Origin of the sequence: Mycolicibacterium septicum DSM 44393, from assembly GCF_000455325.1 — a bacterium.
Lineage (GTDB): Bacteria > Actinomycetota > Actinomycetes > Mycobacteriales > Mycobacteriaceae > Mycobacterium > Mycobacterium septicum.
Genome location: NZ_HG322951.1, coordinates 3,397,904 through 3,513,246, shown reverse-complemented (window position 1 = coordinate 3,513,246; position 115,343 = coordinate 3,397,904). Strand labels below are relative to the sequence as shown.

The following is a 115,343-nucleotide window of genomic DNA, read 5'->3' as shown; positions in this document are numbered from 1 at the left end:
CACGCGGCTTCTACTACACACGATGGTAGACCGCCGCCCGAACACCTCGGCACCGCAGGGTCTGTTCGGGGCGACAACCGGGTAAACGGCCGGGTATCGGTGGGAGAACCAGTCTGCATCTGTTCAGTCCGCCCCACTAGGGTGTTTGTCGTAGCAGCATGGCAACTGCGCGCGCACGTGCCGGCAGATAGAAGACGAGGAAGTGAGCTTAGTGACCACCGCCGAAGAGATCACCGCTCTCACCCAGCCCAACCACCCAGATGACTGGACCGAAGTCGACAGCGTTGCGGTCGACACCGTCCGGGTGCTCGCGGCTGACGCGGTGCAGAAGGTCGGCAACGGCCACCCGGGAACAGCGATGAGCCTGGCTCCCCTCGCCTACACGCTGTTCCAGCGACAGCTGCGCCACGACCCCAGCGACACGGAGTGGATCGGCCGGGACCGTTTCGTACTGTCCTGCGGGCATTCCAGCCTGACCCTGTACCTGCAGCTGTACCTCGGCGGGTTCGGCCTGGAGCTGGCCGACATCGAGGCGCTGCGCACCTGGGGTTCGCTGACCCCGGGCCATCCCGAGTACCACCACACCAAGGGTGTGGAGATCACCACCGGTCCGCTCGGCCAGGGGCTGGCGTCGGCGGTCGGAATGGCGATGGCCGCTCGCTACGAGCGTGGCCTGTTCGATCCCGACACCGCACCGGGCGAGAGCCCGTTCGACCACTACATCTACGTGGTGGCCTCGGACGGCGACATGGAGGAGGGCGTCACCAGCGAGGCGTCGTCGCTCGCAGGCACCCAGCAGCTCGGCAATCTCATCGTGTTCTGGGATGACAACAAGATCTCCATCGAGCACAACACCGACATCGCGCTGAGCGAGGATGTGCCCGCGCGCTACCGCGCCTACGGCTGGCACGTCCAGGAGGTCGAGGGCGGCGAGAACGTCGTGGGGATCGAACAGGCGATCGCCGAGGCCAAGAAGGTCACCGACAAGCCCTCGTTCATCGCGCTGCGGACCATCATCGGCTACCCCGCCCCCACCAAGATGAACACCGGTGGCGTGCACGGGTCTGCCCTGGGTGCCGACGAGGTGGCAGCGACCAAGAAGATCCTCGGCTTCGACCCCGACAAGAGCTTCGAGGTGCGCGACGACGTCATCGCCCACACCCGTGAGCTGGTGGACCGCGGCAAGAAAGCGCACGCCGACTGGCAGGTGACCTTCGATGCCTGGGCCGAGCGCGAGCCCGAGCGCAAGGAGCTGCTGGACCGGCTGCAGGCGCAGAAGCTCCCCGAGGGCTGGGACGCCGACCTGCCGCACTGGGAGCTCGATTCCAAGCCGGTGGCCACCCGTGCCGCCTCGGGAGCCGTGCTGGCCGCCGTCGGCCAGACCCTGCCCGAGCTGTGGGGTGGTTCGGCCGACCTGGCCGGCAGCAACAACACCACCATCAAGGGCGCGAATTCGTTTGGGCCTCCGTCGATCTCGACCGAGGACTGGAATGCGACCTGGTACGGCCGCACCCTGCACTTCGGTATCCGCGAGCATGCGATGGGCGCCATCCTGTCCGGCATCGTGCTGCACGGCCCGACCCGCCCATACGGCGGAACGTTCCTCCAGTTCTCGGATTACATGCGGCCCGCCGTGCGTTTGGCCTCATTGATGAACATCGATCCGGTCTACGTCTGGACGCATGATTCGATCGGCCTCGGCGAGGACGGCCCGACGCACCAGCCGATCGAGCACCTGGCGGCGCTGCGCGCGATCCCGAACCTGTCGGTGGTCCGTCCGGGTGACCCGAACGAGACCGCCTACGCATGGAAGACCGTGCTGGAGCGCACCGCCAGCACCGGACCGGTCGGGTTGATCCTGACCCGTCAGGGCGTCCCGGTGATCGAGGGCACCAGCGCCGAAGGCGTGGCCCGCGGTGGCTACGTGCTCGGGGGCGCCCCCGACGAGAACCCCGACGTGGTGATCATCGCCACGGGTTCCGAGCTCCAGCTCGCCGTCGCAGCGCAGAAGCTGTTGGCGGACAAGGAGATCACCGCCAGCGTGGTGTCGATGCCGTGTGTCGAGTGGTTCGAATCGCAGCCCAAGGAGTACCGCGATTCGGTGCTGCCGCCTGCGGTTTCGGCCCGGGTGGCGGTCGAGGCCGGAGTGGCGCAGAGTTGGTACAAGCTGGTCGGAGACACCGGCGAGATCGTCTCGATCGAGCACTACGGCGCCTCGGCCGACGACAAGACGCTGTTCCGTGAGTTCGGTTTCACCCCCGAGGCCGTGGCGGCCGCGGCGGAACGATCACTGGACAACTGACCGCACCGCGGTCGTGACAACTGACAGACGACTGGCAGGAGAAGGCGAATATGACTCAGAACCCGAATCTCGCGGCCCTGAGTGCCGCGGGTGTGTCCGTCTGGCTCGACGATCTGTCGCGCGAGCGGTTGCAATCAGGAAATCTGACGGAGCTCATCAATACCCGCAGCGTCGTGGGGGTGACCACCAACCCGTCGATCTTCCAGGCTGCGCTGTCGAAGGGCACCGCCTACGACGCTCAGGTCAAGGAACTCGCCGAGCGGGGCGCCGACGTCGACGCCACCATCCGCACCGTCACCACCGACGACGTCCGTAACGCCTGCGACGTCCTGGCCAAGCAGTACGAGGCCTCCGAGGGTGTCGACGGCCGGGTGTCGATCGAGGTCGACCCGCGACTGGCCCACGACACCGACAAGACGATCCTGCAGGCGATCGAGCTGTGGAAGATCGTCGACCGGCCGAACCTGCTGATCAAGATTCCCGCGACGCTTGCCGGGCTGCCTGCGATCACCGCGGTGATCGCCGAGGGCATCTCGGTCAACGTCACGCTGATCTTCTCGGTGGAGCGGCATCGTGCGGTGATGGACGCCTACCTGGCCGGTCTGGAGAAGGCCAAGGAGGCCGGCCACGATCTGTCCAAGATCCACTCTGTCGCTTCGTTCTTCGTGTCCCGCGTGGACACCGAGATCGACAACCGGCTCGAGAAGATCGGTTCCGAAGACGCGTTGGGGCTGCGCGGCAAGGCCGGTGTGGCCAACTCGCGCCTGGCCTACGCGGCCTACGAGGAAGTCTTCGGCGGCGAGCGCTTCGCTGCGCTCAAGGGTGACGGCGCCCGCGTGCAGCGCGTGCTGTGGGCGTCCACCGGCGTCAAGAACCCGGACTACTCGGACACGCTCTACGTCACCGAGCTGGTCGCACCGCACACGGTGAACACCTTGCCGGAGAAGACCCTGGAAGCGGTCGCCGACCACGGCAAGATCACCGGTGACACCATCACCGGGACTGCGGCGGAATCGCAGGAAGTCTTCGACAACCTCAGCGCCATCGGCATCGACCTGGTCGATGTGTTCAAGGTGCTCGAGGACGAGGGTGTGGACAAGTTCGAGAAGTCGTGGCAGGAACTGCTCGACGCAACACAGGGCCAACTCGACGCCGCTAAGAAATGAGCCCGGCCAGCGGCGGGTCCGACACCGCGTGGCGTAACCCGTTGCGGGACAAGCGCGACAAGCGCATGCCCCGCATCGCGGGGCCCTGTGCGGTGGTGATCTTCGGTGTCACGGGTGACCTGGCCCGCAAGAAGCTGATGCCGGCCATCTACGACCTGGCCAATCGCGGCTTGCTGCCACCCAGCTTCGCGCTGGTGGGCTTCGCTCGCCGCGATTGGGCGGACGAGGATTTCGGCAAGATCGTCTTCGACGCGGTCAAACAGCACGCCCGCACGCCGTTCCGCCAGGAGGTCTGGGATCGCCTGGCCGAGGGGTTCCGGTTCGTACAGGGCACTTTCGACGATGACGCATCGTTCGAACGGCTCAAGGACACCCTGCACAAACTCGATGTCGAACGCGGCACCAGCGGCAATCACGCCTTCTACCTGTCGATTCCGCCGAAGGCGTTCCCCCAGGTCTGCGAGCAACTGTCGAAATCCGGGCTCGCCGACAAGCCGGAGGGCAGCTGGAGCCGGGTGGTCATCGAGAAGCCGTTCGGTCACGACCTCAAGAGCGCCGAGGAACTCAACGCTGTGGTCAACAGCGTGTTCCCGGAGTCGTCGGTGTTCCGCATCGACCACTACCTGGGCAAGGAGACCGTTCAGAACCTCCTGGCACTGCGCTTCGCCAACGAGATGTTCGAGCCGGTGTTGAACTCGCACTATGTCGACAGTGTGCAGATCACGATGGCCGAGGACATCGGCCTCGGTGGGCGTGGCGGCTACTACGACGGTGTCGGTGCCGCCCGGGACGTCATCCAGAACCACCTGCTGCAGCTGCTGGCGCTGACGGCGATGGAGGAGCCGGTGAGTTTCTCCCCCGCCGAGCTGCAAGCCGAGAAGATCAAGGTCCTTTCGGCGACCCGGCTCGCCGAGCCGCTGGACGAGACCAGTTCCCGCGGGCAGTACGCCGCGGGCTGGCAGGGCGGCGAGAAGGTCGTCGGGCTGCTGGACGAGGAAGGCTTCTCGAAGACATCGACCACCGAGACGTTCGCAGCCATCACCCTGGATGTGGACACCCGGCGCTGGGCCGGTGTGCCGTTCTATCTGCGCACCGGAAAACGCTTGGGCCGCAGAGTCACCGAGATCGCGCTGTTGTTCAAGCGCGCGCCGCACCTGCCCTTCGATGCCACGATGACCGACGAGCTCGGCCAGAACGCACTGGTGATACGGGTACAACCCGACGAAGGAATCACCCTGCGGTTCGGGTCCAAGGTTCCCGGGCACATCATGGAAGTCCGCGATGTCAGCATGGACTTCTCCTACGGCTCGGCCTTCGCCGAGGAGTCACCGGAGGCATACGAACGCCTGATCCTCGATGTGCTGCTGGGTGAGCCATCGTTGTTCCCGGTCAATGCCGAGGTCGAATTGTGCTGGAAGATCCTGGATCCCGCACTGGAGTACTGGGCTACGCATGGCAAGCCCGATTCGTACGAGTCCGGAACGTGGGGCCCCGATTCGGCGTTCGAGATGTTGCGCCGGTCGGGCCGCGAATGGAGGCGACCGTGACGAGCGCTAGCGCGAGGAACCGAACAATATGATCGTCGATCTGCCCGAGACCAATACCGGGGCGATCAACAAGAAGATCGTGGCTCTGCGCGAGGAGGGCGGTGCGATCACCCTCGGTCGGGTACTGACGCTGGTCATCGCTCCCGACACCGAATCGGTGCTCGAGGAGTCGATCGAGGCGGCCAACTGGGCCAGCCGTGAGCATCCGTGTCGCGTGATCGTGGTCATTCCCGGGGACCGACTGACCACCGAGGCCCGGCTGGATGCCCAGCTGCGGGTGGGCCGCGACGCCGGCGCCAACGAGGTGGTGGTGCTGCGGTTGTCCGGCCCGCTGGCCAACCACGCCAGCAGTGTCGTGACGCCGTTCCTGCTGCCCGACACCCCGGTGGTGACCTGGTGGCCCGACCTCGCGCCTGCTGTTCCCGCAAAGGATCCGTTGGGCAAGTTGGCGATTCGCCGGATCACCGACGCCACCAACGGCACCGATCCGCTGGCCTGCATCAAGAGCAGGCTCAACGGCTATACGGCCGGTGACACCGATCTGGCCTGGAGCCGCGTCACCTATTGGCGCGCGCTGCTGGCCGCGGCGATCGACCAGCCGCCGCACGAACCCATCACCTCCGCGCTGGTGTCCGGGCTCAAGGACGAACCGGCACTTGACATCCTGGCCGGCTGGTTGGCCAACCGGATCGACGGGCCCGTGACCCGGACGACGGGTGAATTGAAGGTCGAGCTGACCAGACCCAGTGAAACCGTGACCCTGGCACGTCCGCAGACCGGCGTCACCGCCGTGCTGAGCCGTACCGGCAAGCCGGATGCGTTGGTGCCGCTGGCCCGCCGCGAGGCCAAGGAGTGCCTGGCCGAGGATCTACGCCGCCTCGACGCCGACGAAATCTACTACGACGCCCTCACGGGCATCGACAAGGTGAGTTATGTCTGAACGCATCATCGAGACCTACGCCGACGCAGGCGAATTGGCGAAGGCGGCGGGTGCGAGGCTGGTCGGTGCGATCACATCGGCGATCGCCACCCGCGGCGCGGCGAACATCGTGCTGACCGGCGGCACGGTCGGGATCGCGTTGCTGCGCCATGTTGCCGGCGCCGAGATCGAATGGGCGAACGTGCAGCTGTTCTGGGGTGACGACCGCTACGTGCCCCAGGGCGACGCCGAGCGTAACGACCAGCAGGCGCACGACGCGCTGCTGGAGAGCATCAACATTCCGCCGGCGAATGTGCACCGGATGGCCACCAGCGACGGCTTGTTCGGCGACGCCATCGACGACGCCGCCGCCGCATACGAACAGGAGCTGCCGGCACAGTTCGACGTGCACCTGCTGGGCATGGGCGGCGAAGGGCACATCAACTCGTTGTTCCCGGACACCCCGGCGGTGCGGGAGACCACCCGGCTGGTGGTCGCGGTGACCGACTCCCCCAAGCCGCCGCCGCGCCGAATCAGCCTGACCCTGCCCGCGATTCAACGGTCCCGCGAGGTCTGGCTGGTGGTGTCCGGCGAGGCCAAGGCCGAAGCGGTCGCCGCCGCGGTCGGTGGTGCGGATCCGGTCGACGTTCCCGCTGCCGGCGCCATCGGTCAGGAGAAGACCATCTGGCTGCTCGACGAGGCCGCCGCCGGCAAGCTCTGAGCCGACCGTCTAGTCATCCGCGGCACCGCCGTGCCGCTCGCTCGTCGTGTCCGCCAAAGCCTCGGCATAGCCGGCCAGGTAGTCGGCCACTTGATGGTTGCGTGTGACCGGGTCGGCCGCAGCGGCCGACCGGGCTCGGTGTTCGCAGAATTGCCGCACAGCCATTCAGACGCAGTTCGTCCATGTTTGGTTCCTTTCCGGCCATACTGTCGGCATGGCAGACAAAGGGGACGGCCGCACCCGCCCGAATTCCGGGAGGCAGAGAATTCGGACATTGACGCAGGCCGCGCTCAACGCCGACATGACCGTGGAGCAGGTCGACACCCTGCTCACCGATCTCAGCACCACTCTGGTCGACCTCAACAAGTCGACCGGCGGCCTGGATGCCACCCTGGACCGGTTCAACGACACCATCACCCGAATCGACGAGCTCGCGCCGCGCCTCATCGGCGTGGTCGAGCGCCTGGAGTCGATCGTGGACCGCGTCGAAGTCATCGTCGGGATCGGCGAAGCGGTGATGTCGCCGCTGGCAGCCACCGAAACCGCCGTGCGCGGCATCGTCAAGGCAATCCGCGATCGATCCTTTCTCTAGAACCGGCAGAGCCGGTCCACTCGGCGCCCTCGGTTACAGTGGTCGTCATGGGTGCCGGATTCGATCGCGCAGAAGCACGTCCCGTGCACGCTGCCGCAGCGTTCGCACCTAGTTTGCTGGCGTCGATCTGGAACCGGGCCCGCCTGGCACCGCTGAAGAGGATCGCGGGTTAGCTCTCGCTGCCCATTTGATCCTGCTATCAGCTTCGAGGCGTCATGAAGCCGTCCCTATACGCCGTTGCGGCGTCGCTCTACCTGACCGAATACACCCTCTACTCCAACTCGTCGTCGGCTGTGCTGTTGAACTCAGCGATCGCCGGCCACTTCGGCATCCCGTTCTCGCAGGCCGCCTACATCGGTGTGGCATTCCTGGCCGGATTCTGTCTGGCGTTGCTGCCCGCGGGCCTGCTGTCACACCGCTACCGGCCCGCTCCCGTATTCTTCGCCGGTTCGGCAGCGCTGGCCGTGCTCGGTGTCGCCGCAGGCCTCAGTCCCGAGTTCTGGGTCCTCATCGCATTGCGGTTCCTGCAGGGCATCGCCTCGGCCGTGCTCGCACCCCAGATCTTCCGGATCATCCGCGCGCAGTTCTATCCGGACCATCACTCGACCGTCCTCGGCGCGTGGGGCCTGGTGGTGTCGGCATCCGCACTGTGCTCGCCGTTGATCACCGCACTGCTCAACGATCTGTGGGGCTGGCGCTCGTTCCCGTACGAGACCGTGGTGACCACGGCCGTGGCGATGGTGCTGTTGGCCCTGGCACCAGGGACGCCGGCAACCACCGACGAACGCACCACGGCTGACCGGGAGGCGATCCCGGTCGTGGGTCTCGCCGTGGTGCAGCTCGCGATGTTCTTGGCGATCGGCTGGTCAAGTGCGCTGCACAGCAAGGTGGCCCTGCTCGCGGTCGCGATCCTGCTCGGGATTGCCGTGATCGTCCTGCGCGGCCGGTCACAGCCGCGCGTCCTGTCGAGAAGCCTGCTGGTGGTCTTCGTGGCCGGCATCGCGACGAACGTGTTCACGCTGTCGGTGGTGTACGTCCTGCAACAGGTGCGAGGGGTGAATTCCTATGGCTCGGCGCTGTTCCTGTTGCCGACGGCGTTCTTCGCCGGGCCGATCCCCATGCTGAGGTTCGGCAGGCCCGGAGACAATGCGAAGAGCACCCGGCTGGTGTGTGCCGGCTCGGCATTCCTGATCATGGCCGGCCTGAGCCTGCCCGCGCAGCAGCTACTGGTCAGTGCGGTGCTGATGGGCGCTGCGATGGGATTTTTGTGGAGTTCGTTGGCCGGCAACGTGCTGACCAATTCGACGCACATTTCGTTCGATTCCAGCCTGTACCACTACCTTCGGGCGCTGGGCGCCGCGATCGGGGTGGCAACGGGAGCGACGATGATCGACGGCCTGGGCACCGAACTGTTCGGCGGGGCGGCCGTGGTGGTGACGGTGACCGGATTGATCGCGACGCTGGCCGCCGGTTCAGCATGGCGGGCAACACAATCGGTGCGGGTGCGATGATGCGCGACCTCACCTTCGGCTGGCCGACGCATCAGCTCACCGACGATCCGCGCCTGGCGTACAACAGCATCTCGAAAACGTACTGTCGGATGATCTACGAGAGCCTGCTCGACATCGACCCGGACACCGGGAACCTGCTGCCGTGGCTGGCCACCGCATGGCACTACCGCGACCCGCTCACCCTGGACCTGATCATCCGGCCCGACAGGCGCTTCTCCGATGGCACGCCGCTCACGCCCGCGGCGGTTGTGCAGAGCTTCTCCGGCCTCATTGCCCTCGAACAGGTTTCACCGCTGCCCGCCGCGGTCACGATGCTCACCGGACTCGGCGGTATCGAGGCCGGGGCGGACAAGGTGACGTTTCACTTCGTGCGACACAACGCGGCATTCCTCCGGTCACTGGCCGGCGTGAACCTCGCGATCAGGAGCCCATCGGGACTGGGCACCGGCCGGTGGGTGCAGAACGAGGAAGGCGTCGCCGACGGGACACGCCGGGTGGCGTTCCGCCAGGCCGGCACCGGAGATGTGTACGCCGGGCCGATCGACGGATACGTCGTCGCCGAACTCCACAACCCTGGCATCAGTTACGGGTTGTGCCCCAACGCATCCCGCGGCCCGCTGACCGATCCCAGAATCCGGCGTGCGCTGTCTCTGCTGATCGATCGTCAAGCGTTGCGGCCGATTCTGGATGTCGACGGGTACGGTGTCGCGTCGTCGGTGCTCACGCCGACGACCGACGGCTACCGGGACTGCTCGGCCGACCTCGGCCACGATCCGGCGACCGCTCACCGGCTACTCACTGCCGCAGACGTTCGACGGCTTTCGTTCGAGGTGGTGTTCAACAGCACCTTCTCCCCCGTCGACGCCGCGATCCTCACCGCCGTCGCGGCACAGTGGCAGCACCACGGCATCGAGCTCGTCCTCTCCGACGTCGACTTCCCCGAACTCCGAACCCGCCAGCAGACCGGCGACTACGACTTCCGGTTCTTCTACTTCACCGGCAGCGACCCCGATCTGTTGCGGTACCAGTTCGCCGTCGGTCAGCGGAACATGAACCGCCGCAACGAACCCGACGATCTCGACGTGCTGCTCGACACCCAGCTCTCCTGCGCGGACCCCGAGGCTCGCGGCGCGCTGGTGCACGACATCCAGCGGCGGATCCTCGACAGCGGCCTGTGGCTGCCGCTCTGCAATGTCCGCACCGTCACCAGCTATCGGCCCGGCGCGTTGTCCGGCGTCTACCTCGACGCCGAAGCCCTGGCCCGAATCCCCTGAACCTGAGAGGCACTTCATGGAAATCGCCATCATCGGTGCCGGCCTCGGCGGACTGGCCGCCGCTGTCGCCCTGCAGCACCACGGCCATCGTCCCGTCGTGTACGACAAGACCCGCGAACTCGGCGAGGTCGGCGGCCCGCTCGGGATCTCACCGCAGACCCTGAGACTGCTCGACCAGTGGAACATTGTCGACGCCTTCAACGAAATATCTTCGGCCACCCGATACTTCGAGAACCTCGATCAACACGGGCGACTGGAGAGGATCACCGACTACGCCGCCACCCCGGAAGCAGGATCCGAACACGGCCGGTTCGGGTACGCCGACGCCGAGGTGTCCCCACGCACCGTGCACCGCGCGGATCTGCACAGCCTGTTGGTGTCGACCGTGGGATCCGGGCAGGTGCGGCTGCGCCATGAACTCGCAGGCATCACCGAGCGCAACGATCACGTCGAGCTCAGCTTCACCAACGGTGAGGTACACCGGGCCGGTTTGGTGATCGCAGCCGACGGCCTGCGGTCGAGAGTGCGGAAGATGTTCAGCAACGACGACATTCACTACTGCGGCTCGGTGATCTTCCGGGCCGTGAGCCCCGCCGAATGTCTTGAGGCCTCCAACGACCGGCTCCGGTCGTGGCATTCAGCGGACTACGCCAAACACGTCATCTCCATGCCCGTGCGGGCCGGTAGACAGGTCGCGGTCGACGCCACCCTCGGGGTGGACGAACCGCCGCGGCACCTGTGGTCGGCGCAGGCCGATCTGAAGGCGTTGGCCCGCCAGTTCGACGAGTTCGATCCCGCGGTCGGGCGGATGCTGCGCGCCGCGACGAGCCCGGTCTACATGCATCCGGTGTACGACCGAGATCCGATCGACCGGTGGACCAGTGCACGGGTTGCGCTACTCGGGGACGCGGCCCACCCGATGACACCGTTCGGCGGCCAGGGCGCCAACCAGGCCATCCAGGACGCCACGGAGCTCGCAACCCAGATCTCGACCGCGCGCGACGGCGACTTCACCCAGGCGCTGCAGCGTTACCAACGCATCAGAACGGAGCAGACGGCCGAGATCCAGCGTGCCGCACGGGGTTACGCCGATCGCCGGGCCACGGTGTCGCTGCGGCTGAGTGAAATCCTCGTCAGCTAGCCACTGTTGCGCAGGGCGGTCGCGAGTCCGCTCATGGTGAGCAGGATTCCGCGCTGCACCAGTTCCTCGGTGTCCCCCGCACGGTACCTGCGCAGCAGCTCGACCTGAAGGTGGTTGAGCGGTTCGAGGTACGGGAACCGGTTGAACACCGAGCGGGCCAACGCCGGGTTGTCCGCCAGCAGGTCGTCCTGGCCGGTGATCAGTTTGTACATGGCGATGGTGCGATCGTGTTCGGCGACGATCTTGTCGAATACCCGGGCCCGCAGTTCGGCGTCGTCGACCAGCTCGGAATACCGTGCCGCCAGGCCCATGTCCGATTTGGACAGCACCTGCGCCATGTTGGACAGCACGGTGCGGAAGAACGGCCAACGCTCGTAGAGGTCCTGCAGCACGGCCACTCGGGACTCGTCGTCGCCGATCCACTGTTCGAACGCGGTGCCGGTGCCGTACCAGCCGGGCAGCATCACCCGGGACTGGCTCCAGGCCAGGACCCACGGGATGGCCCGCAGGTCGGATATCGACGTGGTCGGTTTACGTGAGCTGGGGCGGCTGCCGATGTTGAGCGCACCGATCTCGCTGACCGGTGTCGACGCCTTGAAATACTCGACGAATCCCGGTGTCTCGTGGACCAATTCGGCGTAGGACCGCTGCGCCAGGGCGGCCAGTTCATCCAGCACCTGATAGGCCGGCTCGGCTTCGTCGCCCAACCCCTCGACATCGAGCAGGGTGGATTCCAGCGTCGCGGCCAACAGCGTCTCCAAGTTGCGGTGCGCGATCCGCGGCTCGGCGTACTTCGCCGCGATCACCTCGCCCTGTTCGGTGATCCGCAACGACCCCTTCACCGCGCCGGGCGGCTGCGCCAGGATCGCGTCGTAGCTGGGTCCGCCACCGCGGCCCACGGTGCCGCCCCGACCGTGGAACAGGCGCAACCGAATTCCGGTCTTGCGCGCGGCTTCGACGAGGTCCAGTTCGGCGCGGTACAGCGCCCAGTTCGCGGCCAGGTATCCGCCGTCCTTGTTGGAGTCCGAATATCCCAGCATCACTTCCTGATGCTGCCCGCGTGCGGAGACGATGCTGCGGTAGACCGGCAGCGCGAGCGCCTCCTGCAGGATCGAGGACCCCCGCTGCAAATCGTCTATGGTTTCGAACAGCGGCACGATCCCGACCGGCGCGTACACCTCATCTCCGTGACCCGCACCCGAAACATCGAGCAGGCCTGCCTCTTTCAGCAGGATCGCGGCTTCGAGCAGATCGGACACCGACTGACACATGGAGATGATGTAGTTGGGGACGGCCTGCGGGCCGAATACGCTGACCGCCCGCGCTCCGGCACCGACGATGTCGAGTTCCTTGCGCGCCAACTCCGACAGCTCGGCACCCTCACCGATCAGCGGACGACGCGTCGAGATCTCGCGGGCGAGCAGTTCCACCCGTTGCGATTCGGGCAGCGATGCGTAGTCGGGATGCACGCCGGCCCAGGCCAGCAGCTCGGCGACCACCTGCTCGTGCACCTCGGAGTTCTGCCTCATGTCCAGGCCACACAGATGGAACCCGAAGACCCGCACCGCTTCTCGTAACCGGGCCAGCCGATCGTCGGCCAGCACCGCGCTGCCGTTGGTCCGCAACGAGGAGTCCACCGTGTCGAGATCGGCCAGGAACTCCCCCGGCGCGCGATAGGGTTCGAGCCCCAGATCGAGCTCGTGTTCGGGTTGCTCGTCGAGGATCTCGTGCCCGGTGGCCGTGAGGCGGGCATGGATCACCCGCAGTGCCCGCCGGTAGGGCTCGTCGGCGCGCGCCGGCTCGTTGCAGGCACCGGCCAGCGCGGTGAGCCCGTCGCTGACCTTGACCAGTCGCGCAGACATGGACAGCTCTTCTTCCAGCGCTGTCATCTCGGTGAAGTAGTGCGCGAAGGCGACGTTGGCGGCTCGCCCGGTGGCCTGCCGCACCACGCCCGCGTCGACATTCGGGTTCCCGTCGCGGTCCCCGCCGATCCAGCTGCCCGGCCGCAGGATCGGCTGCTCCAACAGGTTCGCCCCGGGCCAGCGGGTCTGCAACGCGGTCCGAACTTCGGCGTTGACCTGCGGAATGACCTCGAAGAACGCGGCCGGGTAGTAGCGCAGGCCGGTTTCGATCTCGTCGGAGATCTTCAGCCGGGACAACCGCACGAGGGCGGTCTGCCACAGCGTGAGGATGTGGCGGCGCAGCTCGGTCTCGATGTCGCGGCCATCGGCGGTGCGGGTCTGCCCGTGCAGGCGCAGCCGCATCAACTCGGTCACCCGATGCTGGGTGTCGAAGACGGTGCGGCGCCGGGTCTCGGTGGGATGAGCGGTGATGACGGGTGACACCAGGGCGCCGGACAGTGCGTCGGCGACGCCGGCGCCGTCCAGACCGGCCGCGTCCAACTTGAGATACGTCGCGGCCAGGCTGCTGTCCTGCGGCGGCTCGCCGGCCGCCTCGTGCACCTCCCGGCGCCGCTCGCGGTGGATGTCCTCGGCGACATTGGCCAGCAATGCGAAGTGGGTGAAAGCGCGGATGACAGGGATGGCCTGGTGGACGTCGATGCCGGTGAACAACGCGGCCAGCTCGGCCCGGTCGATTTCCGAACGGCGGACTCGGAAGGATTCCACCCGCGCCCGCTCGACCAGGTCGAAGACCTCCTCGCCGTTCTGCTCGCGCACGGTGTCGCCGAGGATCGCGCCGAGCAGCCGGATGTCCTCGCGCATCGGCTCGGTGGCCTCGCGGCCCACCGGGGTGCGCTGAACCGCGCCGATGGGTTCGAGTGCTGTGTCGATGTGTCCGCTCTCCACCATGTGTTCAAGTATCGGCGGCGCGGATTGGTCGCGCATGACGAGCCTGCCGGACGTGATCACCCGGCGCCCGGCGTCACGATCACATTCGATGCCGCGGCGGTGCCGCCATCTGACCCGCCACCAGCCGGAACGATCGGTTTCGGGGGCGATCCGGAGGCCGGCGCAGCGGGCGGTGGCGCCTGCCCGGCAGGCAGCACGATCGGCGCGCTCGCCGTCTTGTCGGGTTTGTCGTCATCACCGGTCGCCGAATCCGGTTGCGGTGGCCAGTCCACCTTGGTGGGCGGCCAGCTCTCGGTGGACGATCCCGACGATCCCGCACCCGGCGGGGCGCATCCGGCCCCGGCGCCGAAATCCCCCGCGCCCGTACAGTCGGCGGACGCCACCGGTGCGAGCAGCAGCGCGGCCGGCAACAACAGCAGGGCCGCGACGCGACGAATTGCCATGTGGCTCACAGGTTCAGGATGTCCCCATAGGCGTTGACGCTGTCATCCGATCGGTCGGTGTCGATCATCGCGGTGGCGAAGAACCGGATGGACACCGGACCGCCACAGGCGTCGACCTTCACATGCGCGTCGTGTACGACGATCTCGCCGGTGCGCCCCTTGAGCGCCTTCTTCCCGAGACCGACGTTGGTGATGGTGCCCGGCAGCAGGTTGACCGATACGTTGCCCTCGAGATCGGCGTACGGCCCGATGTTGTTGAGAACGTTCGTGCCGTTGAAGCCCGGACTGATCCCGATGTCGGCGTCCCCGCCGATGCTGCCGCCCTCGCTGAGATCGATCTGACACCCCAGTTGCAGGCCGAACACCAGAGTTCCCGAGTTCACCGCGTCCGACCCGTTACCGTCGATGGACGCCTCGGCCTTGCCGGTGACGAATCCTTCCCGGGTGAATGCTGTCGCCGCCATGTTGGGCACCGAATTGATCGTCATCCGGCTCAGGGCGGCACTCAGGTGCCAGCCGTCGTCGGTATCGGCCGCTTGGGACACGTCCGCCACCGGCAGCGGGTCGGCCCTGGCCACGCCTCCCGGTCCAACGCACAGCAGGGCCACCGCCGCGGCACCCGCCGGAAGAATTCTGTACACGAACCGCCTCATCGGTCACGGGTCTCCTGGCCGGTGGCTACGTTGGCACCGGCAGCGATCTTGCCAGCGGCCGCTGAGCACTACCTGGCACCGAGCTATGCCAACCTGTGTCCCCTGCACACCGGCGTCTACCATGAGCCGGTGCTGGTCAGCCTCGTCTCGTTCATCGGGGCGGCCGTGGTCGTGGTGCTCTTGCCCGGACCCGACACGCTGGTGGTGGTGCGCAGCCTGGTGCGCGGCGGCACCCGCAGCGGGATACTGACGTCACTGGGCGTGCTGTGCGGCCTGGTGGTGTGGGTGGCGGCGGCAGCCATCGGGCTGGCCGCGTTGTTGCGGGCCAGCGAGATCGGCTACGAGGTGCTCAAGATCGCCGGCGCCTGCTACCTGGTGTGGATGGGTGTGCAGTCGCTGCGGTCATTGCGGCAGACCGCGGCCGAGATGGCGGCGCCGGGTACCGAGCGGGCCGGGATGATGCAGCACGGTTTCACGGCCGGGTTCCTCACCGACATCCTCAACCCCAAGGTCGGCGTGTTCTTCCTGAGCTTCCTGCCGGGATTCGTACCGCACGGCTACCCGGTGGGCTGGGCCACGCTGACGCTGGGCGCGATCTTCATCGTGTTGACCGCGTTCTACTGCGCCGGCCTGGTGGTGGCCTCCGGCACCATCTCGAGCTGGATGCAGACACCACGGATACGCAGGCGGCTGGACACCCTCACCGGGGTGGTACTCGTGGGATTCGGAGTGCGGCTCGCGACGGAGGCGTGATCCGCGGCGGGGCCGGCTAGCTGTACTTGATCAGCAGCGCGACGCCCACGATCGAGACCAGCCAGATGCCGGTCACGAACAGCGTCAGCCGGTCGAGGTTCTTCTCGACCACGGTGGAGCCGGACAGGCTGGACTGGACACCGCCACCGAACAGGGTGGACAGACCGCCACCTTTGGCACGATGCAGCAGCACCAAGAGCACGACCAGCACGCTGGTCACGACCAGAGTGATCTGCAGAGCCAATTCCATGGCTGTAAGACTACCGGGTGCGGTGTCCGGCCCAGGCCCCCGGGGTTACGGCAGCGGTCCGCCCGCGGCGATGGCCGACAGCGTGGCGAACTGCTCGCCGTCCAGCGAAGCACCGCCGACCAGTGCACCGTCCACGTCGCCCTGCGCCACGATCTCGCCGACGTTCTTGGCGTTCACCGACCCGCCGTAGAGCACCCGCACACCGGCCGCGAGCTGCGGCGAGGACAGGTTGCCCAACTCACCGCGGATGGCCTTGCAGACCTCCTGCGCATCGGCCGCGCTGGCCACCCGCCCGGTGCCGATCGCCCACACGGGCTCGTAGGCGATGACCGCCTGGCCGATCTGCTCCTTGCTCAGGCCGGCCAGCGAACCGCGCAGCGAGTTCACGTTGTACTCGACGTGGTTGCCGGCCTCCCGCACCTCGAGCTGCTCGCCGATGCAGATGATCGGGGTGATGCCGTGCTTGAACGCCGCGGCGGCCTTGGCGGCCACCAACGCGTCGTCCTCGTGGTGGTACGTACGCCGCTCGGAGTGCCCGACGACCACGAAGCTGCAGCCCAGCTTCGCCAGGAACGCCCCGCTGATGTCACCGGTGTAGGCGCCCGAGTCGTGTTGCGACAGATCCTGCGCCCCGTAGGTCAGGCGCAGCTTGTCTCCGTCGACCAGGGTCTGAACGCTGCGCAGATCGGTGAACGGCGGGATGACGGTGACATCCACCTTGTCGAAGTACTTGTCCGGCAAGGCGAATGCGATCTTCTGCACCAGCGCGATGGCCTCGAAATGATTGAGGTTCATCTTCCAGTTGCCGGCGATGAGCGGCTTACGGGCCATGTTCTACGACTCCAGTACTTCGATGCCGGGCAGGGTCTTGCCCTCAAGGTATTCCAGCGACGCGCCGCCGCCGGTCGAGATGTGCGAGAAGCCGTCCTCGGGCAGGCCGAGCTGGCGCACCGCGGCCGCCGAGTCGCCGCCGCCGACGACGCTGAACGCGCCCTTCTCGGTGGCACCGATGATCGCCTCGGCCACACCCTTGGTGCCCGCCGCGAAGGCCGGGAACTCGAACACGCCCATCGGGCCGTTCCAGAACACGGTCTTGGCGTTGGACAGCAGTGCGGTGAAGCGCTTGACCGACTCCGGACCGATGTCCAGGCCCATCTTGCCCTCGGGGATGCGATCGGAGGCCACGGTCTCCGGCTCGGCGTCGGCGGCGAACTTGTCGGCCACGACGATGTCCACCGGAAGGTGGATCACGTCGGCGTAGGTGTCCAGCAGCCGCTTGCAGGTGTCGATCATCTCTTCCTGCAGCAGCGAGGTTCCGACCGAAACCCCTTGGGCGGCAAGGAAGGTGAAGCACATGCCGCCGCCGATGACGATGCTGTCGGCCTTGGTGGCCAGGTTCTCGATCACCGCGAGTTTGTCGGAGACCTTGGACCCGCCCAGCACCACGGCGTAGGGCCGCTCGGTCGAGTTGGTCAGCTGCTCGAGCACCTTGACCTCGGTGGCCACCAGCGTGCCCGCGTAATGCGGCAGCAGGGTGGCGACGTCGTAGACCGAAGCCTGCTTGCGGTGCACCACGCCGAAACCGTCGGAGACGAAGGCACCCGGCGAGCCGTCGGCGCCCTCGACCAGGGCGGCCAGCGCCTTGGCCAGCGCCAGCCGCTCGGCGTCGTCCTTGCTGGTCTCCCGCGCGTCGAAACGGATGTTCTCCAGCAGCAGGACGTCACCGTCGGTGAGTCCCTCGGCGCGGGCCAGCGCATCGGTGCCGACAACGTCGCCGGCCAGCTGGACATGGCGTCCCAGCTTCTCCCCCAGCGCCGCGGCGACCGGGGCGAGCGACAGCTTCGGGTCCGGGGTGCCCTTGGGGCGGCCCAGGTGTGCGGTGACGACGACCTTGGCGCCGGCTTCGGCCAGCGCGGACAGGGTCGGGACCGAGGCGATGATGCGGCCCAGGTCGGTGATGTTGCCCTCGTCATCGAGGGGGACGTTCAGGTCGGAGCGCACGAGAACGCCCCGACCTTCCACGCCCTCGGCCAGCAGGTCGGCGAGTGTCTTGACAGTCATCGGTACTAGAGGGACTTTCCGACGAGCGCGACCAGATCGGCGAGGCGGTTGGAGTAGCCCCACTCGTTGTCGTACCAGGAGACGACCTTGGCCTGGTTGTCGATCACCTTGGTCAGGCCCGAGTCGAAGATCGAGCTGTGCGGGTCAGTGACGATGTCGCTGGACACGATCGGTGCGTCGTAGTACTTGAGGATGCCCTTCATCGGCCCCTCGGCGGCGGCCTTCATGGCCGCGTTGATCTCGTCGGCGCCGGCCGACTTCCTGAGCTCGGCGGTCAGGTCCGTGACCGAACCCGTGGGGATCGGCACCCGCAGGGCGTAGCCGTCCAGCTTGCCTTTCAGTTCAGGTAAGACGAGGCCAATTGCTTTTGCGGCACCGGTCGAGGTCGGCACGATGTTCAGCGCGGCAGCGCGGGCGCGGCGCAGGTCCTTGTGCGGGCCGTCCTGCAGGTTCTGGTCCTGGGTGTAGGCGTGGATGGTGGTCATCAGGCCCTTGACGATGCCGAACTCGTCGTTGAGGACCTTGGCCAGCGGGCCGAGGCAGTTCGTGGTGCACGAGGCGTTGGAGATGATGTTCTGGCTGCCGTCGTACTTGTCGTCGTTGACGCCCAGCACGATGGTGATGTCCTCATCGCTGGCCGGCGCGGAGATGATGACCTTCTTGGCGCCGGCATCAAGGTGCCCCTGAGCCTTGGCGCGGGCAGTGAAGATACCGGTGGACTCGACGACGACGTCGACGCCCAGGTCGCCCCAGGGCAGCGCCGCCGGACCTTCCTTGACCTCCAGCGCCTTGATCTTCTTGTCGCCGATGACGATGGTGTCTTCGCCCTCCAGGCTGACATCCTGCGGCAGCCGGCCCAGAATCGAGTCGAATTTCAGCAGGTGAGCCAGGGTGGCGTTGTCGGTGAGGTCGTTGACCGCCACGATCTCGATGTCAGTGTTCTGACCCTCGGCCTGCTGCGTCGCCAGGGCCCGGTAGAAGTTGCGCCCGATTCGGCCGAAGCCGTTAACGCCTACCCGGATGGTCACGTGATTCTCCCTCAGTTGCCGGTAACTGCCCGCCGCCAGCCTAGTAGTGATGCGTCCTGTATGTGCGGCCCGGTCAGTGCATCAGATATCGGGGTCGTGCAGGGCGAGTTGGTCGAGTTCGTGCGGGTCCTGACCGACGAGATCGGCGATCAACCCCTCGTCCGACAGGTCCATCGGCTCGGAGTGTTTCCAGTCGTGATGCGCCACCTCGTTCAGGCGCTTGATGATGTGGTGATCGGTCACCTCGATGGCCAGTTCGCGCCGATGGTCGAAGCTTCCCGGGGAGAAGTTGATCGAGCCGACGATGGCCCGCTCGTGGTCGGCCAGAATCATTTTCGCGTGCAGCTTCATGTGCTTGAGCCGGTGGATCTTGATGCCGACGTCGTCGAGGATGCGCATCCCGCTGACGCCTTCGAGAAGCTTGCCCGACTTGAGGTGGTGTGCCGCGCGGGCCATGACGTGCACCTTCACCCCGCGATGCGCCGCACGGACCAGGCGCTCGATGATCACCGGATCCTGATAGCGCTCGTTCTGGACGAACAGGGTGTGCTTGGCACTGTCGATGAACTCGGCGATGCGATGCCGACCGTTGGTCGGGCACCAGATCAGGTGTGCCCCGCCGCCGGGGTCGAACTCCTCCCGAGCCCAGTCGGCTTCGAAGCAGTCGACGATCTCGGCGACTTCGTAGGCGCTGGGGGTGACGACGGCGTAGTCGCGCGTCACCGTGAAGTTCTCCTCGGTCCAGTTCAACGACTCGACGAACGCATGGTCGTCATCGACCACCATGGACTTCTCGTGCGTCAGGTCGAAGGCCGGGTTGCTGGCCCGGACCTCGATGCCGAACCGCTGCAACGTCTCCCGCGCGACGTCGTTGTCGGTTTCCCCGTCGCGACGTTCGGGGTTGAGCATGACCTTGACATCCACGCCGCGCCGGTGGGCGGCCACCACCGCCTCCAGCAGCGGCAGGTGGTTGAAGGCGAACATCTTGATCCGCACCGACCGGGTGGACGCGGCGATCGCGTCGAGCACCGGCTTGGCCGAGTCGTCGGGCAGGATGATCAGCGAACGCGTCACGTTGTCTCGTCCTCGTATTGGATGCGGTGCAACTCGGCATATCTGCCGCCTGCGGTCAGCAGTTCGGTGTGCGATCCCTCTTCGACCACTCGCCCCTCCTCGAGCACGACGATCTTGTCCGCATCGCGAATGGTGCTGAGGCGGTGGGCGATCGTGATGACGGTGCGTCCGCTCATCAGGCGCTGGAGCGCTGACATCACCAGGTGCTCGGACTCGGCGTCCAGGGCGGCGGTCGGCTCGTCGAGGATGAGAATCGGGCTGTCCCGGATGAGGGCGCGGGCGATACCGATGCGCTGACGCTGACCGCCGGAGAGGGTGAGCCCCCGCTCCCCGACCGGGCTGTCATAGCCCTGCGGCATCTCGGAGATAAACTCATGCGCGTTGGCCAGCTTGGCCATCTCGACGATCTCGTCGTGGTCGGCCTCGGGCCGGCCGAAGGCGATGTTGTCGCGGATGGTGCCCCGGAACAGGACGGTGTCCTGCAGGACGTAGGCGATCTGGCGGCGGAGTTCGTGAAGTTTGTAGTCCCGCAGGTCGACGCCGTCGATGCGGACGGTGCCCATGCTCGGGTCGTAGAACCGGGGAATCAGGCTGACCAGACTGGATTTTCCGCTTCCCGTGTGCCCCACGACGCCCACGAGCTGTCCGGGTTTCACCTCGAAGGTGACATCGCGCAGCACGGGAGTTTCGCTGTCGTAACTGAAGGCCACCCGCTCGAAGCTGATCGCGCCCTTGATCTTCTCCGGTTCGATCGCCTCGGGCTTCTCCTCGACCGACGTCTCGGCCGTCAGCAGGGCATTGACGCGGTCCACTCCGACCGAGGCCATCGCGATGGTGTTGGTGAGCTTGGCCAGATCCTGCACCGGCTTGAAGAACGACGCCAGGTAGGAGATGAACACGGTCAGCGTGCCCGCCGTCATCGCACCGGCCAGGATGAGCGCCGAACCCCGCCACAACACCACCGCGGTGCAGGCGGCCACCACGACGGTGACGATCGGTGACACCACCGACTTCACCCGCCTGGCGTTGAGCGCGGCGTCCACGGCCTGCTGACCGACCATCGCCAGCTGGCGCTCCTGCAGTTCCTCGCGGTCGAACGCCTTGACCACACGGATCGACTGCAGACCTTCCTCTGCGACCGCGACGATGTCGGATTCCCGCTTGCGCACTTCGTGTGTCGCCGCCTTGACGGCCTTCCGAATCCGCGAAACGAACAACAGCAGCAGCGGCGCCACCGCCAGCGCGATGAGCGTGAAATCCCATTGCAGCCACAGCATCATGGCCAACATGCCGACGATGGTCAGCAGGTCGGTCGCGATACCCAGCGTGGAGGCCGACGCGAACCCCTGGATGGTGTCGACGTCATCGGTGAGCGTGCTCAGGATCGGCCCGACCCGATGGGTGTCGAAATAGTTCAGCGACAGCTGCTGAAGGTGGTGGTAGGCGCGGGTGCGCAGGTCGTTGCCGATGCGCTGACCGACCGTTTCGGTCAGGTAGTTGGCGACGTACGACGCGATGGCGGCGATCACCGCGATGACGAACACCATGATCGCGGCCAGGCCGGCGATGTGCATCTTGCCTTCACCGCCGAGCAGTGGCTGCAGCAGACCGTGTAGCCATCCCGGCAGCGGGTGGTGGCCGACCACGCTGTCCAGCACGACCTTCAACGGCCAGGGCGCGGCAAGGCCCGTCGCGATCTGTATCAGTAGGACCGCGAAGATTCCGGCGACCAGCAACCGGTAAGGGCGAATCAGCTCAAGAATCAGTCTCATCGCGAGCGCTGCCTCAATCGGGGGGTTGACGTCGAAGTTTGTCGCCACACACTACAACGCCGCAATGACGTCGGCGTGACTCAAGCACGACAACCCGGCAGGTGTCGGCAACGACGGCGACCGACGCCCCTAGGTCATCGCGCTCTGGACCGAGGGCTTCTGCTCACTACGCTCGACAGTCGTTGCAGGGTCCGCGTTTTCACTCCACCCAGGCGGACCGAACAGGTAGCCGAGCCTGCCTCGCCAGGTCCGTGCCCGCCAGACGTCGCCGATCATGGTGGCGAACTCGTGGTAGTTCACCCTGAGCGGGTTGTGGGTGTCGATGTTCTTGGTCAGGCCGTAGCGGACGGGTTCACCCTCGGCGACGAAGGTGCCGAACATCCGGTCCCACAGGATGAAGATGCCTGCGTAGTTCTTGTCGAGGTAGGGATTGTTGGCTCCGTGGTGCACGCGATGGTGCGACGGGGTGTTGAACACGTACTCGATCGCGCGGGGAAGCCGATCGATGCGCTCGGTGTGGATCGGGAATTGGTAGAGCAGCACGATCGCCTGCGACAGGAAGACCAACCAGGCCGGGATGCCGATCAGGGCCAACCCCACATAACCGATGGTGGCCAGGAACGATCCCGGGATCAGCCAGGACAACCGCAGGGCCGTGGACAGGTTGAAGTACTGGCTCGAATGGTGCACGTTGTGCGCGGCCCAGAACATCCGGATGCGGTGCGACATCCGGTGTTGCAGGTAGTAGGCCAGGTCGGCCAGGACGATGGCCAGCACCCAGACCCACCAGTGCGATGCCGAGAGGTGTAGCGGCGTCAGGGATGCGGCGATGGCGACCATCGGAACCCCGATGAATTTGTCCAGCGGCCGCAGCACGAAGCCCAGTGCGTAGATCGAGAGGTTCGTGACGCTGTCCCGCCACGAGATCCCGGCCCGGGGCCGGGGGGCGTCCTCCCTGCTTCTGTCGAAGCGGTAGCCGAGGAATTCGACCGCCATCAGGACGAAGAAGGCGGGCATCGCGTAGAGCCCGATCCGCAGCGGATCCATCGCGGCTACCTCTTGCCCTTCTTCGGCATGCCGGCGAGTTGCCAGGCCAGCGCCTGGCCGAAAAGCTCGTCGGGCACGCGTTCGGGATCGATGCGCCGCTGCCGGATCAGTCCCTGGAACAGGGCGAGAACCACCACCGCGAACCCCTCCACGGAGACGCTGTCGTCGATGTTGTTGCGCTCCAGCGCATCGGCGAGGATCTCGCGCAGCGAGGCGAGCGTGCGGGCCGAGCGGTCCTGCAGGATCTGCATGGCATCGGGATTGCGGACGGCATGCAACCAGAATTCGGCCTGGATCGCCTCGAACGCGATGTCGTTGTCCGCGATCTCGACGAGCACCCGGCCCAGCGCCGTCAAGGGTCCCTGCTCGGCGTTGTCCGCGAGGGCCTGTACCACCTGGTCGATCCGGCCGGAGGCACGTTCGTTCATCAGCTCGGAGAACAACTGCTCCTTACCGGAGAAGTTCGAATAGACCGCGCCGACCGAATACCCCGCCGCCGCGGCGATCTCGTCCACCGATGCCGCGGCGTAGCCCTTCCGGGCGCAGGTCTGGGCGGCCGCATCCAGGAGCGCCGCGCGGGTCCGTGCCTGATTCTCGGCCCGGGTGCGCCGCACCGGCGTCGCGTCCTTGTCGCTGCGGCCATCGACCATATTTCAGATAGTAATGACTATTCGAGTAATAGTCACTATCCGAATTCCCGCGACCCGGCGCACCAACCCGCCGTGCCCGAGAATGCCGGTATGGCAGTCGTCGCAGCAGTGATCGTCGTCCTCACCCTCGTGGCCATGACGACAGGCCGAGCCCCGGCGGTACTGGCCCTGATCTGCGCGCTCGTTGCCGCCGGACTACTCGGAATCGCTACGCCAAGTGAGCTTTTCGCCGGCTTGAGCAACGCGGGCGTGATCACCGTCGCGGCGATGCTGGTGATCGCGAAAGGCGTTCTGCACACCGGGATCGTCTCGCGGGTGACCTACCGGCTCCTGTCCGGCGTGACCAGTTCCAGCCAGGCACTGCGGCGCCTCATCCCACCAGTCGGTTTCGTCTCCGCCCTCATCAACACCACCCCGATCGTGGCGATGCTCATTCCCGCTGCGAAGGAACTCCAGCAGCAGTCGGGCGTGCCGGCCCGCGGGGTTCTGCTGCCGGTCGCGCACGCCACCACGCTGGCCGGGTCGGCCACACTCATCGGGACCAGTTCCAATCTGCTCATCGCCGCGCTGGCCGCGCCGTCGGGCGTCGAACTGTCGATGTTCTCGTTCGTCCCGGTCGCCGTTCCCGTCGCCCTCGCCGGCTGGGCGGCGCTACTGGTCGCCGCGCCACGCATGCTCAGTGGCGAACCCAAGATGGCCGAACGGGAATTCACTTGGCAGACCGAGATTCCGATCTCGGCCAAGGCCAACGCCCTCGGCCGGACCGCGGCGGAGCTCGGCATCGACTCCACCTCCGAGTTCGACCTTCAGGAGGTGTTGCGCTGGGGCAAGCCGATCGGCGCCGATTCCATCCTGGAAGTCGATGACGTGCTGGTCTACCGGACCACCGAGGTCGGGGTCCGAATACTCTGGGGCAGCCCCCGATTCGGATCGTCCCCGCAACGGCTGTACCTCGTCGCGGTCGCCGACAACGAACAGGCCACCGTGCGCGACCTCGAGGAGAACGAGGACATCAAGGTGGTCGCCGCTCAAACGGCCAAGCGGTTGCGTGACGCACACGCCGAACCGGGTGCGCTGTGCCTGGTGACCGCGGGCTCGGCCGAAGCTCTCGCCGACCATCCGCTGGTTGCGCTCTGGCAACAGGCAACCGGGAAGGCGCCGCAGACCGGCAAGACGTGGGTTGCCCTCACGATCCTGGCCGCGGTGATCACCGCCGGGACGCTCGGGCTGGCCCCCGTCGAACTCATCGCCGTCGCCGGTGCGGTGCTGATGGTGCTCACCGGTGTACTGACGCCCCGATCCGCGGTGCGCGCCCTCAACTGGAACATTCTCGCGATCATCGCCGGGTCCATCGGGCTGGGCACGATCGTGGTCAACAGCGGTCTCGGCGACTACATCTCCCAGGCGATCCTGAGTCTGTCCGGGGGTAGTACCGCCCTCATCGTCCTCGTGATCGTCGTCGGCACCACGGTGCTGACCAATATCGTCACCAATGCCGCCGCCGCCGCGATCCTCACCCCGGTTGTCCTGACGATCGCCTCGGGCACCGGACTGGATCCGGTAGTGCTGCTGATCCTGGTCGGCACGTGCATCTCATTCACGTTCCTCAACCCGTTCAGCCACCAATCCAACCTGATGGTCATGCGCCCGGGTGGCTACACAACGAGAACCTTTGTGGCGTTCGGCATCCCACTGATCGCGGTGTCCGTGCTCGGTGCGTTCGGCGTCGGCTGGGCCCTACTGACCGCGTGATGCCATGAAGCGCTTGCGATTTCGCGCGACTCAGGCGTCGTCGAGCAGGTCCGGGGTCACCGCCGACTCGGTGTCGGGCAGCCCTTCCTGCTTGGCCTTGCGGTCGGCCATCGACAGCAGGCGCCGGATACGGCCGGCCACAGCATCTTTCGTCATCGGCGGATCAGCGAGCCGGCCCAACTCCTCCAGGGACGCCTGCCGGTGCTCGACCCGCAGCTTGCCCGCCGCAGCGAGGTGATCGGGCACTCCGTCACCGAGGATTTCCAACGCACGCTCCACCCGGGCAGCCGCGGCCACCGCGGCACGCGCCGACCGGCGCAGGTTGGCATCGTCGAAATTGGCCAGGCGATTGGCCGTGGCCCGGACCTCGCGGCGCATGCGCCGTTCCTCCCACGTCAGCCGCGTGTCCTGGGCACCCATCCGGGTCAGCAGGGCGCCGATGGCCTCGCCGTCGCGCACCACCACCCGGTCAGCGCCTCGCACCTCGCGGGCCTTGGCACTGACGCCGAGCCGCCTGGCCGCACCGACGAGAGCCAGGGCCGCCTCCGGACCGGGACAACTGACCTCGAGCGCGGACGACCGACCGGGCTCGGTCAACGATCCGTGTGCGAGGAACGCCCCACGCCATGCGGCCTCCGCGTCACCGACACTGCCGCCGACCACCTGCGCGGGCAGGCCTCGCACCGGGCGTCCACGAAGATCGAGCAGCCCCGTCTGCCGGGCCAGGGCTTCCCCATCGGCAGCCACCCGCACGACATAGCGGGTGTTCTTGCGGATGCCGCTGGCCGACAGGACGTGCACCACGGCGTTGTACCCGTACAGGTCGTAGATGTCCTTGCGCAGGCGGCGCGCGATGATCCCGAGATCCACCTCGGCTTCCACCACCACCCGGCCTGCCACGATGTGCAGGCCGCCGGCAAAGCGCAACAAGGACGCCACCTCCGCGCGGCGAGCACTCACCGAGTTGACTACGAGGCGGCTCAGCTCGTCTTTCACCTCGGCTGTCATCGCCACGGATCGTCCCCTCTCGGTGTTTTCGGCGCCGGCTCCTGCTGCGCCACGTCGACCGACCTCGCAGCGGGCGTGGGAACGGTGGACTCCTGCACAGCCCTGGGCGCCATCGCGCGCAATCGGACACCCTCCAGCACCGCGGCCAACTTCGCCGGGTCATGTAAAGGTGTACCAGGTCGAGACACGTCAGCAAACTCAACGCGGGCATTGAGGATGTTGGCGGTGCGGATGAGTTGCTCCCGTTCACGGTCGCTCGGCACCCGGCTGGCATCGACGATGATGTCATGCACGCTGAAGTCCGGAGCATGCTGGGCCAGAACATGGATGTGACGCTCGGCCGAGAACCCCGCCGTTTCACCCGGCTCCGCCGCCAGATTCAAGACCAGCGCACGCCGGGCCGTCGTCGACCGCAATGCCGCCGCCAACTGAGGCACCAACACGTGCGGGATCACACTGGTGAACCACGATCCCGGCCCGAGCACCACGAGATCGGCACTCATGATGGCCTCGACGGCCTGCCGGGTGGCCGGCGGATCCCCGGGCAGCAACCGCACCCGGCGCACCTTGCCCACCGTGCTGGCGATCGCCACCTGACCGCGGATCACCCGGCTCATCCGGGGATCGGACTCCAGGCCGGCGACGTCGGCCTCGATCTGCAGGGCGATCGGGCACATCGGCAGCACCCGGCCCTTCACTCCCAGGATTCGCCCGAGTTCGTCGAGCGCGGCGACCGGATCGGCCAGGACCTCGCTGAGGCCCGCCAGGATCAGATTGCCGATCGGGTGACCGGCCAGCGCGCCGCTGCCACCGAACCGGTGCTGGATGATGGTCGCCCAGAGCCTGCCGTGCGGGCTGTCAGAGGCCAAGGCCGCCAACGCCATTCGCAGGTCACCGGGCGGCACCACATCGAGTTCGCTACGCAGCCGACCAGACGACCCACCGTCGTCGGCAACCGTCACCACCGCCGTCACATGCGGGCTGAGCCGTCGAGCCGCCGACAAGGTCGCGTACAACCCATGCCCTCCACCGAGGGCCACGATGCGCGGGGTCATTCGCGACCCAGATCCCGGTGCAGCACATGCACAGTGAGCCCGTCACCGCCCTGCAACCGCTCCGCCAGCGCCTCGGCAATCGCCACGCTTCGGTGTTTGCCGCCAGTACAGCCGATGGCGACGGTCATATAGCGCTTCCCCTCCCGGCGGTATCCGGCGATCACCACGTCCAACAGACGATGGTAGGTGTCGAGAAATTCTCGGGCCCCCGGTTGTCCCAGCACGTAGTCACGGACATCCGGATGTTGACCGCTGTGCGGCCGCAATTCGTCGACCCAATGCGGGTTGGGCAGGAACCGCACATCCATCACCGTGTCCGCGTCCATCGGCAGGCCGTACTTGTAGCCGAACGACTCCACGGTGACATTCGTATACGCGACGGTCTCACCGCCGAACGCACGCTCGATGCTCTCACGCAACGCAGGCACCGGGAGCGCAGACGTGTCGATCACCAGATCGGCCGCCGCGCGCACCGGGGCCAGCAACGCCCGTTCGGCCGCGATCCCCTCCGCCAGGGTCTGCGTGCCCTGTAGCGGGTGGCTGCGACGGTTCTGCTCATAGCGGCGCACCAGGATGTCATCGGAGGCCTCGAGAAACAAAACCCGCGGGGTGATGCTGCGCGCCGCCAATTCGTTGCGCACCCAATCGAGATCACCGGTGAAGCCGCGCGACCGCACATCCATCACCACGGCCAGCTGGGTGATCCGCGATCCGGCGGCCAGCCCCAACTCGACCATGCGGGCGATCAGCTCCGGCGGCAGGTTGTCGGCGACATACCAGCCGAGGTCTTCCAACACCTTGGCCGCGGTGCCGCGCCCCGCCCCGGACAGGCCGGTGACCAGCACCACGTCGATTCCCGAATCCGCGTCCGCACCACCCACGATGCCGCCCTCGCGCAGATGTTCATTCATGCGCGATCCGCCTGGCTACTCATGTCCCCGTTACCCGTCATCCCGACACCCTGCCTCGATCATCCTCGATAACCGTTGCGGGCGCCCCTGAATCGCCCAGTCCGGCGCTGTTCTCACTTCGCGGGCCATCGCTGTGGGCCGATGGCGGCGCGCTCGTTGGCTCCACCGGCGGCTCGCCGCTGGGCTCGATTGGCGGCTCGCCGCCGGGCTCGATTGGCGGCTCGCCGCCGAGCGCAGCCAGGACGGCCTTCGCCGTCGCCACACCGATCCCAGGCACCGCGGTGATCTCCTCCACGGTGGCGTCCTTGAGCCGCGCCACCGAGCCGAAATGCGTCACCAATGCCTTGCGCCGCTGTTCGCCCAGACCACGCACCGAGTCGAGTGCCGACGCGGTCATCCGCTTGGACCGCTTGCTGCGGTGGTAGCTGATCGCGAACCGGTGTGCCTCGTCGCGCACGCGTTGCAACAGATACAGCCCTTCGCTGTTGCGCGGGAAGATCACCGGATCAGGCTCGGCAGGCACCCACACCTCTTCGAGTCGCTTGGCCAGCCCGATCACCGCGACGTCGGTGACACCGAGCTCGTCGAGGACCGCGGCCGCCGCGTTGACCTGCGGGGCACCGCCGTCCACCACGAACAGGTTGGGCGGATAGGCGAACCGGCGCGGACGCTGCTCGGTGCCCGGCTCGGGCTGCACATCGCTCACGTGCCGCAGAAAACGGCGTCGCGTCACCTCGGCGATCGAGGCGACGTCATCCGAACGTCCCTCGCCGGCAGCCTCACGGATCGCATAGTGCCGGTAGTCCGACTTCCGCGGCAAACCGTCCTCGAACACCACGAGCGAGGCGACCACATCGGTGCCCTGCACGTGGCTGATGTCCACGCATTCGATCCGCAACGGCGCATCGGCCAGGCCGAGCGAATCCTGAATGCTCTGCAGCGCTTCTGATCTCGCGTTGAAGTCGCCGGCCCGCTTGAGCTTGTGCTGGGCCAGCGCCTCGTGCGCATTGCGCGCGACAGTCTCGGCCAGCGTGCGTTTGTCACCGCGCACCGGCACCCGCAGGCTCACCCGCGAACCGCGAAGCCCCGACAACCACGCCGCCAGCTGTTCGGCATTCGGCGGCAGCACCGGCACCAGAACCTCCCGCGGCACCGGGTTGGTCGCCTCGTCGGCCGCCCCGCCGAGTTCGGCCTGCTCGCCGTAGAACTGGGTGAGGAACTGCTCGACCAGATGCTCCTGACCGGATTGTTCTGGGTCACCGGACTTCTCGACGATCCAGCCTCGCTGACCCCGCACCCGGCCACCACGTACGTGGAACACCTGCACGGCCGCCTCGAGATCGTCATCGGCGAACGCCACCACGTCAGCGTCGGTGCCGTCGCCGAGCACCACGGCCTGTTTCTCCAGCGCACGTTTGAGCGCGGCGATGTCATCACGCAGCCGGGCGGCCCGCTCGAAGTCCAGCTCCTCGGCGGCCGCCATCATCTGCTGCTCCATGTCGCGGGCCAACCGGTCGGTCTTGCCCGACAGGAAATCGCAGAAATCGAGCACGATGCGCCGGTGTTCCTCGGCACTGACCCGGCCGATGCACGGCGCCGAGCACTTGTCGATGTAGCCGAGCAGGCACGGACGGTCGATCTGCCTGTGCCGCTTGAACACTCCCGCGGAACATGTTCTGGCGGGAAACACCCGGGTCAGCAGGTCGAGCGTCTCCCGGATCGCCCACGCATGCGAATAGGGGCCGAAGTACCGCACCCCCTTGCGCCGGGGCCCGCGATACACCATCAACCGCGGGTACTCCTCGTTGAGCGTGACCGCCAGCACCGGGTACGTCTTGTCGTCGCGGTAACGGATGTTGAAGCGTGGATCGAATTCCTTGATCCAGTTGTACTCCAGCTGGAGTGCCTCGACCTCGGTGGTGACCACGGTCCACTCGACACTGCCCGCCGTCATCACCATCTGCCGGGTGCGCGGCGCCAGGCTCGCGATATCGGAGAAGTACGACGTCAGCCGGCTGCGCAGGCTCTTGGCTTTACCGACATAGATGACCCGGCCGTGCGGGTCCCGGAACCGGTACACGCCCGGCTCCACTGGTATCGATCCGGGCGCCGGCCGGTACGTCGCTGGATCGGGCACGGTTTCCAGGTTACTGCCGCGATCCGACGGAACTCCGCTACCGTCGAACTGTGCGGTTGCTGGCGTCCACCCGTTCGGTCATCGCGCTGCTCAGTGTCGTCGCAGTGATCCTTGCCGGATGCTCCGACGGCAGTCGGCGCCCGGCGAGGACCGATGCCGGCCCGTGCCAGATCGTTTCCAACGGGACCCCGTCGCCCAAACCTCCTCAAGCACCGCCACCGGCTCCCCCGGCCCAACCGTCGGCACCGCCGACCCCGGCCCAACCGTCGGCACCGCCGACCCCGGCCCAACCGTCGGCACCGCCGACCCCGGCCCAACCGTCGGCACCGCCGACGACCCGCGACCTCGCGACCAACCCCGAGATCGGCACCGGCTACCGCAGCGACATGACAGCCGTCCGCACCGCCACCTACGCGGTGGCCACCGCCAATCCACTGGCCACCGAAGCCGCCTGCAAGGTGCTGCGCGACGGCGGCACGGCTGCCGACGCACTGGTGACCGCACAGGCCGTGCTCGGTCTCGTCGAGCCCCAGTCCTCTGGGATCGGCGGCGGCGGCTTCCTGCTCTACTACGACGCGGCAGGCAACGCGGTGCGCGCCTATGACGGACGTGAGACCGCACCGGCCGCGGCGACCGAGAACTACCTGCGCTGGGTGTCGGAGACAGACCGCACCGTCCCCAAACCCGACGCCCGGGCATCGGGCCGCTCGATCGGGGTGCCGGGCATCGTGCGGCTGCTCGACGACGTGCACCACCAGTACGGCAAGAAGGCCTGGCGCGACCTCTTCGACCCGGCCGTGTCGCTGGCCGACAAGGGGTTCGACGTCAGCCCGCGCCTGGCCGCGGCCATCGACGACGCCGACGCCCAGCTCCGGCTGGATCCCGCCGCCGCCGGCTACTTCCTCAACCCCGACGGCAGCCCCAAGCCGGTGGGCACCCGCATGACCAACCCCGCCTACGCGAAAACCCTGGGCGCCATCGCATCCGAGGGGGCTCAGGCCTTCTACACCGGCGACATCGCCCACGCTGTCGTGGCGGCCGCGACCGATATCAGCGGCGGCCGCACACCGAGCGTCATGACCGAACAGGATCTCGCCGGCTACACCGTCAAACACCGCGATCCCGTGTGCACCACCTACCGCGGTCGCGAGGTCTGCGGTATGCCACCGCCGTCGTCGGGCGGCATCGCGGTGGCCGCCACCCTCGGCATCCTCGAGCACTTCCCGATGAGCGATTACAAGCCGGTTCGCGTCGACCTCAACGGCGGGCACCCATCGGTGACCGGGGTGCACCTGATCTCGGAGGCCGAGCGCCTCGCCTACGCCGACCGTGATCGCTACGTCGCCGACACCGATTTCGTCCCGCTGCCCGGCGGGTCGCCCGAGACGCTGCTCGGCGGCGCCTACCTGACCGGCCGCGCCGCGCTTATATCGCGCAACCACACGATGGGCACCGCCGCGCCCGGGGACTTCGCCCCGCCGATGACCATCCCGCCGCCGCCCGAGCACGGCACCAGCCAGATCAGCGTGATCGACAGCCACGGCAATGCGGCGTCACTGACCACCACGATCGAGTCCGCCTTCGGTTCGTTCCACATGGTCGACGGATTCCTGCTCAACAACCAGCTCACCGACTTCTCCGCCGAGCCGACCAGCGCCGAAGGCCATCCCGTACCCAACCGGGTTCAGCCCGGCAAGCGGCCCCGCAGCACGATGGCGCCGACGCTGGTGTTCGACAAGACGGGGCCGCAACGGGGCCCCCTGTACGCGGTCGTCGGCTCCCCCGGCGGCTCGGTGATCATCCAGTACGTCGTGAAAACTCTTGTCGGCATCATGGATTGGAACCTGGATCCGCAACAGGCGGTGTCGATGATCGACTTCGGCGCGGCCAACACCCCCGTGACCAACGTCGGAGGTGAGCACCCGTTGGTCGACACGGTCGCCAACGGAGACCGTGATCAGCTGGTCGAGGGCCTGCGGGCACTCGGCCATCAGGTGTCGCTGGCCGATCAGTCCAGTGGGCTCTCAGCCCTGGTGCGAACTCCGTCGGGCTGGATCGGCGGAGCCGACCCACGCCGCGAGGGCCTGGTGCTGGGCGATGCCGGCTGATCCTGCGGTGTCAGACGAGATTTGAGCGGTAGCGGTCGATCAGGTCCCGGACCTCGTCCATCGCCTTGACCGCACGGTCCTTGTCGATCGCCTGGATCGCCATCAGCGGGATGTACTCGTCGTCGGGCAGGTTCAACCGGGCCCAGCGGGCGCCGACCGGGAACGACACACTGAGGGCCTCGGACCAGGGAATCACCTTGAAACTGATCAGATTCCGGACGGCCACACCCGACGGGCCGACCCGCAGCCGCGGCCGCGCGAACAACAGCACGACGCCGCCGATGATGGCTCCCAGCAAGGCGATTGCCACCTGATCGGAGGTCTGGAAGACCACGCCGGTGGACCCGACCTTCAGCAACACGCCGACCGCAACGTGCGCCAGGAAGATGATCAGCGCCGCACCGTAGGCGAAATACGGTGTCCGGTAAGGCCGGATGTCTATATCCCAGGTTTCTGCAGTCATCTCTCGGTCACGCCTTGGCGCGTAGTTCCCGCAGGGTCAGCGCGGTGGTCAGGGCCGCTGCCGCCGCCTGGGCGCCCTTGTCCTCGGTGGAATCCGGGAGACCGGCACGATCAAGTGCCTGGGCCTCGTTGTCCGTGGTGAGCACACCGTTGGCGACCGGAGTGGACGCATCGAGCGAGACCCGGGTCAAGCCCTGCGTCACCGCGTCACACACGTAGTCGAAATGCGGCGTCTGGCCACGGATCACCACACCCAGCGCCACCACTGCGTCATGGGTGGCGGCCAATGCCTGTGCCACCACGGGGATTTCGATGGCCCCGAGCACGCGCACCACCGTCGGCTCGGCTATGCCGGCGTCGGCGGCGACCTTGCGCGCGCCGTCCAGCAGCGCATCGCAGATCTGGGTGTGCCAGGTGCTGGCCACGATCGCCAGCTTCACATTCGACGCGTCCACCTGGGGCAGATCAGGGACTCCGTGCCCGCTCACAGGGTCGAACCCGAATCGGTGGCACTGGGCGGCCGGCGGTCACCGAGCAGGTACACCGCCTCGTCGTAGTCGTCCATGCTCACCGCTTCGTCGTAGTCTTCGAGGCCGACGAGGTCGTGGCCCATCCGGTCCCGCTTGGTCATCAGGTAGCGGATGTTCTCCGAATTCGCCCGCACCGGCAGCGGTACCCGCTCGATGATGTGCAGCCCGTAGCCGTCCAGGCCCACCCGCTTGGCCGGGTTGTTGGTCAGCAGCCGCATCGATCGGATACCCAGGTCGACCAGGATCTGCGCGCCGATTCCGTAGTCGCGTGCGTCGGCAGGCAGACCGAGTTTCAGATTCGCGTCGACGGTGTCCTCGCCGGCGTCCTGCAACTGGTACGCCTGCAGCTTGTGCATCAGACCGATGCCGCGGCCCTCGTGCCCGCGCATGTAGAGCACCACGCCGCGGCCTTCACGGGCCACCATGGCCATCGCGGCGTCCAGCTGCGGGCCGCAGTCACAACGCCGGGAGCCGAACACGTCACCGGTCAGGCATTCGGAGTGGACCCGGACCAGGACGTCGTGACCGTCGCTGGCCGGACCGGAGACGTCGCCGCGAACCAGCGCGACATGCTCGACGTCCTCGTAGATGCTCTTGTAACCGACTGCCACGAACTCGCCGTGCCGGGTCGGGATCCGCGCCTCGGCGATGCGCTCGATGTGCTTCTCGTGCTTGCGGCGCCACTCGATCAGGTCGGCGATCGAGATCAGCGCCAGGTCGTGATCGTCGGCGAAGACGCGCAGCTCATCGGTGCGCGCCATGTCGCCTTCGTCCTTCTGGCTGACGATCTCGCAGATCGCGCCGGCGGGCTGCAGCCCGGCCAGCCGGGCCAGGTCCACGGCGGCCTCGGTGTGTCCGGGACGGCGCAGCACGCCACCGTCCTTGGCCCGCAGCGGAACCACGTGGCCGGGCTTGGTGAAGTCGTCGGCGACGGCGGACGGATCGGCGAGCGTACGCATCGTGGTCGCCCGGTCGGAAGCCGAAATACCGGTTCCCACATCCTTTTTCGCGTCCACCGTGACGGTGTAGGCAGTGCCGTGCTTGTCCTGGTTGACCGCGTACATCGGCAGCAGGCCCAGCCGGTCGCAGATCTCGCCGTCCAGCGGCACACACAGGTAGCCGGAGGTGTAGCGCACCATGAACGCCACGAGTTCGGGGGTGGCCTTCTCGGCAGCGAAGATGAGATCGCCCTCGTTCTCGCGATCCTCGTCGTCGATCACCACCACGGCTTTGCCCGCCGCGATATCGGCTATCGCCCTCTCGACGGAATCGAGCCTGGTCATCTGCGCCACCTTGCCTGTTCTAATGACAGGTCCCCCAATGCGGGACCAATCGCCGACTCCAGTATGAACCACCGAAATCCAGCGGTTATTGCCAGCTCTTACTCACCGGGCCCGGCCATCAGCCGTTCCACGTATTTGGCGATGATGTCCACCTCCAGATTGACCGTCGTCCCGACGTCCGCCTGACCCAGCGTGGTGAGCTCACGCGTGGTGGGGATCAGCGACACCTCGAACCAGTCGTCACCCACCGCGGACACCGTCAACGACACCCCGTCGACGGTGATCGAGCCCTTCTCGACGACATAGCGCGACAGCGCGGCGGGCAGGCCGATGCGGACCACTTCCCAGTGATCGAAAGGCGTGCGGGAGATCACAGTGCCGGTGCCGTCCACGTGGCCCTGCACGATGTGGCCGCCGAGGCGGCTGTTGACCGCGGCGGCCCGCTCCAGGTTGACCTGGCTGCCCACCCCGACCCCACCCAGGCTCGACCGGTTCAGCGTCTCCCCCATGACGTCGGCGGTGAACGCTCCGTCGGGCAGCACGTCCACCACGGTCAGACAGACCCCGTTCACGGCGATCGAGTCGCCGTGACCGGCGTCGGCGGTGACCACGGGGCCGCGGATGGTGAATCGGGCGGCATCCGTCAGCTCCGCCTTGTCGACCAGGACACCCAGCTCTTCAACGATTCCGGTGAACACGCCGACCAGACTATTCGGACCGAGTACGAGTTGGAGAAAACGCCCGGCTGCCGCGAGCCTCTACGATGCAGTAATGCAGACGCGCCCACGCTTCGCAGTCCAGTCCTTACTCGCAATTCTCTTCGCAGCGGCCGCCCTCGTGGCCGGCTGCTCGTCGTCTTCGTCCTCGGAGAAGTCGAACGCCCCGCTGCCCGACGCCGCCCAGCTACTGCAGGAGTCCTCGGCCAGCACCAAGGCCCAGCAGAGCGTGCATCTGCTGCTCACCGTGCAGGGCACCATCAAGGGTCTTCCCGTGGAGAAGCTCGACGGTGACCTGACCAACACACCCGAGGTGGCTGCCGAAGGCACCGCCGACCTGCTGTTCGCGGGCCAGAAGCTGGCCGACGCGAAGTTCGTGGTGGCCGGCGGCGATCTGTACGCGGCGCTGACCCCGGGCGACCCGCTGTCCAACTACGGGCCCGCCACGAACATCTACGACATCTCGGCGATCCTGAACCCCGACAACGGCCTGGCCAACGTGCTGGCGAACTTCAGCGACCCCAAGGCCGACGGCCGTGAGTCCGTCGGCGGCACGGAGGCGGTCCGGGTGACCGGCACCGTCAGCGCCGACGCGGTCAACAAGATCGCCCCGCAGCTCAAGGCCGAGGGCCCGGTCCCGGGAACCGCCTGGATCACCGAGGACGGGAACCACACCCTGCTGCAGGCCAAGCTTGAACCCACGCCCGGAAACAGCGTCACCATGACCCTGTCTGACTGGGGCAAGCAGGTCACCGTCACCAAGCCCGCTTCCTGATGTCGACCGCGCAGTCGGTGAGGTCCGGCCGCAACCGCCACATCGCGATCAGCGCGGGCAGTCTTGCCGTGCTGCTCGGTGCCCTCGACACCTATGTCGTGGTCACGATCATGACCGACATCATGTCCGACGTCGGTATCGCGATCAACAAGATCCAGCAGGTCACACCGATCATCACGGGTTACCTGCTGGGCTACATCGCGGCGATGCCGCTGCTGGGCCGGGCCTCGGACCGGTTCGGGCGCAAGATGCTGATCCAGGTCGGCCTGGCCGGCTTCGCCATCGGCTCGGTGATCACCGCGCTGTCGAGCGACCTGACCATGCTGGTCATCGGCCGCGTGGTGCAGGGCACCGCCAGCGGCGCGCTACTTCCCGTGACGCTGGCGCTGGCCGCCGATCTGTGGGCCGCACGTAACCGGGCCGCGGTGCTCGGCGGCGTCGGCGCTGCCCAGGAGTTCGGCAGCGTGCTGGGCCCGCTGTACGGCATCGGCGCTGTCGCGGTGTTCCATCACTGGCAAGCGGTGTTCTGGATCAATGTGCCGCTGGCGCTCATCGCCATGGTGATGATCCATTTCAGCCTGCCGGGCAAGGATCCGAGCGACCATCCCGAGAAGGTCGACGTCGTCGGCGGCATCCTGCTGGCGATCGCGTTGGGCCTGGCCGTCGTCGGCCTCTACAACCCGGAACCCGACGGCAAGCAGGTGCTCCCCGAGTGGGGCCCACCGCTGCTGATCGGTGCGCTGGTGGCGGCCGTGGGGTTCTTCGTGTGGGAGAAGTTCGCCCGCACCCGGCTGATCGAACCCGCGGGCGTGAAGTTCCTGCCGTTCCTGGCCGCGCTTGCCGCCTCGTTGTGCACCGGCGCCGCACTGATGGTCACGCTGGTCAACGTCGAACTGTTCGGTCAGGGCGTGCTCGGAAAGGACAAGTACGAGACTGCCTTCCTGCTGCTGTGGTTCCTGGGGGCACTGCCGATCGGCGCGCTGATCGGTGGCTGGATCGCCACCCGGGTCGGGGATCGCATCATCACGTTCGTCGGCCTGATGATCGCGGCCGGCGGGTTCTGGCTGATCACCCAGTGGTCGATCGACGTGCTCGACGCCGTCCACGACCTGGGCCTGTTCAAGCTGCCGGTCCTGGACACCGATCTGGCGATCGTCGGACTGGGACTCGGCCTGGTGATCGCTCCGCTCACCTCGGCCACGTTGCGGGTGGTGCCTGCCGCACAGCACGGCATCGCCTCGGCCTTCGTGGTGGTCGCCCGGATGATCGGCATGCTGATCGGCATGGCGGGCCTGTCGGCCTGGGGCCTGTACCGGTTCAACCAGCACCTGTCCACCTTGTCGGCCGCGGCCAACACGGGCCAGATGTCGCTGCAGGAGCGGTTGGCATCGCAAGCGGTGCGCTATCGCGAGGCCTACGTGTCGATGTACGGCGACATCTTCGGGATCACCGCGATCGTCTGTGTGGTGGGTGCGGTGCTCGGCCTGCTGATCGCCGCACGGCACGTCCACGTCGACGAACCTGCCGGTCCTCCCGAGGACCCGCGCGCCGGTGAGAGTGATGACGCGTCGACGGGGCAGCTGTACCTGCCAACAGAGGTCCTGCCGGTCCAGTCAGCCGACCAGGCAGTCCAGGGCACCGATCAACCGCCGGGACGCCATCGATCGAGTTGATCGGCTCAGCAGCGTTCGACTCCGGGGCTCAGCAAACGTGGCGCCCGGTCGGCCTCATCGGGCCGGCCGGGCAACACGAGGCGTAGCGGAGCGCGCACCAGTGCCCGGATCGTGCGGGGAGTCCATGGCGTCATGGGGAGCCAGTCCTGCAGTGCAGTCATTGCGCGCGTCCTTTGCTCGTGTTCACCCGGCGCACATTCGGCAGCGAACGCGCTTTGGTACGAGTGTACCGATCATGACCGACAATGCCCGGCATTTCACGAGCGTAACTTAGGTCACCCTAACTACAGCTGGCTACCTACTGCGAGCCCACTATCAGTTAGGTACCAGACTCAGGCGAACATCCGGCCCGATGGCGGTGATGCCGTCGAACCCCCACCGCTGCGCGTGCGTGATGCTCGGCACCCCGATGTCATCGACCGCAGTTATCGGCCCGCCCAGCAGTATCGGCGCCACATAGGCCAAGATCCGGTTGACCACTCCTGCCCGCAGGAACGCTCCGGCCAGGGTCGGTCCACCCTCCAGAAGCACGTCGGTCCGGTCGCCCAGCGACCGCATCACCTCGTGCGGATCATGCGTACGGATCAGCATCGTGTGCGAATCGTCGTTGAGCACCTTGGCGTCCGGCGACACCTCGCGCATACCCACCACGACCCGCAGAGGCTGATGACTGGTCAGCGAACCGTCGGCCCGGCGCGCCGTCAACGTCGGGTCGTCGACGAACACGGTCCCGGTACCCACCACGATCGCGTCAGCCGCGGCCCGCTTGCGATGGACGTCCGCGCGGGCGGCCTCACTCGTGATCCACTGGCTGGAACCGTCGGCGGCGGCGCTGCGGCCGTCCACACTCGTCGCGAATTTCCATGTGACATGCGGCAATCCGGTGCGCTGCTTGTGCAGCCACTCGCGCAGCGGTCCCTTTTCGACCTCGCCCGCCAGCACCCCGGCGCTGACCGTGACGCCGGCCTCGGCGAGCCGCTGCGCCCCGCCTTCCGCCGCCGGGTTGGGATCGGACACCGCGAAGGTGACAGCCGAAATCCCTGATGCCAGAAGCGCATCCACACACGGCGGGGTGCGACCGTGGTGATTGCACGGTTCCAGGGTGACCACGGCGGTGCCACCCTTGGCACGGTCCCCCGCCGCCCGCAATGCCATCACCTCGGCGTGCGGGCCTCCGACAGGTTGCGTCCCGCCGACACCGGCGATCTGCCCGTCACTGTCCAGGATCACCGCGCCGACCGGCGGGTTCGGGTAGGTCGAGCCCTTGACCTGTTCGGCTTGCTCGATGGCCAGCCGCATTGCGGCCTCGGGCGTCATAGCGTCAGGTGTCTCGAGGCGCTCGCCGCCTGCTGACGCAGGGACTTCACCGCGGCGGCCGGATCGGCCGCGCTGTACACCGCCGAGCCGGCGACGAAGCAGTCCACGCCGGCCTCGGCTGCCTGCTCGATGGTGTCGGCATTGATGCCACCGTCGATCTCGACGACGATCGTCAGCTCGCCGGAGTCCACCAGCCTGCGCACGGTGCTCACCTTGGAGAGCACCTCCGGGATGAACTTCTGCCCACCGAAGCCGGGCTCCACCGACATCACCAGGAGGGTGTCGAACTCCTTGAGGATCTCCAGATACGGCTCCAACGGGGTGCCCGGCTTCACCGACAGTCCGGCCTTGGCGCCGGCGGCGCGGATGTCGCGCGCCACCCCGATCGGGTTGTCGGTGGCCTCGGCGTGGAACGTGACGTTGTAGGCGCCCGCCTCGGCGTACGGCGGTGCCCAGCGCTCGGGTTGGTCGATCATCAGATGGCAGTCCATCGGGATGTCGGTCGCCTTGAGCAGGGACTCGACCACGGGCAGACCCAGCGTCAGGTTGGGCACGAAATGGTTGTCCATCACGTCGACGTGCAGCCAGTCGGCCCCGGCGACCGCGGCGACCTCATCGGACAGCCGCGCGAAGTCGGCGGACAGGATGGACGGGGCGATCAGGGGTTCTGCCATGGCGATCACCCTACTTTCAGCGCGGCGGCGAACATCGCATCGGTCCCGTGCCGGTGCGGCCACAGCTGGACGTGCGGTCCGTCACCGAGGTCGTCGGCCGGGGCAAACAACTCCCGGGCGTCCAGCTGGGTCACGGAATGCCGGCGCACCGCGTCGGCCACCACCCCGACCGTCTCGGCCAGGTGCGGCGAGCAGGTCGCGTAGAGGACCACGCCGCCGGGGCGGGTCAGCGAAATGGCCGCGGCAAGCAGTTCACGCTGGAGTTTCGCCAGCCCGGGGACATCGCCGGGCTGCCGACGCCAACGGGCCTCGGGGCGTCGGCGCAGCGCTCCCAACCCGGTGCAGGGTGCATCGACCAGGACCCGGTCGAAGCCGGGCTCCAGCCCGGATTCCCGGCCGTCCACACGGCGCACGTCGACGTAGAGACCCCGCGTGTTCTCCTCGACCAGATCGGCACGGCGCGGCGTGGGCTCGACCGCGGTGACCCGGGCACCCGAGGGCGCACCGATGGCGGCCAGCAGTGCGGTCTTACCGCCCGGTCCCGCACACAGGTCCAGCCAGCGACCGTTGTCCGGGCCGTCGAGTTCGGCCAGGGTCAGCGCTCGGGCCACCAGCTGGCTGCCCTCGTCCTGCACCTGGGCAGCACCGTCGCGCACGGCCGCCAACTGTCCGGGGTCACCACCGGGCAGGTACACCGCGTAGGGCGAGTAGCGGCCCACGGTGCCATCGGACTGTGCGGCCAGCTCGGCCGCGGTCAGTGCGGTGGGCCGTGCCGCCAGGTGGACCACCGGACGTTCGTCGTCACTGGTCAGCAGGGCGTCGAGTTCACCGGCCCGAGCCCCGAGCGCATCGGTGAAAGCCTGGGCGATCCACCGCGGGTGGGCATGCAGGAACGCGGCGTGCCCGACCGGATCGGTGGCCGCCGGCGGTGCCAGCTGTTCCATCCATTCCTGCTCGGTGCTCCGGGAGATCGTCCGCAGCACGCCGTTGACGAAACCGGCTCGGACCGAGTCGAATTCGATCCCGGCCTGCTCGACGGTGGTGGACACCGCGGCGTGCGGCTCGACCCGCGTGCGCAGCAGCTGGTAGGCGCCCAACCGCAACAGGTCGAGCAGTACCGGATCGATCCGGTCGGTCGGGCGCCCGGCCGCCGCGGCGATGACCGCGTCGAGCAGCCCCTTCGTCCGGCAGGCGCCGTAGGTCAGCTCGGTGGCGAAGGCCGCGTCGCGTCCCTCGATCCCCCGTTCCCGCAGCAGTGCAGGCAAGGCCAGGTTGGCGTAGGAGTCCCGCTCCGATACGGCGCGCAGCACATCGAACGCCGCCCGGCGGGCGGGATCCAGCGGGGTGCGCCGTTGCGGACGGTTGCGTTGCGGTGCCCGGTTGGGCCGGTTGGGCCGGTTCGGCCGGTTCGGCGTATTGCTCATGATGCGCGCACCGAGTCCTCCAACCGCGCGCCGCGGGCCCAGTCGGCAGCGTTCATGAGTTTTTTGCCGGGCGGCTGGATCTGCCCCAGCCGTACCGGCTGCGAACCCGTACCGACCAACACGGCAATGCGTTCGACACGGATTTCGCCGGGCGCCAACGAATCTTCCGACTGTTCCACCGCGACCGGGCCGACCTTGACGCGCAGGTCCCCGATCATCGTCCAGGCCCCCGGATTCGGGGTGACCGCACGGATCTGCCGGTCGATGACGTGGGCCGGCAGGTCCCAGCGCACGCGGGCCGACTCCACGGTGATCTTGGGCGCCAGGCTGACCCCGTCGGCCGGCTGGGGCACCGCCGTCAGCGCTCCCTCGGCGACGCCGTCCAGCGTGGACTCCAGCAGCGCCGCACCCGAATCAGCAAGCCGCCCAAGTAGTTCGCCCGCCGTGTCGGTGTCACGCACCCGCTCGGTGACCACGCCGTAGACCGGCCCGGAGTCGAGTGCCGGTTCGATCAGGAAGGTCGTGGCCCCGGTCACCTCGTCACCGGCGGCCAGGGAGGCCTGCACCGGCGCCGCCCCGCGCCAGGCAGGCAGCAACGAGAAGTGCAGGTTGATCCAGCCGTGTTTGGGCACCGCGAGCAGCCGTTCACTCAGCAGGGCGCCATAGGCGACCACGGCACAGCACTCCGGTGCCAGCTCGGACAGCTCGGCGATGAATTCGTCGGAGTTGGGCTTGGCCGGCCGTAGGACCGGTATGTCGTGCTCGAGTGCCAGCTTCGCGACCGGTGACGGTTCGGGTTTGCCGCGCCGCCCGGCGGCGGCGTCGGGCCGGGTCAGGACCGCGACCACGTCGTGACGGGGCGAGTCGATCAGCCGCTGCAACGACGGGAGGGCGGGTTCTGGGGTTCCGGCAAAGACAAGGCGCACCGATCCAGTCTAGGTATCCGGCCCGCAGCTTCCCTAATGCGGCGCCTGGTAATACTCCCGCTCGGACACCCCGGCCAGCGGGGCGAGATACACCCACGGGATCGTTCCGACCAGCCGGTTCAGGGTGGCCACAGCGTCGTTGTAGTACTGCCGGGCGAACGCCAGCTTGTTCTCGGTGTCGGCCAGGTTCTCCTGCAAGTTCAGGAAGTTGTTCGACGAATTGAGTTGGGGGTAGGACGATCCCAGCGCCAACACCCCGCTCAGCGCCGAGTCGAGATCACGTTCGGCAGCGCTGCGCCGTACCACTGAGTCTCCGCCGGTCGCCGAGGTCAGCGCCGCCTGGGCACTGCTGACCCGGCCGAGGACCGCCGTCTCGTGTGTGGCGAACGTCGCCACGGTCTGCACCAACGCCGGGATCAGCGCCGCACGGCGGGTCAGCTCGACGTCGATGCCGCTCAACGCCTCGGCGACGTGCACGTCGGCCGCCCGCAGCTTGTTGTAGCCGACGACGAAGCCCACCAGTACCGCCACCGCGAGTACCAGCACCACGACCAGCAGCAGGCTCACCACGATCCGCCTCCTCCCCCTCCGCCGCCACCACCGCCGCCTCCGCCGGACGACGACGATCCGCCGCCCGACGATGAGGAGGACGACGACTGGGAGGCGGTGTACGCCCCGATCGATGACGATAGTGCCGATTCGAAGGTGTCGAAGTCCGCACCGCCGGATCCGCCGGTCAACCCATGACTGCTGTCCGACGAGGACGACGACGAGTTGTACCAATCCGGTTGGGGCGCAACAGCCCCCATGGTGTCCTGGTATTTCTTGGCCCACAGCGCGGCGGCACCACCGGCCACCGCGAACGGGATGTAGGCCAGATAGAGGTCTTTGCGCGCGGCGAAGTCGAACCTGGTCTCGGCGGAATCGGTGGACAGCAGGCGGTGAAATCCCTCTGCCCGCGACCACAATTCCCGGCCCGCGGGAGTCCGGCGGGTCCCTACCCCACCCGACCAGCCACGCAACGAGCACAGGAAGAACGCCGCGAAGGGCAACCCCCACACGGTCATCGGGATTCCGAACCAAAGCCAGAAGCCCGCCAGTGCGGCGAAGAACGCCGCTACGTTGGCGACGCGGATCCACAGCTCCTTGCGGCGCTTGACCATGAAGCCGCCGTCGAAGGCCCATTTGCGAACGGCCACAGCCATGTCGGCTTTGGCCTTGGTCAGCTTCTTGCCCGATGTCGCGGTGTTCTTGGCGGAGAACTCGGCACCCACCGACATCACCTTCAGCGCAGCACCCACATCGATGCCGACCGGATCGACGTCGGCCCACTCTGCCGGCTTCGCGAGACCCTTGATCTTCCAGTGTTTGTCACTGACCTGCCGCAGCTCCACCAGGCCACGCTCGGCGAGGTGGAACAGCGTCGCGCTCAGGCCGTTCGTGGGGACGGTTTCGGTGCGGATGAATTCGGTCTGCACCGGCCCGAGCCCGTCCGGTGGGGCGTACTGCACGGGAAATCCCGGTGGTGGTTCGACGGTGGTCCGCGCCCAGTTGTAGGCGAGAAGTCCCATCCCGGCGGTCAGCAGGGTGACCCAGACCAGTGCGGTCATGGACCGGCCGAGGATCCTGTCCCAGGCGTACGGCCACGGCAGGGTGGTCTGCGGCGGTGTGGCCACGTCGACGCCCGCGCGCAACGTCACCGGGGTGTGTGGCTCCAGGCCGGTCGCCACCAGCCGCGCGGTGTTGCCGTCGGTGCGCAGGTCCGTGCAGGCGCTGCCGACACCGAATCCGACACTGCAACCGGCTCCGGTGATCTCGGCGGGCAGGGTGACGGAGATGTCGGCCCGTTCGATCGTGTTGTTCCACGCCGGTGCGACGACGTTCCAGTAGAAGGCCGATCGCGCATCGGGGCTGCCGGTGTTCGCGGCGAACTGACGGTTGACACCGACCGTGCCCGGATCGAGGACGCCGTCGATGATGTAGCGGAGCTCGAAGACGTGGCTGCCCCAGTCCAGGGTGGTGGCGGGGTCGCCGATCTTGGCCACCTGGAACCGCTTACCGCTCTCCCACAACAGTTGGTAGGGCACCGGGGCCCCGTCGAGGGTGATCGACGTGATCTCGGGTACCTGCCGGACGCGGGCATTGTTCTGATTCGCCACGTCCCAGTAGCGGAAGATCCCGTGCCTGCCGCTGGGGAAATCGCCGGTGATGGTCTCCACGGCGGTCATCCGTCCGTCGGCGTCGACGGTGAAATCGGCCCGGTAGTCGGTGATCACCACCGGATCGGCGGGACCCACGCCGGCACCCGACCCTGACCCGCCGGTGAACACCAGCGGCCAGAGCAGGCCAAAGGCGATGAGCGCCAACGTAAACAACCACGACCACACCCGGCGCATCGCAGCCTCCTGATTCGGCACTCACCGACAACGGGAGAAGTATCCGCCTTACCCGATGTGCAGAGGGTCGATTTGGATACGACACGGTTGCTGATCCTTGCGCGCGCTGAGCACCGCGGTGGCCTTGCGGAGCGCCGCCGCCAACTCCAGGCCTCCGTCGCGGGGCACCCGGACCAGCATCCGGCTCACCTCGGCGTCGGCGTCCAGGCCCGGTGGCCGGCGTGCGCCGACGGGCAGTTCCACCGGCCCGAGGATTTCCGCGATATCGGGCAGTTGCGCGGTTTCGAGTAGTGCTTCGACCGCTGTCGTCGTCCCGTCGATGGCCGCCATGTGCACGGCGGGTGGCAGTCCGACCTCGCCGCGCCCGTCGAGCTCGGCGTCGGCATGCCCCACCGGATCCCACCGGATCAGTGCCTGCACGGTGAAGATCGCCGACTCCGCCACCACGGCCACCACCCCGCCGTCGGCGCGCGGCCGAACCAGGGCAGCGGCGGCCATCCATCGGCGCAGGGTGTCCTCGGCCGCACGCAGATCCTGCCGGCCCAACAGCGCCCATGCGTCGAGCAGCAGGGCCGCGCCGTACCCGCCGTCGGCGATCGGCTCCGCACCGGGTGTGCTGACCACCAGGGCAGGTCCGGCCCCCACCGTACCGAGCACCGCGTCGCCACCCGAGGTGATCACGGAGGTGCCGGGAAACGCCCGGCCCAACTCCTCCGCGGTACGGCGCGCTCCCACCACGACCGCCCGCACCGCATCCGAACCGCAACGCGCACAACGTAATGCGGGTTCAGCCCGGCCGCACCACCGACATTCGGCAGCTGCGCTCCCGCCGTCCGGCAGGGCCAGCGGGCCGGTGCAGTGCCTGCAGCGGGTCACGGCGCGACAGCGCGCGCAGGCCAGCGCAGGCACATAGCCGCGGCGCGGAACCTGGATGAGCACCGGATGTTCGGCCTGCAGCGCCGAACGGGCCGCCTGCAGCGCCATGGACGGCAGCCGGGCGGTGTGGGCGGCCGGGTCGCGTTCCTGGGCATACCCGCTGTCTTCCAGCGCGACCACCCGAGGTGCGGCGGCGCGGACCACGGGCCGGGCCGCCACCACGTCGTGCGCCCAGCGGGTGCGCACCAGGGCCTGTGCCTCGGCGGTCCGTGCATAGCCGCCGATGATCGCGGCGCAGCGCAGCTGATGTGCCCGCAGCATGGCGACCTCGCGGGCATGGGGGTACGGCGCGCGCGGCTCGGCTAGGTTGTCGTCGCCGTCGTCCCACACCAGGACCAACCCGAGGTTGGTCACCGGGGCGAACACCGCACTGCGGGTGCCGATCACCACCTGGGCCTGTCCCCGCAGCGCCGCCAGCCAGCGGCGGTACCGGGCCGACGGGCCGAGCCCGGCCGACAACGCGACCACCCGCGACGCGGGCACCTGTTCGATCGCCGCGGCATACAGCGCATCCACATCGCGCTGATCCGGCACCACGGCCACCACACCCAGTCCCGCGTTGACCGCCACGGCGGCCGCCTCGGCCAGCCGGTGTGCCCAGTTCTCGCCGGGCAGTGCCTGCCACACGGCCCGCGCCGCGCGGCCTTCACTGATTGCGGTCAGGAACTGTTCGCCACGGCCGTAGCGGGCCCAGGCGCTGGTATCGACCGGGACGGCCGCGACCGGCTCCGGCTCGGCGGGAGTCTGCTTCTCGGCCCTGGCGTGGCGCGGTGGCACCGCCAGGCGCAGCACGTCCGCGCGGGTTCCCGCGTAGCGCGCCGCGACGGCGTCGACGAGCCGCCGGACCTCCGCGGTGAGCACCGGCTCGGGCGAGACCACCCGATCGAGCCAGCCCAGCTTGCCGGTGTGGTCGGTGTCGGACCGCCGCTCCAGCAGATACGCATCGACCAGCCTGCCGTTGAAACGCACCCGGACCCGCACGCCGGGCTGGGCGTCGTCGGATTGCTCCTCCGACACCAGATAGTCGAACTCCCGGTCCAGGTGCGGAACGGTGAGTAGGGGAAGCACCCGCGCGATGGGCTCATGCTCGGCGGCGCGGCGGGTGATCGTCACTTCACAGCTTTAGCAGACTTGTCTGACGCCCGGCCGAAGAACATGCCCGCCGTGATCAGCAGCAGCGACGTCGCGTACGCCCACCAGATCGGAACGGCGAGCAACTGATCGCCGCGCACGAACTGACTGATGCCGATCATGGAGTCCGACACCGCGAAACACACCGCCCCGGCCGCGGTCCACGGGGTGGGCAGCCGGGCCAGCAGCGCCGTGCACACCATGGCTCCGAGCACGCCGATGTAGGCGACCACCGGAACGGCCATCCCCTGTTCGACGAGCCGGGGCCAGAACCAGGTCAGCAACGCCAGGCAGGCGAGGATCGTGACTGCGACGGCGATAAGGCGCGGCGTCGAGCGCCGCACCAGGGGCAGCAGGGCGCCGAGGAAGCACAAGTGCGCGACCAGGAATGCGGCCAGCCCGAGCACAAAGGACGGCTGCCACCACGGGATGGCGAGCAGGAAGTCGCCGAGCGCGGAGAACACCAGCGCACCGACCAGCCAGCGGCGTTCCCGCACGATCGGATGTGCCCACGCGGCCGCCGCCAGCAGCAGGGCAGGCAGCGCCTTGACCGCGGGCTGGGCGAAGAACTGGCCGGTGAGATCGGCACCGGCCGGCAAGCGCAGGGCCACCACGAGCAGAAACACCCCGTACGCCGCGCCGACGACCGCGGCGGCGCCCCACAGCCACACCGTCCGGCGGTGTGCGTACGGTGGCGGGATGTCCGTTGCTGACGAGAAACCAGCTGTCGATGCCATCCTGCAAAAGGTACTGGAGGCAGTGCCGTTCCAACTATCGACCGACATCGGTGTCGACGAGGCCCGTCGCCAGTTCAGTGAGATTCCGCGGATGCCGGTCCATCCCGACGTGAAGACCGAGGACCGTGAGGTTCCCGGACCGGCCGGCCCGATCCCGGTCCGCGTGTACCGGCCGCCGACCGCCGACGGCGCGACGTTGCCGGTCATCGTGTTCATCCACGGCGGCGGCTGGGCGCTGGGCGACCTGGACAGCTACGACGGCACCGCCCGCCAGCACGCCGTGGGCGCCGACGCGGTGGTGGTGTCGGTGGACTACCGACTGGCCCCCGAGCACCCGTACCCCGCCGCGGTCGACGACGTGTGGGCCGTGACGCAGTGGGTGGCGGCCAACGGCGCAGAGCTGGGTGTCGACGCGGACCGGATGGCCGTGGCCGGCGACTCGGCGGGCGGCAACCTCAGCGCGGTCGTGGCGCTGCTGGCGCGTGATGCCGGCACTCCCCTGCGCTTCCAGCTGCTCTGGTACCCGGCCACCACGTGGGACACCAGCCTGCCGTCGTTCACCGAGAACGCCAAGGCACCGATCCTGGGGCTCGACGCCGTCACAGGGTTCTCCCGTTGGTACGCCGGTCACGTGGATCTGTCCGATCCACCGGCCACGCTGGTGCCGGCCCGGGCGGCCGATCTGTCCGGCCTCGCACCGGCCTACGTGGCGGTGGCCGGCCACGACCCATTGCGTGACGACGGCATCCGCTACTCCGAATTGCTCGCTGCCGCAGGCGTTCCGGTGCAGCTGGACAATGCCGAGACCCTGGTGCACGGCTACCTCGGATATGTCGGCGTGGTGCCCGCCACCACCGAATCGTTCGACAAGGCGATCGCCGCGCTGCGGGATGCGCTGCATGGCTGAGCGCCGCTAACCCCTGTTGTTCCTGCTGGGCCACAACGACATTCGATGCAGGATGCCGTCCCGTAGTCCCACGGTGTGAAACAGCACCGCGCAGATGTGCGCGGTGAACGTCGCGAACAACAGGTAGGCGGCCACGGTGTGCGCCGTGCGCAACGTGGCGTACAAGGTGATGTTGTGCGGGGCGATCGCCGGCAGGTCCACCGCCCCCACCATCACGACCGGTGACTGCGCGGCCGAGAGCATGGCCCACCCGATCAGGGGCTGCACCAAAAGCAGTGCGTACAGCAGGTATTCGGAGTAGCTGGCGACCCGCCGTTCCACCGGCCCCATCGTGGCCAGGAACGGCGGCAGCCGATGGGTGAGCCGGTTGACGAGCCGCACGATCGCGAACAACAGGATCGCGATGCCCAGTGGCCGGTGGATCGCCAGCAGCAGCGGGTAGTAACTGAGCGCGGCGATCATCGTGACCCCGATGAAGAACTGCGCGATCACCATCACGGCCATCGACCAGTGCAGCAGCCTGGCCGGCAGGTTGAAGCGGGCGGTCGACGGTTTCGTCTCGGTGGTCATTGCTCACCCCCGGGGACGACGACTGCGCTGGGCGACTTGGGTTCTCGAGCCCTGCGGTTGAACGAACGGGCATAGACCGCCGATCGCGCCCTGAGCACCGGATCGTCGGAGGCGGTCAGACCGTCAGGCAGCACCAGCGGGTCGAAGTTGATGTCGCGGGCGTTGCCGGGGGCCTCGGTGTGGAGGGCTTCGATCGTGATGGTGCCTGCCTCGATCGTCGGACGGTTCACCGGCCACGGCAGTGTCGGGTCGTTGGTGGGATCACTCGGATCGGCCAGGGTGAGGACCAGCTTCCAGCGGATGGGCCCCTGTGCCGCCGTCTCGATCAGCGCGTCGAAGAGGCGGTTCCTGTCGTTACCGTCCGGTGGTTCGGCGGGCTCGACGGGTTGCACGGGCACGGCTGCCCACCGGACGAACGTCGTCTGGCCTTGGTCGCCGGTGGCGCGGAAGGCATGGAGCCCGCGGTAGGTGCTGTCGGCGAAACCGGCGCTCGGCGGACTCTGCTTGATGATCTTCATCGCCGCCGCGGTTTCCGGATGGGCGGCCAGGAAATCCGCCATCGCCTGCGGATCCGGTTTGCCGGTCTGCGGCTGTGGGCGTGACGCGAGCATCCGGTCGTAGAAGCCCTGCGGGGTGTTGTCGGTGAACACCGGGACGTTCACCATCGCGATGCGCCACTGCTCCCCGTCGGGAAGCCGGAACATCAGGCCCAATCCCCGCACGGTGTCCGGCTTGTCGGGTTGATCGGGCAGCCCGCCCGACAGCGAGAACCTGCCCACGACGGGGACTGCGCCGGGCTTGAACACCGCCGCGCGACTCACCTCGGCGCCGGCACCCGTGCTGGTGAATGTTCCGGTCGCGGCCAGGCCTTTGGCGTGGTTGCGCCGGAATCCGTCGTGCCGGCCGTTGATCTGTTCGAAGCGGTCGGCGAAATCCGCCGGAGTCAGCGCACCGGGCCGCAGCCAGCCTGCCGCCTCGGCGAGACCGCCGACACCGACCGCCGCGACACCCCCGACCGCGGCCAGACCGAGTAGTGCTCTCCTGCGGTTGAGCGCCGGAACGTCATCGGATTCCATCGTGATCGTGCCCCTTTCCCGCGCCACCCTCGGCCTAGTGTGGAACGAGGAGCCGCTCGCCGCAGTTCAAATGGCTAGCGTGTCTGTGAGAACGTGCTGGGCGGCACTCCGTGCCAGCGTTTGAACGCATGGCAGAACGTCGAGGTCTCGGTGTAGCCGAGGCGCCGCGATACCTCGTCGACGGTCAGCCCGACATTGCAGAGCAGGTCGCGCGCGAGCGCCGAGCGTGCCTCGTTCACCAACGCACGGAATGACGTGCCCTCGTCGGCGAGCCGGCGCCGCAATGTGCGCGGATGCATGTCGAGCTCGGCTGCCACCTCGGGCAGGGCCGGAAACCCGCCGGTATCGCGAAAAAGCTTGCTGCGCACCACCGCAGTGATACCGCGACGTTGCTCGTAGCGCTGCATCAGCGCATCGCACTGGGCGATGCACAGATCGAGGGTGTAGGGATCAGCTTGCGGCAGCGGCTCGTCGAGCATGGCGCGGGGAAAGTGCAGCCGAGAGTGGGCACGGCCGAATGTCACGTTCGGTAAGGGCATCAACGTCAGCAGCGGCTGCAGCACCTGTTCGTCGATCGACACCTCGGCAGAGATCTGGTCGGAGTACTGCGCCACCACCGGATACGCGAAACTGGTTGTGGTGGCGATCATTCCGGCGATGTCCCGTTCGACGAAGAAGCGCTGGACGTCGCGGGGCAGATGGCCGGCGTTGAGTTCCAGTACGCAGTCGTCGGCACCCTCGAACAGTTGCAGATCGATCTGCAGGGTGGTCAGGGCGAAATACCGTATCCCGATGCTGAAGAGTTCGCGCAGGGTGGCACAGGACATGACGGCGAACCCGAACAGCCCCATGTGCGTCAGGGCCGACCGGCCACCGACATCGATGCCCAGTCCTGGTTCATCGGGAAGGCGGGCCTGCAGGTGGCGGACCGCCAGGATCTCGTCGTGGGCACTGATCACACCATCGGGGTCATCGAGATCCGCTGGCGTCACACCGGTTCCGGCCAGGACCTGCGCAGCGCTGACGCCGCGCTCCACGGCCACTTCGCACAGCACCCGGGTGGCATGGATCGGATGGCACACGTCGGCCGACCATGTTGATCGCGAGATCGATCCCGACCTGGCCATGGTCCGCCTCCAGCCGCTGTCCCAAAATCCCAACTCTGTGTCCGATAGTCCCATTCCTCGTCGGTCTTGTCACTCATACGCTGGATTCATGGCGGCGCCGGCGGCACGACTGAGCACGTGGACCATGACCCGCGAGGCCATCACCGTCGGATTCAGCACCGACGGAGGCTTCCTGGCCCGGACCCAGGGCCGGGACATCACCCGGTTCCGCTGCGCCGGAAGGCGTTTCGTATCGATCACGCACCCTGACTATGTCGACCACGTGCTACACCAGGCGCGCCTTCGCTACGTCAAATCCAACGAGTACGAACCGATCCGTGCCGCGGCGGGGATCAACCTGCTGACCGACGAGGGCGACTCCTGGGCCGGTCACCGCACGGCACTGAATCCGACTTTCGCGCGCCGTCACCTCAATACGATCGTCGACCTGATGATCGACCCGATCGAACGGGCGACGGACGAGCTCACCGAACAGGGCGACGGCGTGCAGTTCGACATGCACGCGGCGATGGTGGAAACGACCCTGCGGGTGGTCTCCAACGCGCTGTTCAGCCAGGATTTCGGCCCGATCGTGCACAGCATGCGGGACCTCACGACGCGTGGACTCCGACGCACCGAACTGCTGGCCAGACTCGGGCTCCTGGGCCTGCTCCCCCGCCCGGTCTACGACGCCATCGCGACCAGCACGTTCTCCGGGATCCCGCTGCCCCCACCGCTTCGCGAAGGCCAGCGGATCGCCCTTGCTCTGGACACCGCGGTGAACACCGTCCTCGACGAGCGTCTCGCCCATCCCACGGAATCAGCCGACCTGCTCAACGTGCTGTTCGGCGCCGACGATGGAACCTGGCCCCGCCGGCGTGTCCGGGACGAGGCGCTGACGTTCATGCTCGCGGGGCACGAGACGACCGCCAATGCGATGGCGTGGTTCTGGTTCCTGATGGCACGCCATCCCGAAGCCCGGGACCGGATGCTGGCCGAGGTCGATGACGCGATCGGGGCGCGTCGTCCCACCGCTGCGGACCTGACCCGGCTGCCGTGGACGACCGCGTGCCTTCAGGAGTCGCAGCGGTACTACTCCGCGGTGTGGATCGTGGCGCGCGAGGCCGTCGAGCCCGACGCCATCGACGGCCACCACATCCGCCCCGGCACCACGGTGATCATCCCGATTCACCAGATCCACCACGACAGCCGATGGTGGCCCGATCCGGAAACCTTCGACCCGAGCCGTTTTCTTGGCGATGCGCCCAAGAGCCGTCCCCGCTCGGCCTATCTCCCCTTCGGCGGCGGGCGCCGCATCTGCATCGGACAGAGTTTCGCGCTGATGGAGATGGCGCTGATCGCCGCGATCATGAGCCGGCGGTTCGTATTCGACCTCAATCCTGATCACTCGGTGGAGTTGGAGGCTACGTTGACGTTGCGACCCAAACACGGCGTTCACATGACCGGACGCAGCCGGGAGGTGGCCTGATGCCCGACTTTCACACCCTCATCGTCGGCGCCGGATTCTCCGGCATCGGCGCCGCCATCGCGTTGGACAAGGCGGGGCTGCACGACTATCTGATCCTGGAGGCCGGGGACGGAGCCGGTGGAACCTGGTTCTGGAACACCTACCCCGGTGTGGCCGTGGATATCCCGTCGTTCTCCTATCAGTTCTCGTTCGAGCAGTCGCGGGTGTGGTCACGCACCTACGCCCCGGGCAATGAGTTGCGCGCCTACGCCGACAACTGCGTTGACAAGTACGGTCTGCGGCCCCGGATCCGGTTCAACACCACCGTCGCCCGCGCGGTCTTCGATGACGAGGAGAACCTGTGGCGGCTGGACCTCGACTCGGGCGAGACACTGACGGCTCGGTTCCTGGTCAACGCCAGCGGGGTGCTGACCGTCCCGAAGCTGCCCGAGATCGACGGCGTGGACTCCTTCGCCGGGGTCACCGTGCACACCGCCCGCTGGGATCACGCCCTGGATTTGACGGGCAAGCGGGTGGCGATCATCGGCACGGGCGCATCAGCGGTCCAGGTGATCCCCGAAATCGCCCCGAAGGTCAAACAACTCACCGTGTTTCAGCGCACCCCGATCTGGTGCTTCCCGAAGTTCGATGTGCCGATCCCGCCGGTCGCACGCTGGGCGCTGCGACTGCCCGGCGGGCGGACGCTGCACCGCCTGATCAGCCAGGCGTACGTGGAGTTCACGTTCCCGCTCGCCGCGCAGTACTTCACGATCAACCCGTTCGCCAAGCGGGCCGGTGGAGCCGGCCGGGCGTACCTACGCCAGCAGGTGCGTGACCCGGAGGTACGCGACAAGCTCACACCGCGGTACGCGGTGGGATGTAAGCGACCCGGCTTCCACAACACCTATTTGGCCACATTCAACCGGGACAACGTACGGCTGGTCACCGAACCGATCGACAAGATCACGGGATCCGGTGTCGCGACCGCCGACGGTGAGAGCCATGACGTCGACGTGCTGATCCTGGCCACCGGCTTCAAGGTGATGGACGTCGACGCACTGACATTCGACATCGTGGGGTCGGGCGAGCAGTCGCTGAGCGAGTTCTGGAAGCAGCACCGGATGCAGGCCTACGAAGGTGTCAGTGTTCCCGGTTTCGCGAACTTCTTCTCCGTGATGGGCCCTTACGGCTACGTCGGGTCGTCCTACTTCGCGATGATCGAGGCCCAGACGCGTCACCTGGTGCGGTGCATCGAGCAGGCCGACCGCCGGACGGCCCGCCGCGTCGAGGTCCGCCAGGAGGCCAACGACCGGTACTTCGCCGAGATGATGCGCAAGCGTCACCGCCAGATCTTCTGGCAGGACAGCTGCAGCCTGGCCAACAGCTACTACTTCGATCGCAACGGGGACGTGCCGCTGCGGCCCGCCACCACATTCGAGGCGTATTGGCGCAGCCGCAGCTTCGACCTGGACGACTACGCGTTCACCTCGTAGCCACCCACGGCGTCAGTGACGGCCGGGCTGCTGGTTCTGCCCGCCGTACTGGTTCTGCCCGCCGTATTGGTTCTGTCCGCCCGGCCGCTGCTGCACGGTCTGCGTGGACGTCTGCGTCTGCGTCTCGGTTTGCGTCGCAGTGGCGGTAGCGGTGTCGGTCTGCGTGACGGTATCGGTCACCGGCGCCTGCTGCTGGCCACCCTCGTGATGGTGGCCGCCTCCACCGCCACCACCCGCACTTCCGCCGCCCGACGATCCACTGTTGTCGCTCGCGGCGGTGGTCGCGGTCGTTGTCGGCGTCGTGGTGGTCGTGGTGGTCTTCTCCGGGCCGGAGCCGTGCGAGCCGCACGCCACCGCGAACGAGGCCGCCAGCGCAGCCGTCCCGAGAGCGAGCGCGGCCCGTCGGCGTCGTGCCGCTGCCGGCCGAGAGTCGATCGTCATCGCAGAAAATCCTTCCGGTTGGGTCAGTAGAGCAACCGGAACATCCTGATCAACATCGATGGGAAAGCACTGGGCTGCATCTGTGTTCATGCTGTGGGCCGATCACACAGCAAAGAACTTGGGCAGACGCGAAAGCCCCCGAACACGTGACGTGTCGGGGGCTTTGGCGTCTGCTCGCGCAGGACAGGTCAGACGGATGCCTTCAGGTCGTCGACCTTGTTCAGCTGCTCCCAGGGCAACTCGATGTCGGTACGCCCGAAGTGGCCGTAGGCCGCCGTCTGGGCGTAGATCGGCCGCAACAGGTCCAGGTCGCGGATGATCGCGCCGGGGCGCAGATCGAACACGCTGCTGATGGCCTTCTCGATGCGGGCCGGGTCGACGGTCTCGGTGCCGAAGGTCTCGACGAACAGGCCGACCGGGGCGGCCTTGCCGATCGCGTAGGCGACCTGGACCTCGACGCGTTCCGCCAGCCCGGCGGCGACGACGTTCTTGGCCACCCAGCGCATCGCGTACGCGGCCGAACGGTCCACCTTTGACGGATCCTTGCCGGAGAAGGCGCCGCCACCGTGGCGGGCCCAGCCACCGTAGGTGTCGACGATGATCTTGCGGCCGGTCAGACCGGCATCACCCATCGGCCCGCCGAGCACGAACTTGCCGGTCGGGTTGACCAGGAGGCGGAAATCGGAGGTGTCGAGGGTGTCGTGGTTGAGGTCGGCCAGCACGGTGTTGACGACCTTCTCCCGGATGTCCGGGGTCAGGGTGCCCTCCAGGTCGATCCCGTCCGCGTGCTGGGTGGACAGCACCACGGTGTCCAACCGCACCGGCGTCCGGCCGTCGTACTGGATGGTGACCTGCGTCTTGCCGTCCGGGCGCAGGTAATCGAGCACGCCGTTCTTGCGGACCTCGGTCAGCCGGCGCGACAGCCGGTGGGCCAGCGCGATGGGCAGCGGCATCAACTCTGGGGTGTCGCCGATGGCGTATCCGAACATCAGGCCCTGGTCGCCGGCGCCCTGGGAGTCCAGCGGATCAGCGGCGCCCTCCACGCGTGCCTCGTGGGCGGTGTCCACGCCCTGGGCGATGTCGGGCGACTGTGCGCCGATGGCGATGTTCACGCCGCAGGACGCGCCGTCGAAACCCTTGGTCGAGGAGTCGTAGCCGATCTCCAGGATGCGGTCACGGACGATCTTCGGAATGTCGGCGTAGGCGGAGGTGGTGACCTCACCGGCGACGTGCACCTGACCGGTGGTGACGAGCGTCTCCACCGCGACCCGCGACTTGGGATCCTGCTCCAGCAGCGCGTCGAGCACCGAGTCGCTGATCGCATCACAGATCTTGTCGGGGTGTCCTTCGGTTACCGACTCACTGGTAAACAGGCGACCTTGGCTCACGGTCTGCTTCCTTCCTTGCCGATCTGAAAAAGTTCTCAGTCTCAAAACTACTTAGTTAGGCGAATAATATCTATGCCCTGTTGCACCCAAGCGCGTGGGGCGCGATTGCGCAACCCTTATCCGCACCTTGATGCGTACGTCGGATCACCCGTCTTGCTTGCCCCGAAACGCCGCGATCGCGTCCACGATACGGGTGGCCATCAGTGTCTTCGAACCGTGCTCAAGTGCGACCTCGGCGCCGTCGGCACTCAGCAACCAACCGTCGTTGTTGTCGACCTCGAACGCCCGGTTCTCCCCCACCGCGTTGACCACAAGCAGGTCACACCCCTTGCGCTGGAGTTTGGCCCTCGCATGGAACAACACATCGCCATTGGCGTCGCCGGTCTCGGCGGCGAAACCGACGATGGCCTGCATATTCGGCAACTGCCCTTCAGTACGGGCCCGGACCGCCCCGGCGAGCACGTCGTCGTTGCGGACGAGGTCGATGGAGCTGGGTTCGGATGCCCCGCCCTTTTTGATCTTGGCGGTAGCCACCTGGGCAGGTCGGAAGTCGGCGACGGCCGCGGCCATCACCAGCACGTTGGATTCGGGGGCGTACTTGGACACCGCATCGCGCAACAGCGCTGCCGAACCGATGTGCACGACATTGACGCCGGCCGGATCGACCAGACCTGCGGTATTGCCCGCGACCAGTGTCACGTCCGCGCCGCGTTGGGCCAGGACCCTGGCCACGGCATATCCCTGCTTGCCGGAACTTCGGTTGCCGATGAACCGCACCGGATCGAGCGGTTCACGGGTGCCGCCTGCGGTCACCAGCGCCTTGACCCCGGCCAGGTCGTACGGCAGGGCATCGCCCCGCTCCAGCAGGAGCTGTGCGAAGGTGGCGATCTCTTCGGCCTCAGGTAGCCGTCCCGCGCCGCTGTCGGCTCCCGTGAGCCGCCCGGACGCGGGTTCCAGCACCACCGCACCCCGACGGCGCAGCGTGGCCACGTTGTCGACGGTGGCCGGGTGGAACCACATCTCGGTATGCATCGCCGGGGCGAACAACACGGGACATCGCGCCGTGAGCAGCGTGGCGGTCAGCAGGTCGTCAGCGCGGCCTGCGACCGCGCGGGCCAGCAGATCGGCGGTGGCGGGTGCGACGACGACAAGATCGGCTTCTTGGCCGATCCGCACATGCGGCACCTCGTGCACGTCCGTGAAGACACCGGTGTGCACGGGATTGCCCGACAGGGCTTCGAACGTGGCGGCTCCGACGAAGCGCAGCGCCGACTCGGTGGGCAGCACGCGCACCGAATGGCCGGCCTCGGTGAGTTGACGGACCAGGGTGCACGCCTTGTAGGCGGCAATGCCGCCGGCCACGCCGACGACGATTCGCTTACCCGCGTTCACGTGCCGGCCCTGGCCTGGCTACTCGCCGCCCTCGGTGTGCTCGAGCAGGTCCTCGTGGATCTCCCGCATCGCGATCGACAGCGGCTTCTCCTGCAGACCCGGCTCGACCAGCGGGCCGACGTACTCAAGGATGCCGTCGCCCAGCTGGTTGTAGTAATCGTTGATCTGACGCGCACGCTTGGCGGCGTAGATCACCAGCGCGTACTTGCTCGACGCGCGGTCCAGCAACTCGTCGATGGGCGGGTTGGTGATGCCCAGCGGAGTGTCGTAGGCGCTGGCGGCGGACGAATCGATGTCGTCCGCAGCGGCCAGCTGCGCATCGGCGTGCGGGGTGCTCACTAAAAAGTCTCCTGGCGGTTATGGCGAAAATGCATTTTGCGAACAGCGTGCTGGTGGCTCGCGGATCCGATCGCGTCGGTCCCGCCACGATGAGTCATCGACTGTCCACCAGCAAGGATACCAATTCAGCACACGCAGTTTCCAACTGGCGGTTTACCACGACCTGGTCAAAGTCGGATTTGGCGGCCATTTCGGCCCGCGCCGTCTCCAATCGCCTGGCCATCACCTCGGGCGACTCGGTTCCCCGGCCCGACAATCGGCTGACGAGTTCGTCCCAGCTCGGCGGTGCCAGGAACACCGATACCACCTCGGGCATGGCCTGCTTGACGGCTCGCGCGCCGGCCAGATCAACCTCGATCAGCACCGGGCGTCCGGCCCGGGTGGCGTCCCGCACAGGCTGGGCCGGCGTTCCCGAGCGGTGCAATCCGCCGTGAATGTCGGCCCATTCGAGCAGCTCACCGTCGTCGATCAGCTGCTGGAACCGTTCAGCGGACACGAATGTGTAGTCGACTCCGTCAACCTCGCCGGGGCGGGGAGCCCTGGTCGTGACGGAGACAGAGAAATACAGGTCGGGAAGCCGCTCCCGCAGACAGCGGACCACGGTGGACTTCCCGACGGCGGAGGGACCGGACAACACCACGACCGGAGCCGTTGCTGGGTGTTGTCCGGCCCCTCTACCAGCGCTCAATGCGGAAGCCTCTACTGGTCGAACTTCTCCAGGAGGGCCTTGCGCTGACGATCACCGAGGCCGCGCAGACGGCGGGTCGGGGCGATCTCCAGCTCGGTCATGATTTCCTGCGCCTTGACCTTGCCGACCTTGGGCAGGGCCTCCAGCAGCGCGGAGACCTTCATCTTGCCCAAGACCTCATCGGTCTCGGCGTCGGTGAGCACCTGCTTGAGGTTGGTGCCGCCGCGCTTGAGTCGATCCTTGAGCTCGGCTCGCGCTCGACGTGCGGCAGCAGCCTTCTCCAACGCTGCCGCGCGCTGTTCGTCGGTCAACTGGGGAAGGGCCACGGGTTCCTCCGTCTCCTGGCGATTCTTCTTCGGCCATCTCTTGTTTTTTACGGCTGGAGTGCAAACCAGCCAGCGACGACGAACCTACCCACGCTGGCTGACGAAAGCGAACGCCACCCCCTGGTTACGGCGTTAAAAGCCCAGCGTGTAGTGCGCGCGGGCGACACCCGGTTTCCCCCCGAAAACGCCGTCCGGCATCGTCCCCGACACCCCATCGGGCCGGATATTCCTGCAAGTCAATGGTTTTCGAGCGATCGACAGCTAACTACTCAGGCGTCTCGCACCGGTTCCGACGCCACCGGACCTGGTTACCGAGGGGTATTGGAAAAACTTTTCGCTGGTCACGGCGTGTCGGGCGTGTCGGAACGGGTTACGCGCACGTCAAGCGGATGCATTTCACGACGCCCAGCACCCACCTAATTGCCACATAGCGATTACACAGCTTGGCTAAATAGCCTTCACAGGTCGGGAATTAATGAACCCCCGAAGGGAAGCTGGACATGAACATCAAGCGCTTGACCTGCGCTTCTGCCCTCGCGATAGCGCTCGGAACCGCCACTTTGGCGGCCGGAGCCGGCGTGGCCAACGCCCAACCCGGACCGCCGTGCGGCTTCGGCAACTGCCAGGGACCCGGAGGACCGGGTGGCCCAGGAGGGCCAGGTGGCCCCGGTGGGCCAGATCATCCGGGCGGCCCAGGAGGCCCAGGAGGGCCCGAACACCCCGGCGGGCCGGGTGGACCAGGCGGGCCCGGTGGACCGGACCGTCCCGGCGGCCCAGGAGGCCACGATGGGCCCGGCTGGACCGGCGGCCCGGGCGGCCCCGGTGGACCCGGTGGACCCGGTGGACCCGGATGGCCGGGTGACCGAGGCCCGGGTGGACCGGACGACCATGGCCGGCATTGGGGCCCGCCACCCCCGGACCTGTCCTGGCGCGGCATGGACCAGGGCCGGTTCGACCACCAGCCGTTCAATTACAACGGCAGCTGGGTGACACCCATTTTCGATCCGGGCTACAACGCGTGGGGTTTCTGGTTCTTCGGCATCTGGATCCCGCTGTGACGGCCTGCGCCGCAACAGGTCTGACGGGCAACCAGTCAATCTGATTGTGCTCGACCGCTTCTCGTGTCGGTCATTGTTTTCCACGCCTGGGTCGCGACACCGCGGCGATCACGGCCCAGGTGTGGAAAACGGCTTGGGACACAAACAAACCGGCCCACGCGACGGGGCGCGCGGTCAGGCGAGATAGGCGACTTCGTCGCGCAGGCGCTCGGCTGCCGCACGCAGATCGGCCACCGCCGGGCCCGCCCGCAGCACCTCGCGCGACACGGTGGGCAGCACCAATCGCGCCCCACCGAACCCCCTCAGCGCGTCGGCGCGCCCGCCCTGGGCCCCGACCCCGGGAACCAACACCGGTCCGCCCAGCGCGCTGAGATCGGGCAGTTCGGTCACGGTCGCGCCGACCACCACGCCGACCGAGCCGGTCGCCCCACCGGCGGCTCGATTCACGGCGGCCACATCGTCGACGACGGACTGCGCGACGGTGCGTGACCCGGCCATGGCGCGCTGCACACTCGCTCCCTCCGGATTGGAGGTCGCCGCGAGCACGAACACTCCCCGGCCATGGGCCGCGGCGGTGTCCAGCAGCGGCTGCAGCGAACCGAAGCCGAGATACGGCGACGCGGTCACCGCGTCGGCCGCCAGCGGCGAGTCACCGGCCCACGCCACGGCATAGGCGGCCATGGTCGAGCCGATGTCTCCACGCTTGGCATCGGCCAGCACCAGCACGCCGGCCTCGCGCAAGGCGGCCATCGTGCGCTCCAGCACGGCGAAACCCGCTGAGCCGTAGGCCTCGAAAAACGCCACCTGCGGCTTGACCATGGCGAAGCCGGCGAACGCCGTCACGCAGATGTCGCTGAACGCGGCCAGACCGTCGGCATCGGCGGACAGACCCCAAGCCCGAAGCAGCTCGGGATGGGGGTCGATGCCGGGACACAGCGGCCCCCGCTCCGACACCGCGTCGGCCAGCCGTTGCCCGAAAGCCTCCATCGTCAGCGCGATTCCAGCTCGCTGTGCAGTTCCTGCAGTGACATCACGCCGATGTCCCCACGGATCCCCGCCTCGATGCCCTGCACCGCGGCCGAGGCTCCCTGGACCGTCGTCACGCACGGAATGTTCATCGACACTGCGGCCGAACGGATCTCGTACCCGTCGACGCGCGGCCCGGAATTTCCGTACGGCGTGTTGATCACCATGTCGACCTCGCCGGCCTTGATGACGTCCACCGCGGACGGCAGCGGATTGGTTCCCTGAGCCTCTTCGGAGTGCTTGCGCACCTCATCGCAGGGAATACCGTTGCGGCGCAGCATCTCCGCGGTGCCCTCGGTGGCCAGCACCCGGAATCCGAGATCGGCCAGGCGCTTCACCGGGAAAACCAGCGAACGCTTGTCGCGGTTGGCCACCGAGACGAAGACGGTGCCCTCGGCCGGCAGCGACCCGTATGCCGCGGTCTGGCTCTTGGCGAAGGCGGTGCCGAAGTCGTGGTCGATGCCCATCACCTCGCCGGTCGACTTCATCTCCGGTCCGAGCAGTGAATCGACCTGGGCACCATCGGCACGGCGGAACCGGTGGAACGGCAGCACGGCTTCCTTGACCGCCACCGGGGCGTTGCGGGCGATGTTGGCCCCGTCGCCGTTCTTGTTCAGCAGGCCTTCCGCACGCAACTCGGCGATGGTGGCACCCAGCATCACCCGGGCACAGGCCTTGGCCAGCGGCACCGCGGTGGCCTTGGACACGAACGGCACCGTACGGCTGGCGCGCGGGTTGGCCTCCAGCACGTAGAGCACGTCATCCTTGAGCGCGTACTGCACGTTGAGCAGTCCGACCACGCCGATGCCATGCGCGATGGCCTCGGTCGCGCGGCGCACGGCTTCGATGTCGCTGCGGCCCAAGGTGACCGGGGGCAGCGCACACGCCGAGTCACCGGAGTGGATACCGGCCTCCTCGATGTGCTCCATGATGCCGCCGATGTAGATCTCGTTGCCGTCGCACAGTGCGTCGACGTCGATCTCGATCGCGTCCTCCAGGAACCGGTCGACCAGCACCGGGTGTTCAGGGGACAGCTGCGTGGCGCGGGCGATGTAGCCCTCCAGGGTCGCCTCGTCGTAGACGATCTCCATGCCACGCCCGCCCAGGACGTAGGAGGGACGGACCAGTACGGGATAGCCGATGTCGGAGGCGATCCGCCGGGCCTGCTCGAAGCTGGTGGCGGTCCCGAACCGCGGGGCAGGCAGGCCCGCGTTGACCAGAACCTCGCCGAAAAGCCCACGGTCCTCGGCCAGGTCGATGGCGTCGGGCCCGGTGCCCACGATCGGCACCCCGGCCTCTTCGAGGCGCTTGGCCAGGCCCAGAGGTGTCTGACCGCCGAGCTGGACGATCACACCGACGACACCGGCTCCGGTTCCGTCCTCACCCTTGCCCGAGATGTCCTCGGCGTAATAGACCTCCAGCACGTCCTCGAAAGTGAGGGGCTCGAAGTACAGGCGGTCGGCGGTGTCGTAGTCGGTGGACACCGTCTCGGGGTTGCAGTTGACCATCACGGTCTCGAACCCGACCCCACTGAGCGTGGTCGCGGCATGCACACAGCTGTAGTCGAATTCGATGCCCTGGCCGATCCGGTTCGGTCCGGAACCCAGGATCAGCACCTTGGGCTTCTCGGTCTGCGGGGCGACCTCGGTCTCCGCGGCGGGATCGAGCTCGTAGCTGCTGTAGTGGTACGGCGTCTTGGCGTCGAACTCGGCCGCGCAGGTGTCGACGGTCTTGTACACCGGGTGGATGCCGAGCCGGCGACGCAGCGCGCGCACGCCCGACTCGCCGGCCAGTTCGGGCCGCAGCGCGGCGATCTGGCGGTCCGAGAGCCCGCTGTGCTTGGCCCGTCGCAGCAGTTCCGCGTCGAGCACCGGCGCTTCCAGCAGCTCGACACGCAGCGCGACCAGACCGGCGATCTGCTCGACGAACCAGGGGTCGACGCCGGAGGCCTCGGCCACCTGCTCGACACTGGCGCCCAGGCGCAGCGCGTGCTCGATGTCGTAGAGCCTGCCGTCCACCGGGGTGCGCAGGCCGGCCAGCAACTGCTCGACCGTCAGGTCGGGGTCCGGGCCCGTCCAGAACCCGGCACGGCTGGTCTCCAGCGACCGCATCACCTTGCCGAGGGCCTCGATGAAGTTGCGGCCCAGCGACATCGCCTCACCGACCGACTTCATGGTGGTGGTCAGGGTGGCGTCGGCGCCGGGGAACTTCTCGAACGCGAACCGCGGCGCCTTGACGACGACGTAGTCCAGCGTGGGCTCGAAGCAGGCCGGGGTCTCTTTGGTGATGTCGTTGACGATCTCGTCGAGCGTGTAGCCGATGGCCAGCTTGGCCGCGATCTTGGCGATCGGGAACCCGGTGGCCTTCGAGGCCAGTGCCGAGGACCGCGAGACGCGCGGGTTCATCTCGATCACGATCAGGCGGCCATCGCGCGGGTTGATCGCGAACTGGATGTTGCAGCCGCCGGTGTCGACGCCGACCTCACGCAGGATGTCGATGCCCACGTCGCGCATCTTCTGGTACTCGCGGTCGGTCAGCGTCATCGCGGGCGCGACGGTCACCGAGTCCCCGGTGTGCACGCCCATGGGGTCGAAGTTCTCGATCGAGCACACCACCACGACGTTGTCGCGGTGGTCACGCATCAGCTCGAGCTCGAATTCCTTCCAGCCGTAGATGGATTCCTCGATCAGCACGTTCGCCGTCGGTGAGGCGGACAGACCGTCACCGGCCATCCGCTCGACGTCCTCTGCCGAGTGCGCCATGCCCGACCCGAGCCCACCCATGGTGAAGGACGGACGCACCACGACCGGCAGGCCCAGTTCGGCCACCGTCTCGCGGACCTCGTCCATGGTGAAACACACGCGGCTGCGGGCGGATTCGCCGCCGATTTTGGCGACGATGTCCTTGAACTTCTGGCGGTCCTCGCCGCGCTGGATGGCCTCGAAATCGGCGCCGATCATCTCGACGCCGTACTTTTCGAGCACACCGTTGTCGTGCAGGGCCACCGCGGTGTTCAGCGCGGTCTGCCCGCCGAGGGTGGCCAGCACGGCGTCGATCTTGTTGCCGCGCTCGGCCTGCTGGGCGATGACCTTCTCGACGAACTCCCAGGTGATCGGCTCGACATAGGTGTGGTCGGCGTATTCGGGATCGGTCATGATCGTCGCCGGGTTCGAGTTGACCAGGCTGACCTGGATCCCCTCGGAACGCAGCACCCGGCAGGCCTGGGTGCCCGAATAATCGAACTCGCAGGCCTGGCCGATGACGATCGGGCCGGACCCGATCACCAGCACGTGGTTGAGGTCAGAGCGACGTGGCATTACTTCTCTCCTGCCATGAGGTCGACGAACTGGTCGAACAGGTACTCGGCGTCATGTGGGCCTGCCGCAGCCTCGGGGTGGTACTGGACGGAGAACGCCCGGCCGTTGGCCAGCCGGATACCTTCCACCACACCGTCGTTGGCGCAGGTGTGGCTGACCTCGGCGGTACCGAACGGCGTGTCGAACTGCTCCCCCGCCTCACCCTCAAGGGCGAACCCGTGGTTCTGGGCGGTGATCGCCACCCGGCCGGTGATGTGGTCGATCACCGGGATGTTGATGCCGCGGTGGCCGAACACCATCTTGTAGGTGGACCTGCCCAGCGCACGGCCCAGGATCTGGTTGCCGAAGCAGATGCCGAACAGCGGGATCCCGGCACCGAGCACCTCGCGGGTCACCGCGACGATGTGGTCGGCGGTGGCCGGATCACCGGGACCGTTGGACAGGAACACCCCGTCGGGTTTGAGGTCGGCGATCTGGTCGAACGTCGCCGACGACGGCAGCACGTGGCTGCGGATCCCGCGCCGGGCGAAGTTGCGCGGGGTGTTGGTCTTGATTCCCAGGTCGATCGCCGCGACGGTGAACCGGTGGCCACCTTCGGGTTCCACGATGTACGTGCTGTCGGTGCTGACCTGACCGGCCAGATCCGCGCCGAGCATCGAGGGCTGGTCGAGAACGCGGGCCACCAGCTCGTCCGTCCCCGCCAACGCGGTGCCGGAGAACACCCCGGCCTTCATCGATCCACGTGTACGGAGGTGGCGGACCACCGCCCGGGTGTCGATGCCTGCGATGCCCACGATGCCCTGCCGGACCAACTCGTCGTCGAGGGTTCCGCTGGCACGCCAGTTCGACGCGCGAGGCGAGGGGTCGCGCACGGCGTAACCGGCCACCCAGATCTTGTCGTCGCGGCTTTCGCCGTCCTCGGTGTTCCAGCCCGTGTTGCCGATCTGCGGCGCGGTGGCGACCACGATCTGGCCGTGGTAGCTGGGATCGGTGAGCGTCTCCTGGTAGCCCGACATGCCGGTGGAGAACACCGCCTCGCCGAGGGTCTGCCCGACCGCCCCGAACGTCGTACCGGTGAAGACGCGCCCGTCCTCAAGTACCAGAACCGCCTTGCCGGATAGGCGGCTCGCCGCCGTGCTATTGCTCTTGTTTGTCGTCATGCCTCTTCCTCCAGCCAGCGGTCGTACTCTGCGCGATTGTCGGCGCGGAACCCGGTATCGATCTCGGTGCCCGAGGGCAGCCGCCACCTGATGGCCAGGATTCCGTCGTAAGTCAGTGCCTTGCCTGCGATTCCGCGTTCGGTCCTGATCGCGGTGACCGATTCGGCGGGGATCCAGATGGGCCCGGCACCGCTGCGCTGCATCATGATTCCCTCGGGGTAACGGGTCAGCACCGCCTTGGTGCGGAAGCCGAGATCCCCCGCGGCGACCTTGTCGTTCCAGTGCGGTACCAGCGTGCTGCCGACGTACATCCCTTTGGTGGCCGCGATCGTCGCCGCACCGACGGTGTCGGGCAGCTGCGGCAGGGTGCCGATCAGCTCGGCCTGACGCTGTGCGCGATGCAGCCAGCCGCGCATCATCTGACGGATCAGGAACGCGATCAGCACGGCCAGCAGGGCGGCCAGCACCAGCGAGGCGATCAGGGTAGGTGTGTTCACCGTGGTCCCGACTTCCCGTCCAGGGCGGTGATCTTGCCCCGCAGCAGGGTGGCGGTCACGGTCGCGGGCAGCGTCATCGATTCGAAAGGCGTGTTGTCGGAACGGCTGGCCAGCCCGTCGCCTTCCACCGTCCAGGTCGCGTCGGGATCGATCACCGTGAGGTTGGCGGGCTCCCCACCTCCAGCGGCCGGCCCTGATCGGGCAGACCGACGATGGCGGCGGGCGCCTCGCTCATCACCTTTGGCGACGCCGCGCCAGGTCAGCAGGCCGGGACGAACCATGGTTTCGGCCACCACCGACAGCGCGGTCTGCAGGCCGAGCATGCCCGGGCGGGCGACCGAGAACTCGCAGCACTTCTCGTGCTCGGCGTGCGGGGCATGGTCGGTGGCCACACAGTCGATGACGCCGTCGGCCAGGGCCTGGCGTAATGCCACGGCGTCACTGGATTCGCGCAGCGGCGGGTTGACCCGGTTGCGTCCGTCATAGCTGGCCAGCCGGCCGTCATCGAGCAGCAGATGGTGCGGGGTGACCTCAGCGGTGATGGAGATTCCTTGCGCCTTGGCCCATTTCAGCAACTCCACGGTGCCCGCCGTGGATGCGTGGCAGATGTGCACCCGGGCGCCGGCGTCACGGGCCAGGATCGCATCCCGGGCGACGATCGACTCCTCTGCCGACCGCGGCCAACCGGCCAGCCCGAGCTTGGCCGCGTTCGGCCCCTCATGGGCGACGGCGCCGACGGTCAGCCGCGGCTCCTCGGCGTGCTGGGCGATGAGCACCCCGAGGCCGGTGGCGTATTCGAGTGCCCGCCGCATCACCAGCGGATCGTCTACGCACAGACCGTCATCGGAGAACATCCGCACCTGGCCGACACCGTCGGCCATCAGGCCCATCTCGGTGAGTTGCTTGCCTTTGAGGCCGACGGTGACCGCGCCGACCGGGTGCACGTCGACCAGGCCCACCTGCTGGCCGCGGTTCCACACGTGGTCGGTGACCACCGCGGAATCGGCGACCGGATCGGTGTTGGCCATCGCGAACACCGCGGTGTAGCCACCCAGAGCCGCTGCGGCTGAACCTGTTTCGATGTCCTCGGCGTATTCGCGGCCCGGCTCGCGCAGATGGGTGTGCAGATCGACGAAGCCCGGCAGCAATATCTGGCCGGCGGCTTCGATCACCTCGGCATCCTCGGGAGCCTTGAGGGCCGAACCGATCTCGGCGATCTGCCCGTCGGCGACCAACACGTCGAGCGCGTCACCCTCACCGTAGAGACGGACACCGCGGATCAGGACCGGCGGATTCGAGCCTGCGATGTGTTTCGTCATACGCTGATCGCCTCCCGATCCGCGCCCACCAGCAGATGGAACAGCACCGCCATCCGCACGTGGACACCATTTGAAACCTGTTGCAGAACAGCCGATTGCGACGAATCGGCAACCGGGAACGCGATCTCCATGCCGCGCAGCATCGGTCCCGGGTGCAGCACCACGGCGTTGCCGGGCAGCATGGCCTGGCGCTTCTCCGACAGTCCGTAGCGCACCGAGTACTCACGCGCGGACGGGAAGAACGCACCGTTCATCCGCTCGGCCTGGACCCGCAGCATCAACACCGCATCGGCGGCAGGCAGTTCGGCGTCGAGGTCGTGCGACACCGTGACCGGCCACTCGGACACCCCGACCGGCAGCAGCGTCGGCGGCGCCACCAGCACCACCTCGGCACCCAGGGTCGCCAGCAGCGACACGTTCGACCGGGCCACCCGGCTGTGCAGCACGTCGCCGACGATCACCACACGCCTGCCCTCGATGGAGCCGAGCCGCTGGCGGATGGTCAAGGCGTCGAGCAGCGCCTGGGTGGGATGTTCATGCGTCCCGTCACCGGCATTGATGACGCTGGGCCCGCCGCCGCCGTCCTCGGCGGTCCACTCGGCGAGCTGCTGGGCGGCACCCGAGGCGGGGTGGCGGATGATGAGTGCGTCGGCCCCGGCGGCGCGCAGGGTCAGCGCCGTGTCGCGTAGCGACTCCCCTTTGGCCACCGAGGATCCCGACGAGCTGACGTTGATCACGTCGGCGCTCATCCACTTGCCCGCGACCTCGAACGACACCCGGGTCCGGGTGGAGTTCTCGTAGAACATCGTGATGACGGTCCGGCCGCGCAATGTCGGCAGCTTCTTGACCTCGCGGCCCAGCAGCGCCTCACGGAACCGGTCGGCATCATCGAGGATCGCCGTCGCGTCATCCCTGGTGAGGTCCTGCGCCGATAGGAGATGACGTGTCGTCATTTCGAAATCACCACCCCATCGCGGTCGTCATCCTCGGACAGCAGCACATGGACACTCTCGGTGCGGGAGGTCGGCACGTTCTTGCCGACGTAATCGGCCCGGATCGGCAGCTCCCGGTGACCGCGGTCGACCAGCACCGCCAGCTGCACCACCCGAGGACGACCGATGTCGCGCAAGGCATCCAGCGCCGAGCGCACCGAACGGCCCGAGTACAGGACGTCGTCGACGAGGATCACCACGGCGTCGTCGATGCCGCCGGGCGGGATCGACGTCGCCGCCAGCGGCCGGGGTGGCTTGAAGTTGAGGTCATCGCGGTAGAGCGTGATATCCAGAGCTCCGTGGGCGACGTCGATGCCGGCGAACTCGTTGATCTTGGCGGCCAGGCGCGTGGCCAGCGTCACGCCGCGCGTGGGGATGCCCAGGAGAACGACCCGCTCGCGTTCGGCGGGATCGTCAAGAGCGGTTTTTTCGATGATCTGATGGGCGATCCGGGAAATGGTGCGGCCGACGTCCGCCGCAGACAACAATTCCCGGTCGGCACTTGAAGAGCCCATAAGGTGACCCTGACCTCCTTCTCCGCCTCTCGGGACGGATCGTTAAAGGACGTCGAACTGCGGGGTAGCTTAGCAGGCCGCAAACGTCCGGCCCGCCACGGTCACCTCGCGGAGTCGCTCAATACGGCGTCCAGTTCTGTTCCCTTTGTCTCGGGCAGCAGCACGGTCGAGACGATGCTGACAACGACGAAAGCCGCCATCATCGCCCCAACAGCCCAGCTACCCAGTGTGGCCACCAGAACTCCGGCGACCAACGGTGGAATGGCCCCGCCCACGATGCCGGCCAGGTTGAACGAGAGACCGGCGCCGGTGTAGCGGTAGCGGGTGGCGAAGATCTCAGGCAGGAAGGACCCGATCGGCCCGTAGGACAGGCCGAAGATGCAGAAGATGCCTGCGATCGCCACCGCGAAGGCCACCGGTGAACCGGAGTCGATCAGCGGCATCACCACGAACGCCCATGGCAGGGCCAGCCCGAAGCCGGCGAGGATGACGCGCCGGCGGCCGTACCGGTCGCACAGCACCGCCGAAATCGCCGAGAAGGTCATCAGCGCGACGCCGGCCAGCACCCCGACACCGAGGATCAGGCTGCGCGGGTGTCCGATGCGGGTGCTGGCGTAGCTCATCAGGTAGGTGCCACCCAGGAAACTCATGGTGAAGATGCCGACCATGCAGCCCGCCGCGAGCGCCACCTGCCGGGTCTGGGTCCGGAACAGTTCGCTCAGCGGCGCCTTCGGCACGCCACCGGTCACCTGCTCCCGGGCGAAGACGGGCGTCTCGTCGATGCTCAACCGCACATACAGCGCCACGATCAGCAGCACCGCGCTGAACAGGAACGGCAGCCGCCAGCCCCAGTCCAGGAACACGGCGCTCTTCTCGCCGACGGTCAGGCTGACGATGAAGACCACGAGGTTGCTCACCGCAAGTCCGGCACCCGCACCGAGCTGGGTGAACATCCCGTACATCCCGCGCTTTCCGACGGGCGCGTACTCGGCGCTCAGCAGCGCCGACCCCGCCCATTCCCCACCGACGGCGAAGCCCTGCAGCAGCCGCAGGACCAGCAGGATGATCGGTGCGGCGACGCCGATGGTCGCCGCACTGGGCACCAACCCCACGCACACGGTCGACAACCCCATGATCAGCAGCGTCGCGATCAGAGTCTTCTTGCGGCCCAGCCGATCTCCGAAATGGCCGAACACCGCGGCACCGATCGGACGGGACAGGAACGCGACCGCGAACGTGCCGAGTGAGGAGATGGTGGCCATCGTGGGCCCCATGTTCGGGAAGAACACGTGGGGAAAGATCAGTGCCGCGGCGGTGCCGTAGATATAGAAGTCGTAGAACTCGATGGCCGTGCCGATGAAGCTCGCAAACGCCACCCGCCTCATGGGGTTGGGCGCGGGGGTGGACACTCCGTCGATCTGGTCCTGCTGGGTCATCTGCCTCTTCTCACGCCGCGATCGTCGCCTGAGAAGTATCACCCAGACTCGGCTCAGGACATCTCGAACCCGTGATAGTCGGCCACCGCCACGCCGTCACCGATCTGCTTGTAGACACCCACCCCGGCGACGAAGGGCAGGAAGACCCGCCGTTTACCCGGCACGTTGGCGCCCATGTACCACGATGCCGCGCGCGGCAACAACGTGAGATCGGCCGTGTCATTGGTGATGTTCACCCAGTTGTCCTCGGCTTCACGATCGGCCTCCATGCGGTTTCGCCCGTGTTCGCGCAGGTGCACCAGGGCCGCACTGATCCACTCGACGTGATACTCGATCGAGGTCAGCATGTTGGAAAGCACCGAGGGACTCTGCGGCCCGGTGACGGTGAACAGGTTCGGGAACCCCGCCGACATCAATCCCAGATACGTCCGTGGTCCCTCGGCCCACTTTTCCCGAAGCGTGCAAGCGACTCCGTCCCGGTCGACGGCGCGGATGTCGATCGCGTTCAACGCCCCGGTCATGGCGTCGAATCCGGTGGCCAGAATGATCACGTCGAACTCGCGCTCGGTCTCGCCGGCGAGGATTCCGCGTGCGGTGATGCTGCGGAGCGGTTCCTCGTTGAGGTCGACCAACTCCACGTTGTCCTGGTTGTAGACCTCGTAGTAGCCGGTGTCGACGCACAGCCGCTTCGCCGCGATCGGGTATTCGCGCGGCGTCAGCTTTTCCGCGAGTTGCGGGTCGGTGACCTTCTGCCGGATCCGGTCGCGGACGTACTCGGCGGCCGTCTCGTTGGCCTCCGCATCGAGCAGCAGATCGTAGAACGACTGCTGGAAACACAGTCCGCCGTCGTCCCAGCGCCGGGTGAGTTCGGCACGCGTGGCGTCGCCGTCGAGGTCGCCGAAGAAGGGCGGCAGTGCCAGACCTTCACCGCACTGCGCGCCGCCCCGGGACAGCCGGCTGATCTCCCGGAACTGCGGGTAGTGCTGCTTGACCTCGGCGAGTTCGTCGGCGATCGGGCGGTTCCGCGCGGGGACAGCATATGGAGGTGTGCGCTGAAACACCGTCAGCGCTCCGACCGCCGGTGCAATCGCGGTGATCGTCTGCACGCCAGAGGACCCCGTGCCCACGACCGCAACCCGCTTGCCTGCCAGATCCGCTCCGTCCGCGGGCCAGTTCCAGGTCCAGAGGATGTCACCGGTGAAGTCGTCCTGTCCGTCGAACGAAGGCTCCAGAGGTTTGGACAGGCATCCCGTCGCCGCGATGACGAAGGTCGCGGTGACGCAGCCACCAGATTCGGTAGTGGTGCGCGTAGGGGAATCGGTGGTAACGGTCCACTCGGTTCGGTCGCCATCGAAATCGAGTGCGACAACCCGGGTGTCGAAGGTGATGTCGGGGCGCAGGTGGTAGCGGTCGGCGACGTGCTTGGCGTAGGCGAGCAGTTCCGGTTGGGCGGCGTAACGCTCGGTCCAGTTCCACGACTGCTGTAGGTCTGGATCGAATGAATAGGAATATTCGATTGATTCGATATCGCAGCGGGCGCCCGGATAGCGGTTCCAGTACCAGGTACCGCCCACCTCGGGACCGGCCTCGAGGATGCGCGCGTCGAATCCGAGCTCGCGCAGCTTGTAGAGCTGGTAGAGGCCGGCGAATCCGGCGCCGATGATGATCACGTCGTGATCGGCCACCACTCACACCGCCTTTCGGCCGGACCGGTACGCGTCGATGAACGTGCCGATATGGTTGGCCACCAACGACATCCCGGTGTGATATCCGGGCAGGATCTTCGCCATCTGGAAGTACCCGTGCATCTGGCCCGCCGCCTCCTCCAACGTCACCGTCACCCTGGCTTCGGCGAGCGCGGCGGCGTAGGCGACGCCCTCGTCGTGCAGGGGGTCGCATTCCGCGACATAGACGAGGGCTGGTGGAAGACCGGCAAGGCTGGGTGCCCGCAGCGGCGAGGCGTCCGGGTTCGTGCGCGCGGCCTGATCCGGGAGGTAGTGCGCCCAGAACCAGAGCATGGTGTCCCGGCCGAGCATCAGCTGGTTTTCCGGCGCCACGTAGGAAGGTCGGTCGAAATCGCAGTCGGTGACCGGGTAGATCAGGGCCTGGTAGCCGATCCGCGGACCCTGCCGGTCGCGGGCCCACCGCGCCATCACCGCCGCGATGTTGCCGCCGGCACTGTCCCCGGCCACGATCAGCGGAACGCCTTCGGGGACAAAATCCGTTGAATGCGCTGCGGCCCAGCGCAGCCCGATCCAGCTGTCTTCGAGCGCGGTCGGGAACCGGTGCTCGGGCGCCTTGCGGTAGTTGACCAGGACCACAGTCGAGCCAGTGAGGTTCGCCAGATCCCGGCCGAGGTGGTCGTACTGCAGATCGATGTCCCCGATCACCCAACCGCCACCGTGGAAGTACACGATCATCGAACGGGATTCGCCTTCGGGGACCAGGACCCGAACCCGGAACGTTCCCCCGTCCTCCCCCTCGAGCTTGACGTTGTGCACGGCGGCAACCTCGGGTCCGCGCCCGCTCATGCCGGCGAAGATCGGTCCGGCCATCCGCGCCATCGCCGGCGTACCTTCGTGCATCGGTGGATCCCGCGTCTCGGCGAGTTGCGCCAGCAGTGCCCGGCTCACCGGCTCCAACGGCATGATGTACCTCCTTTCGTCCTCAGGTCACCGCTGGATCGACTTGATCTCGAGGAACTCCTCGAGCCCGTACACACCGGCCTCGCGCCCGTTGCCCGATTGCTTGTAGCCGCCGAAAGGGGCGTTGGCGTTGAAGGCGCCCGCGTTGATCTGCACCTGGCCGGCCCGGATCCGGCGCGCGATGTTCTCGGCGCGCTCGGGTGAGGAAGACCAGACCGCGCCGGCCAGGCCGTACTCCGTGGCGTTGGCGATCCGTACCGCTTCGTCCTCCGAGTCGTAGGCCTCGATCGCGAGAACCGGGCCGAAGACCTCTTCGCGGTGGATCGTCATGTCCTCGGTGACATCGGAGAAGACCGTCGGCCGCACGAAGGCACCGGGAGTGCCGGTTTCGGTTTCGCCGCCGGTGACCAGGCGCGCCCCTTCGGTCACCGCGGTGCGGATGTAGCCGAGCACCCGTTCCTGTTGGGCCCGGGATGACAGGGGGCCCAGTGCGGTTCCTTCGTCGGTGGGATCACCCACCGGTAACGCGTCGGCAGTCGCCTTGGCGAGCGCCTCCACCTCGGCGAGGCGGTCGCGCGGGACGATCATGCGGGTCAGCGCCGAGCAGGTCTGCCCGGAGTTGAGCATCATGGTCTTGACCGATGCGGGCACGACCGACCCCAGGTCGGCGTCGTCGAGAATGATGTTGGGGCTCTTGCCTCCGAGCTCGAGCGAGACGCGCTTGACGGTGCGGGCGGCGACTTCCTGTACGCGCCGGCCGGCCCGCGTGGACCCGGTGAAGCTGACGATGTCGACGTCGTCATGCCCGGCGATCGCCTCGCCGACGTCCGCTCCGGTTCCGAACACCAGATTGAAAACTCCTGGAGGAAGGCCGATCTCGTCGATGATCTCGGCGAGCCCGAGCGCGCACAGCGGCGTCACCTCGCTGGGTTTGACGACGACGGTGTTTCCCGCGGCCAGTCCGTAGGCGACCTTCAGGGCGATCTGGTGCAGGGGGTAGTTCCAGGGGGTGATGGCGCCCAGCACGCCGAACGGTTCCCGCACGATCGTCGATCCGCGGCACTCACTCTCGAACTCGTACCCACGCACGATGTTGGCGGCCTCGGCGAAACTGTTGAGGGGCAGCCCCAGCTGGATCGCCCGGGAAATCGTGATGGGACAACCCATTTCGGAAGAAATGATGCGGGCCAGTTCCTCGGACCGCTCGGCCAACTTGCCGGCGATCGCGGTGAGGTGGTCCGCCCGCTCCCCGACCGGTGTTGCCGACCAGGCCGGGAAAGCAGCACGGGCGGCTGCGACGGCGGCGTCGACATCGGCGACGGTACCCGCCACCACCTCGGCGATCACCTCGTCGTTCGCCGGGTTGACGACGGGTATGCGGGTGCCGCCGCTCGACACCGCCCACTTGCCGTTGATGTAGTTGCTGTCCTGGATCTGCATTGCTGCCCCCTGTTCGGTTCAGTGGTCGGCGTCGGAATAGACGACGAGGCCGCGAAGATTCTTGCCGTCGAACATGTCCCGGTAGCCCTGATTGATGTCTTCCAGGCGGTAGCGGGTAGTGACGAGTTCGTCGAGTTTGAGATTGCCGGAGCGGTAGAGATCGAGCAGCCGCGGGATCTGGGTGCGGGGTCCGACACCGCCGAACACCGCGCCCTGGACCCGCTTCTGCAGCAGGGTCAGCTCGAACAGGTTGAGATCGACGGTCGACTGGGTGAAATCGCCCATGCCGGTGACGATTACCTGTCCGCCCTTGCCGGTCAGGCTCAGCGCCTGCTGGATGTGTTCGCCCTTGATCTCACCGACCGTGATGATCGAGACCTCAGCCATCTTTCCCCACGTCAGGTCGGGCAGTTCGGCCGCGGCATCCGCCACGGTGGCGAAAGTGTGGGTGGCGCCGAACTCGAGCGCCTTCTTCCGCTTGAAGTCGACCGGGTCGATCGCGACGACGAACCGGGCACCTGCGAACTTGGCACCCTGCACGGCGTTGATGCCGACGCCGCCGACGCCCATCACCACGACCGTGTCGCCCGGGTGGGTGTCGCCGATCTCGGTCGCCGAGCCCCAGCCGGTGGAGACCCCGCAGCCCAGCAGAGCGGCCACCTCCAGCGGCACGTCCTTCTCGATCTTCACGACCGAAGCCTGGCTCACTGTTACGTACGGCGCGAAGGTGCCGAGCAGGCACATCTGGATGACCGGTTGGCCGTCGCGTGTCACCCGGTACGTCTTGTCGGCGACGGCCTGACCGGTCAGCAGCCCGGCGCCTTCGTCGCAGAGGTTCTGCAGACCGGTGGCGCACGACGGACACGTGCCGCACGCCGGAATGAAGGCAAGGACGACGTGATCGCCTTCTTCCAGTCCGGTGACGCCCGGGCCGACCTTGGTGATCACGCCGGCGCCCTCGTGCCCGCCGAGTACGGGCATGAACGGCACCGGGCTGCTGCCGGCGACGACATGTGCGTCCGAATGGCACAGGCCCGACGCTGCCAACCGCACCTGAACCTCACCGGCCACCGGGTCGCCGAGCTCGACCTCACAGATCGTCCAGGGTGCGCCGATTTCCTCGACGACAGCGGCCTTTACCTTCACAAGCGCCTACCTTCACGTGCCACCGGACACAGTTCCGGGCGAACTGAGATGTGAATCACTCCCCCGAACCGTAGAGCGGTAGGCCGCCGTCCGACAGGACAGTCCCGGCCACAACGCAACATTTCCGGCCACTTCGGAGGTTCACACTCTCGTTGACGGCGCACGGCAGGTCGGCAAAACTGGCCAACATGACGTCGGGTCTCGCCGAATATGCAGATCAGGGGCCACTGCCCAGTTCCCCGGTCCTGCAGTCGACCAACCGGGTCATAGCGGCCATGACCGACCCCTGGGACCATCCGCGCACGGCGGTTTCGGTCGCGATCATGTGTGATTGGGCGGCACAGCGCGGCGTTCCCGCCGAGTCCGTGCTGGCGGGAACGCACCTCGACGCCGCCGCGTTGTCCGACGTCGACACCGTCGTCGAGGCCAGTCAGGAACTCGCGGTGATGCGCAACCTGGCCGCCGTGACGGGGAATCGTCCTGGTTTGGGAGTGGAGCTGGGCAGCCGGTACCACCTCACTGCGTACAGCTACCTGGGCTATCTCCTGGCCGCCTCGGCCAGCGTGCGCGACACCGTCCACCGAGGTCTCTACTACGCGATGCTCACGTTCGCCTTCTCGACGATGACGGCCCGCATCGATGACGGCCACTACGTCCTGGCGTTCGAGGCCGACGACATGCCCGAAGGCATCCGGCGGTTCGTCGTCGAACGTGATCTGACCGCGGTGATGCAGCTTCAGCGCGACACCTTTCCCGACTTCGACGCGGTCCCGCTGCGCGAGGTCAGGTTCGCCTTTCCGCCACAATCGGTCGAGGGCTCCGTCGACGTCTACCGGGACTACTTCCTGGTTCCGGTGTCCTTCGGGTGCGATCGGAACGAGATCGTCTACGACGCCGGATATCTCGATCTGGTACCACCGATGGCGAACACGCACACCACCCAGCTCATGGTGGCTCAGTGCGACCGCATCCGTGCCGAGCGACTGCACCACACCGGCGTCACTGCGCAGGTGCGCGCACATCTACTGGATCAGTCTGCTCTCGACCTCTCGCTGGAAGACGTGGCACTGCACCTGCACTACGCCTCTCGAACATTGCGCAGGCACCTCGAACGCGAGGGCACCACGTACCGGGCCGTACTGGATGAGGTGCGCCGCAGCGTCGCCGACAATCTCCTGCGCGACCGCACGATTGCGCACTACGAGATCGCCCACCGGCTCGGCTATCAGGACTGGTCGAGTGTGGTCAGGGCCCGCCGGCGCTGGCGTCGTGGGTGACGTCCGGAGGTAGCGCGTATGACGCCGGCGCCGCTGGATAGGCTGGCCCGGATGAATCTCGACGGCAATCAATCGTCCATCCGTGAGGCCATCGACGCCGGGCTGCTGGCCGGCGCGGTCACGCTGGTGTGGCAGGCGGGCAAGGTCCTTCAGGTCAACGCCCTCGGACACCGCGACGTCGATGCGGGGCTGCCGATGCAGCGCGACACCATCTTCCGGATCGCGTCGATGACAAAGCCTGTGACGGTGGCCGCGGCGATGGCGCTGGCCGAGGAGGGCAAGTTCAGGCTGAACGAGCCGGTGACGAAGTGGCTGCCGGAATTGGCCGACATGCGGGTGCTGCGCGAGGCGCGCGGACCGCTGGACCGCACCGAGCCCGCCCGGCGGCCCATCACCTTCGACGACCTGATGACCCATCGCAGCGGCCTGGCCTACGTCTTCTCGGTGCTGGGTCCGCTGGCGTCGGCCTACGGCAAGCTGTCGCTGCGCCAGGACCAGGACCGCTGGCTGGCCGAGGTGGCCAAACTGCCGCTGGCCCATCAGCCCGGTGACCGCCTCACGTACAGCCACTCCACCGACGTGCTGGGGATCGCGCTGTCCCGCATCGAGGGCAAGCCGCTGTCCCAGGTGCTGTCCGAGCGCATCTTCGCGCCACTGGGCATGAGCGACACCGGTTTCTCGGTCGACGCGGCCGGCCGGCGCCGGTCGGCGACGATGTACCAACTGACCGCCGACAACACCCTGACCCACGATGTGATGGGTCCGGCGCCGATCACCGATCCCCCGTTCTGCACCGGCGGGGCGGGGCTGTTCTCCACCGCCGACGACTATCTGAAGTTCGCCCGGATGTTGTTGGCCGGCGGCACCGTCGACGGGGTGCGCGTCCTGTCCGAGGAGTCGGTACGGGTGATGCGCACCGACCGGCTCACCCCCGAGCAGAAGCAGTACCCGTTCCTGGGGGCACCGTTCTGGGTCGGCCGGGGCTTCGGCCTGAACCTGTCGGTGGTGACCGATGAGGCGAAGTCGCGCCAGTTGTTCGGCCCGGGCGGACTGGGCGCCTTCAGTTGGCCGGGCGCCTACGGCACCTGGTGGCAGGCCGACCCGTCGGCGGATCTGATCCTGATCTACCTGATCCAGAACCATCCGAACCTGGGCGTGGACGCCGCTGCCGTCAGCGGCAACACCTCGACGGCGAAACTCCAGACCGCGCAACCCCGATTCGTCCGCCGCACGTATCAGGCACTCGAGCTCTAGCTCACAGGCACTCTGCGGCAGCCAGTTTGGCCTCGGCGATCCGGTAGAGGCCGTCGAGTGCGGACTCCTCGATACTGAGGTACTCGCAGACGACGTCGCGGGCCACCCCGGCGTCGCGCAACCGCAGGGCCAGCGAGTACGGCAAGGGCAGCTGACGTAGCGCCTGTTCGCGTGTCTCGCCCTCGTCGGCCATGCGATCCAGGATGCGACGGATCGGCCGGTCCGAACCGAGTAACCCCATACTCGAATCAGCGGTGCCGTCGGGGTAGCAGCGCGATCAGTTCGGCCCTGGTGGACACCCCGGTTTTCGCCATCGCACGGTAGATGTGCCCCTCGACGGTGCGCACCGAGAGCCGCAGCCGGTCGGCAATCGCCCGGCTGGACAGCCCCGCACCGATCAGCATGGCGATCTCCCGCTCCCTGTCGGTCAGGGGCAGACGCTCGGCAGCGGCGAGCAACGCCGGAGTGGCCAGACCGCCGCATGTGTCGGCCAGTCCCCTGGCCCGCGTCGCCGACGCCATCGCCGAGCCACGCATGTCCCTGCGCCGGTAGGCCACCGCCGCAAGGCCGGCGGCGTCAGCCGCGGCCACCAGGTCCCCGAGTTCCTCGAATTCGATTGAGACCTTTGCCAACCCGTCGCCGTCATCGTGGGCAAGGGCGCGGCACATGGCGGCGGCGGCACCGACCCGCGGCCCCTCGACCAGCCCGGTCAACTCGTCGAGCCGGTCCGCGCGGGAATGGTCGCCGAACTGCGCCGCGGTCTGTAGGCACAACACCTCGGCCGCCAGCTGTCCCTGTGCCCCGGCGGTATCGGCGGCATCGAGCGCGATGGCAACGGCTTCCGATACCGCACCCTGGGTGGCAGCCACCCAGGCCCGCACCAGGGTGTGTTCATAGGCGAGGTAGCGCCAGCTGGCATGACGGCGTTCGTCGAGTTCAGCCAGGGTGCTGTCGTCGGCCAGGCCCCGGATGGCCAGTGCCGTGACCCGCGGCAGGTGGAATCGGTAGCCGAACCCGTTGGTCTCCCCCGCGGCCCGCATCATCTCGACCACTGGATCCAGCAGTTCGGCCGCGAGGCCCAGCTGACCGGCTCCCGAGGCGACACGGCCTGTCAGCGCGACGCCGAACAACTGTGCTGCTCCGGGCAGGTTCGCGGCGTGCCGGTTCAACTGCTCGGCCTCCTCGCGCGCCTCACGGATCCTCCCGGCCAGCAGCAGCGCACCGATGTGTGCGTCGGCGATGACGAACCGCGTGTGCGCGGCATCGAAGGAACTGTCCGTGATGCGGTAACCGGCGTGGGCGGCGGTGACGGCCTCGTCGGCGTGGCCGGCATCGCCGCACGACGCGGCTACCGCCCACGCGGTCACCGCACCAACGATGGCCGGCAGAGCGTCCAGATCCAGGCCACTGAACGCAACCCTGGCCCGCCCCGGATCGCCCATCGCGGCCCAGTACACCGTGTAGAAGGCGTCGATACAGGCGCGCGCAGCGGCAGGGATGTCCGCCGCCGCTTCGTCGACGTGCCGCTTGGCACCGGCCGGATCGGCGAGCGACCACAACATGTTGGACGCCCGCAGGAAGGCCAGCCGAGCCCGTCCGTCGTCGGTGAGGTCGCCGAGCTCGATGGCGTCGAGCACCGCGTCCGATTCCTCACCTCGACTGAGCCACGACAAGGCGTGCGCGCGAATGAATTTCGCCTCTGCGTCGGCGCCGGCCTCGATCGCCCCGTGGGCCAAGCGGTCGGCCAGCGCCAGATCGGACAGCCACACCGCACCCTGTGCCGCCCGGGTCAACAACTCGGGATCGAGCGGCAGGTCCGAGTCGAGCATCAGCGAGGCCCGTCGTACCACCACCCTCATGGCGTCGCGGTCTTCCCGGTCACCCAGCGCAGTCGCCACGAGCCCCCGCAGCCGGCGCAAGCGAGAACCCGGCACCCGGTTGCGCCGCACCTCGGCGTAGAGCGGGTGGGCAACGCGGACCTCGCGGTCGGTGGCATCGATCGTGATCAACCCACGTGTCTCGGCAACGGCCACCGAATCGGCATCGGTGATCGCGGTCAGTCGGTCCAGCTGGATCGGCTCGGCCACCGCCAGGACATCGATGACCTCACTCACCGCAGGCGGAAGGGCGCCGATCCTCGTCTCGATCAGTTCGACCAGCCCGGGCGGCATCACCGGATCCCCGGTCCACCGCCAGGTGCCCTCCTGGCAGGCGAGCCGCCCCTGCGCGACCTCCTGTTCCACGATGTTGCGCAGATAGAGCACGTTGCCGCGGGTCAGCCGCCACAACCGCTGCGCCGCTTCGGGATCGAGCGGCCCGCCGAGCGCGGCGGTCAGCAACTGGCTCGACTCGTCCCGGGACAGCGGCTGGAGGTCCAACCGCTCGAACCGGCCACGGTCACACGCCGTCAGCACCTCGACGGGTACCGGTGAACCGGTACGCACGGTCAGCAGGAGCTTGGCAGCACCGCGCTGCACGATCTGCTGCAATACGAAACCCGACAACCCGTCGAGCAGGTGCGCGTCATCGACACACACCATCACCGGGCGGCCGTTCGACACAGAGGTCAGGCCGTCGATCACCCTGCCGACCAGCGCCACACTGTCGGCGTCGGAGGTTCCCACCCATCGGGCGAACGTCCCCAGCGGCAGGGCTCGGGCAGCTGATGTGCCCACCGCCCAGCGGGTTTCGTGACCGTTGCCACCCGCTGTGGAGAGCGCCTCACGGGCGATACGGCTTTTGCCCACCCCGGCAGTTCCATAGATCACGATTCCGGACAGTTCGGCGGAGGCCAGCGCGGCGTCGATCAGCCGGGTCTCCTCCAACCGCCCCGTCAGCGGCCAGGCGAGTCGCACGCATCGACACTAAGCCCAGGCCCGGTCGTTAGCAGCGTTAACGACAAACTTCGATGCTGTCAGAAACCTGGTCGAGCCGAGCGTGGTCACCGACCGGTGCTGCCGTCGATAAGTTCGCGCAGAATGTCGGCGTGACCTGCGTGGCGGCCGGTCTCTTCGATCATGTGGGTGAGGGACCAGCGGACGCTGGCCGCGGGCCGCCCCGGCCGCGACCTGGGAAGCGGCGCCGCGAGATCCGTGCAGCCGTCGAGCACCTCGTTGGCGCGCTCGACGGCATTCCGGTAGCCGGCCACCACATCGGCAATGCTGTCCGACGGTTCGACAGTGAACGTCGACTGCCAGTCGGAGACGTCGTCCCCGAGAAAGATCCACCGTTCGACGTAGGTCAGGTGATTCAGCAGGCCGAGGAGCGTGGTGCCCGACGGCACCGAAGACGTCCGCGCCATCGGTTCGGGCGCGCCCTCGACCTTCGCGGCGATCGACGTCCGGAGGTAATCGAGAAATCCGCGCAAGACCTCGGCTTCGCTGTTCGCGGTCCGCGGCGGCGGATTGTCCTGCCTGCGCTGCTGGCTTGTGTGCACCCTGCCCAGTATCAGCGCGATGGTGCGCTACGGCACGGATCTTGCTGTCCGGGCAAGGTGCCGCTCAACCCGCCAACGCCTGACGGGCATACGCGCGCACATCGGCGTCGGTGTCGTCCAGCGCCACGGTGAGGGCCTGCCGGGCGATCGACTCCGAGCTCGCCCACCGGCTCAGGCTCAGCACCGCGGCCTTGCGGACGTCGAGATGCTGGTCGTCCAGCGCCCGCGACAGCGTGGGAACCGCCACCTCCGGCAAGGCTCCGGCCAGCGCCCGGGCCGCGCCCTGGCGGATCTGCCAGGCCGACTCGGTGAACGCCTTCTCGACGCTCACCACGTCGTCGTCGGTGCAGCCGACTGCGCCAAGGGAGGCCAGGGCCGCCGCCCGGACGAGCGGATCGGGGTCGTCCAGCGCCACGCGCACCGCATCGGCACCGGCGCGCAGGGTCGCGAGTCCACCCACCGCGGCGATCCGCACTTCCCGGTTCTCGTCGGTGGTGGCGGCCGCCACCCCGGTGTGGTCGTCGACCGACACCAGCGCCCGCACCGCCTCGATCCGTACCCGGTGATCGGCATCGGTCGATGCGACCCGGTAGGCCTGGGCATTGCCGACTCGCCGGGAACTCAACAGATACACCGTGACCGCACGGACCACCGGGTCCGCGGACGCCAGCCGGTCGGCGAAGGCAGCTGGGTCGGGTAGCACCTCGACGAGTTCCCGTACCGAATCGGCGGTTTCGCGCCGTACCTCGGCGTCGTCATCGGCCAGCGCGGCCACGAGCACGGGCTGGTACCCGTCGGGCAGATGCTCGACGAGGGTGGCAACCGCGGTGCGGCGCACGCCCGCATCCGGATCGGTCAGGTAGGTGCCCAGATCCTCCAGCGAGGGCTCCTCCAACGCCAGCACCGCGGCGATGCGCGGTGACGGCGGTTGCGCGGATCCGGTGGGACGGACCCTGGAGCGTTCGGCTGCGGGAGCCCGGCCGGCGTGCAGATCGGGCTGCTCGACGGTGGTCACCGGGTCGTGGGAAGTCAGATGGTCCAGCTCGGGTACCGCGACGAAGTACGGTGCCACCGGCCGCTTCACGAACTTCATGGCGCCGTCGGCGTCCTTGTAGAGGTTGAGGTGGTAACGCCACTGCGCGTCGTCGCGCTCCGGCAGGTCGGCCCGCTCGTGGTACAGACCCCAGCGCGATTCGGTCCGGGTCAGCGAGGATCGGGCCGCCATCTCCGCGCAGTCCCGAATGAAGGACACCTCCGCGGCGCGCATCAGTTCGTGGGGGGTGCGCGCGCCGATCCCCTCGACCTCGGTCGTCATGCGCTCGAAGGTCTGCACCGCGATCGACAACTTGGTGGCGGTCTTCGGTGGTGCCACATAGTCGTTGACGAACCGCCGGAGCTTGAACTCGACCTGCGGCTGCGGCGGACCGTCCGGTTGCCGCAGCGGGCGGTAGATGAGCTCGTGGGCCTGGGCCACCTGATCGGCCGGAAGTCCCTACACACGCCAGGTCCCCGGCCGCGTACAGCCCGGGCACCGTGGTGCGGGCATGCTCGTCCACCCACACGCCGGATGCGGAATGACCTGAGCACAAACCGATCTCGGAGATGTGCATCTCGATGTCGTGGGTGCGGTAGTCGTGCCCGCGATTGGCGTGGAACGTTCCGCGGGTGGGTCGCTCCGTGGTGTGCAGGATGTTCTCCAGCGTGGTCAGCGTCTCATCGGGCAGATGGCTGACCTTGAGGTAGATCGGCCCCGGGCCGATTCGATCTCCTCCTTGACCTCGGCCATCATCTGCCCCGACCAGTAGTCGGAGTCGACGAACCGCTCCCCCAGCGCATTGACCTGATAGCCGCCGAAGGGGTTGGCCACGTAGGCGCATGCTGGGCCGTTGTAATCCTTGATCAGCGGATTTACCTGGAAGCACTCGATTCCCGACAGTTCGGCGCCGGCGTGGTAGGCCATGGCGTACCCGTCACCGGCGTTGGTGGGGTTCTCGTAGGTGCCGTACAGATAGCCCGACGCGGGCAGCCCGAGGCGGCCGCACGCCCCGGTGGACAGGATCACGGCCTTGGCCGCCACCGTGACGAATTCTCCTGTGCGGGTGTTGAATGCGGCCGCACCCACGGCCCTGCCCGCTTCGGTCAGCACACGCACCGGCATGAGCCGGTTCTCGATGCGGATCTTCTCGCGCATCGAGCGCTGGCGCAGCACCCGGTACAGCGCCTTCTTGACGTCCTTGCCCTCGGGCATCGGCAGCACATAGGAGCCGGATCGATGCACGCGCCGCACGGCGTACTCACCGTGCTCGTCCTTCTCGAACTTGACTCCGTACCGCTCGAGCCGCTGCACCATGGCGAATCCACGGGTCGCGGTCTGATAGACGGTGCGCTGGTTGACGATTCCGTCGTTGGCACGGGTGATCTCGGCGACGTAGTCCTCGGGCTCGGCCTTGCCCGGAATCACGGCGTTGTTGACGCCGTCCATGCCCATGGCCAGCGCACCCGAATGCCGAACGTGGGCCTTCTCCAGCAGCAGCACCTGGGCGCCGTTCTCGGCGGCGGTCAGCGCCGCCATGGTGCCCGCGGTACCACCGCCGATCACCAGTACGTCGCAGTCGATGCGGATCGCGTCTGAAACAGAGGGAATCTCGGTCAATTCGGTCACGGTTGCTCCAGGGCGGCAATGATCTCGGCGCGCAGCGCGGATCGTTCGGGATGGTCGGTTCGGGGCTGGGCCACCTCGATCAGGGCGCGCAACGGCTGACCGGCGCGACCGAGCACCGCGACGCGGTCACCGAGCGTGAGCGCCTCGTCGACGTCATGGGTGACGAACACGATCGTGGTCGGATGCGCCTGCCAGGTATCGATCAGCAGCCGCTGCATGGCCGCCCGGGTCTGGGTGTCCAGGGCCGCGAACGGCTCGTCCATCATGACCGCGCGCGGTGCGCCGGCCAGGCCGCGTGCGAGCTGAACCCGTTGCCGCATACCGCCGGACAGGTTCTTCGGCAGGAAGTCGGCGAACCCGGACAGGCCGACCTCGGCGATCCAGCGGTCGGCCCGCTCCCGGCGTGCCGCCTTGGACTCCCCACCGCGTCCATTGCGCGGCTCGCCGCGGAGCTGCAGGGCCAGTTCGATGTTGGACCGCACGCTGCGCCACGGCAGCAGCGCGCTGTCCTGGAACACCATGCCGCGGTCCCGTGAGGTGGTGGCGACCGGGTCGCCGTCTGCCAACACCCGGCCGCCGTCGGGCCGCAGCAACCCGGTCAACGCGCGCAACACGGTGGACTTGCCGCAGCCCGACGGACCGGTGAGCACGAGGATCTCACCGGGTTCGACGGTGAGGCTCAGGTCGTCGATCACCGGGGCACCGGTGTAGGACAACCGGATTCGGTCGAGTTCCAGTCTCATGCCGGTGGCCGTCCGGGTGGCGGTGTCGGTGGGGCTCATCGCGTCGTCTCCTCACCACGCGGCAGCCAGCGGGTGGCCCGGCGGCCGATCAACTCGACCGCAGCGGCGGTCACGAAACCGAGCACGCCGATCGTGATGATGCCGACGAACACGTCGGGATAGTTCAGCACCGTGTACGCCTGCCAGGTGCGGTAACCCACACCGAGGCGGCCCGAGATCATCTCGGCCGAGATCACACAGATCCAGGCCACCCCCATGCCGACCGAAAGGCCGCCGAACAGTCCGGGCAGGATGCCCGGCAACACCACCTGGCGCAGTACGTCGAGGCGACCGCCACCGAGGGTGCGCACCGAGTCCTCCCAGATGGTCGGCAGGGCACGCACCGCATGCCGCACGCTGACCATGATCGGGAAGTAGGCGGCCAGGAACGTGATGAACACGATTCCCGCCTCGTCGCTGGGGAACAGCAGGATGGCCACGGGCACCATGGCGATCGCCGGTATCGGCCGGGCCAGCTCGGTGAGCGGACCGAAGATGTCGGCGAACCAGGCGGTGCGCCCCAGCAGGATCCCGGTGATCACGCCGACCACCGCGGCGATCCCGAACCCGGTGAGGATCCGGATCAGCGACTGCCCCAGATCCAGCCAGTATTCGGGCGTCCCCAGCCGGTTCACCAGGGCCGCAGTGATTTCGGTGACGGTCGGCAGAGTGTCGAACCGCAGACCCAGGCGCACGTCGTTGGCGGTCAGCAGCTGCCAGAGGACGACCGCGCCGACCACCGACGCCAGCCGCACCAGGCGATGTGGCCAGACCGAGGGCGTGCGCCGGGAATGCTCCACTTCCGGCGGGGCCGGAGGGTCGCCGACCGCGACGGGCGGGGTATCGGTGGTGGTCACACCGCACCTGCCAGGGCTTGCCCGTAGTCGACGATCGCCGCACCAGGATGCGCGGCGGTATAGCGCTCGGCACCGGCCTGGGTTCCGAACGGCAGGTACCCCTCGGCACCCGGTGCGGGCAGACGCACCCACACGGCCTTGTCGGCGAACCACCGGGTGCCCAGCTCGGCGTCGGAGACGTAGGCGGCGCGGATCTTCTTGCCCTCACCCTCTGCCTGCCGGATCGCCTTGAGCAGGCAGACCGGCGTCGCGGCCGCAGTGGTGGTGTCCGATCCGTCGAGCCACAGTTCGCCTGCCGTGGCGGGATTGTCGACGGTGGTGTGGCACACCGGGTCGGTGCCACTGAGGGCCGACGGGTTGGTGCTCGAGTTCAGTGCCTTGTCGTAGTCCTGACCGCGTGCGGAGTACGCCGCCCGCAGCGGTCCGTCCTGCACGAAACCGGCCACGTCGAGGTCGGCGAAGTTGTCGATCGACTTCAGGTAGGGCACATCGCCTTTGAGCGCATCGATCAGTGACGGCTTGAGGGTGGTGTCGAACGAGGTGCCGCCCGGCCCGTTGTAGAGGTACACGACCTCCTGTGGCAGCCCGCTGCCCTCGGCCACCAGGCGGGCCGCCTCCAGCGGCTTGGTGTTGAGGAAGTCGGTGGCGTCGAGTTGCGCCTGCAGGAACGCGTCGAGCACCTCCGGGTGATCGGCCGCATAGGCCCGGCGGACCACGACACCGTGCAGAGTCGGGTAGTTCAGTTCCGCGCCGTCGTAGAGCAGCTTGGCCTTACCCTGGTGAACCAGCAGACCCGGCCAGGCAACGAACTGCGAAAGCGCCTGGACCTGACCGGATTCCAGCGACGAGGCGCCGACCTGCGGCTGCTGGTTGAGCACCTCCACACCGGTCTTGGCATCGATCCCGGCCTTGCCGAGGGCTTGCACCAGCATGCCGTGACCAGCCGATCCGACGCTGGCCGAGACCTTCTTACCGGCCAGGTCGGTCAACGACTTGGCCGGCGAATCCGGTGCCACCACAACCATGTTCAGCGCACCCTTCGGGTTGTACCCGGTGACCGAGACGATCTCGGTCTTGGCGCGTTCGTTGGCCTGGGTCTTGGACCCGTTGATGAGCATCGGGTAGTCACCCATCGAGCCGATGTCGATCTTCTCGGCCACCATCTGCGCGGTGATCGGGGCGCCGGTGTCGTAGTCCTGCCACGTCACGTTGTACTTGGTGCCGGTGCGGGTGGTGATGTCGGCCAGCCGGTGTTCCAGGTACCCCTGGGCGCGCAGCAGGGTGCCGGCGGTGACGGTGTTGATGGTCTTGGACTGGTAGCCGACGACGACGTCGACCGTATCGGCCGATTTCGTCGCCGAGTCCAGGGAGCAGCCGGCGGTCGCGAGCGTGAGACCGGCGGTGAGGGCGATCAGGGCTGTTTTCACTTCGGGTCCTCTAACGGATGAGATAGGGCATGTTGACGGTGACGGCGCCGGTGGGACAGCGGGCCGCGCACGGCCCGCAGTACCAGCACTCGTCGACGTGCATGAATGCCTTGCCGTTGTCGGGGTTGATGGCCAGCGAATCAAGTGGACACACGTCCACGCACAACGTGCAGCCCTCGATACACAGGGACTCGTCGATGGTCACGGGAACATCGGCGCGTTGGTTGACCAGCGTCATGCGTCTCTCCTATTGAGGTTGCCGCGCATGGTGATTCGATCACCACGCATCCTGATGTACTCCAGGTCGACGGGCGTGCCGTCGTCCAGACTTGTGAGCCGCTCGGCCATCAGCAGGGCCGATCCGGCCGGCACCTGCAGCGTCGCGGCGGTGTGCGGGTCAGCCGAAACCGCCTCCAGCGCAAAGCTCGCCCCGCCGAGGCGGTGTCCGCTGACCCGTTCGATGAGCGCGAAGATGTCGTTGTCCTCGAGCGCGTGACCGATCACCTGCTCGCCGATCTCCGGCGCCAGGTAGGTCAGATCCAGCGACAGCGGCAGATCGGCGAGGTAGCGCAGGCGCTCGATGAAGACCACCTGGGCGCCGGGCTCCAGCGCCAGCTTGCGGGCCACCGCGGGCGGGGCCGAGAGTCGCTGCACGGCACGGACTTCGTTGCGGACGTCGCCGTAGTCCTTGAAGGTCTCCTTGAGCCCGACCAACGCGTCGAGGCCGTGGTCGTACTTGCGGCCCGCCACGTGCGTGCCCACCTTGGTGCCGCGGTCGATCAGGCCCTCGGACTTGAGGACGGCCAGGGCTTCACGGATGGTGTTGCGGGAGACGAAGAATTCGGCGGCCAGTTCGGCCTCGGCCGGCAGCGCTCCGGCATACGTGCCCTCGTAGATCTGGTGGCGCAGCACGTCGGCCACCTGACGGGCCTGGTCGGCACGCGCACGGCGACTCGGCAGCGATACGGGATGAGCTTCGGGCTGGGAAGACACGCACTCAAGGTAAGGGCCTGTCGGAGGCACCTGCAGTGCGGCGAATCCACCCTCGGCGCAGGTTAACCGATTGCGCCGCCGACCCAGGATCCGTACCTGGCGAAACCGCGTTGCCGACCGGCATTACGCCACCTCGATCCCGGCAAGAATTTACAAATCGCGATGATCGAAACGTCGCCGCGCCTGGCCCGAAAAACTTTGACCACTTTGGTCACGTCAGTCCCAATACCCGGATTACTGTCGGTGTATCGAACTAATGTTCGAATCATGGCGATCGGGTTGGCCCAGAACCGGGGTGAGGTGCAGGCGGCACTGGCCGGCCACCGCGCCACGACCGCGTCACTCGTCGACGTCGACTTCACCGGACTCGACACCGCAGAGCTGCTGGCGCTCCAATCCGAACGGGAGCGACACGCCCGCATCGAGGCGATGATCGATCACCGGATCCAAGCCGCTCTGATGGCTCAGGCCGCCCCTCACGAGATCGGCGGCAAGTCCTGGAAGGATGTGCTGGCCACCCGGATGCGGATCAGCGGCAAGGAGGCCTCACGCCGCGTGACCGCAGCCGCCGAGCTGGGGCCGCGATATGCCATCGGCGGTGAGGTGCTGGAGCCGCTACTGCCCGCATGCGCCGAGGCGCTGCTGTCAGGGACCATCAACAGCGAACACATCGCGATCATCCGCAACACTCTGGCGGAGGCGAAAAAGTACGTCAGTACAGCTGAACTCGTCCAGATCGAATCGGACCTGGTGGCCGCGGCGTCCCGCGACACTCCTGAAACGCTCAAGGCCGCTTCGGACAAACTGCTGTATCTGCTCAACCAGGACGGCGACTCACCCGATGTCGCGGCCCACCTGCGTGGGCTGCGGATCGGCACACAGGACGCCGACGGACTGGTGCACGTCCAGGGCTGGCTGGACCCCGAGACAGCCGCGTACCTGACCACCGTCCCGGCGTGTGGGGCGCACCGGGCATCAACAACCCCGATGATCCCGAACCGATCCACAACCCCTCGCCCAGTCCGCTCGATGACGCTGAGGCCGAGCAGGAGCAGGACGCCTTGCATGGCTTGCAAGACCAGGAAGCGGCGGCCAGTCGTGACATGCGGACCCAGGCCCAGCGCAATCACGATGCACTCAAAGTGGCGTTGCGCGAATTACTGATGTCCAAACGGCTCGGCCGGCACGGCGGCCTTCCGGTCACCGTGGTCGTCTCCACCACGCTGGCCGAGTTGGAAGCCGGCGCCGGAATCGCCGTCACCGGTTCGGGCATCCGGATGCCGATGAAAGACCTGATCCGGTTGGCGTCCCACAGCTTTCACTACCTCACCGTGTACAAGCACCACACCGCAGAGCCGCTGTACTTGGCCCGCACCAAACGGTTGGCCACCAAAGCTCAACGACTACTGCTCTACAACCGTGACCGCGGCTGCACCCGCCCCGGATGCACAGCACCGGCCGACTATTGCGAGGTGCACCACGCGAAGGCCGACTGGCAGCACGGCGGGCAGACCGACGCCCCCGACCTCGCACTGGGTTGCGGGCCCGACAATCGCCTGGTCGGACTCGGCTGGACCACCAGCATCGATCCAGACACCGGCCGTGTCCGCTGGCATCCACCACCCCTGATGAACGCCGGGCAAGACACCCTCAACCACCACTTCCACCCCGAGGAACTACTGGTTCCCCCGGAGCCACGTGATCGAGGGGAACGCCGCTAGATCGTCGTCGCGCTGACCGTGACCGGGATGCCGTTGAGCGCCCCGTTGCCGGACGGCTCGTCGAGGAAATCGGGCAGCGACAGGATGTTGGTGTTGACCCCGGGCGATGCGTTCGCGACGCCGAGCCGCGTACCGGGCTGACCGTGGCCCCAGCCGTGCGGCATCGACACCACTCCGGGCTTGATCGCGTCGGTCACCTCGACCGGGACCACGATCTTGCCGCCGGCGGACGCCACTTCCGCGTTGTCGCCATCGGCGATCCTCCGGGCCGCCGCATCCTTACTGTGCATCAGCAGGGTGCAGCGGTCGCGTCCCTTCATCAACGAGCCGACGTTGTGCAGCCAGGAGTTGTTGGACCGCAGATGTCGCCGGCTCACCAGCACCAGTTCGTCGGGGGCCCGGTCGAGCCGCTCGGCCAGCCGCGGCAGGTCGTCGAGCAGATACTGCGGCGCCAGCCGGATCTTCTGGTCGGCGGTGCCGAGCACCTCGGGCACCTGGGGCACCATGGGGCCGAAGTTGATTCCGTCCGGGTGGGCCTTGAGCTTGTCCAGGGTCAGACCGTCGGGGTTCTCCCCGTACCGGTCGCCGAACGCGGCGGTCCGCAGCGTCAGATCCAGCATCCGCTCGGGGCCGCCGTGGTCGTACTGCTTGCGGATCTCGGCGCCGTCGAGCCCCTGGGCGAAACACAGGTAGTCGAACCAGCCGTCATCGAGCGCGGCGATGTCGACATCCTCGGCCGGGGTCCCGGTGCACAGCCCGGTGAGCCGGATCAGGATCTCCCACTCCTCCGGCGCATCGGGATCCTCGCGGTGGAACACCGGCAGTGAGTACCGGGCGAAGCTGTTGATCGCCGCGCCCAGCAGCAGGTCGGCCGAGTGCGGCTGCTCGAGCGCCGAAGCACCGGGCAGGATCACGTCGGCGTGCCGGGTGGTCTCGTTGAGCCACAGGTCCACCGAGATCATCGCGTCCAGTTGTGGCAGCGCCTCGTCGAGTTTGTCGCCGCCCGGTGTGGACAGCACCGGGTTGCCCGCGACGGTGATCAGGGCCTTGAGCTGCCCCTCACCGGGCGTGGTGATCTCTTCGAGCATGCATGACACCGGTACCTGCCCGAGCACTTCCTTGGCCCCGCGCACCCGGGTGCGGTAGCGGCCGAAATTCGGCGCACCGTCCTCCAGTCCCGGGATCGGCTGGCTCGTGATCGTCCAGGCCGTCGGCCTGGCGAACATCGCGCCGCCGGGGGTGTCGAAGTGACCGGTGACGATGTTGACCACATCCACCAGCCAGCTGGCCAGGCTGCCGAACTCCTGATTGCACGTGCCGATCCGGCCGTAGACCACCGCGCGCGGCGTGCCGGCCAACTCGCGGGCCAGTCCACGAATACGCTCCGCGTCGATACCTGTAGTGGCAGAGACCCTTTCGGGTGACCAGTCGGCCACCGCCTGCTGCAGGGTGGACACTCCGTCGAGGTGTCGTTCCAACTCGCCGAGGTTGACCAGGCCTTCGTCGAACACGGTGTGGACGATCCCGAGCAGGAGTGCCGCGTCAGTACCGGGCGTGATCGGCAACCACTCGTCGGCCTTGGCGGCGGTGGCGGTGCGCACCGGGTCGATGACGATCACCTTGCCGCGCTTACGGATACCGGCGATGATGCCCATCACGTCGGGGGCGGCCAGGAGCGATCCCTGCGAGGCCGCCGGGTTGGCCCCCATCACCACCAGCAGGTCGGTGCGCTGGATGTCCGGCGTCGGGAAGGCCCACCAGCTGCCGTACATCAGGTGCGACGACAGGTTCTTCGGCCACTGGTCGATGGTGCCCGGCGAGTAGGTGATCGGCATACCGGACAGGCCGAGCAGGATCGCCGAATAGCGGGACAGCGAGAACGAGTGCGCCAGCGGATTTCCGGTATAGGCCGCGACCGCGCCGATGCCGTACTTCTCGATGACGGGAGCGAGCAGTTCGGTGCAGCGACGGAAGGCGGTGTCCCAGTCGACCTCGTGCCACTCGCCGTCCAGCTTGATCATCGGCCGGCGGATCCGGTCGGGGTCGTCGTGCAACCCGGCCAGCGACGCGCCCTTGGGGCAGATATGGCCCGCGCTCCACTGATCGGACTTGTTCGGCCGGACGCTCGCAACCTTGCCGTCGGCGACCTGAATCTCCAAGCCGCACATGGCCTCACACAGCGGGCAGGCGTGCAGGTGCAGGCCGTCCTCGCCGACCCCCGCGATACTTCTCGACTCGTGTCCCATCAGCGGCCTCCGAATGTCGGTACGTGTAGTCACACACGTAACAACATCGTGGCACCGAACGGCACCGACGATCCCGATCTCCGGGATATGAATCTACTGCTCGGGCCGGTCCTGAACGGCACCCTGCACGGCAGCGGCGGCAGCCCGGATCTGCGGGGTCACCAGCATCACCTGGCCCAGCACCCCGTTGACGAATCCGGGCGACTCATCGGTGGACAGCTCCTTGGCCAGCTCGACGGCCTCGTCCACGGCGACGGGTTCGGGGACGTCCTCGGCGTGCAGCAGTTCCCAGACCGCCACCCGGAGGATGGCGCGGTCCACGGCGGGCAGCCGCTCCAACGTCCATCCCTGCAGGTGAGCCGAGATGAGGTCGTCGATGTGGGCGGCGTGTTCGGTGACACCGCGCGCCACCGACACCGTGTACGGATTGAGCGGGGTGACGTCGGGCTGATCCTCGGCCAGCGCGGTACGGCCGTCGGCCACCGCCTCCGGCGTGAGACCGCGCGCCTCGGCCTCGAACAGCAGATCCACGGCGCGCTTGCGGGCCTGGTGACGGCCCCGGTCGCCACGGCGGTCAGGCATGGTCAGCCATTCACGCGGCCGAGGTAGCTGCCGTCGCGGGTGTCGACCTTGAGCTTGTCACCGGTGTTGATGAACAGCGGCACCTGGATCTCGGCGCCGGTCTCCATGGTGGCGGGCTTGGTGCCGGCGCTGGAGCGGTCACCCTGCAGGCCGGGCTCGGTGTGGGAAACCTCGAGCTCGACGGACACCGGAAGTTCCAGGTACAGCGGCGCGGACTCGTGGAAGGCGATCTGCACCGGCAGGCTCTCCAGCAGGAAGTCGGCCAAGCGGCCGACGAGCGCCTCGGACAACGGATGCTGATTGAAGTCCTCGGAATCCATGAAGACGAAGTCGTTGCCGTCGCGGTACAGGTAGGTGGCGTCGCGGCGGTCCACGGTGGCGGTCTCCACCTTCACGCCGGCGTTGTAGGTCTTGTCGACGACCTTGCCGGACACCACGTTCTTCAGCTTCGTCCGCACGAAGGCCGGGCCCTTACCCGGCTTGACGTGCTGGAATTCGACGATCTGCCACAGCTGTCCGTCGATCTGCAGGACGAGCCCGTTCTTGAAGTCGGCAGTCGATGCCATGAGGGTGTAGCTCCTAAGCTTTTGTCACAAAATGGCCAGTTCCTTGGGGAACTGGGTAAGCAGGTCGGGTGCCGCCTCTCCGACGACCAGGGTGTCCTCGATCCGGACACCGCCGCGATCGGGCAAGTAGACACCTGGCTCAACGGTTACCGCAGAGCCAGCAAGCAGTGTACCGGCGGCGGCGGCATTGATTCCCGGCGCTTCGTGGATCTGCAGTCCGACACCGTGGCCGAGGCCGTGGCCGAAGTTGTCGCCGTAGCCGGCATCGGCGATGACCTGGCGCGATGCCGCGTCGACCGCGCTCAGCGACACCCCGGGCGCCAGCGCGTCACAACCCGCCTGCTGTGCGGTGGCCACCAGGTCATAGATGTCGAGCTGCCACTGGGCAGCCGGGCCCAGCACGAACGTGCGCGTCATGTCGGAGTGATAGCCCTCCACCAGGGCACCGAAATCGATCTTGACGAAATCCCCCGCGGCCAGCACCGCTTCCGTGGGCCGGTGGTGCGGGATCGCCGAGTTCGAGCCCGTCGCCACGATCGTCTCGAAGGACGGCCCGTCGGCGCCGCGGTCGAGCATCAGGGCTTCCAACTCGTTGCGCACCTCGCGCTCGGTCCGGCCGGGACGCAGGCCGCCACGCTCCAGCAGATCCATGAGCGCCGCGTCGGCGGCCTCGCAGGCCAGTCGCAGCATCGCGATCTCGCCGGCGTCCTTGATCTCCCGCAGCGCTTCCACGGTGCCCGCCGCGCGCACCCACTCGACGGTGTCGCCGGCCGCCTTCTTCAGGGCCGCATAGGCATCCACGGTCACCACATGGCTCTCGAAGCCCAACCGCAGGGCGCCGGTACGGGCGGCGCGCCCGGCCAGGTGTGACCCGCAGGCCCGCTCGATGACCACCTCGGCGTCCGGGGACTGCTGCGCGGCCTGCGTGCGATAACGCCCATCGGTGGCCAGCACCGGCGTGGTGTCCTCGGCGAGGATCAACAGGGCGGCGTTGGAACCCGTGAATCCGGACAGATAACGCACGTTGACCAGGTCAGTTACCAACATCGCGTCCAGGCCCAAGTCGGCCAGCCGACGCCGCAGCCGGTCCCTGCGCTGGGAAATAGTCACGGTCTGTGACGCTACTCGCTACAGTGTGCCCCCATGAGCAAGTGGTTACTGCGCGGAGTGGTGTTCGCAACAGCGATGGTCATCGTGCGCTTACTGCAAGGAGCACTGATCAACGCCTCGCCGGGTAACGCCACCTGGTTCAGCTTGGGGCTGGTCACGTTGTTCGGAATCGGCGTACTGATCTGGGGCCTGTTCGACGGCCAGTCCGACGCACGGGCCAATCCGGATCCGGACCGTCGTGCCGACATGGCGATGACCTGGCTGATCGCCGGCCTGTTCGCCGGCGTCGTCAGCGGCGCGGTGGCGTGGTTCATCGGGCTGTTCTACAAGAGCCTCTACACCGATGCGCTGCTCAACGAGGTCACCACATTCGCGGCGTTCACCGCGCTGCTGGTGTTCTTGCTCGGCGTTGGCGGCGTGACCGTGGGCCGCTGGCTGGTGGACCGCAAGGCCCCGCCGATGCCGCGTCAGCGCCACCACGGCCTGGCAGCCGACGAACGAGCCGACACCGACGTGTTCGCCGCGGTGACGGCCAACGGCGCGTCAGAGAGTGCCGACGCCGAGGCCCCGGTCGACTACCCCGAGCAACCCAAGCAGTAACCAGCCCGCCCACCTGGGCGAAGCAGAACTCAGGCGCACGTGGCGCGGGCCGTCAGGCCCGCGCCACTTCTGCGTATGCGGCCGCGAGAAGCGACGGGTCGGGGCCCTCAAGGCGGCCCGGCTTGGCCAGCCCGTCGAGCACGACGAACCGCAGCACTCCCGAGCGGTTCTTCTTGTCGCCTGCCATGTAGTCCATCAGCTGAGGCAGCGCGTCGCCGTCATAACTGACCGGCAGCCCCAGCGCGGTCAGCACCGAACGGTGCCGGTCGGCGGTCTCGTCGTCGAGCCGCCCGGCCAGCCTGCCCAATTCGGCCGCGAACACCAATCCCACGGACACCGCGGCGCCGTGGCGCCACTTGTAGCGTTCGCGCCGCTCGATGGCGTGCGCGAGAGTGTGGCCGTAGTTGAGGATCTCGCGCAATTGCGATTCACGCTCGTCGGCAGCAACCACCTCGGCCTTGACCGCGATCGCGCGGCGGATGAGTTCGGGCAGGACGGTTCCGGTGGGATCGAGCGCAGCCTCCGGATCGGCCTCGATCAGATCGAGGATGACCGGGTCTGCGATGAAACCGGCCTTCACGATCTCGGCCATCCCGGCGATGATCTCGTTGCGCGGCAACGTTTCCAGCGTCGCAAGATCGACCAGTACCGCGGCCGGCTGATGGAACGCGCCGACCAGATTCTTGCCGGCGTCGGTGTTGATCCCGGTCTTGCCGCCGACCGCCGCGTCGACCATGCCCAGCAGGGTGGTCGGCACGTGCACGATGTCGACACCGCGCAGCCAGGTGGCCGCAGCAAAGCCCGCGACATCGGTGGCCGCTCCCCCGCCCAGGCTGACCACCGCGTCCTTGCGGCCAATGCCGATGCGCCCCAGCACTTCCCAGATGAATCCGACGACGGGCAGCTCCTTGCCCGCCTCGGCATCCGGGATCTCGATGCGGTGGGCTTCAATTCCCTTGTCCGCCAAGTGCTGCCGGATGGCTTCGGCGGTCTGGGTCAACACCGGCTGATTCAGGATCGCCACCTTGTGACGGCCCTCGAGCGTGTTTCCCAGCTCGCCGAGCAGGCCATTCCCGATGATGACCGGGTAGGGCCGGTCCACCAGTACCTCGACGATTACCGGGTCAGTCATCATGTCGCTCCGCGTTGCGAGCGGCCAGGGCCGCTGGGGTGGGTATGGCTGCAGATTCTGTATTGGAGGAAGTAGCCGCGGTGTTGCCGGCCTTGGCCTCGGAACCGGACGAGGATCCGGATGCCGCACCACGCCGCCACGGCGGGCGACGCCGGCGCCGCTTGGCCGTGCGCGGCTGTTGCGCCGGTTTCTGCGGCTGTTTCTGGACCGGGGGGTTTTCCAGTCGCGTGACGATGGTGCGCACCACCGCGCCGGGATTGCGCCGGTTGGTGTTGATCCGCATGGTCGCGACGCGACGGTAGAGCGGCACCCGTTCGGTCATCAGGGCGCGGAACTTCTCGGCCCGGTCGGGCCCCGCCAGCAGTGGCCGGACCGTGGAACCGCCCGTGCGGCGCACCCCCTCGGCCGCGCTGATCTCCAGGTACACGACGGTGTGGCCGGCGAGTGCGGAACGCACGCCGGCGGTGGTGACCGCGCCGCCGCCCAGGGACAGCACCCCGTCGTGGGTGGCCAGCGCCGAACGGATGACCTCTTCCTCGATGCGGCGGAACTCCGCCTCGCCGTCGGTCGCGAAGATGTCGGCGATCGTGCGGCCGGTGGTCTCCTCGATCGCGGCGTCGGTGTCGAGCATCGTGAGGTTCAGCGCCTTGGCCAGCCGGCGGCCGATGGTCGACTTGCCCGAACCCGGCAGGCCGATCAGTACCGCCTTGGGGGCCATCAGCCCAGGGCCTGCGCCGCGGGCTCGCGCTCGGCGACGGCCCGCAGGTAGGCGTCGATGTTGGCGCGGGTCTCGGCCAGCGAGTCCCCACCGAACTTCTCCAGCACGGCGCGGGCCACCACCAGGGCGACCATGGTCTCCACCACCACACCGGCGGCCGGCACCGCGCACACGTCGGAACGCTGGTGAATGGCGACGGCCTCTTCGCCGGTCGCCATGTCGACGGTGGCCAACGCGCGCGGCACGGTCGAGATCGGCTTCATCGCGGCCCGGACCCGCAGCGCCTGGCCGTTGGTCATACCGCCTTCCAGGCCGCCGGCCCGGTTGGTCGAGCGCAGGACCCCGTCGGCGCCCGGGTACATCTCGTCGTGGGCGACGCTGCCGCGACGGCGCGCGGTCTCGAAGCCGTCGCCGATCTCCACACCCTTGATCGCCTGGATGCCCATCACCGCGGCGGCGAGCTGACTGTCGAGGCGGTTGTCGCCACTGGTGAACGAGCCCAACCCGATCGGCAGACCATCGACCACGACCTCGACGACACCGCCGAGGGTGTCGCCGTCCTTCTTGGCGTCCTCGATCTCGGCGATCATCGACGACTCAGCGGCTTCGTCGAACGCCCGAACGGGACTCGCGTCAATCTGGTCCAGGTCGGAGAACTGCGGCGGCGGACCGTCATAGGGCTTGGACGCGCCGATGGAGATGACGTGCGAGACGACCTCCACGCCGAGCGCCGCACGCAGGAAGGCGCGGGCCACGGTGCCTGCCGCGACCCGCGCAGCGGTCTCGCGTGCGCTGGCACGTTCGAGCACCGGGCGGGCGTCGTCGAACCCGTACTTGAGCATGCCGGCGTAGTCGGCGTGACCCGGGCGGGGGCGGGTCAGCGGGGCGTTGCGCGCCACGTCGAGTTCGGCCGGGTCCACGGGGTCCGGAGACATCACGGTCTCCCACTTGGGCCATTCGGTGTTACCGATCTCGATGGCGATCGGTCCGCCCAGGGTGGTGCCGTGACGCACCCCGGCCAGGATGGTGACCTGGTCCTGTTCGAACTTCATCCGGGCACCCCGGCCGTAGCCGAGACGACGACGCTTGAGCTGTGCCCCGATCTCCTCTGAGGTGATGGGCACGCCGGCAACCATCCCTTCGAGCATGGCCACCAGGGCGCGGCCATGGGATTCACCAGCTGTGGTCCAACGCAACACGGCTGTCATTCTCCCACGTCGGGGTTTGCCTCCTGAAATCCGTGCCTGAAGCCGACCGACCGTCGGCTACACCAGCACCAGGGCGACCGCGACGGCACTGGCCGTACACATCGACGGTCCGTGCGGCACGGTGCGGATACCGCGGACCGCGGCGCCGAATGCGAGGCCCGCGGTGAGCAAGGGCGCGGCCAGCGCGGCCAGCAGCCACACATCGACACCGAACGCACCGGTCATCGCCCCCAGCCCGACGGCGAGCTTGACGTCTCCCCCGCCCATGGCCCGCGGCGAGATCAGATGCACCGCCAGGTACAGGCCCGACAGCGCGGCGGCCCCGGCCAGTGCGGCGGGTCCACGGGACGCCGCGGCCGCCCCCACCAGAACCAGCAGTGCGCCGGGAAGCGTCAGCCAGTTCGGCAGCCTGCGCTCGGCGATGTCGTAGCCGCTGAGCACCAGCAGCCAGACGCACGCGATGACGGTTACCCCCACCCCCATCAACCGAGGTTAAGGTGCGTCGAGCGGGTCCATCGTCGCCTCTTTGGCGGGCTACCCCCGGAGGCCGGTCGCCACCTCGCCAACGGTGTGGGTGAATCCGTCCATGTCGACCGAGGGCCCGATCGGTTGGAACACCAACGTCTGGGCCGAATATGCGGACGTCGCCGCGACGATCTCCTCGACGGTGCCGCTGACGCCGTAGCCGCCGGCATCCAGACCGCGCTCCACCGCCACGTCGTCGAGGAGCTGCCGCCCGACCGCACCGGGTGCGCACGCCAGGTACTGCACCGTCGCGAACGGTGGAGAGCTGACCCGCTGAGCCTGCTCGGCGGCCACATGTCCGAGCGCTGCACGGGCCGACGCGGGGGTGTTGACGCTGTCGATGATCACACCGTCGGCGATCTCGCCGGCCAGTCGCAGGGTCTTGGGTCCGGTACCGCCGATCAGCAACGGAACAGGTTGAGGCGGAACCCATTCCAGTTGCACACCGTCGAGACGCACGAACCGGCCGTCGGTGCTGACCGATCTGCCGGAGAGCAACTGCCGCAGCGCGGCGTGGTACTCGCGCAGCAGCGTGAGCGGGGACGGCACCGCGGCCCCGGCCTGGCGCATCCAGGCCTGCACACCGTGACCGATCCCGACCCGTACCCGGCCGGGATAGATGGTGGCCAGGGTGGCGATCTCCATCGCCGTGGTCACCACGTTGCGCAACGGCGCCGGGAGCACCCCGATACCCACGGTCAGCGTCTCGCTGCCGGCCAGTGCGACTGCCGCCTGCGCGATGCCGCCCTGCAGGAAACAGTCTTCCCACAACCAGAGTTCGTCGATGCCGGCTCGTTGTGCGGCAGCTGCGGTGCTGGGCAGGTTCTCAGGCGAGCGGTCGGGACGAAACACCACCCCGACCCGCGGCCGGTGGCCGGACTGGGTCATGGTCGCCACCCTACGGTCGCCCAGATACTGCCCGGAAAATCGCTTGCGGCGGTATGGCACGTTCGCCCCGTGACGCCTCAGCCCAATGCGGCGCGCATCGCCTCTTTGGGAGCGGGCATCCCGGTGAACTGTTCCACCTGGGCGAAGGCCTGGTTCAGCAGCATCTGCAGCCCGTTGATCGCCTCACCGCCCGCCGCCTCGACGGCCTGGGCGAGCGGCGTCGGCCACGGGTCGTAGATGGCGTCGAGCACGCGCGGCACCCCCGCCAGCGTGCCCGCGTAGGCAGCGGCCGCGTCGGCCGGGATCGTGCTGACCGCCGCATCGGCGGTGGCCACCGCTTCGGTCAGCGCCGAGCCGCCGATGTCGCACCAGCTGCCCTGCGCGCCGCACCGGCCGGCCAACTCCACCAACCGCGATGCCTTGCCCTCGTCGCGCGCCACGATGGTGATCCGCTGTACGCCGAGTTCGGCCAGCGCCACGACGGCGGCCGGGGCGGTGCCGCCGGATCCGATCACCAGCGCCGAGTCACCGGCTGTCCCGAGCGCTCCGACCACCCCGTCGACATCGGTGTTGTCGGCACGCCAGCCACCCGTCGGCAGCCGTAGCAGGGTGTTGGCCGAGCCCACCAGCTCGGCGCGTTCGGTGCGCTGATCGGCGAACTCCAGTGCGGCGAACTTGCCCGGCATGGTGACCGACAGTCCGACCCATTCCGGGCCAAGCGAGCTGACGAGGCCGGGCAGCTGTTCGGCCGTGCACTCGATGCGGTCGTAGGTCCACGACGGCAGGCCCAGCGCCCGGTAGGCGGCCAGGTGCAGCTGGGGCGAGCGCGAATGGGTGATCGGCGAGCCCAGAACGGCGGCCTTGCGGCCGCTATCGGGCACGGCGGCGGGCCGCCTATCGGGCACTGTCGAGGACACCGTTGTGCTGGGCCAGTTCGATGTTGGCCAGGTGCTGGTCGTAGTCGCGCGTGAACAGCGTGGTGCCCTGCAGGTCGATGGTCACGAAGTAGAGCCAGTCCCCCTCGGCCGGACGCTCGGCCGCGGCCAGCGCATCCGTGCCGGGCGAGCAGATCGGCGTCTGCGGAAGCCCTTGGCTCATATAGGTATTCCACGGGGTGACCTTGGCGCGGTCATCGTCGGTGGTCGCCACTTCCTGGCGGTCCAGCGGATAGTTCACGGTCGAGTCGAACTCCAGCTTGCGGTGTTCGGCGAGCCGGTTGTAGATCACCCGCGCCACCTTGGAGAAGTCCTGGGGCTTGGCTTCGCGCTGCACGAGGGATCCGACGGTGAGGATCTGATAGGGCGACATCTGCATCGCCGCCGCGGTGTCGAGCAGACCGCTCTGGGTGTAGAGGGTGGCGCTGCCGGCGACCAGGGTGGACAGAATGTCCTGCGCCGTTCCCGCCGGGTCCACATTCCAGGTACCGGGCGCGATCAGCCCCTCCAGCCGGCGGTGATCGTTGGGCATCGCCGCGACCGGAGCCGCGGCCCAGTCGGGTACTGCCAACGCGGCAGCGGGTGCGGTTTGGGCAGCCGTACGGAGCTCATCGACCGGTACGCAACGCTTCTCACCGTCCAGTTCGACGCACGAGGCCTGGGAGATCAGCGTGAAGATGCCTTCGGTGACGGCCTTGGTCTTGACGTCGGCGGTGTCGTCGAGCTGACGTCCCTCCGGGATGGTCAGCTTGCCCACCCGGCTGTCCGGATCTGCCAGTCGCTCAACGGCGTTGGCCGCCGGGATCTCGGTGCGCACCTTGTAGAAGCCGGGCTGGATCGCCGAGATCGCCTCGTTCTTGTGGGCCGCGTCGACGAAGGCCTTGACCGTGGCGACCACTTTCTTGTCCTGCAGCGTCTTGGCGATGGCCGTCGTGGAATCACCGTCGTGGACCTGGATGACGACGTCGGCGACGCCGTCACCCGCGTAGTCGCCGGAGGAGCCCGACATGCCGTGCCACAGCCTGGAACCGAGGAACACCGCACCGATCAACACCACGATGAGACCTGCGATGGAGAAGCCCCTGGTGACACGGCGCTTCCGGTCGTTGCGGGCCTTGCGGGCCCGCTCGGCCTTGCTCAGCCCGCGTCGCGGTGGCCCGACCACCTCGGGCTTCGCTTTGTCGGCACCCCACTTCTCAGCCATCCATGCCCTCTCCGCGCGCAGCCAGAGCCGCACGCCGCTGATCCAGCCAGCTCTGCAGAATGCCGACCGCAGCGGCCTGGTCGATCATCGCCTTCTGTCCCTTTGCCCGGACTCCCGCTTCACGCAACGACCGCTGAGCCGAAACAGTAGTGAGCCGCTCGTCGGCCAGTCGCACCGGTATCGGGGCGATTCGGCGGGCCAGCACATCGGCCAGTTCGATGGCGTCGACGGCTGAGCTGCCGGCCCGATCGGCGAGTGTGCGGGGTAGCCCGACGACGACCTCGACGGCCTCGTACTCGCCGATCAGCGTCACCAGTCTGCGCAGATGTCTGCCCGACCGGTCCCGCTTGTCCCGCTGAACGGTCTCGACCGGAGTGGCCAAGATCCCGTCGGGATCGCAACTGGCCACGCCTATCCGCACGGTTCCGACGTCGATGCCGATGCGCCGCCCACGTCCGGGGTCGTCATCCCCTGGGCGGTCCGGTAGCCGGTCGTCGACCGTGTCGGACACGAAGCTAGCCCCGGCCGATCTCGGCGCGCAGCGCGGCCAATGCCGCGTCGATACCCGCCGCCCCCTTACCGGAACCTTGTGCCATGTCCACTTTGCCGCCGCCGCGGCCGTTGACTGCCGCGCTGAACGGCTTCACCAGCTCATTGGCGCGCAGCCCCAGGTCCTGAGCAGCCGGGTTGACCGCGACCACGAAGGGCACCGCGTCGTCCTCGCCCTCGGCGATCAGCGCGATCACCGCCGGGTCGCTGCCGAGCTTGCCCTTGATGTCGCCGACCAGGGTGCGCAGGTCACCGCCTGACATGCCGCCGGCCACCCGCTGGGCGACGACCCGGACCTTGCCGATGGTCTCGGCACCGGCGGCCGCGTTGGCTGCCGCGGCCCGGGCGTTGGCCAGGCGGGCCTTGTCCAGTTCCTTCTCGGCGGCCTTGAGGCGCTCGACCAGGTTGGCCACCCGGGCGGGCACCTCTTCGGAGGGCACCTTGAGCGACGAGGCCAGGCCCGCCATCAGGGCGCGTTCCTTGGCCAGGTGGCGGAAGGATTCGAGACCGACGTAGGCCTCGACACGGCGGATGCCGGATCCGACCGAGGACTCCCCGAGGATGGTCACCGGGCCGATCTGGGCCGAGTTGCGCACGTGGGTGCCACCGCAGAGTTCCAGCGAGAACGGCCCGCCGATGTCAACCACCCGCACCTGGTCGGGATAGTTCTCGCCGAACATCGCCATCGCGCCCATCGCCTTGGCCTTGTCCAGTGCGGTGACGAAGGTGTTCACCTGGAAGTCGGCCTCGACGGCCTCGTTGGTGACTTCTTCGATCTGGGTGCGCTGGTCATCGGTGAGCGCACCCTGCCAGTTGAAATCGAACCGCAGGTAACCCGGACGGTTCAGCGAACCGGCCTGAACGGCGGTGGGGCCCAGCACCTGTCGCAGCGCGGCGTGCACCATGTGGGTGCCGGAGTGGCCCTGGGTGGCGCCGTGGCGCCACTTGGGATCCACCGCGGCGGTGACGGTGTCGCCCTCGACGAACTCGCCGGACTCGACGTTGATCCGGTGTGCCCACAGGGTTTTGGCGATCTTCTGCACATCGGTGACGGCGGCCTTGGCGGCAACCGAGGCACCCGTGCCGGAAATCGTTCCCTCGTCGGCGATCTGGCCACCGGACTCGGCGTAGAACGGGGTGCGGTCCAGGATCAGCTCCACGCGATCGGCGTCCAGGCCTTCGTGGGTCACCACGGGCACCCGCTTGCCGTCCACGAAGATACCGAGAATCCTTGCTTCAGTGGACAATTCGTCGAAGCCGGTGAACTCGGTGGGCCCGGCGTCGACCAGCTCGCGGTATGCGGACAGATCGGTGTGGGCCTGCTTGCGCGCGGCGGCATCAGCCTTGGCGCGCTGGCGCTGCTCGGCCATCAGCGTCCGGAAGCCCTGCTCGTCGACCGCGAGGCCGGCCTCGGCGGCCATCTCCAGCGTGAGGTCGATCGGGAAGCCGTAGGTGTCGTGCAGGGTGAACGCGTCGCTGCCGGAAAGTACGGAAGCACCGGATTTCTTGGTGGCCGCGGCGGCGTCGTCGAACAGCTTCGAGCCGGCGACCAGGGTCCGGTTGAACGCGGTCTCCTCGGCGACGGCGATCCGGTTGATGCGCTCGAAGTCGGTGACCAGCTCCGGGTACGACGGACCCATCTCGTCGCGCACCGTGGTCATCAGCCGGCCCATGATGGGCTCCTCGACGCCGAGCAGTTTGGCCGCGCGGATGATGCGGCGGAGCAGGCGGCGCAGCACGTAGCCGCGGCCCTCGTTGCCGGGGCTGACCCCGTCGCCGATGATGATGGCCGCGGTGCGGCTGTGGTCGCCGATGATGCGGTAGCGGACGTCGTCCTCGTGGTTGCCCGCGCCGTATCCGCGCGGGGCGATCCCGGCGACCAGATCGATCACCGGACGCACCAGGTCGGTCTCGTAGACGTTGTCCACGTCCTGCAACAGGCAGGCGATGCGTTCGACGCCCATACCGGTGTCGATGTTCTTGCGCGGCAGCGGGCCGAGGATCTCGAAGTCGTCCTTCGAGGTGCCCTCACCGCGCTCGTTCTGCATGAACACGAGATTCCAGATCTCGATGTAGCGGTCCTCGTTGGCCTCCGGACCGCCCTCGATCCCGTATTCGGGGCCGCGGTCGTAGTAGATCTCCGAACACGGGCCGCACGGCCCGGGGATGCCCATCGACCAGTAGTTGTCGGCCATGCCGCGGCGCTGGATGCGCTCGAGCGGCAGCCCGGCGACTTCCTGCCACAGCGCGATGGCCTCGTCGTCGTCCAGATAGACCGTTGCCCACAGCCTTTCCGGGTCGAATCCGTAGCCGCCCTCGCTGACCGGGTTGGTCAGCAGGGTCCAGGCCAGCTCGATGGCGCCCTTTTTGAAGTAGTCGCCGAACGAGAAGTTGCCGGCCATCTGGAAGAAGGTGTTGTGCCGGGTGGTGATGCCCACCTCGTCGATGTCAGGTGTGCGGATGCACTTCTGCACGCTGGTGGCGCGGTCCCACGGCGGCGTACGGGCACCGAGGAAGTAAGGCACGAACTGCACCATGCCGGCGTTGACGAACAACAGGTTGGGGTCGTCGAGGATCACCGAGGCGCTGGGCACCTCCGTGTGGCCCGCCTTCACGAAATGATCGAGGAAGCGCTTCCTGATCTCGTGTGTCTGCACGTTGCTCGTGTCCTCGTGTTCGTGGGTGGCTGGGGTTGCGCAGGCAACCATCAGTTCGACCGCTTTACATTACCGTTCTGCGCGTTCACCCCGAAAAGGGCGACAAGCGTCACGCCCCCAGAAAGCTCAGCCGCACCGAACGCTGCGGGTTGTCGCGGTTCAGATCGACCAGCACCACACTCTGCCAGGTTCCCAGCAACGGCCGACCCGCCTGGACCGGCAGCGTGACCGACGGCGACACCAGGGCGGGCAGCACGTGATCCGCGCCATGCCCGAACGATCCGTGGCTGTGCCGGTAGCGGTCGTCACGCGGCAACAACCGTTCCAGGGTATCGAGCAGGTCGTCGTCGGAGCCGGCGCCGGTCTCGATGATGGCCACACCCGCCGTCGCGTGCGGGACGAACACGTTGCACAGGCCATCGCGGTGCGCGCCGCAGAACCGGCGTACCGAGTCGGTGAGGTCGACGATGCGGCGCCGTGAGGTGTCCACGTCGATCACGTCGGTGTCCATCGGCCCAGCCTACGAGCCTCGCGCCACACCATTGCCACCTGCGACACACCGGAGGATGGTTGGGGGTGGAACCGGTGGCGCCACCGGGGCGCCGCCCTGGCAGGAAGGGGTGGACCGTGTTCGCACGTTCAACCACGATTGCGGCGCGCACCCGGGCCGTCAACGCCGGTATCGCCCATGTCCGCGACGAGGTCATGCCCGCCATCGACACCATCGACGGTTGTGTGGGCCTGTCCCTGATGGTGAACCGGGAATCGGGCGAGTGTGTCCTCACCACGGCCTGGCGGTCCGAAGAGGCAATGCTTGCCAGCGCCGACGCGGTGGCGCCGATGCGCCATCGCGTAGTGGAGGCATTCGAAGGCACCGCCACCGTCGACGAATGGGAGATCGCGGTGGTTCACCGCGAGCAGTACTCCGGACCCGGTGCCTGCGTACGGGCGACGTGGCTGCGAACCCGCCCCGAGCTGTTCGACCGCGCCGTGGAGTTCTACCGCACGTCGGTGTTGCCCGCGATGGAAGACCTCGAGGGCTTCTGCAGCGCGAGCCTCATGCTCGACCGCGGGTCCGGCCGCGCGGTGTCCTCGGCCACCTTCGACAGCGCAGAGGCGATGGACCGCAACCGCGATCAGGCACGGGCGTTGCGCACCGCCCGGCTCCGCGACCTGAGTGCCGATCAGATCGACGTCGGAGAGTTCGAACTCGTGCTGGCCCACCTGCGCGTGCCCGAGATGGCCTGACCCGCCGACGAACCGAGACAAAAACGAATTGACGGCACCGTTTACGTCGCGACGGTGCGGGGTACTTGATGGTCAGCCCAATCCAGCCTCGGCCTCGGAGGAGACCATGACCATCACCGGCATCATCAGCGCGATTCTGATCGGCATTGCCATCGGCGTGATCGGCCGCTTGATCGTTCCCGGCAGACAACCCATCGGCATCCTGGTGACGATCCTCGTCGGTATCGTCTCCGCGTTCATCGGTACCGCACTCGCCCGCGCCATGGGCATCCCGACGGCGACCAGCGGCGTCGACTGGCTCGAGCTCCTCGTCCAGGTCATCGTGGCCGCACTCGGAGTGGCCCTGATATCCGCTCTGATGGGACGCAGAAGGACCGGCATCCTCGGAACCCGACGGTCCGGCCTGCTGCGCTGACCACCTTCCCCCGCGCCACGGTCTCGGTTGAATATTCAACCGGGACCGTGGTTTTCGGCTGCCCCGGCGGTATCAGCGCCTGCGGCGGATGATTGCCCGGAGCTTGTCCAGCCGGGTGACCAGCTCGCGTTCGAAACCGCGCCCGGTCGGCTGGTAGTAGTCCACCCCCACCAGATCGTCCGGTGGATACTGTTGCGACACAACACCGTCGGGATGATCGTGGGCATACTTGTATCCCACGGCGTTACCGAGTTTCTGCGCTCCCGAGTAATGACCGTCCCGCAGATGCGGGGGCACCAACCCGGCCTTTCCGGCCCGGATGTCGTTCATCGCCGCACCCAGCGCCGTGGTCACGGCGTTGGACTTGGGCGCGGTGGCCAGATGCACCGTGGCATGCGCCAGCGTCAGCTGCGCCTCGGGCATGCCGATCAGCTGCACGGTCTGGGCCGCGGCGACGGCGGTCTGCAAGGCGGTCGGGTCGGCCATCCCGATGTCCTCGCTGGCCAGGATCATCAAGCGGCGCGCCACGAAGCGAGGGTCCTCCCCCGCCACCAACATCCGGGCCAGGTAGTGCAACGCCGCGTCGACATCGGATCCGCGGACCGACTTGATGAAGGCACTGACGACGTCGTAGTGCTGATCCCCGTCGCGGTCGTAGCGCACCGCCGCCTTGTCCAGTGACTGCTCGATGGTCTCGACGGTCACCCGCTCCCCGGGCTCGGCAGCCACCTCCAATGCCGTCAGCGCCCGCCGCGCATCACCGGCGGAGAGCTGCACCAGCAGGTCGACGGCCTCGTCGGTGACCTCGACCGCACCACCCAGACCCCGCGGGTCGGTGATTGCGCGGCGCAGCACGATCTCGACGTCCTGCGGGGTCAGCGGCTGCAACTGCAGGATCAGTGACCGCGACAACAGCGGCGCGACCACCGAGAACGACGGGTTCTCCGTGGTGGCCGCCACCAACAGCACGACCCGGTTCTCCACCGCCGCCAGCAGCGCGTCCTGCTGGGTCTTGGAGAAGCGGTGCACCTCGTCGATGAACAGCACGGTCTGTTCACCGTGGACAGCCGCGCGCCGCGCCACATCGATCACGGCCCGGACCTCTTTGACCCCGGCGCTCAGCGCAGACAGCGCCTCGAACCGGCGGCCGGTGGCCTGCGAGATCAGCGAGGCCAGCGTGGTCTTGCCGGTGCCGGGCGGGCCGTAGAGGATGACCGACGCCGCTCCCGATCCCTCCACGAGGCGGCGCAACGGCGAACCGGCCTGCAACAGATGGGTCTGGCCGACGACCTCGTCGAGCCCGGCCGGGCGCATCCGCACCGCCAGCGGCGCCGTGCCGGGTGCGGCAAGCGCGCCGGGGTCACCCGGCCCCGGCTCACCGGGCACATCGAACAAGCTGTCGGACACGCCTTCTGCTTACCACGCCGACACGACGGACTACGCCGGGGCGGTGACGAAGTCGATCAGTTCCTCGACCCGGCCGATCAGCGCGGGCTCCAGGTCGTTCCAGTCCCGGACCCGGCCGCGGATCCGCTGCCACGCCCGCGCGATGTCGGCCTGGTCCTGGTGCGGCCAGCCCAGCGCCGCACAGATGCCGTGTCTCCACTCGACGTTGCGCGGGATGGTCGGCCAGGCCTTCATCCCCAGCCGGGCCGGTTTGACGGACTGCCAGATGTCGACGAACGGGTGCCCGACCACCAGGGTGTGCTCACCGCCGGGGCCACGGCGCACCGCCTCGGCGATGCGTGCCTCCTTGGAACCGGTCACCAGGTGATCGACCAGAACGCCGAGCCGGCGGCCCGGTCCCGGCGCGAACTCGGCCACGATGTCTGCCAGGTCGTCGACGCCGCCGAGGTATTCGACGACCACACCTTCGATACGTAGATCGGCGCCCCAGACCTGCTCGACGAGCTCGGCGTCGTGGCGGCCTTCCACATAGATCCGGCTGGCCAGTGCGACCCGCGCCTTGGCATTGGATACCGCGACCGATCCCGACGCCGTGCGGGCCGGCGCGGCGGTCCGCTTGGGCACCACGAGACTCACCGGCTTGCCGTCGAGCAGGAAACCCGGCCCCATCGGGAAAGCCCGCACCTTGCCCCTGCGGTCTTCGAGTTCGACCCGGCCGCCCTCGATCCGCACCACCGCGCCCACGTAACCGCTCTGGGCATCCTCGACGACCAGGCCCTTCTCCGCGGGCTGCTCCGTCGATCGAGTCAGCTTCGGGGTGTGCGGATTTCGGGCCAGGATGTCGGAACCGTAGCGATCAGTCACGCGGCGATCCTAGGAACGCCTGCGGCGAAAGCGGGGTTGCGACATACGATCGTGATCGTGCTGTTAGATCGGCCGACCGCCGATGGCATTGCCGACGGGACCATCTCGCTGGTGCTGCGTCGCTGGGACAAGCCCCGGGCCAAGCCCGGCGGAACCCAACGCACCCAGGCCGGCACGATCCGAATCGGTTCGGTCACCGAACACCCCGGCGATTACCGAGTGAGTGCCGCGCAGGCCCGCGCCGCCGGATATCCGGATGCCGCGACGGCGCAGGCCCAGCTCGACCGCAGACCGGCCGCGCACACCTACCTGATCGCGGTCTCGTACCTGGCTCGGGACGAGCGGCCCGACCTGGCTGCCGACGACACGCTGTCCGACGCCGACATCCGGCTGATCGATGACCGGCTGGACCGCTGGGACGCGGCCAGCACCGACGGGGCGTGGACCCGTCAGTACCTCGCGATGATCGCGGCCAACGAGGCCGTCCGCGCACCGGATCTGGCGGCGCGCGTCGGCCTCGAAGTGCCCCGGTTCAAGGGACGGGTGCGCCAGCTCAAGGGACTGGGCCTGACCATCAGCCTCGACGTCGGCTACCGGCTCGCCCCGCGGGGACGCGCCTACCTGGCCGCCACCGGGGTCAATCCGGATTCGTGAACCGGGCCAGCGCGATCCCTCCCACGATCATCGACAGGGCCAGCGCCCGACCCACGCTCAACGGGTCACGGTGGATGAGCACGCCGAGCGCGATGGCACCTACCGCGCCGATGCCGGTGAAGACCGCATAGGCGGTGCCGACGGGCAGGCCGCGCATGGCCAACGACAGTAGGTACACCGACAACGCCCCGACCGCGACGCACACCACCGTGGGCAGCGGACGGGTGAATCCTTCGGTCGGCTTGATGCTCTGCGACCAGGCGATCTCCACCAGCCCGGCCAAACCCAGTACCAGCCAGCTCATTTCGCGTACTCCATGCCGAGAGTGCGAGCGGCCGCAAGAGCCTGCGCGGTCGAATCGTCGTGCATGGACCGAAACCGTGCCAACGCGGGATCCACCCGCGCGTTGGCCATCTCGGCGTTGATGAACACGGTGTCGGCCACACCGTAGTGTCCGGCGACGAAATCCCGCAGGAACCGTTCCTGGTAGTCGAACTGCGCCTTCGGCGAGCCGGGTGAGTACGCGCCGCCTCGGGCGGTAGCCACGACAAACCGTCTCGGCGCCAGGGACATTCGCGGGAATGTCACCTGGTCCAGCCAGGCCTTGAGCGAGGCCGGGATGGAGTAGTTGTACATCGGCGTGGCGATCAGCACGATGTCGGCCGAGCGCAGTTCACCCAGCAGCGGTTCCACGATGGCCCAGGCCGCGGCCTGCTCCGGCGTGCGCGCCAACTCCTCGAGCCGGTCCAGATCGGTACTGCCCGCCGCCAGCACCGCGTCACAGAGTTCGGTCCAGCCCTCCCCGATGAACGGCACGGGATCGGCCGCGACATCGCGGTAGAGGTACCGGCCATCCGGACGGGCATCCCGCCAGGACCGGGCGAACTCCGCGCCGATCCGGCGACTCACGGAGCGATTGCGGGCACTGGCGTCGATGTGAAGAAGCGTGGTCATGACAACCTCCAGGTAAGTGGACATTACGTCCGGTTCAGCGTTCCAGATAACCGGACATCGCGTCCACTTATTTCCCGCATCGGCTACAGTGCAGTGATGGACATCGGCGCAGACCTCCTTGCGACCGACGACGCCGGCACCGGACGGGTCGGCGCGGAGCGGGCCGACGCGGCCCGCAACCGCGCGAAAATCCTTGCGGCAGCCGCCACGGTGTTCGCCGGTCGCGACCCGCGAACAGTCACGATGGACCACATCGCCACGGCGGCCCACGTCGGGCGCGGCACGCTCTATCGCCGTTACCCCAGCACCGCCGCCATTGCCGAGGCGCTGCTCGACGAACACGAACGCGCGCTGCAGCAGCAGTTGTTGTCCGGCGAACCACCGCTGGGCCCGGGCGCGCCACCGGCCGAGCGACTCTCCGCGTTCTATGCGGCGATGGCCGAACTCCTGGATACGCATGCCGATCTGGCACTCGGCGCCGAGACCGGGGGCGCCCGGTTCGCCACCGGCGCCTACGGTTTCTGGGCCGCACATGTGCGCGCCCTGTTGACGGAAGCCGGTGTGGCCGAACCGGATCCGCTGGTGGATGTGCTACTGGCGCCCTTGGCGGCGGAGAGCTTCACCCACCAGCGGGCGCGCGGAATGAGCGTCGAGCAGATCAAGGGGGCGCTCTCGCGGCTCGCCCACGGGATCCTCGATCCCCGGTAGCCCGCCGGCGATCTAGGCGGTGACCTCGTCGATGACGGTGTGAACGAACCGCATCTTCTCCAGCACCGCCGGAGGCAACACGAACGGGTACAGGTCAACGTGGCCCATCGACCGGTTCACCATGTTCAGCGACCATGCCAGTGGCAGCCACATCTCGATGATGGTGTCGAACCCGCTGGGCCCCAGTATCTTCCGCTCGAAAGTCGCCCCGGCCGCGGCGAATCCGAAGGCCGCCGCGGTGTCCAGCGTGTCGCGGATGTGCAGGTAGTGCGCAAAGGTCTCGGCCCAGTCCTCTGCCGCGTGCATGGTGGCGTACGACGAGACGAATTCGTCTTCCCAGCCCGCGGGCGGACCGTCCTGGTAGTGCCGATCCAGCGCGGCCTGATAGTCGGCATCCGGATCCCCGAACAACTCCCGGAACCGCGCCGAGTATCCCTCTGACGGGTCGACCAACCGATAGAAGTAGTAGTGGCCGATCTCGTGCCGGAAGTGGCCCAGCAGGGTGCGGTACGGCTCGTCCATCGCGATCCGCAACTGCTCGCGGTGCACATCGTCACCTTCGGCGAGATCCAGGGTGATGACCCCGTTGTGGTGGCCGGTGAACACCTTGTCCGTTGCACTGGAGAGCAGGTCGAACGCCAGCCCGAACTGGGGGTCCTGATCCCGGCCGACGATCGGCAGCTTCAGTTCGTGCAGTTCGGCGATCAACCGGCGCTTGGCCTGCTCCGCCTCGGCGAACGACGCCATCGCCGCGGTATCGGTGTCGGCCGGCCGGGTGCGGGTGAGTGCGCACGAGGCGCACAGCTGGTCGCCCTGACCGATCCGGACGAGCCAATTGCACTCGGCCAGATGCAGATTGGCGCACAGCTGAAACTGATCCTCGTCGACCGCGCCGGCGTGGCCGTTCTGGTCGGTGTCGGTGATCACCAGCAGCGCCATGTCGTCGACCGAGAACCCCAGCGCGCTGCCGCAGGACAGGCACAGGGAGTTCTCGAACGCCAGGTGCTGGCCACAGTTGGGGCAGTTGAAATCACGCATGCAGCAACCCTTCTCGATCCGGCGGGTACGGGGCCACGTCCACCGACACCTCGATCACACTACTGTCCGAATCCGTGTAGATGATGCCGCGCAACGGGGGTACGTCGGCATAATCACGGCCGAATCCGGCCGCGATGTAACGCTCGTCCACCATCTGGTCGTTGGTGGGATCCATTCCCAGCCAGACGTTCTGCGGCGTCCACACTGACGCCCAGGCATGGGTGGCATCCACCCCGATCATGCGTTCCTTGCCCGGCGGCGGATCGGTGGCCAGATAGCCCGAGACGTAACTGGCGGCCAGACCGTTGGCGCGCAGGCAGGCGATGGCGAGCCTGGCGAAGTCCTGGCACACCCCCTCGCGCGCCGCCAGCACCTCGGCGACCTGGGTGGACACCGTCGTCGAACCCGACTTGTAGGTGAAGTCGGAATAGATCCTCGACGTCAGTTCGCGCAGCACCTCGATCAGCGGCCGTCCTGGCACGAAACTCGGCGCGGCGTACTCGCGCACGGCATCGGTGATTTCCGGCGGCGACAGGTCCAGGGTGAACTCGGCGGCCAGCGCGCCATCCCCGCCGACCGGGCGGGCCAGCTCCCACGGCGCCCGCGCCGATGCCCCTGAATAGCGTTCGGGTTCAGGCGGATCCACCTCCACCACGGAGTGGCTGGTGATCCTCAGCGTGCGGTGACGTTCGGTGATGTGAAAATACGAGCTGATGTTGCCGTACGCGTCGCGGCCGGTGGAACGATCGGCCGCCTCGGGTTCGATCACCAGCTCGTGGGACAGGCAACGCTGCCAGTCCAGGTCGCGGGGCGTGAGAAAGCCGCGACCGTAGGAACTGGTGACATCGTCGGAGTAGCGGTAGACGGTGCGATGGGTGATCTCGTAGCAGCGCGTGCTGGGTTCGGTCACGGCACCACCCGCCGTTCGTCAGGTCCCCACAGCGGTTGCATGCCGCCGGGCAGGGACAGGTGAGCCGCGGTGATCACGCCGGACAGGTCCCGCAGGCCGACATGCATGCCCTCGAGCAGGGCAGCCAACTCGGCGCGGGTCCCCTCGCCGGTGACCTCCTCGAGATCGGCCGGGTCGAGCCGGCGCAACCGGGTGGCCAGTTCGTCGACCAGACGTTCCGAACGCGACGAGCCCGACGATCCGGGCAGGGTCTTGAGGCCGGTCCGGATCCGCTCCAGTTGGTAGATCAACGATCTGGGGTTCTCCGCATCGAACAACACCAGTTCGGCGATCGCCGCGATCTTGATCTGGCCGGGATTGCGCCGCCGGTAGATCACCGACGATTCACAGGCCACCAGGGCCGACTCGGTCACCGCGCGCTCGGCGTCGGCGCTGCGCATCGTCGTCAGGGTGGCGCGCAGCAGCGCGGTCAGCGCCAGACCCCGCTCGATGCGCTTACCGAGATCCATCATGGTCCAGCCGATGTCCTGCACCATCGACTCCGCGGCCACCCCGGACAGCGCCAGCATTCCGGCCAGGGTCTGGCTGTGCGCGTTGGCGAGGTAGAGATCCGCGGCGGTCGGCGACTCGGGCGGAGCAGCCGACGGCCGCAGCACCGCGCGTTCGACCCCGGCCAACACCATCCAGGTGTCGTTGGACATCTGGTCGCGCACCGACCGTGCGGCCAGCGCGAGGCGCTCGACCGATTGGGCGAGCGAGCCCGGCCGGTGCCGGTCTGCGGTGGCCGACCACAGGGTGGCCGGGGCGATCGCGATCATCTCGTGGTCGTCGTCGGTGTCGCCGGTATCGGTGCCCGTGATCGAGCCGAGTGCTGCCAACAGCACCGGAACGCACTGGCTCTCTTCGAGATCCGGGCGGTAGCGGAACTCGTGGTAGCGCTCCCGGGTGACGGTGAGCAACCGGGCCGTGCCCTCGGCGCGTTCGGCGTAGCGCCCCATCCAGAACAGGTCCGAGAGCACACGGGGCGAGCTGACCGCCCGGGTGGAGCTGGGGATCGTGCCGGGAGCCACCAGCTCGACCGACACCACCGGGGCACGCTCGGCGGTGACCCGCTGCGGTGTGCGCACCCAGACATCCTTGGCGGCAAGGGTGTTCATCCGGTAAGCGGCGTGTCCCGGGGCGACCACGTAGCCGAGGCCGCCGATCATAGGGGCATACCCGCCACGTTGGGCCACCGTGAACAACCGCATGCCGACGTTACCGGCGGACAACCCCCTGGCCCGGTAATCGGTTGGTGCGGTGGAGAACTGAGGCAGTTCCTGCCCGATCCAATCCCCTGGTTCGGCCTCGATACGTGCCGCCAGATTCTCGCGGGCCGCCGCCGACAGCGTCGGCCCGACGATGGTCTCCCCGCCGCTCACCGGTCTGATCAACAGCGAGGACAGCTTGGTGAGCAGATGGGAGCGCTCGATGTCGATGCCGCCCCAGTACATCGGAGCGGTCGTCAGCTGCGGCGTCTCGTCGAGCAGCAGCTCGGCCAACTGCGGCAAAAACCGTGCCAGACCCGGACTTTCCAGGATTCCGCTGCCGAGCGTGTTGACCACCGTCACCGCACCACGGCGCAACACCTCGACCAGGCCGACCACGCCGAGCCGCGAATCGGGGCGCAGGTCGAGCGGGTCCATGTAATCGGCGTCGACGCGGCGCAACACCACATCGACGCGTTTGAGGGTGCCCAGCGACCGCATCCACAGCGTGCCGTCGCGGACCACGAGATCGGCACTCTCCACGAGTGGGAAGCCGAGCACGCCGGCCAGGTACGCCTGGTCGAAGGCGGTCTCGGAATGGATACCGGGGCTGAGCACCACCACCACGGGCTCCTCGGCGGCCTCGGGCGCCGCATCGAGCAGCGCCAGGCGCAGCGCCTGCGCCCAGGGCGAGGCCGGCCGCGGGCCGATCCGCTCGTAGAGGTCGGGTGCCGCATGGGCGATGACGCGTCGGTCGGCCAGCGCGTAGCCGGCACCCGACGGCGCCTGCGTCCAGTCCGCGTTGACGACGAAGGCACCCTCGTCGTCGCGGCTGATGTCGCAGCCGTGCAGGAACAGTTGATGACGCCCGGGCACCACGATGCCGCGGGCGGCGCGCAGATACCCGGGGTGGGCGAACAGCAGCTGGGCGGGCAGCACCCCGCTGGTGATCGAGCGACGGGCCCCGTACAGATCGGCGAGAACCGCGTCCAGCAGCCGGGAACGCTGCACCAGACCCGATTCCAGGCCGTCCCAGTCCTCGGCCGAGACGACCAGCGGCAGGGCGTCGAGACGCCAGGGACCCGGCACCGCGGTCCCGTCGCCGTCGGTGACCACCTCCCCGTGGCGGTCCACCTGGATGTAGGTGATGCCGTCGTTG

At 67.8% G+C, this 115,343-nt stretch carries 105 protein-coding genes and 1 pseudogene; 27 read left to right on the top strand and 79 right to left on the bottom strand.

All coding sequences use genetic code 11. The features are described from left to right. The first annotated feature begins 211 nt into the window (after positions 1–211). The 9 genes from tkt (at position 212) to TX88_RS16590 (ending at position 11,173) form a co-directional block, all read left to right on the top strand. Positions 212–2,302 (top strand): transketolase, encoded by a 2,091-nt coding sequence (tkt, locus tag TX88_RS16630; RefSeq protein ID WP_044518267.1) that lies wholly within the window; start codon positions 212–214, stop codon positions 2,300–2,302. Between the two features lie 50 nt (positions 2,303–2,352). Continuing rightward, positions 2,353–3,468 (top strand): transaldolase, encoded by a 1,116-nt coding sequence (gene tal, locus TX88_RS16625; protein WP_044518265.1) that lies wholly within the window; start codon positions 2,353–2,355, stop codon positions 3,466–3,468. Then, a complete protein-coding gene (gene zwf, locus TX88_RS16620; protein ID WP_044518263.1) occupies positions 3,465–5,015 on the top strand; it encodes a glucose-6-phosphate dehydrogenase in 1,551 nt (516 codons plus the stop codon). Before tal ends, zwf begins: the two co-directional genes overlap by 4 nt. Positions 5,016–5,043: 28 nt before the next feature. Beyond that, positions 5,044–5,955, top strand: a complete 912-nt coding sequence (gene opcA, locus TX88_RS16615; RefSeq protein WP_044518261.1) for a glucose-6-phosphate dehydrogenase assembly protein OpcA — start codon at positions 5,044–5,046, stop codon at positions 5,953–5,955. Further along, the gene (pgl, locus tag TX88_RS16610) at positions 5,948–6,655 is read left to right on the top strand and encodes a 6-phosphogluconolactonase (protein WP_044518259.1); all 708 of its coding nucleotides are present in this window, start codon (positions 5,948–5,950) and stop codon (positions 6,653–6,655) included. Before opcA ends, pgl begins: the two co-directional genes overlap by 8 nt. Positions 6,656–6,869: 214 nt before the next feature. Continuing rightward, on the top strand, positions 6,870–7,247 hold the full coding sequence (locus TX88_RS16605) for a hypothetical protein (protein ID WP_044518257.1): 378 nt from the start codon (positions 6,870–6,872) through the stop codon (positions 7,245–7,247). A gap of 215 nt (positions 7,248–7,462) precedes the next feature. Further along, positions 7,463–8,758, top strand: coding sequence for an MFS transporter (locus TX88_RS16600; protein WP_044518255.1), 1,296 nt, complete (start codon positions 7,463–7,465; stop codon positions 8,756–8,758). Beyond that, positions 8,725–10,032 carry an ABC transporter substrate-binding protein gene (locus TX88_RS16595; protein ID WP_044518253.1) on the top strand — a complete coding sequence of 436 codons (1,308 nt, stop codon included), beginning with the start codon at positions 8,725–8,727 and terminating at the stop codon, positions 10,030–10,032. The genes TX88_RS16600 and TX88_RS16595 overlap by 34 nt, the downstream gene beginning before the upstream one ends. Before the next feature lie 16 nt (positions 10,033–10,048). Next, entirely contained in the window at positions 10,049–11,173 is a 1,125-nt protein-coding gene (locus TX88_RS16590) for an FAD-dependent monooxygenase (RefSeq protein WP_044518251.1), read from the top strand. Here TX88_RS16590 and ppc read toward each other — a convergent pair. The 3 genes from ppc to TX88_RS16575 are packed head-to-tail and all read right to left on the bottom strand — an operon-like array spanning position 11,170 to position 15,058. Further along, the gene (ppc, locus tag TX88_RS16585; RefSeq protein WP_044519484.1) at positions 11,170–13,983 is read right to left on the bottom strand and encodes a phosphoenolpyruvate carboxylase; all 2,814 of its coding nucleotides are present in this window, start codon (positions 13,981–13,983) and stop codon (positions 11,170–11,172) included. The two genes, TX88_RS16590 and ppc, sit on opposite strands and share 4 nt — an antisense overlap. 56 nt (positions 13,984–14,039) lie before the next feature. Then, positions 14,040–14,426 carry a hypothetical protein gene (locus TX88_RS16580; RefSeq protein ID WP_049925008.1) on the bottom strand — a complete coding sequence of 129 codons (387 nt, stop codon included), beginning with the start codon at positions 14,424–14,426 and terminating at the stop codon, positions 14,040–14,042. 5 nt (positions 14,427–14,431) lie between these two features. Then, positions 14,432–15,058 (bottom strand): MspA family porin, encoded by a 627-nt coding sequence (locus TX88_RS16575; RefSeq protein ID WP_244438522.1) that lies wholly within the window; start codon positions 15,056–15,058, stop codon positions 14,432–14,434. A gap of 150 nt (positions 15,059–15,208) precedes the next feature. Here TX88_RS16575 and TX88_RS16570 point away from each other — a divergent pair, with 150 nt between their 5' ends. Beyond that, positions 15,209–15,832, top strand: a complete 624-nt coding sequence (locus tag TX88_RS16570) for a LysE family translocator (protein ID WP_044519481.1) — start codon at positions 15,209–15,211, stop codon at positions 15,830–15,832. A gap of 16 nt (positions 15,833–15,848) precedes the next feature. On the opposite strand, the gene secG is transcribed toward TX88_RS16570, so the two are convergent. The 8 genes from secG to TX88_RS16530 all read right to left on the bottom strand — a co-directional run bounded on the left by secG (position 15,849) and on the right by TX88_RS16530 (position 23,714). Next, complete coding sequence (gene secG / locus TX88_RS16565; protein WP_019348649.1) at positions 15,849–16,082, bottom strand: preprotein translocase subunit SecG; 234 nt, start codon at positions 16,080–16,082, stop codon at positions 15,849–15,851. A gap of 45 nt (positions 16,083–16,127) precedes the next feature. Beyond that, positions 16,128–16,913 carry a triose-phosphate isomerase gene (gene tpiA, locus TX88_RS16560; protein ID WP_044518247.1) on the bottom strand — a complete coding sequence of 262 codons (786 nt, stop codon included), beginning with the start codon at positions 16,911–16,913 and terminating at the stop codon, positions 16,128–16,130. Positions 16,914–16,916: 3 nt separating this feature from the next. Further along, positions 16,917–18,143, bottom strand: coding sequence for a phosphoglycerate kinase (locus TX88_RS16555; protein WP_044518245.1), 1,227 nt, complete (start codon positions 18,141–18,143; stop codon positions 16,917–16,919). 5 nt (positions 18,144–18,148) lie between these two features. Then, complete coding sequence (gene gap / locus TX88_RS16550) at positions 18,149–19,171, bottom strand: type I glyceraldehyde-3-phosphate dehydrogenase (RefSeq protein WP_044518242.1); 1,023 nt, start codon at positions 19,169–19,171, stop codon at positions 18,149–18,151. An 81-nt stretch (positions 19,172–19,252) separates the two neighbouring features. Then, positions 19,253–20,245 (bottom strand): phospholipase D-like domain-containing protein, encoded by a 993-nt coding sequence (locus TX88_RS16545; RefSeq protein ID WP_044518240.1) that lies wholly within the window; start codon positions 20,243–20,245, stop codon positions 19,253–19,255. Further along, positions 20,242–22,017 (bottom strand): ABC transporter ATP-binding protein, encoded by a 1,776-nt coding sequence (locus TX88_RS16540; protein ID WP_044518238.1) that lies wholly within the window; start codon positions 22,015–22,017, stop codon positions 20,242–20,244. Before TX88_RS16540 ends, TX88_RS16545 begins: the two co-directional genes overlap by 4 nt. Before the next feature lie 129 nt (positions 22,018–22,146). Next, entirely contained in the window at positions 22,147–23,064 is a 918-nt protein-coding gene (locus TX88_RS16535) for a sterol desaturase family protein (RefSeq protein WP_044518235.1), read from the bottom strand. A 5-nt stretch (positions 23,065–23,069) separates the two neighbouring features. Then, positions 23,070–23,714, bottom strand: coding sequence for a TetR/AcrR family transcriptional regulator (locus tag TX88_RS16530; RefSeq protein ID WP_044518233.1), 645 nt, complete (start codon positions 23,712–23,714; stop codon positions 23,070–23,072). A gap of 90 nt (positions 23,715–23,804) precedes the next feature. Here TX88_RS16530 and TX88_RS16525 point away from each other — a divergent pair, with 90 nt between their 5' ends. Continuing rightward, positions 23,805–25,466: an SLC13 family permease gene (locus tag TX88_RS16525; protein WP_044519480.1), complete on the top strand. Its 1,662-nt coding sequence runs from the start codon at positions 23,805–23,807 to the stop codon at positions 25,464–25,466. Positions 25,467–25,496: 30 nt separating this feature from the next. Here the strand turns inward: TX88_RS16525 and whiA are convergent, their stop codons facing one another. From whiA to uvrC, 4 genes are read right to left on the bottom strand one after another with little or no spacing between them, the layout of a single operon-like run. Then, positions 25,497–26,474, bottom strand: a complete 978-nt coding sequence (whiA, locus tag TX88_RS16520; protein ID WP_084622016.1) for a DNA-binding protein WhiA — start codon at positions 26,472–26,474, stop codon at positions 25,497–25,499. Beyond that, entirely contained in the window at positions 26,471–27,529 is a 1,059-nt protein-coding gene (yvcK, locus tag TX88_RS16515) for a uridine diphosphate-N-acetylglucosamine-binding protein YvcK (protein ID WP_044518229.1), read from the bottom strand. Before yvcK ends, whiA begins: the two co-directional genes overlap by 4 nt. Further along, the gene (rapZ, locus tag TX88_RS16510; RefSeq protein WP_044518226.1) at positions 27,526–28,440 is read right to left on the bottom strand and encodes an RNase adapter RapZ; all 915 of its coding nucleotides are present in this window, start codon (positions 28,438–28,440) and stop codon (positions 27,526–27,528) included. Before rapZ ends, yvcK begins: the two co-directional genes overlap by 4 nt. Positions 28,441–28,477: 37 nt before the next feature. Further along, the gene (gene uvrC, locus TX88_RS16505; protein ID WP_044518224.1) at positions 28,478–30,577 is read right to left on the bottom strand and encodes an excinuclease ABC subunit UvrC; all 2,100 of its coding nucleotides are present in this window, start codon (positions 30,575–30,577) and stop codon (positions 28,478–28,480) included. Positions 30,578–30,627: 50 nt separating this feature from the next. Here uvrC and ggt point away from each other — a divergent pair, with 50 nt between their 5' ends. Next, a complete protein-coding gene (gene ggt, locus TX88_RS16500) occupies positions 30,628–32,685 on the top strand; it encodes a gamma-glutamyltransferase (RefSeq protein ID WP_209446993.1) in 2,058 nt (685 codons plus the stop codon). 10 nt (positions 32,686–32,695) lie between these two features. Here the strand turns inward: ggt and TX88_RS16495 are convergent, their stop codons facing one another. The 4 genes from TX88_RS16495 to TX88_RS16480 form a co-directional block, all read right to left on the bottom strand. Further along, positions 32,696–33,148, bottom strand: coding sequence for a PH domain-containing protein (locus TX88_RS16495; RefSeq protein ID WP_044518223.1), 453 nt, complete (start codon positions 33,146–33,148; stop codon positions 32,696–32,698). A gap of 7 nt (positions 33,149–33,155) precedes the next feature. Beyond that, on the bottom strand, positions 33,156–33,635 hold the full coding sequence (ribH, locus tag TX88_RS16490; protein ID WP_044518221.1) for a 6,7-dimethyl-8-ribityllumazine synthase: 480 nt from the start codon (positions 33,633–33,635) through the stop codon (positions 33,156–33,158). Beyond that, positions 33,632–34,960 carry a bifunctional 3,4-dihydroxy-2-butanone-4-phosphate synthase/GTP cyclohydrolase II gene (locus TX88_RS16485; RefSeq protein WP_044518219.1) on the bottom strand — a complete coding sequence of 443 codons (1,329 nt, stop codon included), beginning with the start codon at positions 34,958–34,960 and terminating at the stop codon, positions 33,632–33,634. The genes ribH and TX88_RS16485 overlap by 4 nt, the downstream gene beginning before the upstream one ends. A 98-nt stretch (positions 34,961–35,058) precedes the next feature. Beyond that, positions 35,059–35,658 carry a riboflavin synthase gene (locus TX88_RS16480; protein WP_044518217.1) on the bottom strand — a complete coding sequence of 200 codons (600 nt, stop codon included), beginning with the start codon at positions 35,656–35,658 and terminating at the stop codon, positions 35,059–35,061. 73 nt (positions 35,659–35,731) lie between these two features. Between TX88_RS16480 and TX88_RS16475 the strand changes: the two genes are divergently transcribed. Continuing rightward, complete coding sequence (locus tag TX88_RS16475; RefSeq protein ID WP_044518215.1) at positions 35,732–36,451, top strand: LppX_LprAFG lipoprotein; 720 nt, start codon at positions 35,732–35,734, stop codon at positions 36,449–36,451. Next, complete coding sequence (locus tag TX88_RS16470) at positions 36,451–38,124, top strand: MFS transporter (protein WP_044518214.1); 1,674 nt, start codon at positions 36,451–36,453, stop codon at positions 38,122–38,124. Before TX88_RS16475 ends, TX88_RS16470 begins: the two co-directional genes overlap by 1 nt. 5 nt (positions 38,125–38,129) lie before the next feature. Here the strand turns inward: TX88_RS16470 and TX88_RS34265 are convergent, their stop codons facing one another. The 9 genes from TX88_RS34265 to TX88_RS16430 form a co-directional block, all read right to left on the bottom strand. Continuing rightward, positions 38,130–38,285, bottom strand: a complete 156-nt coding sequence (locus TX88_RS34265) for a hypothetical protein (protein ID WP_162563151.1) — start codon at positions 38,283–38,285, stop codon at positions 38,130–38,132. A gap of 154 nt (positions 38,286–38,439) precedes the next feature. Next, on the bottom strand, positions 38,440–39,441 hold the full coding sequence (ribD, locus tag TX88_RS16465; protein ID WP_044518213.1) for a bifunctional diaminohydroxyphosphoribosylaminopyrimidine deaminase/5-amino-6-(5-phosphoribosylamino)uracil reductase RibD: 1,002 nt from the start codon (positions 39,439–39,441) through the stop codon (positions 38,440–38,442). Then, positions 39,438–40,115, bottom strand: coding sequence for a ribulose-phosphate 3-epimerase (gene rpe / locus TX88_RS16460; RefSeq protein WP_044519478.1), 678 nt, complete (start codon positions 40,113–40,115; stop codon positions 39,438–39,440). The genes ribD and rpe overlap by 4 nt, the downstream gene beginning before the upstream one ends. A gap of 5 nt (positions 40,116–40,120) precedes the next feature. Next, positions 40,121–41,539 (bottom strand): RsmB/NOP family class I SAM-dependent RNA methyltransferase, encoded by a 1,419-nt coding sequence (locus TX88_RS16455; RefSeq protein WP_044518212.1) that lies wholly within the window; start codon positions 41,537–41,539, stop codon positions 40,121–40,123. Further along, positions 41,536–42,465 (bottom strand): methionyl-tRNA formyltransferase, encoded by a 930-nt coding sequence (gene fmt / locus TX88_RS16450; protein WP_044518211.1) that lies wholly within the window; start codon positions 42,463–42,465, stop codon positions 41,536–41,538. The genes TX88_RS16455 and fmt overlap by 4 nt, the downstream gene beginning before the upstream one ends. 33 nt (positions 42,466–42,498) lie before the next feature. After that, positions 42,499–43,035 (bottom strand): LemA family protein, encoded by a 537-nt coding sequence (locus tag TX88_RS16445; RefSeq protein WP_044518210.1) that lies wholly within the window; start codon positions 43,033–43,035, stop codon positions 42,499–42,501. Next, entirely contained in the window at positions 43,029–44,861 is a 1,833-nt protein-coding gene (locus tag TX88_RS16440; RefSeq protein ID WP_044518209.1) for a DUF2207 domain-containing protein, read from the bottom strand. Before TX88_RS16440 ends, TX88_RS16445 begins: the two co-directional genes overlap by 7 nt. A gap of 48 nt (positions 44,862–44,909) precedes the next feature. Further along, positions 44,910–46,910 (bottom strand): primosomal protein N', encoded by a 2,001-nt coding sequence (locus TX88_RS16435; protein WP_044518207.1) that lies wholly within the window; start codon positions 46,908–46,910, stop codon positions 44,910–44,912. After that, entirely contained in the window at positions 46,907–47,665 is a 759-nt protein-coding gene (locus TX88_RS16430; RefSeq protein WP_084622013.1) for a lysoplasmalogenase, read from the bottom strand. Before TX88_RS16430 ends, TX88_RS16435 begins: the two co-directional genes overlap by 4 nt. Between TX88_RS16430 and TX88_RS16425 the strand changes: the two genes are divergently transcribed. Then, entirely contained in the window at positions 47,628–48,572 is a 945-nt protein-coding gene (locus TX88_RS16425) for an alpha/beta hydrolase (RefSeq protein ID WP_044518206.1), read from the top strand. The genes TX88_RS16430 and TX88_RS16425 overlap by 38 nt on opposite strands. A 6-nt stretch (positions 48,573–48,578) precedes the next feature. On the opposite strand, the gene TX88_RS16420 is transcribed toward TX88_RS16425, so the two are convergent. The 3 genes from TX88_RS16420 to TX88_RS16410 form a co-directional block, all read right to left on the bottom strand. Next, positions 48,579–49,142 carry a cytochrome b gene (locus TX88_RS16420; protein ID WP_044518204.1) on the bottom strand — a complete coding sequence of 188 codons (564 nt, stop codon included), beginning with the start codon at positions 49,140–49,142 and terminating at the stop codon, positions 48,579–48,581. After that, positions 49,139–50,218, bottom strand: a complete 1,080-nt coding sequence (locus tag TX88_RS16415) for a catalase family peroxidase (RefSeq protein WP_110917958.1) — start codon at positions 50,216–50,218, stop codon at positions 49,139–49,141. The genes TX88_RS16420 and TX88_RS16415 overlap by 4 nt, the downstream gene beginning before the upstream one ends. Positions 50,219–50,292: 74 nt before the next feature. Continuing rightward, on the bottom strand, positions 50,293–51,345 hold the full coding sequence (locus TX88_RS16410; RefSeq protein ID WP_044518202.1) for an AraC family transcriptional regulator: 1,053 nt from the start codon (positions 51,343–51,345) through the stop codon (positions 50,293–50,295). 88 nt (positions 51,346–51,433) lie between these two features. Here TX88_RS16410 and TX88_RS16405 point away from each other — a divergent pair, with 88 nt between their 5' ends. Both TX88_RS16405 and TX88_RS16400 read left to right on the top strand, forming a co-directional pair. Further along, a complete protein-coding gene (locus TX88_RS16405; protein WP_044518201.1) occupies positions 51,434–52,813 on the top strand; it encodes a cytochrome P450 in 1,380 nt (459 codons plus the stop codon). Continuing rightward, positions 52,813–54,285 carry a flavin-containing monooxygenase gene (locus TX88_RS16400; protein ID WP_044518199.1) on the top strand — a complete coding sequence of 491 codons (1,473 nt, stop codon included), beginning with the start codon at positions 52,813–52,815 and terminating at the stop codon, positions 54,283–54,285. Before TX88_RS16405 ends, TX88_RS16400 begins: the two co-directional genes overlap by 1 nt. Before the next feature lie 12 nt (positions 54,286–54,297). Here TX88_RS16400 and TX88_RS16395 read toward each other — a convergent pair whose 3' ends face one another. The 6 genes from TX88_RS16395 to mihF all read right to left on the bottom strand — a co-directional run bounded on the left by TX88_RS16395 (position 54,298) and on the right by mihF (position 58,859). Continuing rightward, on the bottom strand, positions 54,298–54,726 hold the full coding sequence (locus TX88_RS16395; protein ID WP_044518197.1) for a hypothetical protein: 429 nt from the start codon (positions 54,724–54,726) through the stop codon (positions 54,298–54,300). Positions 54,727–54,914: 188 nt separating this feature from the next. After that, entirely contained in the window at positions 54,915–56,114 is a 1,200-nt protein-coding gene (gene metK / locus TX88_RS16390; RefSeq protein ID WP_044518196.1) for a methionine adenosyltransferase, read from the bottom strand. Positions 56,115–56,258: 144 nt separating this feature from the next. Beyond that, complete coding sequence (gene coaBC / locus TX88_RS16385; protein ID WP_044518194.1) at positions 56,259–57,506, bottom strand: bifunctional phosphopantothenoylcysteine decarboxylase/phosphopantothenate--cysteine ligase CoaBC; 1,248 nt, start codon at positions 57,504–57,506, stop codon at positions 56,259–56,261. An 18-nt stretch (positions 57,507–57,524) separates the two neighbouring features. Next, positions 57,525–57,845 carry a DNA-directed RNA polymerase subunit omega gene (rpoZ, locus tag TX88_RS16380; protein WP_044518192.1) on the bottom strand — a complete coding sequence of 107 codons (321 nt, stop codon included), beginning with the start codon at positions 57,843–57,845 and terminating at the stop codon, positions 57,525–57,527. Positions 57,846–57,939: 94 nt separating this feature from the next. Then, positions 57,940–58,533, bottom strand: coding sequence for a guanylate kinase (gene gmk / locus TX88_RS16375; protein ID WP_044518191.1), 594 nt, complete (start codon positions 58,531–58,533; stop codon positions 57,940–57,942). Positions 58,534–58,544: 11 nt separating this feature from the next. Beyond that, entirely contained in the window at positions 58,545–58,859 is a 315-nt protein-coding gene (gene mihF / locus TX88_RS16370; RefSeq protein ID WP_003880790.1) for an integration host factor, actinobacterial type, read from the bottom strand. A 500-nt stretch (positions 58,860–59,359) separates the two neighbouring features. Here mihF and TX88_RS35145 point away from each other — a divergent pair, with 500 nt between their 5' ends. Continuing rightward, entirely contained in the window at positions 59,360–59,917 is a 558-nt protein-coding gene (locus tag TX88_RS35145) for a hypothetical protein (RefSeq protein ID WP_244438436.1), read from the top strand. Positions 59,918–60,091: 174 nt separating this feature from the next. On the opposite strand, the gene pyrF is transcribed toward TX88_RS35145, so the two are convergent. The 12 genes from pyrF to TX88_RS16305 form a co-directional block, all read right to left on the bottom strand. Further along, positions 60,092–60,904, bottom strand: a complete 813-nt coding sequence (gene pyrF, locus TX88_RS16360; protein WP_044518188.1) for an orotidine-5'-phosphate decarboxylase — start codon at positions 60,902–60,904, stop codon at positions 60,092–60,094. Positions 60,905–60,906: 2 nt separating this feature from the next. Further along, positions 60,907–64,260, bottom strand: coding sequence for a carbamoyl-phosphate synthase large subunit (gene carB, locus TX88_RS16355; protein WP_044518187.1), 3,354 nt, complete (start codon positions 64,258–64,260; stop codon positions 60,907–60,909). Beyond that, entirely contained in the window at positions 64,260–65,420 is a 1,161-nt protein-coding gene (carA, locus tag TX88_RS16350; protein WP_044518185.1) for a glutamine-hydrolyzing carbamoyl-phosphate synthase small subunit, read from the bottom strand. Before carA ends, carB begins: the two co-directional genes overlap by 1 nt. Further along, on the bottom strand, positions 65,417–65,917 hold the full coding sequence (locus TX88_RS16345; protein WP_044518183.1) for a PH-like domain-containing protein: 501 nt from the start codon (positions 65,915–65,917) through the stop codon (positions 65,417–65,419). The genes carA and TX88_RS16345 overlap by 4 nt, the downstream gene beginning before the upstream one ends. After that, the gene (locus TX88_RS16340; RefSeq protein WP_244438435.1) at positions 65,914–67,236 is read right to left on the bottom strand and encodes a dihydroorotase; all 1,323 of its coding nucleotides are present in this window, start codon (positions 67,234–67,236) and stop codon (positions 65,914–65,916) included. Before TX88_RS16340 ends, TX88_RS16345 begins: the two co-directional genes overlap by 4 nt. Beyond that, positions 67,233–68,189, bottom strand: a complete 957-nt coding sequence (locus TX88_RS16335; RefSeq protein ID WP_044518181.1) for an aspartate carbamoyltransferase catalytic subunit — start codon at positions 68,187–68,189, stop codon at positions 67,233–67,235. Before TX88_RS16335 ends, TX88_RS16340 begins: the two co-directional genes overlap by 4 nt. Further along, positions 68,186–68,743: a bifunctional pyr operon transcriptional regulator/uracil phosphoribosyltransferase PyrR gene (pyrR, locus tag TX88_RS16330; protein ID WP_044518179.1), complete on the bottom strand. Its 558-nt coding sequence runs from the start codon at positions 68,741–68,743 to the stop codon at positions 68,186–68,188. Before pyrR ends, TX88_RS16335 begins: the two co-directional genes overlap by 4 nt. Before the next feature lie 101 nt (positions 68,744–68,844). Then, complete coding sequence (locus TX88_RS16325; protein ID WP_044518178.1) at positions 68,845–70,179, bottom strand: MFS transporter; 1,335 nt, start codon at positions 70,177–70,179, stop codon at positions 68,845–68,847. A gap of 53 nt (positions 70,180–70,232) precedes the next feature. After that, positions 70,233–71,864: a flavin-containing monooxygenase gene (locus TX88_RS16320; RefSeq protein WP_044519473.1), complete on the bottom strand. Its 1,632-nt coding sequence runs from the start codon at positions 71,862–71,864 to the stop codon at positions 70,233–70,235. Between the two features lie 3 nt (positions 71,865–71,867). Further along, positions 71,868–72,827 (bottom strand): alpha/beta hydrolase, encoded by a 960-nt coding sequence (locus tag TX88_RS16315; protein ID WP_044518176.1) that lies wholly within the window; start codon positions 72,825–72,827, stop codon positions 71,868–71,870. A 24-nt stretch (positions 72,828–72,851) separates the two neighbouring features. After that, a complete protein-coding gene (locus TX88_RS16310; protein WP_044518174.1) occupies positions 72,852–74,264 on the bottom strand; it encodes an aldehyde dehydrogenase family protein in 1,413 nt (470 codons plus the stop codon). Between the two features lie 18 nt (positions 74,265–74,282). Next, positions 74,283–75,410: an NDMA-dependent alcohol dehydrogenase gene (locus TX88_RS16305; protein ID WP_044518172.1), complete on the bottom strand. Its 1,128-nt coding sequence runs from the start codon at positions 75,408–75,410 to the stop codon at positions 74,283–74,285. A gap of 188 nt (positions 75,411–75,598) precedes the next feature. Between TX88_RS16305 and TX88_RS16300 the strand changes: the two genes are divergently transcribed. Both TX88_RS16300 and TX88_RS16295 read left to right on the top strand, forming a co-directional pair. Continuing rightward, on the top strand, positions 75,599–76,687 hold the full coding sequence (locus TX88_RS16300) for an AraC family transcriptional regulator (RefSeq protein ID WP_044518171.1): 1,089 nt from the start codon (positions 75,599–75,601) through the stop codon (positions 76,685–76,687). Positions 76,688–76,738: 51 nt separating this feature from the next. Next, the gene (locus TX88_RS16295; protein WP_044518169.1) at positions 76,739–77,941 is read left to right on the top strand and encodes a serine hydrolase domain-containing protein; all 1,203 of its coding nucleotides are present in this window, start codon (positions 76,739–76,741) and stop codon (positions 77,939–77,941) included. A gap of 1 nt (position 77,942) precedes the next feature. Here TX88_RS16295 and TX88_RS16290 read toward each other — a convergent pair whose 3' ends face one another. From TX88_RS16290 to TX88_RS16250, 9 genes and pseudogenes are all read right to left on the bottom strand, one after another. Continuing rightward, positions 77,943–78,134 (bottom strand): hypothetical protein, encoded by a 192-nt coding sequence (locus TX88_RS16290; protein WP_044519471.1) that lies wholly within the window; start codon positions 78,132–78,134, stop codon positions 77,943–77,945. A gap of 55 nt (positions 78,135–78,189) precedes the next feature. Then, the gene (locus tag TX88_RS16285; RefSeq protein ID WP_044518168.1) at positions 78,190–80,796 is read right to left on the bottom strand and encodes a helix-turn-helix transcriptional regulator; all 2,607 of its coding nucleotides are present in this window, start codon (positions 80,794–80,796) and stop codon (positions 78,190–78,192) included. 86 nt (positions 80,797–80,882) lie between these two features. After that, positions 80,883–81,377, bottom strand: coding sequence for a DinB family protein (locus TX88_RS16280; protein ID WP_044518166.1), 495 nt, complete (start codon positions 81,375–81,377; stop codon positions 80,883–80,885). Between the two features lie 64 nt (positions 81,378–81,441). Continuing rightward, a pseudogene (locus tag TX88_RS16275) lies at positions 81,442–84,030 on the bottom strand (fumarate reductase/succinate dehydrogenase flavoprotein subunit). A gap of 5 nt (positions 84,031–84,035) precedes the next feature. After that, positions 84,036–84,821, bottom strand: coding sequence for an ABC transporter ATP-binding protein (locus TX88_RS16270; protein WP_044518164.1), 786 nt, complete (start codon positions 84,819–84,821; stop codon positions 84,036–84,038). Then, positions 84,818–85,621: an ABC transporter permease gene (locus tag TX88_RS16265; protein ID WP_044519468.1), complete on the bottom strand. Its 804-nt coding sequence runs from the start codon at positions 85,619–85,621 to the stop codon at positions 84,818–84,820. Before TX88_RS16265 ends, TX88_RS16270 begins: the two co-directional genes overlap by 4 nt. A gap of 53 nt (positions 85,622–85,674) precedes the next feature. Next, complete coding sequence (locus TX88_RS16260) at positions 85,675–87,105, bottom strand: ABC transporter substrate-binding protein (RefSeq protein ID WP_044518162.1); 1,431 nt, start codon at positions 87,103–87,105, stop codon at positions 85,675–85,677. A 10-nt stretch (positions 87,106–87,115) separates the two neighbouring features. After that, complete coding sequence (locus TX88_RS16255; RefSeq protein ID WP_044518161.1) at positions 87,116–87,343, bottom strand: 4Fe-4S dicluster domain-containing protein; 228 nt, start codon at positions 87,341–87,343, stop codon at positions 87,116–87,118. Further along, on the bottom strand, positions 87,340–88,098 hold the full coding sequence (locus TX88_RS16250; protein WP_044518159.1) for a GntR family transcriptional regulator: 759 nt from the start codon (positions 88,096–88,098) through the stop codon (positions 87,340–87,342). Before TX88_RS16250 ends, TX88_RS16255 begins: the two co-directional genes overlap by 4 nt. Before the next feature lie 267 nt (positions 88,099–88,365). Here TX88_RS16250 and TX88_RS32820 point away from each other — a divergent pair, with 267 nt between their 5' ends. Further along, positions 88,366–89,262: a DUF222 domain-containing protein gene (locus TX88_RS32820; protein ID WP_049924999.1), complete on the top strand. Its 897-nt coding sequence runs from the start codon at positions 88,366–88,368 to the stop codon at positions 89,260–89,262. Next, positions 89,202–89,819 carry an HNH endonuclease signature motif containing protein gene (locus tag TX88_RS32815; protein ID WP_084621922.1) on the top strand — a complete coding sequence of 206 codons (618 nt, stop codon included), beginning with the start codon at positions 89,202–89,204 and terminating at the stop codon, positions 89,817–89,819. Before TX88_RS32820 ends, TX88_RS32815 begins: the two co-directional genes overlap by 61 nt. Here the strand turns inward: TX88_RS32815 and TX88_RS16240 are convergent. The 4 genes from TX88_RS16240 to TX88_RS16225 all read right to left on the bottom strand — a co-directional run bounded on the left by TX88_RS16240 (position 89,816) and on the right by TX88_RS16225 (position 94,323). Further along, positions 89,816–92,065 (bottom strand): molybdopterin-dependent oxidoreductase, encoded by a 2,250-nt coding sequence (locus TX88_RS16240; protein ID WP_044518157.1) that lies wholly within the window; start codon positions 92,063–92,065, stop codon positions 89,816–89,818. The two genes, TX88_RS32815 and TX88_RS16240, sit on opposite strands and share 4 nt — an antisense overlap. Before the next feature lie 93 nt (positions 92,066–92,158). After that, a complete protein-coding gene (nusB, locus tag TX88_RS16235) occupies positions 92,159–92,647 on the bottom strand; it encodes a transcription antitermination factor NusB (protein ID WP_044518156.1) in 489 nt (162 codons plus the stop codon). Between the two features lie 2 nt (positions 92,648–92,649). Beyond that, on the bottom strand, positions 92,650–93,213 hold the full coding sequence (efp, locus tag TX88_RS16230) for an elongation factor P (RefSeq protein ID WP_044518154.1): 564 nt from the start codon (positions 93,211–93,213) through the stop codon (positions 92,650–92,652). Positions 93,214–93,237: 24 nt separating this feature from the next. Continuing rightward, positions 93,238–94,323, bottom strand: coding sequence for a M24 family metallopeptidase (locus tag TX88_RS16225; protein ID WP_044518152.1), 1,086 nt, complete (start codon positions 94,321–94,323; stop codon positions 93,238–93,240). Between the two features lie 33 nt (positions 94,324–94,356). On the opposite strand from TX88_RS16225, the gene TX88_RS16220 reads away from it, so the two are divergent. Beyond that, on the top strand, positions 94,357–94,923 hold the full coding sequence (locus TX88_RS16220) for a B-4DMT family transporter (protein WP_044518151.1): 567 nt from the start codon (positions 94,357–94,359) through the stop codon (positions 94,921–94,923). A gap of 52 nt (positions 94,924–94,975) precedes the next feature. Here the strand turns inward: TX88_RS16220 and aroB are convergent, their stop codons facing one another. The 10 genes from aroB to TX88_RS16170 all read right to left on the bottom strand — a co-directional run bounded on the left by aroB (position 94,976) and on the right by TX88_RS16170 (position 105,250). Further along, positions 94,976–96,055 carry a 3-dehydroquinate synthase gene (aroB, locus tag TX88_RS16215; protein WP_044518149.1) on the bottom strand — a complete coding sequence of 360 codons (1,080 nt, stop codon included), beginning with the start codon at positions 96,053–96,055 and terminating at the stop codon, positions 94,976–94,978. Continuing rightward, on the bottom strand, positions 96,048–96,773 hold the full coding sequence (locus tag TX88_RS16210; protein ID WP_044518147.1) for a shikimate kinase: 726 nt from the start codon (positions 96,771–96,773) through the stop codon (positions 96,048–96,050). Before TX88_RS16210 ends, aroB begins: the two co-directional genes overlap by 8 nt. Further along, a complete protein-coding gene (gene aroC / locus TX88_RS16205; protein ID WP_044518145.1) occupies positions 96,773–97,972 on the bottom strand; it encodes a chorismate synthase in 1,200 nt (399 codons plus the stop codon). The genes TX88_RS16210 and aroC overlap by 1 nt, the downstream gene beginning before the upstream one ends. A gap of 66 nt (positions 97,973–98,038) precedes the next feature. Then, positions 98,039–98,464 carry a prepilin peptidase gene (locus TX88_RS16200; RefSeq protein WP_044518144.1) on the bottom strand — a complete coding sequence of 142 codons (426 nt, stop codon included), beginning with the start codon at positions 98,462–98,464 and terminating at the stop codon, positions 98,039–98,041. 51 nt (positions 98,465–98,515) lie between these two features. Then, positions 98,516–99,394, bottom strand: coding sequence for an LLM class flavin-dependent oxidoreductase (locus TX88_RS16195; RefSeq protein ID WP_044519467.1), 879 nt, complete (start codon positions 99,392–99,394; stop codon positions 98,516–98,518). A 77-nt stretch (positions 99,395–99,471) separates the two neighbouring features. Next, positions 99,472–100,299 carry a shikimate dehydrogenase gene (locus TX88_RS16190; RefSeq protein WP_044518142.1) on the bottom strand — a complete coding sequence of 276 codons (828 nt, stop codon included), beginning with the start codon at positions 100,297–100,299 and terminating at the stop codon, positions 99,472–99,474. Further along, positions 100,289–101,533, bottom strand: coding sequence for an endolytic transglycosylase MltG (locus TX88_RS16185; protein WP_044518140.1), 1,245 nt, complete (start codon positions 101,531–101,533; stop codon positions 100,289–100,291). The genes TX88_RS16190 and TX88_RS16185 overlap by 11 nt, the downstream gene beginning before the upstream one ends. Then, positions 101,526–102,044: a Holliday junction resolvase RuvX gene (ruvX, locus tag TX88_RS16180; protein WP_044518139.1), complete on the bottom strand. Its 519-nt coding sequence runs from the start codon at positions 102,042–102,044 to the stop codon at positions 101,526–101,528. Before ruvX ends, TX88_RS16185 begins: the two co-directional genes overlap by 8 nt. Positions 102,045–102,048: 4 nt before the next feature. Next, positions 102,049–104,739 carry an alanine--tRNA ligase gene (alaS, locus tag TX88_RS16175; RefSeq protein WP_044519466.1) on the bottom strand — a complete coding sequence of 897 codons (2,691 nt, stop codon included), beginning with the start codon at positions 104,737–104,739 and terminating at the stop codon, positions 102,049–102,051. A 109-nt stretch (positions 104,740–104,848) separates the two neighbouring features. After that, entirely contained in the window at positions 104,849–105,250 is a 402-nt protein-coding gene (locus TX88_RS16170; RefSeq protein WP_044518137.1) for a secondary thiamine-phosphate synthase enzyme YjbQ, read from the bottom strand. 116 nt (positions 105,251–105,366) lie between these two features. Here TX88_RS16170 and TX88_RS16165 point away from each other — a divergent pair, with 116 nt between their 5' ends. Then, on the top strand, positions 105,367–105,987 hold the full coding sequence (locus TX88_RS16165) for an antibiotic biosynthesis monooxygenase (RefSeq protein WP_044518135.1): 621 nt from the start codon (positions 105,367–105,369) through the stop codon (positions 105,985–105,987). Positions 105,988–106,093: 106 nt separating this feature from the next. After that, complete coding sequence (locus tag TX88_RS16160) at positions 106,094–106,402, top strand: GlsB/YeaQ/YmgE family stress response membrane protein (protein ID WP_044518133.1); 309 nt, start codon at positions 106,094–106,096, stop codon at positions 106,400–106,402. Between the two features lie 72 nt (positions 106,403–106,474). Here the strand turns inward: TX88_RS16160 and TX88_RS16155 are convergent, their stop codons facing one another. Together TX88_RS16155 and TX88_RS16150 are read right to left on the bottom strand one after the other, a co-directional pair. Beyond that, the gene (locus TX88_RS16155) at positions 106,475–107,809 is read right to left on the bottom strand and encodes a replication-associated recombination protein A (RefSeq protein ID WP_044518131.1); all 1,335 of its coding nucleotides are present in this window, start codon (positions 107,807–107,809) and stop codon (positions 106,475–106,477) included. Positions 107,810–107,839: 30 nt separating this feature from the next. Next, positions 107,840–108,673, bottom strand: a complete 834-nt coding sequence (locus TX88_RS16150; RefSeq protein WP_044518129.1) for a DUF3097 domain-containing protein — start codon at positions 108,671–108,673, stop codon at positions 107,840–107,842. Between the two features lie 57 nt (positions 108,674–108,730). Between TX88_RS16150 and TX88_RS16145 the strand changes: the two genes are divergently transcribed. Beyond that, positions 108,731–109,327, top strand: coding sequence for a hypothetical protein (locus TX88_RS16145; protein WP_044519465.1), 597 nt, complete (start codon positions 108,731–108,733; stop codon positions 109,325–109,327). Here TX88_RS16145 and TX88_RS16140 read toward each other — a convergent pair. Both TX88_RS16140 and TX88_RS16135 read right to left on the bottom strand, forming a co-directional pair. Then, positions 109,311–109,631, bottom strand: a complete 321-nt coding sequence (locus TX88_RS16140; protein WP_044518127.1) for a DMT family transporter — start codon at positions 109,629–109,631, stop codon at positions 109,311–109,313. The genes TX88_RS16145 and TX88_RS16140 overlap by 17 nt on opposite strands. Further along, positions 109,628–110,281 carry an FMN-dependent NADH-azoreductase gene (locus tag TX88_RS16135; RefSeq protein WP_044519464.1) on the bottom strand — a complete coding sequence of 218 codons (654 nt, stop codon included), beginning with the start codon at positions 110,279–110,281 and terminating at the stop codon, positions 109,628–109,630. The genes TX88_RS16140 and TX88_RS16135 overlap by 4 nt, the downstream gene beginning before the upstream one ends. Before the next feature lie 96 nt (positions 110,282–110,377). Here TX88_RS16135 and TX88_RS16130 point away from each other — a divergent pair, with 96 nt between their 5' ends. Further along, positions 110,378–110,989, top strand: a complete 612-nt coding sequence (locus TX88_RS16130) for a TetR/AcrR family transcriptional regulator (protein ID WP_044518125.1) — start codon at positions 110,378–110,380, stop codon at positions 110,987–110,989. A gap of 12 nt (positions 110,990–111,001) precedes the next feature. Here the strand turns inward: TX88_RS16130 and TX88_RS16125 are convergent, their stop codons facing one another. The 3 genes from TX88_RS16125 to TX88_RS16115 all read right to left on the bottom strand — a co-directional run. Further along, positions 111,002–112,027, bottom strand: coding sequence for a zinc-binding metallopeptidase family protein (locus TX88_RS16125; protein ID WP_044518124.1), 1,026 nt, complete (start codon positions 112,025–112,027; stop codon positions 111,002–111,004). Then, on the bottom strand, positions 112,020–112,937 hold the full coding sequence (locus TX88_RS16120) for a transglutaminase family protein (protein WP_044518121.1): 918 nt from the start codon (positions 112,935–112,937) through the stop codon (positions 112,020–112,022). The genes TX88_RS16125 and TX88_RS16120 overlap by 8 nt, the downstream gene beginning before the upstream one ends. Next, positions 112,934–115,343: circularly permuted type 2 ATP-grasp protein (locus tag TX88_RS16115; protein ID WP_044518119.1), on the bottom strand; the 2,410-nt coding region annotated here is incomplete at its 5' end. The genes TX88_RS16115 and TX88_RS16120, both read right to left, overlap by 4 nt.

What these genes read in the sequence shown, in the direction of transcription:
- TX88_RS16555 (WP_044518245.1), bottom strand. Translation starts at nt 18,143, where the DNA reads ATGACTGTCAAGACACTCGCCGACCTGCTGGCCGAGGGCGTGGAAGGT.
- TX88_RS16415 (WP_110917958.1), bottom strand. Translation starts at nt 50,218, where the DNA reads ATGGAATCCGATGACGTTCCGGCGCTCAACCGCAGGAGAGCACTACTC.
- aroB (WP_044518149.1), bottom strand. Translation starts at nt 96,055, where the DNA reads ATGACTGACCCGGTAATCGTCGAGGTACTGGTGGACCGGCCCTACCCG.
- TX88_RS16310 (WP_044518174.1), bottom strand. Translation starts at nt 74,264, where the DNA reads ATGCAGATCCAGGACAGCAACTACATCAACGGCAAGTGGGCGGTGTCG.
- TX88_RS16530 (WP_044518233.1), bottom strand. Translation starts at nt 23,714, where the DNA reads ATGGTCGATGGCCGCAGCGACAAGGACGCGACGCCGGTGCGGCGCACC.
- TX88_RS16295 (WP_044518169.1), top strand. Translation starts at nt 76,739, where the DNA reads ATGAATCTCGACGGCAATCAATCGTCCATCCGTGAGGCCATCGACGCC.
- TX88_RS16195 (WP_044519467.1), bottom strand. Translation starts at nt 99,394, where the DNA reads ATGACCCAGTCCGGCCACCGGCCGCGGGTCGGGGTGGTGTTTCGTCCC.
- yvcK (WP_044518229.1), bottom strand. Translation starts at nt 27,529, where the DNA reads ATGACCCCGCGCATCGTGGCCCTCGGTGGAGGGCATGGGTTGTACGCG.
- TX88_RS16595 (WP_044518253.1), top strand. Translation starts at nt 8,725, where the DNA reads ATGGCGGGCAACACAATCGGTGCGGGTGCGATGATGCGCGACCTCACC.
- carA (WP_044518185.1), bottom strand. Translation starts at nt 65,420, where the DNA reads ATGACGACAAACAAGAGCAATAGCACGGCGGCGAGCCGCCTATCCGGC.
- TX88_RS16455 (WP_044518212.1), bottom strand. Translation starts at nt 41,539, where the DNA reads ATGAGCAATACGCCGAACCGGCCGAACCGGCCCAACCGGCCCAACCGG.
- carB (WP_044518187.1), bottom strand. Translation starts at nt 64,260, where the DNA reads ATGCCACGTCGCTCTGACCTCAACCACGTGCTGGTGATCGGGTCCGGC.
- TX88_RS16125 (WP_044518124.1), bottom strand. Translation starts at nt 112,027, where the DNA reads ATGCGTGATTTCAACTGCCCCAACTGTGGCCAGCACCTGGCGTTCGAG.
- TX88_RS16485 (WP_044518219.1), bottom strand. Translation starts at nt 34,960, where the DNA reads ATGACCAGGCTCGATTCCGTCGAGAGGGCGATAGCCGATATCGCGGCG.
- rapZ (WP_044518226.1), bottom strand. Translation starts at nt 28,440, where the DNA reads ATGAATGAACATCTGCGCGAGGGCGGCATCGTGGGTGGTGCGGACGCG.
- TX88_RS16590 (WP_044518251.1), top strand. Translation starts at nt 10,049, where the DNA reads ATGGAAATCGCCATCATCGGTGCCGGCCTCGGCGGACTGGCCGCCGCT.
- TX88_RS16200 (WP_044518144.1), bottom strand. Translation starts at nt 98,464, where the DNA reads ATGGGGGTGGGGGTAACCGTCATCGCGTGCGTCTGGCTGCTGGTGCTC.
- TX88_RS16270 (WP_044518164.1), bottom strand. Translation starts at nt 84,821, where the DNA reads ATGAGCCCCACCGACACCGCCACCCGGACGGCCACCGGCATGAGACTG.
- pyrF (WP_044518188.1), bottom strand. Translation starts at nt 60,904, where the DNA reads ATGGAGGCTTTCGGGCAACGGCTGGCCGACGCGGTGTCGGAGCGGGGG.
- whiA (WP_084622016.1), bottom strand. Translation starts at nt 26,474, where the DNA reads ATGACAGCCGAGGTGAAAGACGAGCTGAGCCGCCTCGTAGTCAACTCG.
- TX88_RS34265 (WP_162563151.1), bottom strand. Translation starts at nt 38,285, where the DNA reads ATGACTGCACTGCAGGACTGGCTCCCCATGACGCCATGGACTCCCCGC.
- TX88_RS16410 (WP_044518202.1), bottom strand. Translation starts at nt 51,345, where the DNA reads ATGGCCAGGTCGGGATCGATCTCGCGATCAACATGGTCGGCCGACGTG.
- TX88_RS16535 (WP_044518235.1), bottom strand. Translation starts at nt 23,064, where the DNA reads ATGGATCCGCTGCGGATCGGGCTCTACGCGATGCCCGCCTTCTTCGTC.
- efp (WP_044518154.1), bottom strand. Translation starts at nt 93,213, where the DNA reads ATGGCATCGACTGCCGACTTCAAGAACGGGCTCGTCCTGCAGATCGAC.
- TX88_RS32815 (WP_084621922.1), top strand. Translation starts at nt 89,202, where the DNA reads ATGCGGACCCAGGCCCAGCGCAATCACGATGCACTCAAAGTGGCGTTG.
- TX88_RS16130 (WP_044518125.1), top strand. Translation starts at nt 110,378, where the DNA reads ATGGACATCGGCGCAGACCTCCTTGCGACCGACGACGCCGGCACCGGA.
- tal (WP_044518265.1), top strand. Translation starts at nt 2,353, where the DNA reads ATGACTCAGAACCCGAATCTCGCGGCCCTGAGTGCCGCGGGTGTGTCC.
- TX88_RS16210 (WP_044518147.1), bottom strand. Translation starts at nt 96,773, where the DNA reads ATGGCCCCCAAGGCGGTACTGATCGGCCTGCCGGGTTCGGGCAAGTCG.
- TX88_RS16440 (WP_044518209.1), bottom strand. Translation starts at nt 44,861, where the DNA reads ATGCGCCGGGTGTGGTCGTGGTTGTTTACGTTGGCGCTCATCGCCTTT.
- ribD (WP_044518213.1), bottom strand. Translation starts at nt 39,441, where the DNA reads ATGACGCCCGAGGCCGCAATGCGGCTGGCCATCGAGCAAGCCGAACAG.
- TX88_RS35145 (WP_244438436.1), top strand. Translation starts at nt 59,360, where the DNA reads ATGAACATCAAGCGCTTGACCTGCGCTTCTGCCCTCGCGATAGCGCTC.
- TX88_RS16600 (WP_044518255.1), top strand. Translation starts at nt 7,463, where the DNA reads ATGAAGCCGTCCCTATACGCCGTTGCGGCGTCGCTCTACCTGACCGAA.
- TX88_RS16395 (WP_044518197.1), bottom strand. Translation starts at nt 54,726, where the DNA reads ATGACGATCGACTCTCGGCCGGCAGCGGCACGACGCCGACGGGCCGCG.
- TX88_RS16290 (WP_044519471.1), bottom strand. Translation starts at nt 78,134, where the DNA reads ATGGCCGACGAGGGCGAGACACGCGAACAGGCGCTACGTCAGCTGCCC.
- TX88_RS16315 (WP_044518176.1), bottom strand. Translation starts at nt 72,827, where the DNA reads ATGCCGTTGGAGCCGGTGAGCCGGGCACTGCTGGCGCAACTCGCCGAG.
- TX88_RS16220 (WP_044518151.1), top strand. Translation starts at nt 94,357, where the DNA reads ATGAGCAAGTGGTTACTGCGCGGAGTGGTGTTCGCAACAGCGATGGTC.
- TX88_RS16325 (WP_044518178.1), bottom strand. Translation starts at nt 70,179, where the DNA reads ATGACCCAGCAGGACCAGATCGACGGAGTGTCCACCCCCGCGCCCAAC.
- TX88_RS16580 (WP_049925008.1), bottom strand. Translation starts at nt 14,426, where the DNA reads ATGGCAATTCGTCGCGTCGCGGCCCTGCTGTTGTTGCCGGCCGCGCTG.
- TX88_RS16185 (WP_044518140.1), bottom strand. Translation starts at nt 101,533, where the DNA reads ATGGCTGAGAAGTGGGGTGCCGACAAAGCGAAGCCCGAGGTGGTCGGG.
- pgl (WP_044518259.1), top strand. Translation starts at nt 5,948, where the DNA reads ATGTCTGAACGCATCATCGAGACCTACGCCGACGCAGGCGAATTGGCG.
- TX88_RS16335 (WP_044518181.1), bottom strand. Translation starts at nt 68,189, where the DNA reads ATGACGACACGTCATCTCCTATCGGCGCAGGACCTCACCAGGGATGAC.
- TX88_RS16170 (WP_044518137.1), bottom strand. Translation starts at nt 105,250, where the DNA reads ATGGACACCGACGTGATCGACGTGGACACCTCACGGCGCCGCATCGTC.
- TX88_RS16475 (WP_044518215.1), top strand. Translation starts at nt 35,732, where the DNA reads ATGCAGACGCGCCCACGCTTCGCAGTCCAGTCCTTACTCGCAATTCTC.
- TX88_RS32820 (WP_049924999.1), top strand. Translation starts at nt 88,366, where the DNA reads ATGGCGATCGGGTTGGCCCAGAACCGGGGTGAGGTGCAGGCGGCACTG.
- TX88_RS16160 (WP_044518133.1), top strand. Translation starts at nt 106,094, where the DNA reads ATGACCATCACCGGCATCATCAGCGCGATTCTGATCGGCATTGCCATC.
- TX88_RS16430 (WP_084622013.1), bottom strand. Translation starts at nt 47,665, where the DNA reads ATGGCATCGACAGCTGGTTTCTCGTCAGCAACGGACATCCCGCCACCG.
- TX88_RS16135 (WP_044519464.1), bottom strand. Translation starts at nt 110,281, where the DNA reads ATGACCACGCTTCTTCACATCGACGCCAGTGCCCGCAATCGCTCCGTG.
- ppc (WP_044519484.1), bottom strand. Translation starts at nt 13,983, where the DNA reads ATGGTGGAGAGCGGACACATCGACACAGCACTCGAACCCATCGGCGCG.
- TX88_RS16420 (WP_044518204.1), bottom strand. Translation starts at nt 49,142, where the DNA reads ATGACCACCGAGACGAAACCGTCGACCGCCCGCTTCAACCTGCCGGCC.
- nusB (WP_044518156.1), bottom strand. Translation starts at nt 92,647, where the DNA reads ATGCCTGACCGCCGTGGCGACCGGGGCCGTCACCAGGCCCGCAAGCGC.
- TX88_RS16255 (WP_044518161.1), bottom strand. Translation starts at nt 87,343, where the DNA reads ATGACGCTGGTCAACCAACGCGCCGATGTTCCCGTGACCATCGACGAG.
- zwf (WP_044518263.1), top strand. Translation starts at nt 3,465, where the DNA reads ATGAGCCCGGCCAGCGGCGGGTCCGACACCGCGTGGCGTAACCCGTTG.
- TX88_RS16605 (WP_044518257.1), top strand. Translation starts at nt 6,870, where the DNA reads ATGGCAGACAAAGGGGACGGCCGCACCCGCCCGAATTCCGGGAGGCAG.
- TX88_RS16340 (WP_244438435.1), bottom strand. Translation starts at nt 67,236, where the DNA reads ATGACGAAACACATCGCAGGCTCGAATCCGCCGGTCCTGATCCGCGGT.
- secG (WP_019348649.1), bottom strand. Translation starts at nt 16,082, where the DNA reads ATGGAATTGGCTCTGCAGATCACTCTGGTCGTGACCAGCGTGCTGGTC.
- TX88_RS16495 (WP_044518223.1), bottom strand. Translation starts at nt 33,148, where the DNA reads ATGACTGCAGAAACCTGGGATATAGACATCCGGCCTTACCGGACACCG.
- TX88_RS16240 (WP_044518157.1), bottom strand. Translation starts at nt 92,065, where the DNA reads ATGGGACACGAGTCGAGAAGTATCGCGGGGGTCGGCGAGGACGGCCTG.
- tpiA (WP_044518247.1), bottom strand. Translation starts at nt 16,913, where the DNA reads ATGGCCCGTAAGCCGCTCATCGCCGGCAACTGGAAGATGAACCTCAAT.
- TX88_RS16405 (WP_044518201.1), top strand. Translation starts at nt 51,434, where the DNA reads ATGGCGGCGCCGGCGGCACGACTGAGCACGTGGACCATGACCCGCGAG.
- opcA (WP_044518261.1), top strand. Translation starts at nt 5,044, where the DNA reads ATGATCGTCGATCTGCCCGAGACCAATACCGGGGCGATCAACAAGAAG.
- TX88_RS16525 (WP_044519480.1), top strand. Translation starts at nt 23,805, where the DNA reads ATGGCAGTCGTCGCAGCAGTGATCGTCGTCCTCACCCTCGTGGCCATG.
- rpe (WP_044519478.1), bottom strand. Translation starts at nt 40,115, where the DNA reads ATGGCAGAACCCCTGATCGCCCCGTCCATCCTGTCCGCCGACTTCGCG.
- TX88_RS16540 (WP_044518238.1), bottom strand. Translation starts at nt 22,017, where the DNA reads ATGAGACTGATTCTTGAGCTGATTCGCCCTTACCGGTTGCTGGTCGCC.
- TX88_RS16140 (WP_044518127.1), bottom strand. Translation starts at nt 109,631, where the DNA reads ATGAGCTGGCTGGTACTGGGTTTGGCCGGGCTGGTGGAGATCGCCTGG.
- TX88_RS16400 (WP_044518199.1), top strand. Translation starts at nt 52,813, where the DNA reads ATGCCCGACTTTCACACCCTCATCGTCGGCGCCGGATTCTCCGGCATC.
- pyrR (WP_044518179.1), bottom strand. Translation starts at nt 68,743, where the DNA reads ATGGGCTCTTCAAGTGCCGACCGGGAATTGTTGTCTGCGGCGGACGTC.
- TX88_RS16425 (WP_044518206.1), top strand. Translation starts at nt 47,628, where the DNA reads ATGTCCGTTGCTGACGAGAAACCAGCTGTCGATGCCATCCTGCAAAAG.
- TX88_RS16300 (WP_044518171.1), top strand. Translation starts at nt 75,599, where the DNA reads ATGACGTCGGGTCTCGCCGAATATGCAGATCAGGGGCCACTGCCCAGT.
- TX88_RS16470 (WP_044518214.1), top strand. Translation starts at nt 36,451, where the DNA reads ATGTCGACCGCGCAGTCGGTGAGGTCCGGCCGCAACCGCCACATCGCG.